At 72.7% G+C, this 111,632-nt stretch carries 102 protein-coding genes, 4 tRNA genes, 1 pseudogene and 1 riboswitch (2 of these 108 running past the window's edge); of the genes and pseudogenes, 44 read left to right on the plus strand and 63 right to left on the minus strand.

From position 1 onward, the window contains the following. The 3 genes from ACIBG7_RS20725 to ACIBG7_RS20735 all read right to left on the minus strand — a co-directional run. Positions 1-267: the 5' end (the start) of a ribonucleoside-diphosphate reductase subunit alpha gene (locus ACIBG7_RS20725; RefSeq protein ID WP_357928186.1), read on the minus strand. The gene continues 1,884 nt to the left of window position 1, outside the view; only the first 267 of its 2,151 coding nucleotides appear in the window; the start codon lies at positions 265-267; its stop codon lies beyond the left edge, outside the window. A gap of 88 nt (positions 268-355) precedes the next feature. After that, positions 356-557, minus strand: a riboswitch (cobalamin riboswitch). Between the two features lie 23 nt (positions 558-580). After that, on the minus strand, positions 581-1,543 hold the full coding sequence (locus ACIBG7_RS20730; RefSeq protein ID WP_357928188.1) for a tripartite tricarboxylate transporter substrate-binding protein: 963 nt from the start codon (positions 1,541-1,543) through the stop codon (positions 581-583). Positions 1,544-1,627: 84 nt separating this feature from the next. Beyond that, entirely contained in the window at positions 1,628-3,019 is a 1,392-nt protein-coding gene (locus ACIBG7_RS20735) for a VCBS repeat-containing protein (protein ID WP_397337263.1), read from the minus strand. Between the two features lie 155 nt (positions 3,020-3,174). Here ACIBG7_RS20735 and ACIBG7_RS20740 point away from each other — a divergent pair, with 155 nt between their 5' ends. Together ACIBG7_RS20740 and ACIBG7_RS20745 are read left to right on the plus strand one after the other, a co-directional pair. After that, positions 3,175-4,332, plus strand: a complete 1,158-nt coding sequence (locus ACIBG7_RS20740) for an ROK family transcriptional regulator (RefSeq protein WP_357928192.1) — start codon at positions 3,175-3,177, stop codon at positions 4,330-4,332. A gap of 70 nt (positions 4,333-4,402) precedes the next feature. Beyond that, complete coding sequence (locus tag ACIBG7_RS20745) at positions 4,403-5,554, plus strand: endonuclease/exonuclease/phosphatase family protein (RefSeq protein WP_397337264.1); 1,152 nt, start codon at positions 4,403-4,405, stop codon at positions 5,552-5,554. A gap of 33 nt (positions 5,555-5,587) precedes the next feature. On the opposite strand, the gene glmS is transcribed toward ACIBG7_RS20745, so the two are convergent. Together glmS and ACIBG7_RS20755 are read right to left on the minus strand one after the other, a co-directional pair. After that, complete coding sequence (glmS, locus tag ACIBG7_RS20750; RefSeq protein ID WP_397337265.1) at positions 5,588-7,423, minus strand: glutamine--fructose-6-phosphate transaminase (isomerizing); 1,836 nt, start codon at positions 7,421-7,423, stop codon at positions 5,588-5,590. Positions 7,424-7,438: 15 nt separating this feature from the next. Next, complete coding sequence (locus ACIBG7_RS20755) at positions 7,439-7,702, minus strand: hypothetical protein (protein WP_357928197.1); 264 nt, start codon at positions 7,700-7,702, stop codon at positions 7,439-7,441. 184 nt (positions 7,703-7,886) lie between these two features. On the opposite strand from ACIBG7_RS20755, the gene ACIBG7_RS20760 reads away from it, so the two are divergent. The 6 genes from ACIBG7_RS20760 to ACIBG7_RS20785 all read left to right on the plus strand — a co-directional run bounded on the left by ACIBG7_RS20760 (position 7,887) and on the right by ACIBG7_RS20785 (position 11,306). Continuing rightward, positions 7,887-9,674 carry an N-acetylmuramoyl-L-alanine amidase gene (locus tag ACIBG7_RS20760; RefSeq protein ID WP_357928198.1) on the plus strand — a complete coding sequence of 596 codons (1,788 nt, stop codon included), beginning with the start codon at positions 7,887-7,889 and terminating at the stop codon, positions 9,672-9,674. A gap of 104 nt (positions 9,675-9,778) precedes the next feature. Then, positions 9,779-9,850: transfer RNA gene (locus ACIBG7_RS20765), tRNA-Gly, on the plus strand. A 20-nt stretch (positions 9,851-9,870) separates the two neighbouring features. Next, positions 9,871-9,941: transfer RNA gene (locus ACIBG7_RS20770), tRNA-Cys, on the plus strand. A 51-nt stretch (positions 9,942-9,992) separates the two neighbouring features. Next, positions 9,993-10,064: transfer RNA gene (locus ACIBG7_RS20775), tRNA-Gly, on the plus strand. Between the two features lie 39 nt (positions 10,065-10,103). Next, positions 10,104-10,178, plus strand: a tRNA-Val gene (locus tag ACIBG7_RS20780). 69 nt (positions 10,179-10,247) lie between these two features. After that, a complete protein-coding gene (locus tag ACIBG7_RS20785) occupies positions 10,248-11,306 on the plus strand; it encodes a hypothetical protein (RefSeq protein WP_397337266.1) in 1,059 nt (352 codons plus the stop codon). Here the strand turns inward: ACIBG7_RS20785 and ACIBG7_RS20790 are convergent. From ACIBG7_RS20790 to ACIBG7_RS20810, 5 genes are all read right to left on the minus strand, one after another. Beyond that, positions 11,287-11,721: a YybH family protein gene (locus tag ACIBG7_RS20790; protein WP_397337267.1), complete on the minus strand. Its 435-nt coding sequence runs from the start codon at positions 11,719-11,721 to the stop codon at positions 11,287-11,289. The two genes, ACIBG7_RS20785 and ACIBG7_RS20790, sit on opposite strands and share 20 nt — an antisense overlap. 57 nt (positions 11,722-11,778) lie before the next feature. Next, complete coding sequence (locus ACIBG7_RS20795) at positions 11,779-14,106, minus strand: ATP-binding cassette domain-containing protein (protein ID WP_397337268.1); 2,328 nt, start codon at positions 14,104-14,106, stop codon at positions 11,779-11,781. 48 nt (positions 14,107-14,154) lie between these two features. Further along, the gene (locus ACIBG7_RS20800; RefSeq protein ID WP_397337490.1) at positions 14,155-14,562 is read right to left on the minus strand and encodes a DUF6596 domain-containing protein; all 408 of its coding nucleotides are present in this window, start codon (positions 14,560-14,562) and stop codon (positions 14,155-14,157) included. A 127-nt stretch (positions 14,563-14,689) separates the two neighbouring features. Further along, entirely contained in the window at positions 14,690-15,718 is a 1,029-nt protein-coding gene (locus tag ACIBG7_RS20805; RefSeq protein WP_397337269.1) for a FecCD family ABC transporter permease, read from the minus strand. Between the two features lies 1 nt (position 15,719). Further along, positions 15,720-16,706: a FecCD family ABC transporter permease gene (locus ACIBG7_RS20810; RefSeq protein ID WP_397337270.1), complete on the minus strand. Its 987-nt coding sequence runs from the start codon at positions 16,704-16,706 to the stop codon at positions 15,720-15,722. A gap of 80 nt (positions 16,707-16,786) precedes the next feature. Here ACIBG7_RS20810 and ACIBG7_RS20815 point away from each other — a divergent pair, with 80 nt between their 5' ends. Beyond that, positions 16,787-17,794 carry an ABC transporter substrate-binding protein gene (locus ACIBG7_RS20815; protein ID WP_397337271.1) on the plus strand — a complete coding sequence of 336 codons (1,008 nt, stop codon included), beginning with the start codon at positions 16,787-16,789 and terminating at the stop codon, positions 17,792-17,794. Positions 17,795-17,797: 3 nt separating this feature from the next. Here the strand turns inward: ACIBG7_RS20815 and ACIBG7_RS20820 are convergent, their stop codons facing one another. Together ACIBG7_RS20820 and ACIBG7_RS20825 are read right to left on the minus strand one after the other, a co-directional pair. Next, a complete protein-coding gene (locus ACIBG7_RS20820; protein WP_397337272.1) occupies positions 17,798-19,372 on the minus strand; it encodes an ABC transporter permease in 1,575 nt (524 codons plus the stop codon). Next, positions 19,369-20,253: an ABC transporter ATP-binding protein gene (locus ACIBG7_RS20825; RefSeq protein WP_357928210.1), complete on the minus strand. Its 885-nt coding sequence runs from the start codon at positions 20,251-20,253 to the stop codon at positions 19,369-19,371. Before ACIBG7_RS20825 ends, ACIBG7_RS20820 begins: the two co-directional genes overlap by 4 nt. A gap of 92 nt (positions 20,254-20,345) precedes the next feature. Here ACIBG7_RS20825 and ACIBG7_RS20830 point away from each other — a divergent pair, with 92 nt between their 5' ends. Together ACIBG7_RS20830 and ACIBG7_RS20835 are read left to right on the plus strand one after the other, a co-directional pair. Then, the gene (locus ACIBG7_RS20830; protein ID WP_357928212.1) at positions 20,346-20,837 is read left to right on the plus strand and encodes a helix-turn-helix domain-containing protein; all 492 of its coding nucleotides are present in this window, start codon (positions 20,346-20,348) and stop codon (positions 20,835-20,837) included. A gap of 28 nt (positions 20,838-20,865) precedes the next feature. Beyond that, a complete protein-coding gene (locus ACIBG7_RS20835) occupies positions 20,866-21,732 on the plus strand; it encodes an SDR family oxidoreductase (protein ID WP_397337275.1) in 867 nt (288 codons plus the stop codon). A gap of 6 nt (positions 21,733-21,738) precedes the next feature. Here the strand turns inward: ACIBG7_RS20835 and ACIBG7_RS20840 are convergent, their stop codons facing one another. Together ACIBG7_RS20840 and ligD are read right to left on the minus strand one after the other, a co-directional pair. Beyond that, positions 21,739-22,518 (minus strand): SAM-dependent methyltransferase, encoded by a 780-nt coding sequence (locus tag ACIBG7_RS20840; RefSeq protein WP_397337276.1) that lies wholly within the window; start codon positions 22,516-22,518, stop codon positions 21,739-21,741. A gap of 17 nt (positions 22,519-22,535) precedes the next feature. Continuing rightward, entirely contained in the window at positions 22,536-23,717 is a 1,182-nt protein-coding gene (gene ligD, locus ACIBG7_RS20845; protein ID WP_397337277.1) for a non-homologous end-joining DNA ligase, read from the minus strand. A 53-nt stretch (positions 23,718-23,770) separates the two neighbouring features. Between ligD and ACIBG7_RS20850 the strand changes: the two genes are divergently transcribed. Further along, positions 23,771-24,973, plus strand: coding sequence for a cytochrome P450 (locus ACIBG7_RS20850; RefSeq protein ID WP_357928218.1), 1,203 nt, complete (start codon positions 23,771-23,773; stop codon positions 24,971-24,973). A gap of 1 nt (position 24,974) precedes the next feature. Continuing rightward, the gene (locus tag ACIBG7_RS20855) at positions 24,975-26,375 is read left to right on the plus strand and encodes an LVIVD repeat-containing protein (protein WP_397337278.1); all 1,401 of its coding nucleotides are present in this window, start codon (positions 24,975-24,977) and stop codon (positions 26,373-26,375) included. Between the two features lie 48 nt (positions 26,376-26,423). On the opposite strand, the gene ACIBG7_RS20860 is transcribed toward ACIBG7_RS20855, so the two are convergent. Both ACIBG7_RS20860 and ACIBG7_RS20865 read right to left on the minus strand, forming a co-directional pair. Further along, positions 26,424-27,164 (minus strand): crotonase/enoyl-CoA hydratase family protein, encoded by a 741-nt coding sequence (locus ACIBG7_RS20860; protein ID WP_357928222.1) that lies wholly within the window; start codon positions 27,162-27,164, stop codon positions 26,424-26,426. Between the two features lie 40 nt (positions 27,165-27,204). Further along, complete coding sequence (locus tag ACIBG7_RS20865; RefSeq protein WP_357928224.1) at positions 27,205-27,591, minus strand: hypothetical protein; 387 nt, start codon at positions 27,589-27,591, stop codon at positions 27,205-27,207. 120 nt (positions 27,592-27,711) lie between these two features. Between ACIBG7_RS20865 and ACIBG7_RS20870 the strand changes: the two are divergent. Both ACIBG7_RS20870 and ACIBG7_RS20875 read left to right on the plus strand, forming a co-directional pair. Continuing rightward, a pseudogene (locus tag ACIBG7_RS20870) lies at positions 27,712-27,810 on the plus strand (hypothetical protein); the annotation flags it as partial. 19 nt (positions 27,811-27,829) lie between these two features. Continuing rightward, positions 27,830-28,039, plus strand: a complete 210-nt coding sequence (locus ACIBG7_RS20875) for a hypothetical protein (protein WP_357928377.1) — start codon at positions 27,830-27,832, stop codon at positions 28,037-28,039. 3 nt (positions 28,040-28,042) lie between these two features. Here the strand turns inward: ACIBG7_RS20875 and ACIBG7_RS20880 are convergent, their stop codons facing one another. Together ACIBG7_RS20880 and ACIBG7_RS20885 are read right to left on the minus strand one after the other, a co-directional pair. Continuing rightward, the gene (locus ACIBG7_RS20880) at positions 28,043-28,402 is read right to left on the minus strand and encodes a hypothetical protein (protein ID WP_397337494.1); all 360 of its coding nucleotides are present in this window, start codon (positions 28,400-28,402) and stop codon (positions 28,043-28,045) included. Between the two features lie 92 nt (positions 28,403-28,494). Continuing rightward, positions 28,495-29,055 carry an NADAR family protein gene (locus ACIBG7_RS20885; protein ID WP_397337280.1) on the minus strand — a complete coding sequence of 187 codons (561 nt, stop codon included), beginning with the start codon at positions 29,053-29,055 and terminating at the stop codon, positions 28,495-28,497. Positions 29,056-29,133: 78 nt separating this feature from the next. On the opposite strand from ACIBG7_RS20885, the gene ACIBG7_RS20890 reads away from it, so the two are divergent. Continuing rightward, positions 29,134-29,442 (plus strand): hypothetical protein, encoded by a 309-nt coding sequence (locus ACIBG7_RS20890; RefSeq protein WP_397337281.1) that lies wholly within the window; start codon positions 29,134-29,136, stop codon positions 29,440-29,442. Positions 29,443-29,460: 18 nt separating this feature from the next. Here ACIBG7_RS20890 and ACIBG7_RS20895 read toward each other — a convergent pair whose 3' ends face one another. Then, the gene (locus tag ACIBG7_RS20895; RefSeq protein ID WP_397337282.1) at positions 29,461-31,158 is read right to left on the minus strand and encodes an acyl-CoA dehydrogenase family protein; all 1,698 of its coding nucleotides are present in this window, start codon (positions 31,156-31,158) and stop codon (positions 29,461-29,463) included. Between the two features lie 30 nt (positions 31,159-31,188). On the opposite strand from ACIBG7_RS20895, the gene ACIBG7_RS20900 reads away from it, so the two are divergent. From ACIBG7_RS20900 to ACIBG7_RS20910, 3 genes are all read left to right on the plus strand, one after another. Further along, positions 31,189-31,911 (plus strand): PaaX family transcriptional regulator C-terminal domain-containing protein, encoded by a 723-nt coding sequence (locus ACIBG7_RS20900; protein ID WP_397337283.1) that lies wholly within the window; start codon positions 31,189-31,191, stop codon positions 31,909-31,911. Positions 31,912-31,958: 47 nt separating this feature from the next. Further along, positions 31,959-32,618 carry an alpha/beta fold hydrolase gene (locus tag ACIBG7_RS20905; protein ID WP_397337284.1) on the plus strand — a complete coding sequence of 220 codons (660 nt, stop codon included), beginning with the start codon at positions 31,959-31,961 and terminating at the stop codon, positions 32,616-32,618. Between the two features lie 78 nt (positions 32,619-32,696). Further along, on the plus strand, positions 32,697-33,092 hold the full coding sequence (locus tag ACIBG7_RS20910) for an ASCH domain-containing protein (RefSeq protein WP_357928234.1): 396 nt from the start codon (positions 32,697-32,699) through the stop codon (positions 33,090-33,092). Positions 33,093-33,237: 145 nt separating this feature from the next. Here ACIBG7_RS20910 and ACIBG7_RS20915 read toward each other — a convergent pair whose 3' ends face one another. After that, positions 33,238-34,281 (minus strand): hypothetical protein, encoded by a 1,044-nt coding sequence (locus ACIBG7_RS20915; protein ID WP_397337285.1) that lies wholly within the window; start codon positions 34,279-34,281, stop codon positions 33,238-33,240. 97 nt (positions 34,282-34,378) lie between these two features. Then, a complete protein-coding gene (locus ACIBG7_RS20920) occupies positions 34,379-35,824 on the minus strand; it encodes a glutamate--cysteine ligase (RefSeq protein ID WP_397337286.1) in 1,446 nt (481 codons plus the stop codon). Between the two features lie 102 nt (positions 35,825-35,926). Here ACIBG7_RS20920 and ACIBG7_RS20925 point away from each other — a divergent pair, with 102 nt between their 5' ends. Beyond that, entirely contained in the window at positions 35,927-36,976 is a 1,050-nt protein-coding gene (locus ACIBG7_RS20925; protein WP_357928241.1) for a DUF4352 domain-containing protein, read from the plus strand. Between the two features lie 45 nt (positions 36,977-37,021). Continuing rightward, complete coding sequence (locus ACIBG7_RS20930; protein ID WP_357928243.1) at positions 37,022-38,053, plus strand: zinc-dependent alcohol dehydrogenase family protein; 1,032 nt, start codon at positions 37,022-37,024, stop codon at positions 38,051-38,053. Here the strand turns inward: ACIBG7_RS20930 and ACIBG7_RS20935 are convergent. Continuing rightward, positions 38,050-39,147, minus strand: coding sequence for a class I SAM-dependent methyltransferase (locus tag ACIBG7_RS20935; protein WP_397337287.1), 1,098 nt, complete (start codon positions 39,145-39,147; stop codon positions 38,050-38,052). The two genes, ACIBG7_RS20930 and ACIBG7_RS20935, sit on opposite strands and share 4 nt — an antisense overlap. A gap of 202 nt (positions 39,148-39,349) precedes the next feature. Here ACIBG7_RS20935 and ACIBG7_RS20940 point away from each other — a divergent pair, with 202 nt between their 5' ends. Continuing rightward, positions 39,350-39,955, plus strand: coding sequence for a response regulator transcription factor (locus ACIBG7_RS20940; protein WP_357928248.1), 606 nt, complete (start codon positions 39,350-39,352; stop codon positions 39,953-39,955). Here ACIBG7_RS20940 and ACIBG7_RS20945 read toward each other — a convergent pair. The 6 genes from ACIBG7_RS20945 to ACIBG7_RS20970 form a co-directional block, all read right to left on the minus strand. Further along, positions 39,839-41,923 (minus strand): prolyl oligopeptidase family protein, encoded by a 2,085-nt coding sequence (locus ACIBG7_RS20945; protein WP_397337288.1) that lies wholly within the window; start codon positions 41,921-41,923, stop codon positions 39,839-39,841. The two genes, ACIBG7_RS20940 and ACIBG7_RS20945, sit on opposite strands and share 117 nt — an antisense overlap. Continuing rightward, the gene (locus ACIBG7_RS20950) at positions 41,920-43,566 is read right to left on the minus strand and encodes an ATP-binding cassette domain-containing protein (protein WP_397337289.1); all 1,647 of its coding nucleotides are present in this window, start codon (positions 43,564-43,566) and stop codon (positions 41,920-41,922) included. The genes ACIBG7_RS20945 and ACIBG7_RS20950 overlap by 4 nt, the downstream gene beginning before the upstream one ends. Further along, positions 43,563-45,215, minus strand: coding sequence for an ATP-binding cassette domain-containing protein (locus ACIBG7_RS20955; protein WP_397337290.1), 1,653 nt, complete (start codon positions 45,213-45,215; stop codon positions 43,563-43,565). The genes ACIBG7_RS20950 and ACIBG7_RS20955 overlap by 4 nt, the downstream gene beginning before the upstream one ends. 120 nt (positions 45,216-45,335) lie before the next feature. Then, positions 45,336-45,467 carry a SapB/AmfS family lanthipeptide gene (locus ACIBG7_RS20960; RefSeq protein ID WP_357928260.1) on the minus strand — a complete coding sequence of 44 codons (132 nt, stop codon included), beginning with the start codon at positions 45,465-45,467 and terminating at the stop codon, positions 45,336-45,338. A gap of 4 nt (positions 45,468-45,471) precedes the next feature. Further along, positions 45,472-47,988, minus strand: a complete 2,517-nt coding sequence (gene lanKC / locus ACIBG7_RS20965) for a class III lanthionine synthetase LanKC (RefSeq protein WP_397337291.1) — start codon at positions 47,986-47,988, stop codon at positions 45,472-45,474. Between the two features lie 112 nt (positions 47,989-48,100). Then, positions 48,101-49,207 (minus strand): sensor histidine kinase, encoded by a 1,107-nt coding sequence (locus tag ACIBG7_RS20970; protein WP_397337292.1) that lies wholly within the window; start codon positions 49,205-49,207, stop codon positions 48,101-48,103. Between the two features lie 265 nt (positions 49,208-49,472). Here ACIBG7_RS20970 and ACIBG7_RS20975 point away from each other — a divergent pair, with 265 nt between their 5' ends. Both ACIBG7_RS20975 and ACIBG7_RS20980 read left to right on the plus strand, forming a co-directional pair. After that, positions 49,473-50,453: an aldo/keto reductase gene (locus ACIBG7_RS20975; protein ID WP_357928268.1), complete on the plus strand. Its 981-nt coding sequence runs from the start codon at positions 49,473-49,475 to the stop codon at positions 50,451-50,453. Positions 50,454-50,501: 48 nt separating this feature from the next. Then, on the plus strand, positions 50,502-51,131 hold the full coding sequence (locus ACIBG7_RS20980; RefSeq protein WP_397337293.1) for a class I SAM-dependent methyltransferase: 630 nt from the start codon (positions 50,502-50,504) through the stop codon (positions 51,129-51,131). 3 nt (positions 51,132-51,134) lie between these two features. Here ACIBG7_RS20980 and ACIBG7_RS20985 read toward each other — a convergent pair whose 3' ends face one another. After that, a complete protein-coding gene (locus tag ACIBG7_RS20985) occupies positions 51,135-51,770 on the minus strand; it encodes a CatB-related O-acetyltransferase (RefSeq protein ID WP_357928273.1) in 636 nt (211 codons plus the stop codon). Between the two features lie 108 nt (positions 51,771-51,878). Between ACIBG7_RS20985 and ACIBG7_RS20990 the strand changes: the two genes are divergently transcribed. Both ACIBG7_RS20990 and ACIBG7_RS20995 read left to right on the plus strand, forming a co-directional pair. Then, complete coding sequence (locus ACIBG7_RS20990) at positions 51,879-52,532, plus strand: TetR/AcrR family transcriptional regulator (RefSeq protein ID WP_397337294.1); 654 nt, start codon at positions 51,879-51,881, stop codon at positions 52,530-52,532. Beyond that, the gene (locus ACIBG7_RS20995) at positions 52,529-52,960 is read left to right on the plus strand and encodes an NUDIX domain-containing protein (RefSeq protein WP_397337296.1); all 432 of its coding nucleotides are present in this window, start codon (positions 52,529-52,531) and stop codon (positions 52,958-52,960) included. Before ACIBG7_RS20990 ends, ACIBG7_RS20995 begins: the two co-directional genes overlap by 4 nt. Positions 52,961-52,967: 7 nt before the next feature. Here the strand turns inward: ACIBG7_RS20995 and ACIBG7_RS21000 are convergent, their stop codons facing one another. Beyond that, positions 52,968-53,810 carry an SDR family NAD(P)-dependent oxidoreductase gene (locus tag ACIBG7_RS21000; RefSeq protein ID WP_397337297.1) on the minus strand — a complete coding sequence of 281 codons (843 nt, stop codon included), beginning with the start codon at positions 53,808-53,810 and terminating at the stop codon, positions 52,968-52,970. An 89-nt stretch (positions 53,811-53,899) separates the two neighbouring features. Between ACIBG7_RS21000 and ACIBG7_RS21005 the strand changes: the two genes are divergently transcribed. Continuing rightward, positions 53,900-54,520, plus strand: a complete 621-nt coding sequence (locus tag ACIBG7_RS21005; protein WP_357928284.1) for a TetR family transcriptional regulator — start codon at positions 53,900-53,902, stop codon at positions 54,518-54,520. Here ACIBG7_RS21005 and ACIBG7_RS21010 read toward each other — a convergent pair. Continuing rightward, a complete protein-coding gene (locus ACIBG7_RS21010; RefSeq protein WP_397337298.1) occupies positions 54,517-57,000 on the minus strand; it encodes a M14 family zinc carboxypeptidase in 2,484 nt (827 codons plus the stop codon). The genes ACIBG7_RS21005 and ACIBG7_RS21010 overlap by 4 nt on opposite strands. Positions 57,001-57,033: 33 nt before the next feature. Between ACIBG7_RS21010 and polX the strand changes: the two genes are divergently transcribed. Then, positions 57,034-58,719, plus strand: coding sequence for a DNA polymerase/3'-5' exonuclease PolX (gene polX / locus ACIBG7_RS21015; protein ID WP_397337299.1), 1,686 nt, complete (start codon positions 57,034-57,036; stop codon positions 58,717-58,719). 16 nt (positions 58,720-58,735) lie between these two features. On the opposite strand, the gene ACIBG7_RS21020 is transcribed toward polX, so the two are convergent. Continuing rightward, complete coding sequence (locus ACIBG7_RS21020) at positions 58,736-59,743, minus strand: DUF4073 domain-containing protein (RefSeq protein WP_357928290.1); 1,008 nt, start codon at positions 59,741-59,743, stop codon at positions 58,736-58,738. Positions 59,744-59,893: 150 nt separating this feature from the next. On the opposite strand from ACIBG7_RS21020, the gene ACIBG7_RS21025 reads away from it, so the two are divergent. After that, complete coding sequence (locus tag ACIBG7_RS21025; protein ID WP_357928293.1) at positions 59,894-60,949, plus strand: sulfite oxidase; 1,056 nt, start codon at positions 59,894-59,896, stop codon at positions 60,947-60,949. A 131-nt stretch (positions 60,950-61,080) separates the two neighbouring features. Continuing rightward, positions 61,081-62,559, plus strand: a complete 1,479-nt coding sequence (locus tag ACIBG7_RS21030; protein ID WP_397337300.1) for a wax ester/triacylglycerol synthase family O-acyltransferase — start codon at positions 61,081-61,083, stop codon at positions 62,557-62,559. On the opposite strand, the gene ACIBG7_RS21035 is transcribed toward ACIBG7_RS21030, so the two are convergent. Beyond that, the gene (locus ACIBG7_RS21035) at positions 62,497-63,042 is read right to left on the minus strand and encodes a helix-turn-helix domain-containing protein (RefSeq protein WP_357928299.1); all 546 of its coding nucleotides are present in this window, start codon (positions 63,040-63,042) and stop codon (positions 62,497-62,499) included. The genes ACIBG7_RS21030 and ACIBG7_RS21035 overlap by 63 nt on opposite strands. Before the next feature lie 68 nt (positions 63,043-63,110). Between ACIBG7_RS21035 and ACIBG7_RS21040 the strand changes: the two genes are divergently transcribed. Genes ACIBG7_RS21040 through ACIBG7_RS21050 form a run of 3 tightly spaced genes read left to right on the plus strand, consistent with a single transcriptional unit; the run spans position 63,111 to position 66,138 of the window. Beyond that, the gene (locus ACIBG7_RS21040; protein WP_397337301.1) at positions 63,111-63,686 is read left to right on the plus strand and encodes a TetR/AcrR family transcriptional regulator; all 576 of its coding nucleotides are present in this window, start codon (positions 63,111-63,113) and stop codon (positions 63,684-63,686) included. Next, complete coding sequence (locus ACIBG7_RS21045) at positions 63,676-65,166, plus strand: MFS transporter (protein ID WP_397337302.1); 1,491 nt, start codon at positions 63,676-63,678, stop codon at positions 65,164-65,166. Before ACIBG7_RS21040 ends, ACIBG7_RS21045 begins: the two co-directional genes overlap by 11 nt. Before the next feature lie 45 nt (positions 65,167-65,211). Next, positions 65,212-66,138, plus strand: a complete 927-nt coding sequence (locus tag ACIBG7_RS21050) for an aldo/keto reductase (RefSeq protein WP_357928308.1) — start codon at positions 65,212-65,214, stop codon at positions 66,136-66,138. 56 nt (positions 66,139-66,194) lie between these two features. Here the strand turns inward: ACIBG7_RS21050 and ACIBG7_RS21055 are convergent, their stop codons facing one another. The 14 genes from ACIBG7_RS21055 to ACIBG7_RS21120 all read right to left on the minus strand — a co-directional run bounded on the left by ACIBG7_RS21055 (position 66,195) and on the right by ACIBG7_RS21120 (position 76,778). Further along, positions 66,195-67,796, minus strand: coding sequence for a cation acetate symporter (locus ACIBG7_RS21055; protein WP_357928311.1), 1,602 nt, complete (start codon positions 67,794-67,796; stop codon positions 66,195-66,197). Continuing rightward, the gene (locus ACIBG7_RS21060) at positions 67,793-68,122 is read right to left on the minus strand and encodes a DUF485 domain-containing protein (RefSeq protein ID WP_357928314.1); all 330 of its coding nucleotides are present in this window, start codon (positions 68,120-68,122) and stop codon (positions 67,793-67,795) included. Before ACIBG7_RS21060 ends, ACIBG7_RS21055 begins: the two co-directional genes overlap by 4 nt. Positions 68,123-68,303: 181 nt before the next feature. Beyond that, on the minus strand, positions 68,304-69,779 hold the full coding sequence (locus tag ACIBG7_RS21065; protein ID WP_397337303.1) for a cation acetate symporter: 1,476 nt from the start codon (positions 69,777-69,779) through the stop codon (positions 68,304-68,306). Then, entirely contained in the window at positions 69,776-70,150 is a 375-nt protein-coding gene (locus ACIBG7_RS21070; RefSeq protein ID WP_357928319.1) for a hypothetical protein, read from the minus strand. Before ACIBG7_RS21070 ends, ACIBG7_RS21065 begins: the two co-directional genes overlap by 4 nt. Then, the gene (locus ACIBG7_RS21075) at positions 70,147-70,893 is read right to left on the minus strand and encodes a LytTR family DNA-binding domain-containing protein (RefSeq protein WP_357928321.1); all 747 of its coding nucleotides are present in this window, start codon (positions 70,891-70,893) and stop codon (positions 70,147-70,149) included. Before ACIBG7_RS21075 ends, ACIBG7_RS21070 begins: the two co-directional genes overlap by 4 nt. A gap of 53 nt (positions 70,894-70,946) precedes the next feature. Further along, positions 70,947-72,119 (minus strand): histidine kinase, encoded by a 1,173-nt coding sequence (locus ACIBG7_RS21080; RefSeq protein WP_357928324.1) that lies wholly within the window; start codon positions 72,117-72,119, stop codon positions 70,947-70,949. Continuing rightward, on the minus strand, positions 72,120-72,527 hold the full coding sequence (locus ACIBG7_RS21085) for an HIT family protein (RefSeq protein WP_397337304.1): 408 nt from the start codon (positions 72,525-72,527) through the stop codon (positions 72,120-72,122). Then, positions 72,524-73,684, minus strand: coding sequence for an acyl-CoA dehydrogenase family protein (locus ACIBG7_RS21090; RefSeq protein WP_397337491.1), 1,161 nt, complete (start codon positions 73,682-73,684; stop codon positions 72,524-72,526). Before ACIBG7_RS21090 ends, ACIBG7_RS21085 begins: the two co-directional genes overlap by 4 nt. A gap of 29 nt (positions 73,685-73,713) precedes the next feature. Next, entirely contained in the window at positions 73,714-74,115 is a 402-nt protein-coding gene (locus ACIBG7_RS21095) for a protease inhibitor I42 family protein (RefSeq protein WP_357928327.1), read from the minus strand. Continuing rightward, positions 74,112-74,999 carry a YihY/virulence factor BrkB family protein gene (locus ACIBG7_RS21100; RefSeq protein ID WP_397337305.1) on the minus strand — a complete coding sequence of 296 codons (888 nt, stop codon included), beginning with the start codon at positions 74,997-74,999 and terminating at the stop codon, positions 74,112-74,114. The genes ACIBG7_RS21095 and ACIBG7_RS21100 overlap by 4 nt, the downstream gene beginning before the upstream one ends. A gap of 58 nt (positions 75,000-75,057) precedes the next feature. Continuing rightward, positions 75,058-75,672, minus strand: a complete 615-nt coding sequence (locus ACIBG7_RS21105) for a DUF3618 domain-containing protein (RefSeq protein ID WP_357928333.1) — start codon at positions 75,670-75,672, stop codon at positions 75,058-75,060. Next, a complete protein-coding gene (locus ACIBG7_RS21110; RefSeq protein WP_397337306.1) occupies positions 75,669-76,061 on the minus strand; it encodes a phage holin family protein in 393 nt (130 codons plus the stop codon). Before ACIBG7_RS21110 ends, ACIBG7_RS21105 begins: the two co-directional genes overlap by 4 nt. A gap of 166 nt (positions 76,062-76,227) precedes the next feature. After that, positions 76,228-76,536 carry a hypothetical protein gene (locus tag ACIBG7_RS21115; protein ID WP_397337308.1) on the minus strand — a complete coding sequence of 103 codons (309 nt, stop codon included), beginning with the start codon at positions 76,534-76,536 and terminating at the stop codon, positions 76,228-76,230. A gap of 77 nt (positions 76,537-76,613) precedes the next feature. Next, complete coding sequence (locus tag ACIBG7_RS21120) at positions 76,614-76,778, minus strand: hypothetical protein (RefSeq protein ID WP_397337309.1); 165 nt, start codon at positions 76,776-76,778, stop codon at positions 76,614-76,616. Between the two features lie 360 nt (positions 76,779-77,138). Here ACIBG7_RS21120 and ACIBG7_RS21125 point away from each other — a divergent pair, with 360 nt between their 5' ends. Both ACIBG7_RS21125 and ACIBG7_RS21130 read left to right on the plus strand, forming a co-directional pair. Beyond that, positions 77,139-80,441, plus strand: a complete 3,303-nt coding sequence (locus ACIBG7_RS21125; RefSeq protein ID WP_397337310.1) for an SNF2-related protein — start codon at positions 77,139-77,141, stop codon at positions 80,439-80,441. After that, positions 80,438-81,217, plus strand: coding sequence for an SWIM zinc finger family protein (locus tag ACIBG7_RS21130; protein WP_397337311.1), 780 nt, complete (start codon positions 80,438-80,440; stop codon positions 81,215-81,217). The genes ACIBG7_RS21125 and ACIBG7_RS21130 overlap by 4 nt, the downstream gene beginning before the upstream one ends. Before the next feature lie 36 nt (positions 81,218-81,253). Here ACIBG7_RS21130 and ACIBG7_RS21135 read toward each other — a convergent pair whose 3' ends face one another. Further along, positions 81,254-82,774, minus strand: coding sequence for a carboxylesterase/lipase family protein (locus ACIBG7_RS21135; RefSeq protein WP_397337313.1), 1,521 nt, complete (start codon positions 82,772-82,774; stop codon positions 81,254-81,256). 94 nt (positions 82,775-82,868) lie between these two features. Between ACIBG7_RS21135 and ACIBG7_RS21140 the strand changes: the two genes are divergently transcribed. The 3 genes from ACIBG7_RS21140 (at position 82,869) to ACIBG7_RS21150 (ending at position 85,165) form a co-directional block, all read left to right on the plus strand. After that, positions 82,869-83,492 (plus strand): TetR/AcrR family transcriptional regulator, encoded by a 624-nt coding sequence (locus ACIBG7_RS21140; RefSeq protein WP_357928350.1) that lies wholly within the window; start codon positions 82,869-82,871, stop codon positions 83,490-83,492. An 81-nt stretch (positions 83,493-83,573) separates the two neighbouring features. Beyond that, entirely contained in the window at positions 83,574-83,903 is a 330-nt protein-coding gene (locus ACIBG7_RS21145; RefSeq protein WP_397337314.1) for a YciI family protein, read from the plus strand. 2 nt (positions 83,904-83,905) lie between these two features. Then, positions 83,906-85,165, plus strand: a complete 1,260-nt coding sequence (locus tag ACIBG7_RS21150; protein ID WP_397337315.1) for an RNA polymerase sigma factor — start codon at positions 83,906-83,908, stop codon at positions 85,163-85,165. Here ACIBG7_RS21150 and ACIBG7_RS21155 read toward each other — a convergent pair. The 10 genes from ACIBG7_RS21155 to ctaD form a co-directional block, all read right to left on the minus strand. Beyond that, positions 85,162-86,091 (minus strand): diacylglycerol kinase family protein, encoded by a 930-nt coding sequence (locus tag ACIBG7_RS21155; protein ID WP_357928359.1) that lies wholly within the window; start codon positions 86,089-86,091, stop codon positions 85,162-85,164. The two genes, ACIBG7_RS21150 and ACIBG7_RS21155, sit on opposite strands and share 4 nt — an antisense overlap. A 52-nt stretch (positions 86,092-86,143) precedes the next feature. Further along, positions 86,144-88,888 carry an immune inhibitor A domain-containing protein gene (locus ACIBG7_RS21160; protein WP_357920413.1) on the minus strand — a complete coding sequence of 915 codons (2,745 nt, stop codon included), beginning with the start codon at positions 88,886-88,888 and terminating at the stop codon, positions 86,144-86,146. Between the two features lie 83 nt (positions 88,889-88,971). Beyond that, the gene (locus tag ACIBG7_RS21165) at positions 88,972-91,497 is read right to left on the minus strand and encodes an immune inhibitor A domain-containing protein (RefSeq protein WP_397337316.1); all 2,526 of its coding nucleotides are present in this window, start codon (positions 91,495-91,497) and stop codon (positions 88,972-88,974) included. 102 nt (positions 91,498-91,599) lie between these two features. Beyond that, on the minus strand, positions 91,600-94,302 hold the full coding sequence (locus tag ACIBG7_RS21170) for an immune inhibitor A domain-containing protein (protein WP_397337318.1): 2,703 nt from the start codon (positions 94,300-94,302) through the stop codon (positions 91,600-91,602). Positions 94,303-94,379: 77 nt separating this feature from the next. Continuing rightward, on the minus strand, positions 94,380-94,727 hold the full coding sequence (frdD, locus tag ACIBG7_RS21175) for a fumarate reductase subunit FrdD (RefSeq protein ID WP_357920421.1): 348 nt from the start codon (positions 94,725-94,727) through the stop codon (positions 94,380-94,382). Next, positions 94,727-95,098 carry a hypothetical protein gene (locus ACIBG7_RS21180; RefSeq protein WP_397337320.1) on the minus strand — a complete coding sequence of 124 codons (372 nt, stop codon included), beginning with the start codon at positions 95,096-95,098 and terminating at the stop codon, positions 94,727-94,729. Before ACIBG7_RS21180 ends, frdD begins: the two co-directional genes overlap by 1 nt. Next, the gene (sdhB, locus tag ACIBG7_RS21185) at positions 95,095-95,856 is read right to left on the minus strand and encodes a succinate dehydrogenase iron-sulfur subunit (protein WP_397337321.1); all 762 of its coding nucleotides are present in this window, start codon (positions 95,854-95,856) and stop codon (positions 95,095-95,097) included. The genes ACIBG7_RS21180 and sdhB overlap by 4 nt, the downstream gene beginning before the upstream one ends. Next, a complete protein-coding gene (gene frdA, locus ACIBG7_RS21190; RefSeq protein WP_357920429.1) occupies positions 95,853-97,583 on the minus strand; it encodes a fumarate reductase (quinol) flavoprotein subunit in 1,731 nt (576 codons plus the stop codon). Before frdA ends, sdhB begins: the two co-directional genes overlap by 4 nt. Positions 97,584-97,587: 4 nt before the next feature. Then, positions 97,588-97,821 carry a hypothetical protein gene (locus ACIBG7_RS21195; protein WP_357920431.1) on the minus strand — a complete coding sequence of 78 codons (234 nt, stop codon included), beginning with the start codon at positions 97,819-97,821 and terminating at the stop codon, positions 97,588-97,590. 2 nt (positions 97,822-97,823) lie between these two features. Then, entirely contained in the window at positions 97,824-99,524 is a 1,701-nt protein-coding gene (gene ctaD, locus ACIBG7_RS21200) for a cytochrome c oxidase subunit I (protein ID WP_357920434.1), read from the minus strand. 207 nt (positions 99,525-99,731) lie between these two features. On the opposite strand from ctaD, the gene gdhA reads away from it, so the two are divergent. Further along, entirely contained in the window at positions 99,732-101,075 is a 1,344-nt protein-coding gene (gene gdhA, locus ACIBG7_RS21205; RefSeq protein WP_357920436.1) for an NADP-specific glutamate dehydrogenase, read from the plus strand. 59 nt (positions 101,076-101,134) lie between these two features. Then, a complete protein-coding gene (locus tag ACIBG7_RS21210) occupies positions 101,135-101,995 on the plus strand; it encodes a GNAT family N-acetyltransferase (protein ID WP_397337322.1) in 861 nt (286 codons plus the stop codon). Positions 101,996-102,005: 10 nt separating this feature from the next. Here the strand turns inward: ACIBG7_RS21210 and ACIBG7_RS21215 are convergent, their stop codons facing one another. From ACIBG7_RS21215 to ACIBG7_RS21225, 3 genes are read right to left on the minus strand one after another with little or no spacing between them, the layout of a single operon-like run. Beyond that, positions 102,006-102,641 (minus strand): DUF402 domain-containing protein, encoded by a 636-nt coding sequence (locus ACIBG7_RS21215; protein ID WP_397337323.1) that lies wholly within the window; start codon positions 102,639-102,641, stop codon positions 102,006-102,008. 44 nt (positions 102,642-102,685) lie between these two features. After that, positions 102,686-103,207 (minus strand): AAA family ATPase, encoded by a 522-nt coding sequence (locus tag ACIBG7_RS21220; RefSeq protein WP_397337324.1) that lies wholly within the window; start codon positions 103,205-103,207, stop codon positions 102,686-102,688. 15 nt (positions 103,208-103,222) lie between these two features. After that, a complete protein-coding gene (locus ACIBG7_RS21225; protein ID WP_397337325.1) occupies positions 103,223-103,873 on the minus strand; it encodes a hypothetical protein in 651 nt (216 codons plus the stop codon). Between the two features lie 105 nt (positions 103,874-103,978). On the opposite strand from ACIBG7_RS21225, the gene ACIBG7_RS21230 reads away from it, so the two are divergent. Beyond that, a complete protein-coding gene (locus ACIBG7_RS21230) occupies positions 103,979-105,169 on the plus strand; it encodes an aminotransferase class I/II-fold pyridoxal phosphate-dependent enzyme (protein WP_357920451.1) in 1,191 nt (396 codons plus the stop codon). 87 nt (positions 105,170-105,256) lie between these two features. Here the strand turns inward: ACIBG7_RS21230 and ACIBG7_RS21235 are convergent, their stop codons facing one another. Together ACIBG7_RS21235 and ACIBG7_RS21240 are read right to left on the minus strand one after the other, a co-directional pair. Further along, entirely contained in the window at positions 105,257-105,682 is a 426-nt protein-coding gene (locus ACIBG7_RS21235; protein WP_397337327.1) for a hypothetical protein, read from the minus strand. Positions 105,683-105,771: 89 nt separating this feature from the next. After that, positions 105,772-106,170 carry a hypothetical protein gene (locus tag ACIBG7_RS21240; RefSeq protein WP_357920457.1) on the minus strand — a complete coding sequence of 133 codons (399 nt, stop codon included), beginning with the start codon at positions 106,168-106,170 and terminating at the stop codon, positions 105,772-105,774. Positions 106,171-106,447: 277 nt separating this feature from the next. Between ACIBG7_RS21240 and ACIBG7_RS21245 the strand changes: the two genes are divergently transcribed. The 3 genes from ACIBG7_RS21245 to ACIBG7_RS21255 all read left to right on the plus strand — a co-directional run. Continuing rightward, positions 106,448-107,746 (plus strand): FAD-binding oxidoreductase, encoded by a 1,299-nt coding sequence (locus tag ACIBG7_RS21245; RefSeq protein WP_397337329.1) that lies wholly within the window; start codon positions 106,448-106,450, stop codon positions 107,744-107,746. A 46-nt stretch (positions 107,747-107,792) separates the two neighbouring features. Continuing rightward, the gene (locus ACIBG7_RS21250) at positions 107,793-109,724 is read left to right on the plus strand and encodes a serine/threonine-protein kinase (RefSeq protein ID WP_397337330.1); all 1,932 of its coding nucleotides are present in this window, start codon (positions 107,793-107,795) and stop codon (positions 109,722-109,724) included. 99 nt (positions 109,725-109,823) lie between these two features. After that, positions 109,824-111,632: the 5' portion of a serine/threonine-protein kinase gene (locus ACIBG7_RS21255; RefSeq protein WP_397337331.1), read on the plus strand. It continues 213 nt past the right edge of the window; 1,809 of the gene's 2,022 nt are visible here — the first part of the coding sequence; the start codon lies at positions 109,824-109,826; its stop codon lies off the right edge, out of view.

Raw genomic sequence — 111,632 nt, forward strand, 5'->3', positions numbered from 1 at the left:
CCGCTCGTCGCCGTCCTCGTCGACCAGCGCGTCCAGCTCGGCGCGGTGGGCGGCGACGAAGGCGGCCAGGCCGTCCTGGATCAGCCCCTCGGCGTGGGTGGCGGCGATGGAGTCGGAGAAGGTGCGCACCCCGTGCGAGGCGGCCTCCTCGGCGATCTCCTCGGCCAGCAGGCGCGCGGCCACCCGGGAGTTGGCCGGGTCCGCGATCACGCGGGCCGCCGCCTCCTCGATGGCGAGCCTGCGGTCTTTCTCGACGATCTGTGTCACGCTCTCTCCTCGCGAGCTCTTCCCCCACGGAGGGCAGGCGAGAGCACGCGCGGGCAGCGCGAGACTCCCGGACCCTCCCTCGAGGCCCAGAAAGGACAAAGTCACCGGCAGGTCTTCGGACTCGCGGGCATGAAAAGATCGCCTACTGGCCGTCGCTTCCCGGGCCTGGCAAGCCCAGTGCTCAATGACGGCGGTCGTTCCCGCTCACCGCTGCGGGGCAGTTCCGGATTCGCACCGGATTCCCTTTTGCTCCGCCCCGGCGGGGGCGAACCAGCGACGACCAGGATCCTACATCTAGTGGCGGTCGCCGCAACTAGCCCCGGTATGTTGTGCCGCGCGTGTCGAGCAGGCCGAGGTCGCGCAACACCTTGCGGGTGCGGTCGAGCTCCGAGGTGAGCCACACGGTGAAGTCGTCGCCGCTGAGCGGCATCGGCGTCCACCCGCCGCTGCGGCAGGCCTCCAGCCAGTCGTCGGAGTAGGCGGCCTCGTCGCAGGCGGCGGCCATGGCCTCGCGGGTACGGCCGGCGAGCTTGCGCGGGCCGAAGGCGGCGCACCATTCGGCGAAGTCCACCCGGACCCCGCACTCCTTGAGCGTGGGGGCGTCGATGCCCGGCACCCGCTCGTCGGTGGAGACCGCGATGACCTTCACCCGGCCCCGGTCGATCCGGGGACGCCAGGCGGCCAGCGTGCCGGCGGCGGCGCAGGCGTGCCCGGCCATCAGCGAGGCGGCCGCCTCGCTCTCACCGGTGTAGCCGGCGTAGTCGACCAGCCGGGTGTCGGCGCCGAGGCCCTGGGCGATCAGCCCGAACAGCACGTGCCCGGTCTCGCCCTGCGGCCCGCCGGCCAGGTAGGTGCGCGCCGGGTCGGCCACGAGCTGGGCGGCGAGGGCGTCGAAGTCGGCGAAGCGGGAGTTGGCCGGGATCACCACGGCCACCGGCTCCCCGGCCAGGCGGGCCAGCGGGGTGGCGACCTCCAGGATCGGGGGCGCGCCGTTGATCTCGGCGGCGGCCAGCCGGGGCAGGCTGGTGACGGTGATCCGCGTGACCGTCGCCCCGGACGCCCCGATGTCGGCGGCGGTCGAGCCGGCCAGGCCGGTGACCGCGTGGCCGCGCCGGCTCAGCGCCCGGCCGTACGCCTGGGCGATCCGGCTCAGCGACTCACCCGCCGGGACGACCGTCAGGCGGCCCGGTCCGTGGGCCGGTTGCGTGGCCGTGGCGCACCCCGCCAGGCTCGCGGCCATGCCCAGCCCGAGCGCGAAGAACTGCCGACGGCGCATCGCACCCCACCCCCAGCGACCTATCCCCCAATACCTGAAGTTATTGACAGATCACAGCGTGTTACACATGGAAGGCATAGCGGACTACTCGATCACCACGCCGAAGCGGGCGTCTCCGGTCCGGATCGGCACCTGTTCCGCGCCGAAGGTGACCTCCGAGCCGCCGTCCAGAACGGTCACCTCGTGGGAGCCGAAGGCGGTCACCAGGATCTCGGCCTCCGGGTCCCGGTCGAGCTGCCGCAGCGCGGGCGGGAACCCGAAGGCCCGGACCGTGCCGCCGCCCGGGGACCTGGGCGGGAGCAGCATCCGGGCGCCGGCGCCGCTCACCCCGTCCGGCCCGCCGTACAGCAGGAACACCGCGCCTTCGAGGTCCTTGGCGGGGGCGCCTGCGAGCACGTCGGCGTAGCCGTCGCCGTTGGCGTCGCCGACCGACAGGAGCGTCCCGAAACCGTCGCCGTCGACCGACTCGCCCGGCACGCCGGGTGAGGCCTGGGACCACAGGACCGGCCGGCCGAGGCCCTCGGGTGAACCGGGCAGGACGGTGATCTGGCCGCCCGGGTCGCTCGCGTCGGCCCAGCCGTTGCCGGCGACGACGTCGCCGTGGCCGTCGCCGTCCAGGTCGCCGATGTCGAGCCCGGACACGCCCCAGCCGTCGAAGCCGCGGCCGGGCGGCGGCTTGCCGAGGCCCTGCGCGGTGCCCGGATAGACCACGCCCGTGCCCTCGTCGGCGGGGTCGTCGTCGGAGTAGACCACCGCCAGGTCCGCCCGGCCGTCGCCGGTGACGTCCCCCGCGGCGATCGGGCCGGCGCTCGCGGTCTTCTTGACCAGGCCGAGGCGGCCGTCGATGAGCACGTGCACGGTGGCGTGCCCGGCGATGGCCAGGTCGTCCCGGCCGTCGCCGTCGAAGTCCCCGGCGGCCAGCCGCTGCGCGGGCAGGCGGACCTCGCGGGTCCTGGCGAACGGCTTGGGGCCGCCGAACAGGAGGGTCACCCCACCCCGGCCCGGCCCGTGTTTCGGGGTGCCCACAGCCAGGTCGCTGGTGCCGTCACCGTCGAAGTCGCCCGCCGCCAGCGCGGACCCGAACCCGTCGCCCCGGCCTCCCGCCGGACTCCGTAGCACCGTGGGCGCCCGGTCCCCGCCGGGGAGGGCGAGGCCGGCGGCGGTGCCCCAGAGGATCGCGACCGCGCCCGGCGTGCCCGCGTCGCCGGACTCCGCCTTCCTGCCGGGGGCGCCGATGGCCAGGTCCGGGTACCCGTCGCCGTCGTAGTCGTGCCCCCGGTCCAGGACCGGACGCCGCGGGGGCTCGGCCGTCCGGCTCGCGGCGGGCGCGGGGGTGGCGGCTTCCGTGCCCGGGGGGCCTGTGCGCGGGCCTGTGCGCGGGCCTGCGAGTGGGGCGGTCGCGGGGGTGGCGGGGGCGCACCCCGCGAGTAAGCCGAGCGCGAGCAACAGGCCGGTGACCGGTCGGGGCGCGATCATGACCCCACCCTAGACAGCTCCCGCCGCGCCGGGGCCTGTAACGTCGGCCACCCCCGGAAACGAAGATCTCTTTGTGTCTTCGCCACCCGAGCAAGCCATCACTAACAATGGATACCATCATTAGTAGAGCCACGACCCGGCCACGAGGGGGACGAATGGATGTCGGCGGCGGCGACCTGCAACGGCTTCGCCGGCTCAACTCCCTGGCCTGCCTGGGCGCCCTGCGCGGCGACGTCCCGCTGACCCTGGCCGAGCTGTCCAGGCGGACCGGGCTGTCCCGCGCCTCCACCGTGGAAGTGGTCACGGAGCTGGAGGAGCGCGGCTGGGTCGAGGAGGTGCCGCCGGTGCAGGGGGCGATGGGCCGGCCGGCCCGCCGCTACCGGTTCAGGTCGAACGCCGGCCACGTGGTGGGGCTCGACATCGGCGTGCACAAGGTGCTGGCCACCATCACCGACCTCGACGGCGCGATGGTCGCCAGCGCGCGCACGGCGGTGAGCGCCGACCTGCCGCGCGGCGAGCGGCTGGAGGCGGCCGACCGGGCGGTGGCGGCCTGCCTGAGCATGGCGGGCCTGGGCCAGGACGACATCTGGGCGGTGGCGGCCGGCACGGTCGGCGTGGTGGACCGTTCCGGCCGGGTGGCCCGGGTGCACTCGATCCCCGACTGGGCGGGCGTGGACCTGGTGAGCCATTTCGCCGCCTCCTTCGACGCCCCGGTGCGCGTCGCCAACGACAGCCGGGCGGCCGCGCTGGCCGAGCAGCGGCTCGGGGTGGCGCAGGACGTGGCCGACCTGGTCTACCTGCACGTGGGCCGCAGGCCCGGCGCCGCCTCGATCATCGAGGGGCGGCTGCTGCAGGGCTTCGGCGGCGCGGCGGGCGAGGTCGGCCTGCTGCCGGCGGTCCGCTGGATGGACATGGGCCGGCACCTGGAGAGCGTGCCGCGCTTCGCCGGGGCGCCGGAGGAGCAGGTGGCCGGGCTGGTGTTCGCCGCCGCGCGGGAGGGCGACCGGGAGGCGGCCGCCGCGGTGGAGCGGTTCGCGGCCGACCTCGCGGTGGGCACGGCCGCGCTGGTGCTCACCCTCGATCCGGAGGTCGTCGTGCTGGGCGGCGGCTTCTCCCGCTCGGGTGACGTGCTGCTGGAGCCGCTGCGCCGGGCGCTCGCGCCGCTGGTGCTGCGCATGCCGGAGGTGCGGTCCTCGGCGCTGGGCGAGAACTGCGTGGTGCTGGGCGCGGCCTGCATCGCCATCGACCACATCAACGAGCTCCTGCTCACCGAGGCGGACCCGCTGGGCTCGCGGCTGGATCGCACCCGTTGACTATCTGGGCAGCGGGCGCATACTTACGAGGGAAACCCTCGAAAGTCTGCCCGCAGCGAAGGATCCCCCCGTGCGCCGACTCCTCCTGGCGTTATGCCTGCTCCCGCTCGCCCTGGCCCTGGCTCCCGCGCCCGCCGCCGCGGCGACGCCGGCCACCCCGAAGATCATGCACCTCAACATCGCCGGCGGCGAGTGGTGGGCCGGGGGCGACACCCCGGTCAGGGCCGTCGCGGCCACCGCCCGCGCCCAGCGCCCCGACGTGATCACCCTCAACGAGATCTGCTACGACCAGTACATCGAGCTGCGGGACGCGCTCAAGCCGCTGGACGGCAACGGCTGGCAGGTCAAGGGCTGGGGCTACGTCGCCGAGGCCGACAGCACTCGCTACACCCGCTGCCTGGGACCCCACGGCGTCGACGAGCCGTGCTACGCCGCCGGGACCTGCCGCCTGTCGATCGGCTCGGCCATCCTGACCCGCCACGACGCCCACACCGGCACCACCTGGGACCTGCCCAGCAGGACCCGCGCCGACGGCGCGCTCTACAAGCTGTACTGCGTGCGCACCTGGCTGCCGGTCGAGACCGGGCCGCTGCGGCTGCAGCACTCGCAGGTCTGCACCACGCACCTCGACCCGGTCGGGGGCGTGGTCGACACCCCCACCATGGCCGGCGGCTGGGTCTCGTTCTGCCTGCCCAAGTCGGCCGCCTTCGCCGGCGAGGACCTCCGGCACTGCCAGGCCAGCGTCATCCGCGCCCGCGTCGAGGAGAACCTCATGGTCGCCGACGCCAACGGGCGCTACGCCCCGCTGATCCTGACCGGCGACATGAACAACCGGCCCGACGAGCCCGCCTTCACCTCCTACGACGCGATCAAGAACCGGGCCGCGCAGGTGCAGGCCTGGCGCCCCTACTTCGGCTTCGCCGACTACCAGCCGGCCGGCACGACGCCGCTGAAGTTCCACTTCGCCGAGGCGGGGGCGCCGGCCGACGAGCCGACCTTCTGCCGGGTGTCCAGCGTCACCTACGCCACCCCGCCGACGGCGAGCACGGCCTGCGACGCCGGGTACCAGCGGGTCAAGCTCGACCACGTGCTCTACCAGCGGGAGTACTGGCACTCCCCGGCCACCACGGTCACGCTCCAGCAGCGCGCCCCCGGCGAGACCGGGATGCTCAGCGACCACTTCCGCCTGGACAGCACGCTGGCCTGGAACCCGCTGCCCTGAGGGGTACGGCTCCGCCGTACCCCTTGGCTCGCCTTACTCGACGGTCACGCTCTTGGCCAGGTTGCGCGGCTTGTCCACGTCCCGCTCCAGGGCGACGGCCGCGTGGTAGGCCAGCAACTGCAGCGGGATGGTGAGCAGGATCGGGTCGAGCTCGATCTCGTTCTTGGGCACCACGATGACGTCGTCGGCCAGGCCGGCGTCGGGCTCGCGGTGGCCGACCATGAGCACCTTGCCGCCCCGGGCGCGGATCTCGCCCAGGGTGGTGAGGTTCTTGTCCAGCAGCTCGTCGTCGGGGACGATCGCGACGGTGGGCAGCTCGGGGCCGATCAGCGCGAGCGGGCCGTGCTTGAGCTCGCTGGCCGGGTAGGCCTCGGCGTGGATGTAGGAGATCTCCTTGAGCTTCTGCGCGCCCTCGCGGGCGACCGGGTAGCCGCGCACCCGCCCGACGAACATGATCGACGGGTGGCCGGCGTACTTCTGGGCGAGGGCGGCGATGCGCTCGCCCTGCTTGAGGATCTCCTCGATCTGCTCGGGCAGCTTGCGCAGGCCGGCGCAGATGCGGCGGCCGTCGGCGGGCGACAGGTCGTGCACCCGGCCGAAGTGCAGCGCGATCAGCGCGAAGGCGGCGGCCGTCGAGATGAAGGCCTTGGTGGAGGCGACCGAGACCTCGGGCCCGGCGTGCAGGTAGACGCCGCCGTCGACCTCCCGGGCGATGGCGCTGCCGACCGCGTTGACGATGCCGATGACGCGCCCGCCCTTGCGCTTGAGCTCCTGGACGGCGGCCAGCGTGTCGTAGGTCTCGCCCGACTGGCTGATCGCGATGTAGAGGGTGTCGGGGTCGACGACCGGGTTGCGGTAGCGGAACTCCGAGGCGGGCTCGGCGTCGGCCGGGATGCGGGCGAGCTCCTCGATGAGCTGGGCGCCGATCTGGCCGGAGTAGTAGGCGCTGCCGCAGCCGATGATCTTCACCCGGCGGAAGGAGCGGGTCTCGCGCGGGTCCATGTTGAGCCCGCCCAGGTGGGAGACGTGGAAGCGCTCGTCGATGCGGCCGGACAGGGTGCGGGCGACCGTCTCGGGCTGCTCGGAGATCTCCTTGAGCAGGTAGTGCTCGTAACCGCCGGTGTCGTAGTGGCCGGCGTCCCAGTCGACGGTCAGCGGCTCCTTGGCGGTCTCCACCATGTCGCCCGCGGAGGTGTCGCCGGCGAAGGTGTGGAAGCCGTCGGCCTTGATCACGGCCAGCTCGCCGTCCTCCAGGTGCACCACCTGGCGGGTGTAGCGGACCAGGGCGGCGACGTCGGAGGCGGCGAACATCTCCTTCTCGCCGATGCCGAGCACGATGGGGCTGCCGTTGCGGGCGACCACGATCTCGCCGGGGCGCTGGGCGTCGATCACCGCGATGCCGTAGGTGCCGACGACGCGCTTGAGCGCCATCCGGACCGCCTCCTGCAGGGTGGAGGTCTCGTCCACGGTGGCGGCGATGAGGTGGGCGAGCACCTCGGTGTCGGTCTCGGACACGAAGACGACGCCGTCGGCCTGGAGCTTGGTGCGCAACTCGTTGGCGTTCTCGATGATGCCGTTGTGCACGACCGCGATGCGCTCGTCGCCGGACAGGTGCGGGTGGGCGTTGACGTCGCTCGGCACGCCGTGGGTGGCCCAGCGGGTGTGGCCGATGCCCAGCCTGCCCTTGAAGCTGTTGGGGACCACCTGGGCCAGGTCGGCGACGCGGCCCTTGACCTTGCGGACCTTCAGGCCGCGGTTCGAGACGACGACGCCCGCCGAGTCGTACCCCCGGTACTCCAGGCGCTGGAGGCCTTCGAGCAGGATCGGGGCGGCGTCCTTCGGCCCCACATACGCGACGATTCCGCACATGTCCGGCAATCTCCTCTATCCGTAGACGATCCGGCGTAGCTGGCGCAGCGACAGCTCCGGGGCAGAGACCCGGCGGGCCGGCAGTTCGGCGGCGATCCTCGGGAAGATCTCCTCGTTGGTCAGGCCGCGCGCCTTCAGCTCGCGGTGCCGGCGGCGCACGAACTCCTCGACCGGTTCGGAGAAGTACGCCAGCACGTCGGCGACGACCCGCGCGGCCTCGCCGGGCCCCAGGGGACTGGTCCGGGTGAGGTGCGCGATGAGGTCCTCGTAAGGATGCACGTCGAGGACCGTACCCACGTGGCGCGCTTTACGCCAACATCCTGCCCGGAATCGGGCAGGAATCACGATTCTTTGCAGGTTCCCTTACGACCCACTCGTCTCATTTGACCCACGGAGCCCGCATTAACCGTGCCCATCACGGGCATCATTACTCCCTGTAAGCGTCTGTGTATCGGGGGTAGTAGTGTCGTCGGTCCTGGTCGTCGCGCTTGTCAGTTCTCTCCTCCACCCCACCCACCCTCCCCTCCACCCCACTCACGACCCCGGACGGCAGGACGACTTCGTCCGGGCCGCGGCCCGCTACGAGGTGCCGCCGAGCCTGCTGCTGGCCGTCTCCTACCTGGAATCGCGCTGGGACGCCAACGCCGGGCTGCCCAGCGCCTCGGGCGGTTACGGCCCGATGCACCTGCTCGGGCCGGTGCCGGCCGGCGAGCAGGAGGACCGGCGCGGCGACGACGCCCGGCCGCTGGCCCCCGCGCCCGCCGGGGTGGCCGGCGCGACGCTGGCCGAGGCGGCCCGGCTCACCGGGCTGCCGCCCGAGCGGCTGCGTGAGGACCCGGTCGCCAACATCCGGGGCGGCGCGGCCGTCCTGGCCGCCTACCGCGCCGCCGCCGGGGGCTGGTACGAGGCGGCGGCCCGCTACGGCGGCTCGCGCGCCTTCGCCGACGAGGTCTTCGAGGTGCTGCGCACCGGCGCCGAGCGCGTCACCGACGACGGCCATCCGGTACGGCTGGCGCCCAACCCGAAGCTGGCGCCGCCCCCGCCGGAGCTGCCGATGCGCACCGAGGCCGCCGCCGCACCCACCGAGTGCCCCTCGACGCTGGCCTGCGAGTGGATGCCCGCCGCCTACGCCCGCTTCGGCAAGAAGAACTACGGCAACCACGACCGGGTCCGCGGCCGGGAGCGGCGCATCGACTACATCGTCATCCACGACACCGAGGGCTCCTACCGGGGCATCCCGTCGATGGTCGGCGATCCGAAGTACGTGAGCTGGCACTACTCCATCCGCTCGCGCGACGGCCACGTCGCCCAGCACGTCGCCACCCGCGACATCGCCTGGCACGCCGGCAACTGGGACGTCAACAGCCGCTCCATCGGCATCGAGCACGAGGCCTACCTGGCCAAGGGCCCCACCTGGTTCACCGAGGCGATGTACCGCTCCTCGGCCCGCCTGGTGCGCTACCTGGCCGACCGCTACGACATCCCGCTCGACCGGGCGCACATCCTCGGCCACGACAACGTGCCGGGCACCAACGCCAAGACCCTGGCCGGCATGCACGAGGACCCCGGCCCGTTCTGGGACTGGGAGCGCTACTTCGCCCTGCTGCGCAGCCCGCTCAAGGCCGCCTCCGGCGGCGGCTCGGTGCTGATCAAGCCGGACTACCCCCGGCACGCCCAGACCTTCACCGGCTGTGCCAAGAAGAAGCCCTGCCCGGCCCGCGGCTACTCCACCGTCTGGCTGCGCACCGAGCCGCGCGGCGACGCCCCGCTCGTCGACGACATCGGCAAGGGCGGGCCGACCTCGACCTACAGCGTCTACGACCACAGCGCGCGGGCCTCGGCCGGGCAGCGCTTCGCGGTGGCCGAGACGCGCGGCGACTGGACGGCCATCTGGTACCTCGGCCGGAAGGCGTGGTTCTACAACCCGGCCGCCAAGCCCACCGCCGTCCGGACCGGCGGGCCTCTGGTCGTCCCGCGCCGCGACCGCGTCCCGGTGTACGGCAGGGCCTACCCGGAGAGGTCGGCCTTCCCCTCGGGGGTCGGCTACCAGCGGCACATCGCGCTGCCGTACGTGCTGCGCACGGGCCAGGCCTACTCGCTGGGCCTCACCGTGCCCGGCAGCTACTTCGCCGCCGGCTCCTTCAACCCCGCCCGGCACGTCCTGGTGCGCGGGCGCACCCGCTACCACCAGATCCAGCTCGGCCACCGCGTGGTCTTCGTGAAGGCGAAAGACGTCCGCGTCGTCCGCTAGATTTCGGACATTTGGTACGGGTTTCGCCGCGAGGCCCGCTCGATGCGCACACGCACTCCCGAGAGACGATAAGGTTTCCTCGTGGCCGTGAAAGCGGACCGCACGCGGAAGTGGCTCAGGGGTAGAGCATCACCTTGCCAAGGTGAGGGTCGCGGGTTCGAATCCCGTCTTCCGCTCGGAGTGTGTACCAACTCCTGGTGGAGTGGCCGAGAGGCGAGGCAGCGGCCTGCAAAGCCGTCCACACGGGTTCAAATCCCGTCTCCACCTCGGTGCAGGTCGCGGAACCGCGAGGATCCGCTACAGTAGTGCGAGCATCATGCGGAAGTGGCTCAGGGGTAGAGCATCACCTTGCCAAGGTGAGGGTCGCGGGTTCGAATCCCGTCTTCCGCTCTGCGTCGGTCGAGATCTCTGATCTCCGAATGACGTGCTGGACGATTAGCTCAGCGGGAGAGCGCTTCCCTGACACGGAAGAGGTCACTGGTTCAATCCCAGTATCGTCCACCAGTTCTTGATCCCAGGTCCTTCCGGGCCTGGGATTTTTCTTTTGGGCTCGGGTCGGGGATCTTCTTCTGTGTGAAGGTCGGTGAGGCTCGGGCGGTCGCGGCCCGGTGGGTGGCGGACCATCGCGCTGACGGATGGGTGGGCGCCTACGTCAGCGGGTCGGCGGCGTGGCTGCCGGAGACGGCCGAGTTGCCGCCCGCCTCCGATGCGGACGTGATCGTCGTGGTGGACGGTGAGCGGCCCAAACTCGGCAAGTTCCGGTATGACGGGGTGCTGCTCGATGTCAGCTTCGCGCCGATGGGCTCCGCGGAGGCGGTCCTGGGCTCGCCCGCGCTCGCGCCGGCGTTGAGCAGAGGGGTGCTGCTGGCCGACTCCGGGGGGCGGCTGGGCCGGGTGCAGGCGGAGGTGGCGGCCCGGTTCGGGGCGCCGGAGTGGGTGCTGGCCAGGTGCGCGGCCCTGGAGGACCGGATAGCGGGACCGGCCGGGGAAGCGGGGGTCGAGGGACCGGCCGGGGAAGCAGGGGTCGCGGGACCGGCCGGAGAGCGACGGAGGGTGGCGGTGGCCCGGCCGGACGAGGGGGTGCCGCTGGCGGAGCGGGTGCTGGCCTGGGCGTTTCCGGTGAGCCTGCCCACGCTGGTGGTGCTGACCGCGGCGCGGGCCAACCCGACCGTGCGCAAGCGGTACGTGGCGTCCCGGGAGGTGCTGCTCGCGCACGGCCAAGGGGCCTTCCACGAGGAGGTGCTGGGGTGGCTGGGGTGCGCCGGGCTGGGCGCGGTCCGGGTGGGCGAGCACCTCGACCGGCTGGCCTCGGTCTACGACCGCGTGCCGTACGACGTGGCGAAGCCGTACGGGAGCGACCTGACCCCGGAGGCGCGGCCGGTGTCGATCGACGGGACCCGCGAGCTCATCGAACAGGGACTGCACCGGGAGGCGGTGTGGTGGATCCTGGTGACGCTCGCCCGCTGCGCGACCTTCGATCCCCACGGCACGGAAGCCCTGCGCGACCTCCTCGGCGACCTGGGCGTCGCCGCCCCGGAGGCCATGCGGGACAGGGCCGCCGAGGTGGCCGGGGCGCTGCCTCGGCTGCGGCAGGTGCGCGACGCCGTGCTGGCTACCCCTCCACGGCGGTGAAGTCGGGGAAGGAGTGGTGCTCGTGCGCGACCCGCCACTGCCCCTCCTCCCGGCCCTCCTCTCGGCCCCGCTCCCGGCGCAGCCCGAAGGTGATCCGCAGCAGGTTGGCCGGGTTCGCGGCGAGCTCCTCGGTGGTGCCGCAGCGCAGCAGCGCGTGCGCGAAGGCCACGTCCGTGCCCGCGGTGACCTCCAGGGTGACCAGCTCGAAGCGGCCACCGCCGACGCGCTGCCAGATCGTGAACGGCTCCCACGCCGCCCGGTAGGCCTCCAGGCCGCGGAAGCCCTCGGCGGGCGGCGGCACGTCGAACATCACCACGTCGTCCGTGCGGTGGGCGAGCAGGCCGGACAGCTCACCGGCGTCCACGGCGGCGATCCACCGCTCGATCAGGTCGCGGATCTGCTGGTCGTCGTTCATGGCGGTCCCTTCCAGGAAAGCTCTGTCGCCGGGGCAGACCGCGCCGGGCGGCGGAAGTCATCGCTCGCGCAGGTAATGGCCGGTGCGGCTGGCCGGGGCGGCGGCGATGTCGGCCGGGCTGCCCTGCGCGACCAGGCGGCCGCCCGCGCCGCCACCGCCCGGCCCGAGGTCGATGACGTGGTCGGCGGCGGCCACCACGTCCAGGTCGTGCTCGGCGACGACCACGGTGTTGCCCGCCTCGACCAGCGCTTCGAGCTGGCGCATGAGCACCTCGACGTCGTAGGGGTGCAGGCCGCCGGTGGGCTCGTCGAGCAGGTAGAGCGTGCTGCCGTGGCTGGTGCGCTGCAGCTCGGAGGCGAGCTTGACGCGCTGCGCCTCGCCGCCGGACAGTTCGGTGGCGGGCTGGCCGAGCCGCAGGTAGCCCAGGCCGACCTCGCGCAGCGCCCGCAACGAGCGGGCCGCCGCCGGCACGCCGGCCAGGAAGGCGGAGGCGTCGTCCACGGTCAGGTCGAGCACCTCGGCGATGGTCCTGCCCTCGTAGCGGATCTCCAGGGTCCGCGGGTTGTAGCGGGCGCCGTGGCAGTCGGGGCAGGGCGCGTACGTGGAGGGCAGGAAGAGCAGCTCGACCGAGACGTAGCCCTCGCCCTTGCAGGTCTCGCACCGGCCGCCGGCCACGTTGAAGGAGAAGCGGCCGGCGTCGTAGCCGCGCTCGCGGGCCTGCGGGACGGCGGCGAAGAGCTTGCGCACCACGTCGAACAGGCCGGTGTAGGTGGCCAGGTTGGAGCGGGGGGTGCGGCCGATCGGCTGCTGGTCCACCCGCACCACCCGGCGCTGCTCGCCCTCGGTCCGGCCCAGCACGTCCAGGAGGGTGGTCTTGCCCGCGCCGGAGACGCCGGTGATCGCGGTCAGCACGCCGAGCGGCAGGTCAACGTCGAGACCCTGGAGGTTGTTGCGGCGAGCGTCGCGGATCTTGAGCCAGCCGCGCGGCTGCCGCGGCTCCCTGGCCGCCGGTTCCGGCCGGTCGAACAGGTAGCGGCGCGTCACCGACTCGGGCACCCCGGCCAGGCCGCCGACGGGGCCGCTGTAGAGGACCCGGCCGCCGTGCACCCCGGCGCCGGGGCCGACGTCGACGATCCAGTCGGCGTGCCGTACCACCGCCATGTCGTGCTCGACCAGGTAGACGCTGTTGCCGGCCAGCTTCAGCCGCTCCAGCACCGAGCGCAGCGCCTCGGCGTCGGCGGGGTGCAGCCCGGCGGACGGCTCGTCGAGCACGTACACCACGCCGAACAGGCCGGAGCGGAGCTGGGTGCCCAGGCGCAGGCGTTGCAGCTCGCCGCCGGACAGCGAGGGCGCGGTGCGGTTGACCGCCAGGTAGCCGAGGCCCAGCTCGACGAGGATGTCGAGGCGGGCCACCAGGTCCTTGGAGAGCACGCCGGCCGGCCCGGGATCGGCGGTGTGCGCGCGCAGGACCTCGCCCAGGTCGCTCAGCGGCATGCCGGCCAGGTCGGCTATGCCGTACCCGCTGAAGGTGACCGCCAGCGCCTCGGGCCGCAGGCGGCGGCCCCCGCACAGCGGGCAGGTGGCGGCGTGGAGGAAGCGGGCGGCGCGGGTGCGGGAGGCCTCGCTCCTGGAGTCGGCGAAGGCGTGCAGGACCAGGCGCTTGGCGCTGGAGTAGGTGCCCTGGTAGGGGCGCTGGATCCGGCCGGGCTCGCGCTCGGGGTGGACGGTGACGACCGGCTGCTCGTCGGTGAACAGGATCCACTCGCGCTGCTCGGCGGGCAGGTCGCGCCACGGCACGTCGAGGTCGTAGCCCAGGACGCCGAGGATGTCACGCAGGTTCTTGCCCTGCCAGGCCCCCGGCCAGGAGGCCACCGCGCCCTCGCGGATGGACCGCGACGGGTCCGGGACCAGGGACTGCTCGCTCACCTCGTAGACGACCCCCTGCCCGTGGCACTGCGGGCAGGCCCCGGCGGCGGTGTTGGGCGAGAAGGCGTCGGAGTCGAGGTGCTCGGCGCCGGGCGGGTAGTCGCCGGCGCGGGACATCAGCATGCGCAGCGAGTTGGAGACCGTCGTCACCGTGCCCACCGACGACCTGGACGAGGGCACCGAGCGGCGTTGCTCCAGCGCCACGGCCGGCGGGAGTCCGGTGATCTCGTCCACGTCGGGGGTGCCCGCCTGCTGGAGCAGCCGCCTGGCGTAGGGCGCGACCGATTCGAGGAAGCGGTGCTGCGACTCGGCGTACAGCGTGCCGAACGCCAGCGACGACTTGCCCGAGCCGGAGACGCCGGTGAAGGCCACCAGCGCGTCCCTGGGCACGTCCACGTCCACCGCGCGCAGGTTGTGCACCCGGCTGCCCCGCACTCGGACGAACTGGTCATGATCCATGCCTTCGAGCGTAACGGGCAGTGACCGGCCCCGGACGCAGGGGTGGTCTCAGCGCAGGGTTGCGAGCCGGCGGAGCAGGTGGCGGCGCTCGACCTCGTTACGGGCGGCCGCGGGTCCTCTGGCCAGCGCGACGGCCGCCGCCCGGTTGGCCGGCACGGCGGGCGACGGGCTGAGGACGGCGAGCCGGTCGTAGAGCGTGACGATCGCCTCCCGGTCGGGGACGGGCGCCACCTGGAGGGCGGCGATCGACGCCTGCAGCACCCACGGCCCGCTCCCCCGCCGCACCGCCTCGGCCGCCAGGCGCAGGCCGTGGTCGATGTCGTCCCACCGCCATCGGGTCCGGTCCTGGTCCGCCAGCGGGACCAGCTCGCCGTCACGGGTCCTGCCCGGCCGGCGGGCGTCGGTGAGCAGCGGCGCCGCGGCCTGGCCGAGCACCTCCGGCTCGTCGGGCAGCAGCGGGCTCCAGCCGGTTCTTGCCCGCCCGGTCGACGTGGGCCAGGAGGATGGAGCGCACGGTGTGCTCCTTCAGCTCCGGGGACAACCTCTCACTCTGCTCGACGCGCGAGCGGCCGGGCTTTCGACATCATCGGCCGGACGTTCTGGAGCTGCCCAGCCGCCACAGCAGGAAGGGCGCGCCGAGCACGCCGGTGACGACGCCGACGGGCAGCACGGAGTCCTCCAGGAGCCGCTGGCTGATCAGGTCGCCGGCCAGCACGACGGCGGCCCCGACGGCGGCCGAGGCGGTGAGGGGCGGGGCGGCCGAGCCGGCCAGGCGGCGGGCGATGAGCGGCGCGGCCAGGGACACGAAGAGCACCGGCCCGGCGGCGGCGGTGGCGAAGGCGGCCAGGGCCGAGCCGCACAGCAGCAGGCCGAGCCGGGCGCGCTGCACCCGCACGCCGAGACCGAGGGCGATGTCGTCGCCCAGGTGCAGGGCGCGCTGGGTGCGGGCGAGCAGGAGCACGACCGGCAGCAGGACGGCCAGCGCGAGGCCGGGCGGCCAGGCGTGGCTCCAGGTGCGCTCGTTGAGCGAGCCGACCAGCCAGCCGAGCACCCGGGCGGCCTGGTACTGCTCGGCCCGGCTGACCAGGTAGGCGGTGGCGCTGACGCACATCCAGCTCACCCCGATGCCGACCAGGACGACGCGGTAGCCGGTGGTGCCGCGGTCCCAGGCCAGCAGGTAGATGAGCAGGCCGGCGACCAGCGCTCCGGCCAGGCCGAGGAACTGGGTGGCGAGGCCCGCGCCGAACACCACCCCGGCGGCGACGGCGGTGCCCGCGCCCTGGGTGATGCCGAGCATGTCGGGGCTGGCCAGCGGGTTGCGGGTGGCGGTCTGGAAGATCGCGCCGGACAGGCCGAAGGCGGCGCCCGCCAGCAGGCCGGCCACCGCGCGCGGCAGCCGTACCTCCTGGACCACGAACAGGTCGGCGGGCTCGCCGACGCCCCACAGGGCGCTGATCGGGGCGGCGTAGTCACCGGAGCCGGCCGCCACGGTCAGGGCGAAGGCCGCGGCGGCCAGGGCCATCGCCGCCAGCCAGGTGAGTACCAGCCGGTACGGCAGGCGAGCCGACAGCCCCCGCCGGCCCGGCCGGAGCACGAGAGCGGAGCTCTTCATCTCACACCTCCGCCAGACGCCTGCGCCGCACCAGCGCGATGAAGAACGGCGCGCCCAGGAAGGCCGCGACCAGGCTGACGTCGAGTTCCTGCGGGCGGAGCACGACGCGGCCCAGGATGTCGGCGGCCAGCAGCACGATCGGCGCCAGGATCATGGAGCCGGGCAGCAGCCACCGGTGGTCGGGCCCGGTGACCATCCTGACGACGTGCGGCACGACCAGGCCGACGAAGACGATCGGCCCGGTGACCGCCACGGCCGCCCCGGTCAGCAGGGTGATGGCCAGCGCGGCGCGCAGCCGTACCCGGCCGGGGCGGCGGCCGATCGCCACGGCCACGTCCTCGCCGAGGGCCAGGCTGTTGAGGGCGGAGGCGGTGCCCAGCGCGAGGCCGAAGCCGATCAGCAGGAACGGGGCGACCTGGAGCACGGTGGCGAAGGAGTGCCCGGTGAGGGTGCCGGCCGACCAGTAGCGGTAGCGGTCGAGGGCCTCGGGGTCGCTGAGCGCGATCCCGTTGGTCAGCGAGTCGAGCAGGAAGGTGAGCGCGATGCCGGCGACGGCCAGCTTCACCGGCGAGGCGTTGCGGCCGCGCCCACCGAGCAGGTAGACCGCGACCGCCGCCAGGGCGGCCCCGGCGAAGGCGAACCAGATCGAGGTGAGCAGCCCGGTCAGCCCGAGCACCCCGGCGGCGAGCACGGTGCCGAAGGCGGCTCCGGCGCTGACGCCGAGCAGGCCGGGGTCGGCCAGCGGGTTGCGGGTGAGTCCCTGCATGACCGCGCCGGCCAAGCCGAGCGCGGCGCCGGTCAGCACCGCGACGAGGGTGCGGATCAGCCGGGTGCCGCCGACGATGGCCGCGGTCTGCGGGTCCACGCTCGACGGGTCGGTCAGGGCGGCGACCACCTCGCCGAGCGGGATGGCGCGGCTGCCCACGGCCAGCGAGAGCAGGCACAGCCCGGCCAGGACCACCAGGGCGGCGGCCAGTTTGGTTCGCACGGGGAGATCCTAGCTTTAGGTCAGCCTTGCCTTACCTATATGCTCCCTTTAGGTAAGGCTCACCTAATTGATGAGGATCGATGGTTCGCTTGAAGACGGCGCTCACCGCCGCCCTGGTCGTGCCGGCGCTGCTGTCGGCCGCCGCCTGCGGGGGCGGCCCGGCCCCCGCCCCCTCCGCCGGATCCGCCTCGGGCAGCCCGGCACCCGCCTTCTCGGCGAAGGTCGAGCACCTGTACGGCACGACCGAGATCAAGAAGCGGCCCGAGCGCATCGTCACGATCGGCCTCAGCGACCACGAGCCCGTGCTGGCCCTCGGTTACAAGCCGGTGGGCGTGGTGGACTGGTTCCAGCGCAGCCCCTTCACCGACTGGCCGTGGGCCAAGGACGCCTGGGGCGGCGCCCAGCCCAAGGTGCTGGGCCTGCGTGAGGACGGCGTGAAGATGGAGAAGGTGGTCGCGCTCAAGCCCGACCTGATCTTCGCCATGTACTCCGGCGTCCAGAAGGAGACCTACGACCAGCTCTCCAAGATCGCGCCGGTGGTGGCCCAGCCGAAGGGCTTCGACCCCTACGCCGCGCCGTGGCAGGAGTACACGCTGCTGGCCGGCCGCGCGCTCGGCGAGGAGGCCAAGGCCAAGGAGCTGATCGCCGGGATCGGCGCGAAGTTCGCCGCCGCCCGCGAGGCCAACCCGCAGTGGGCGGGGCTGAGCGCGGTGGCCGCCGACAGCTTCAAGGCCGGCACCTACTCGGCCTTCCAGAAGGGCGACCCGAAGTCCGCCTTCCTGGCCGAGCTCGGGTTCACCGTCCCGGAGGAGATCACCAAGCGGGCGGGCAAGTCGAACGTGGCGGAGTTCGGGTCGGAGGGGCTCAACCTCCTGGAGGTCGACCGGCTGGTCTGGCTGACCACCGGCAAGGAGCCCTGGGAGCGGATCAAGTCCGACAGCGTGTACAAGGAGCTGAAGGTGGCCAAGGAGGGGCGCGACCTGTTCCTGACCTACCAGGACCCGCCGATCGGGGCCGCGCTCTCCTTCAACACCGTGCTGAGCATCCCCTACGCGATCGACCAGGTCGTACCCCTGATCAAGAAGTAGGGCCTAGCCGACGTCGCGGCGGCGCCAGCCGTACAGGCCGGCGGCGGTCAGGACGGCGGCGACCGCGGTCATCGCGGCCAGCGGGGTCAGGTCGGCCGGGCCGCCGGGCAGCATGGGCAGGTGGCTGAACGGCGACACCTCCAGCAGCGCCTCGGGCAGGTCGAGCAACGCGCCGACCTGTCCGAGCAGGAGGAAGGCGGCCAGCGCCACCCAGGCCGCCGAGACCGCGCGCGGCAGCAGCCCGAACAGCGCCACGGCCAGCCCGGCGAGGGTCCAGACCGCGGGGAGCTGCGCGAGGGCGGCGCCGACGGTGCGCGGGAGCTGGCCGGCCAGGTCGCCGGTGGCTCCGCCGTAGGCCAGGCCGACGCCCGCGCCGGAGACCGCGAGGACGACCGCCGGTCCGAGGAGGGCGAAGGCGAGGTGGCCGGCGGCCCATTCGAGCCGGCCGACGCCGGTGGCCAGCAGGGGTTCGGCCCGGGTGAGGGTCTCCTCGGTGCGCATGCGCAGCGCCGCCTGGATGGCGTAGCCGGAGACGGCCAGGCCGAAGATGCTGATCAGCGCGGCGATGAACAGGTCGCCGAGATCGGCGCTGCCGCCGAGGCGGGCGAGCATCTCCCTGATCTCCGCGTTCTGGCCGAGCGCGTCGGTGGCCGCCTTGGCGGCGCTGCCGATGACCATGCCGAAGATCGCGAAGGCGATGCTCCAGGCCAGCAGCGGCCCGCGGTGCAGCCGCCAGGCCAGGGCGAACGGGCTGGCCAGGCTGGTGGGAGCGCTCGCCGGTCCGAGGCTCGGGGGCAGCAGCCCGGCGCCGACGTCGCGGCGGGCGGACAGCACGTAGGCGGCGTAGCCGGCGAGCGCGAGGAAGACGGCGAAGACCAGCAGCGGCGACCAGTCCTCCGAGGCGAACGGCCGCAGCTTCTGCCCCCAGGCGATCGGGGACAGCCACGACAGCCAGGAGGCGTCGGAGGTGTCCCCCGCCATCCGGGCGAGGTAGGCCACGCCGAGCGCGGCCAGGCCGATGGCCCGCGCGCCGCCGGCGCTCTCGGTGAGCTGGGCGGCGACCGCGCCGACGACGGCGAAGGCGAGGCCGACCAGCATGTAGCCGAGCCCGGCGGCCAGCGCGCCGGCGACCGGGTGGGAACCGGCCAGCGTGGCGAAGACGATCACGCCGGTGAGCACGGCGGCGATCGAGGTCACCACCAGCGCGGCGGTCAGACCGGCGTTGCGGCCGATCACGGTGGAGCCGATCAGCTCGCGCCGGCCGCTCTCCTCCTCGACCCGCGTGTGCCGGATCACGGTGAGCAGGCAGGCCATGCCGAGGATGACCGGGACGAAGCCGGCTCGCCACACGCCCAGCGCGGGGGCGTGCCAGTCGAGGAGCGGGCCGTACAGGGCGGTGAAGGCGGGGGTGCTCCGCATGGAGGCGGCGAAGGCCTGCAGCTCGGCGTCGGTGTCGTAGAGGCCGCCGAGGGCGGAGGTCTGGGTGATCGGCATGATCGCCAGCAGCAGCACCCAGAGCGGGATGATCAGCCGGTCGCGCCGCAGGATGAGGCGGACCAGGGCGCCGGTGCCGGTCATCGCACGGCCTCGCGCTGGTAGTGGCGCATGAAGAGCTCTTCCAGGGTGGGCGGCTGGCTGGTCAGGGCGCGCACGCCCGAGGCGGTGAGCTGCCGGAGCGCCTCGTCGAGGTGGTCGGTGTCGACCTGGAAGGTGACGCGGTTGCCCTCGACGCGCAGGTCGTGCACGTCGCGCAGGCCGTTCGGGGAGCCGGCCAGCTCGGCGCTGATCGTGGTGCGGGTCAGGTGGCGCAGCTCGGCCATGGTGCCGGACTCGACGATGCGGCCCTCGCGGATGATGCTCACCCGGTCGCACAGCTTCTCCACCTCGGCCAGGATGTGGCTGGAGAGCAGGACGGTGCGGCCCTGGGCGCGCAGCTCGGCGACGCAGTCGGTGAAGACCGCCTCCATCAGCGGGTCGAGCCCGGAGGTGGGCTCGTCCAGGAGGAAGAGCTCGACGTCGGAGGCCAGCGCGGCGATGAGGGCGACCTTCTGCCGGTTGCCCTTGGAGTAGGCGCGGCCCTTCTTGCGCGGGTCGAGCTCGAAGCGCTCGACCAGGTCGGCGCGGCGGCGCGGGTCGAGCCCGCCGCGCAGCCGGCCGAGCAGGTCGATGACCTCGCCGCCGGACAGGCCGGGCCAGAGCGTGACGTCGCCGGGCACGTAGGCCAGGCGGCGGTGGAGCGCGACCGCGTCCTTCCACGGGTCGCCGCCGAGCAGGCTCGCGCTGCCGGAGTCGGCGCGCAGCAGGCCCAGCAGGACCCGGATGGTGGTGGACTTCCCGGCGCCGTTGGGGCCGAGGAAGCCGTGCACCTCGCCGGTACGGACGGTCAGGTCGAGCCCGTCCAGCGCGGTCGTCCGGCCGAACCGCTTGGTCACGCCGGACAGGGAGATGACGTTGCTCATGCTTTAGACTGTACACAGCTTTCACAAACTTGTGAAAGTCGTGAATACGGTAAACTACGGATTCTTGACGCCGGCGGCACGAGAGGAGCGGGATGAGGGACGAGGAGAGCGTTCGGCGGTTCGTCGAACGACTGAGCCGCACGCTGACCGACTGGGGGTTCCCGCCCATGGCGGCGCGGGTGCTGATCTCGCTGTCGGTGGCCGAGGAGGAGACGCTCAGCGCGGCCGACCTGAGCGAACGGCTCGGCGTGAGCCCGGCGGCGATCTCCGGCGCGGTGCGCTACCTCATCCAGCTCGGCATGGTCGCCCGCGAGCCCATCCCGGGCTCCCGGCGCGACCACTACCGGCTGCTCACCAACAACTGGTGGGAGGCCGCGCTCACCAAGGTCTCCCTGTACAAGACGCTCGCCGACATGGTGGGCGAGGGCATCGACGCGCTCGGCGGGCCCGAGACGCACGCCGGGAAGACCATGACCGACCTGCGGGACTTCTACCTGTTCATGCACCGCGAGATCCCGCTGCTGTTCGACAAGTGGCGCGAGAGCGTCACATCGGACGAGCCTGGCCCGTCCAGTCCGGGGTAAGGGGCCCGGCGACGGGAAGGAGCGGGCGATGCGCGTGCTGGTGACCGGAGCGACGGGGATCCTCGGACGGGAGACGGTGCCGCGGCTGGCCGCCGCGGGCCACGAGGTGCGGGCGATCAGCCGCCGCCCGCGTCAGGAGCCGGGCGTGCGCTGGCTGGTCGCCGACCTGGCCACCGGCCAGGGGGTACGGCAGGCGGCCGACGGCGTCGAGGCGGTCGTCCACCTGGCCTCGCTCCCCCACCGCGGCCGGCGCACCGCCTCGGTCGACGTGGCCGGCACCCGGCGGCTGATCGAGGCCTCGGCCGGGGTCGCGCACCTGCTGTACGTGTCCATCACCGGCATCCAGCACGCGCCGGTCGGCTACTTCCGGCACAAGCTGCGCGCCGAACGGCTGATCGCGCAGAGCGGGCTCGGCTGGACCGTCCTGCGGGCCACGCCCTTCCACCAGTGGCTCGACGGGCTGCTCGGCAAGGCCGGGCCGGTGCTGCCGGTGGATCCCGGCGTGGCCTGGCAGCCGGTGGACGCCCGCGAGGTGGCCGGGCGGCTGGCCGAGCTGCTGGACGAGGGACCGCGCAAGGGCATCGAGGAGTACGGCGGGCCCGAGGTGCTGGGCACCGACGTGCTGGCCCGGCAGTGGCGGGCGGCCCGGGGGCGGCGGTTGCTGCTGCCGAGGATGCCGTGGCCCGGGCGGGTGGCCGCCGCGCAACGCCGGGGGCTGCTCAACGGGCCGGCCCGGGGGCGCACCACGTGGGCGCGGTACCTGACGCCTGCCGTACCCGAGGAGGAGCCGGATCTGGCCGGCGAGTACGGCGGGCCGGTCATCGAGACCCGCGGGCAGCAGAGCGGGCGGGTCTACGGCGAGGACGACGGCTACGAGCCGCCCACCCGGGTGTGAGCGCGGTCAGGGCACGCGGGCGACGATGCCGATGACGTTGGGCTTGGAGTAGTCCGGCCGCAGCCCCGTCCGCCAGGACCGCACCGGCACCAGCTCCGGCTCCAGCAGCTCCAGCCCGTCGAAGAGGGCGGCGAGCTGCGGCCGGGTGCGCGGGGTGATGCCGCCGGGCGCGGAACGCGCGTACACCTCCTGGGCCGCGGCGACCGTCGCGTCGGAGGTGGTCTCCCCCGCCGAGGCGTGCGACATCACGATGTAGCTGCCCGAGGCCAGCCGCGCGCGGATCTCGTCCATGACCCGGGCGAGCTCGGCGTCGTCGGTGACGAAGTGCGCGATGGACAGCAGCAGGACGGCGACCGGCCGGTCGAGGTCGAGGTGCTCGGCGGCCTGCGCGAAGATGTCGCCGGGCTCGCGCAGGTCGGCGCCGATGACGTGCGCGTTGCCCCCGGCGGCCAGCAGCGCCCGGCCGTGGACGAGCACGATCGGGTCGTTGTCCACGTAGACGGTGACCGCGTCGGGGGCGGCGCGCAGGGCCACCTCGTGCACGTTGTCCTGGGTCGGCAGGCCGCTGCCGATGTCGAGGAACTGGCGGATGCCCGCACCGGCCAGCAGCGTGACGGTGCGGCGCAGGAAGTCGCGGTTCTCCCTGCACATCTCCACCGCGTCGGGGACCAGCTTGAGCAACTGCTCGGCGGCGAGGCGGTCGACCTCGAAGTTGTCCTTCCCGCCGAGCCAGTAGTCGTAGATCCGCGCCACGCTGGGCTTGGTCGTGTCGATCTCCAGCTCCATGCGAGGAGCCTAGGCGATCACGCCCAGGGGTTGTAGTCCGATTCGAGAGCTTCCTGCGGCGGGCGGAGGTTTTCCGGCACATGCTGGAGGTTCACCCGGATCCGGTACCACACGCTGCTGCGCCCGCGCATGCCGTCCACGAGCACGTCGGCGGGCTCGAGCAGGGCGGCGACCTCCGGATGGCGGGCCTTCCAGCGGTCGAGCCCGGCCAGCGCCTCCTCCTTGTGCTGCGCCTTGGCGATCTCGATCACCGGCATCTGCTGCACGCGGCGGCCCTCACCCTTGGGCGGCTTCGGCGCGGGCCCGAGCGACTCGGCCAGCTCCAGCAGCCCGGTCAGCGAGCCGGGCTCCAGGCCGAGGTCCTCCCAGGGGTCGCCGCGCTCGGCTAGGCGCTTGGGCACGGTGTCGAGGGTGAACTCCTCGGGCCGGCAGCCGGGCACCTCGTCCCAGGTCAGCGGGGTCGAGACCCGGGCGTCGGGCACGGCGCGCACGGAGTAGGCGCTGACGACGGTGCGGTCGTAGGCGTTCTGGTTGAAGTCCACGAAGACGCCGTGCCGCTCCTCCTTCCACCAGCGGGCGGTGGCGACGTCGGGGATGCGCCGCTCGACCTCGCGGGCGACCGCCTCGGCGGCCTTGCGCACCTGGGCGAAGGTCCAGTCGGGGGTGATCCGGGTGTAGACGTGGAAGCCGCGCGAGCCGGAGGTCTTCGGCCAGGCGCCCAGCCCGTGGTCGCCCAGCACCTCGCGCACGACCTGCGCGGTGGTCAGGATGTCGGCCCACGGCACGCCGGGCACCGGATCGAGGTCGATGCGCAGCTCGTCCGGGTGGGCCAGGTCGCCGGCGCGCACCGGGTGCGGGTTGAGGTCGACGCAGCCGAGGTTGACCACCCAGACGAGCTGGGCCAGGTCGGTGACCACGACCTCCTCGGCCGACAGTCCCGAGCGGTAGCGCAGCTCGGCGACCTCGATCCAGTCGGGCCGCTTCTTCGGCGCCCGCTTCTGGAAGAAGGCCTCCTCGGCGATGCCGTGCACGTACCGCTTGAGGATCATCGGCCGGCCGTCCACGCCGCGCAGGGCCGCCTCGCCGACGGCCAGGTAGTAGCGCACCAGGTCGAGCTTGGTGTGCCCGCTGTCGGGGAAGACGACCTTGTCCGGGTTGGTGATCTGCACCTGTCGCCCGGCGACCTCGATGTCCGGCATAAGGCCCAACATACGTTCTTCCCACGCGGGGTTCGCCTGGCTAGCGTGCGATTATGCCGGATCTTGAGAGCTTCCCCTTCCCGCCTTGCCCGCGCGGGCGTCCCGCCGACGCCTACGCCCGCCGCCTGGCACACGAACCCGCCGGCCGGGTCCGCCTGCCCAGCGGCGACGAGGTCGTGCTGACCATGCGGCACGACGACACCCTCGCCGTGCTCAGTGACGCGCGCTTCACCCGCGAGCTGTTCTACGAGGGCGCGCCCCGGCTGTACGAGGGCTTCAGCTTCAGCGACATCCCCGGCCTGCTGATCAGCACCGACCCGCCCCGGCACACCCGGCTGCGCCGGCTGCTGGCCGGCGCCTTCACCCCGCGCCGGATCGAGCAGTGGCGGCCCCGCGTCCGCGCCGTCGCCGACGAGCTGCTGGCCGGGCTGCCCGGCGAGTTCGACTTCGTCTCCGGCTTCGCCTTCCCGCTGCCCGTGCAGGTCATCTGCGAGGTCATGGGCGTGCCCGGGATCGACACCGAGCGGGTGGCGAGCTGGGCGGAGGCGATGCTCTCCACCTCCGGGCTGCCCCTTGAGGAGAAGCTCACCGCCGGCGCCGGCTTCCACGCCTACGTCGCCGGGCTCATCGAGGAACACCGCGCCGACCCCGGCGACGGCATGCTCGCCGTCCTCGTGCACGCCCGCGACGAGGAGGACCGGCTCACCGAGGAGGAGCTGGTCGTGCAGACCATGGGGCTCTTACTGGGCGGCTACGAGACCACCGGCTCGGTGCTGTCCCGGTCCGCGCAGCGGCTGCTCGACCCCAGGCCGGAGGGGTACGGCCGACTGGCCGCCGACCCGTCGCTGGTGCCCGCGGCGGTGGAGGAGCTGCTGCGGCTGGAGTTCCCCGGCGACACCACGCCCATCCGGGTCGCGCTGGAGGACGTCGAACTGCCCTCCGGCGCGGTGATCGCCAAGGGCCAGGGCGTCATCGCCTCCTTCATCGGCGCCAACCACGACCCCGCCGTCTTCCCCGACCCGGCCGCCTTCCGCCTGGACCGGCCCATGCCCTCGCCGCACCTCGGCTTCAGCCGCGGCATCCACTACTGCCTGGGCGCCAACCTGGCGCGGATGGAACTGCAGGAGGCGCTGTCCGCCCTGGTCACCGGCCTGCCCGAGCTACGGCTCGCCGTACCCGCGGACGAGCTCGACTGGACCACCGGCACCATGGCCCACCGCCCCGCCCGGCTGCCGGTCGTCAAGGACGGCCGCTGACGTGCGAGGCGCCCTGCCGGCGCTGGCCGCCGCGCTCTCCCTGCTCCTCGCTGCCTGTACGGCGGAGCCGTCCCGGCAGCCCGCCAAGGCCCCGGCGGCGAGCCGGACCCAGAGCCCGCTCGGGGACGGGACCCCGATCCGGCCCGGCGACCTGGCCGACTACCTCGACTCGGCCGAGCACGACGCCGCCCTGGTCCCGGTGGCGAACGTGCCGCGCCGGCCGCCCATGGACGTCGAGGAGGCGGTCGGCTCCGACCTCGCCTTCACCGGCGGCTACGCCATCGCCGGGAACTACCTCGGCTTCACCGTCTACGACATCTCGCGGCCCGAGCAGCCCCAGGTGGTCAGCCAGGTGTACTGCCCGGGGCCACAGAACGACGTGACGGTCAGCGGGAACCTGCTGTTCCTCTCGGTGGACCTGGGCATGGGCGGCGAACGCTGCGACGCGCCCGGCACCGGCGACTGGGAGGGGCTGCGCATCTTCGACATCGCCGACAAGCGGGCGCCCCGGTACGTGGGCGCGGTCCGCACGCCGTGCGGCTCGCACACCGCGACGCTCATCCCGAGCGACGACCCGGCGTCGGTCTACCTGTTCGCCACCTCGGCCCCGTCGCGGACCTCCGGGAGCGCGTGCCATGCGGCCAAGGGCAGCATCACCGTGGTCAAGGTGCCGGTCGCCGATCCCGCCCGGGCCACGGTGGCGGCGCAGCCGGAGCTCCTGGAGGGCGGCGGCAGCCCGGCGGGGACCGACCACATCCTGGTCGGCGGGTGCCACGACGTCACCGTCTACGCGCCCAAGCGGCTGGCGGCGGCCTCCTGCATCGGGGACGGGCTGCTGCTGGACGTGTCCGACCCCTTGCGGCCCAAGGTGCTCGACCGGGTGCGTGACCCCAAGCACTTCGGCTACTGGCACTCGGCGGTGTTCAGCCAGGACGGGAGCAAGGTGGTGTTCTCCGACGAGTTCGGTGGGGGGCGGTCCAGTGTGTGCCCTCCGGCGAGGGGTGGGACCTGGGGGGCCAACGGGGTCTACACCCTGAAAGGGACCAAGCTCACCTTGCAGGGATATTTCATGATTCCGCGGGTGGCTCGGGGGACGTGTAGCGCGCACAACGGGTCTCTGGTGCCGGTGCCCGGACGGGACGTCATGGTCCAGGGGTGGTACGAGGGCGGGGTCAGCGTCATCGACTTCACCGACCCGGCTCATGCCCGGGAGATCGGGTACTTCCAGCGGGGGCACGCGCCGGTGTCCATGGGTGGGAGTGGGGGGTCCTGGTCGGCTTACTACTACAACGGGTACATCTACTCCAGCGACCTCTACTCGGGGCTGGACGTGCTAAAACTGACCGGGGTGCGGCAGGAGGGGCAGCGGCTGACCGAGTTCAACGCCCAGACCCAGGGCTGACGGGCTCTTGGGGGCGCGGTGTCCTTCCGGTTCTTTCGGGTCGCGGGTTCAGAAGGCGCCGTGGCGGCCCTCTCCGGCGGCGAAGCGGGCCGCGCCGCCCACCGCGTCCCCGAGCGCGGTCATCCCGTGCCGCAGCTCGTTGACGATCGCCTCCCCCTCCGGCAGCCCCTCCTGCTCCAGCGCCGACAGCCTGTCACCGCGCAGACACGTCTGCGGGAACCGGGCGAGCTGCCGGGCCAGCTCCTCGGCATGCTCGCGAGAGGAGCCGGTCGGCACGACCCGGTTGGCCAGCCCCATGGCCAGCGCCTCGGCCGCCCCCACCGGCCGCCCGGTGAGGATCAGGTCCATCGCCCGCGACAACCCGATCAACCGCGGCAGCCGTACCGTCCCCCCGTCGATCAGAGGCACGCCCCAGCGGCGGCAGAAGACCCCGAACACCGCGTCCTCCTCGGCCACCCGCAGGTCGCACCAGAGCGCCAGCTCCAGCCCGCCCGCCACCGCGTGCCCGGCGACCGCGGCGATCACCGGCTTGGTGAGCCGCATCCGGGTCGGGCCCATCGGCCCGTCGCCCTCCTCGCCGACGTGGTTGTCCAGCGCCTTGAGGTCGGCCCCGGCGCAGAAGGTGCCGCCCTCGCCCCACAGCACCGCGACCGCCGCGTCCGACCGCTCGAACTCGGCGAAGGCGTCGCTCAGCGCGTCGGCCGTCTTGCGGTCGACGGCGTTGCGGACCTCCGGCCGGGAGAGCACGACCGTGCTGACCGATCCGTCCCGTTCCATCCGCACGCTCATGGGGCGAGCATCCCCGCCCGCCCCGCCGGACGCAAGGCCGCTACGGCGTGTAGACCTGCTGGACCCGGACGATCTTCTTGCCGGAGAACCAGACGTGGAAGCCCATCTGCTTGGTCGCCTTCGGCCGCAGCTTGGTGTTGAGCCAGGAGTAGGACACCTTCTTGGACTGCGACTGCCCGGCCAGGATGTTCACGTACAGCTTGGCGCCGGGGGCCACCTCGTGCTTGCGCCACTTGCCGGTGCGCTTCCACTGCCAGGCCTCGAACTCGGGGTGCGGCCAGATCTTGCCCTTGGCGAACCACAACTCCCCACCGCCCGCGGCGTGCAGGAACCCGAACACCTTGGTCGCCGTCGTGGCGGCTTGCGCCGGAGGAGCCAGCAGGGTGAGCCCGAGCGCGACAGCCAGGAGGACACTTCGTACCTTCATGGGTCCATTCATACCGGTCCACCGGCCCTCTGTGCACGGCGGCAGCAGGCAGGGAAGATCCACAGCATGCCCACCCTCATCTACGAGACCCACTCCATCACCACGGACAACGAAGCCGGCATGGCCACCGGCTGGCTCCCCGGCGACCTCTCCCCCACGGGCCGCCGCCTCGCCGCCGAGCTCGGCGACCGCCGCCGCCACGACGGCCTGACCGCCGTCTACACCTCCGACCTGCGGCGTGCCGTACAGACCGCCGAGCTCGCCTTCGCGGCCCACCCGCTCCTTCCTCGACGACCACGCCACCGGCCCCGGCCCCCTCCTGGTGATCGCCCACTCCGCCAACCGCTGGGCCCTGCAACACCTGCTGAACGGCATCCCTCTGGAGGACCTGGTGAACGCCCCCTTCACCTGGCAACCCGGCTGGACCTTCCACTTCCCGCCGCGCTGACGATCACCGCTCCACCAGCGCACGGAACTGCGCGAAGTCGTCCGGGCTCGCAAGAGAGCGGCCGACGGAGACGAAGGAGAGCAGCCGCAGCGGCCGCCCGGCCCGGGCGGCGGCGAGCAGTTTGTGGTGCCCGTCGAGCAAGTAGTGGAACAGGTTCCAATGCTGCCGGTCGGAGAAGTACGGGCCGCTGACGTCAAGGACCCCGAGGGAGACAGCGGTACCGAAGGTGTCGGCCTCCGCGTACCGGGAGACGGTGGCCTCGTCCGTCGAGTCCAGAGGGCGCCGCTCCAGCCAGGGGTCGTCGGCCGTCCCTTGCGCGAAGTCGATCACCGAATCGCGCGCTCCCAGTTCCATGATCGGCATATCGGCTCCCAACGGTAGGCGGAGATCAAACCAGGGCGCCCTGACTCCTGCCGCCCCCCGCGAGGCACCGGCATTCCGACCGCCGGGAGTGCTCAGGATGCCAGTCGTTCGCGGACGGTCATCAACGCGAAGCCCAGCAGGTTCAGCCCCCGCCACCGCTCCGGAGAGGCGGCCCCCTCGTCGTCGGCGGTCAGGCCGATCCCCCAGATCCGGTCCACGGGGCTGGCTTCGACCAGCACCCGGTTGCCGCTGGACAGCAGGAACCGCCGCAGGTCCGGGTGCTGGCCGAACTTGGCGAGGCTGCCGCGGACCACGATGTCGAAGCGGTGTGCGTTCCAGGTCTGCTCGTCGAAGCCGCGCACCGTCCGCCCGACGGCCTTCGCCTCGCCCGGGTGTCTCGCCGCGAGGATCTCGGAGGCGGCTTCGTGGTCGCCGAACAGCCACGCCTTGTGCGCCATCATGTAGTGCTCGGCCGAGGCGAAGACGTGCCCGTCCTCCTGGAATTCGACCGGCCACCACTGCGACAGGCAGCCCGCTGCGACGGTGCCGTCGCGGCTGGGGCGGTGGCCCCAGAAGTACAGGTAGCGCAGGCGCCGTCCCGCCCGTTCGGCGGCGATCGCCTCTTCCACCGTGCGAGGGAGCTGCTCGTTCACCCCGCCACCGTGCCACAGCGGCCTGAACCCGGGCCAATGGTTATGGCATGATCGCAGCCATGACGGCCAGAAAGGCCCATGCCGCGTAGGCCCCCGTCGCGGGTACGGACCTGCGAGACCCGCTGCGCGAGCCACCGTCCCGCCGCCCATCTGCCCCTCCCCGACTGCTCCGGCGAAGGTCCTCGCGGCCGGCTGGAGTTCGCCCTGCGCCGCCTTCCGGCGTGGGCCTCGCCGTACCTCTACGGTCTGGTCCGCCCGATCGACGCGAGGTTCCGGGCCAGGACGCTGGCCGACCCGCTCGCCTCCCCCGATCTGCCGTGGTGGGAACAGCGGCGGTCCTTCGACCATCCCGTGACTTCGTGCCCTCCGCCGCAGGTGCGCCCATGAATCGCCGATGCTCCGGCTTCAGTCCGCGAAGGCTCCGGAGAGCAGCTCGTCGAAGTGCTCCAGCTCCTCCGCCGGGCGGTCGATGCCGCGGAGGGGGCCGTGGTCGGCGAGGTGGGCGTCGGTGTAGAGGCGGGCCACCAGCGCCTTGCGGGGGCCGTGGCCGGCGCGTTCCTCCCAGCCGGCCTGCTCCAGCAGCAGGGCGGCGGCGTAGACGTCGGCCATGAACTGGGCGAGCGGGAAGAGCCGGGCCTCGGCGACGTCGGGGGCGAGCGCGGACCAGGCGGTGATGGCCTTGCGGAGGTCGTCGAGGCGGGCGCGCACGAGGTCGGTGGTCGCGGCTTCGGCGGCGGGGGCCTGGTCGAGGGCGGCGGCGACGCGGTCGAGGAAGGGCTCCTGGGCGTTCTCGCGGAGCATGGCGCGCCGTACGTCCAGGCAGAGGATGTTGTCCCCGCCCTCCCAGATCGGGTTGACCTGGGCGTCGCGCAGGAGGCGGGCGACGGGCCACTGCTCGATGTAGCCGTTGCCGCCGTGGATCTCGATCGCGTCGCTGGCGGCGGTGACGCCCAGGCGGGCGGCGCGGAGCTTGATCAGGGCAGGGGCCAGGCGCAGACGGGGGCCGCAGAGGCCGTCGAAGACGAGGGCCTGGACGGCCTCGGTCTCGACGATGAGCTCGGCGAGCTTGCGGCGCATGAGCGGCTGGTCGATGAGGCGGCGGCCGAAGGCCTCACGGGCGGAGGCGTAGCAGAGGGACTCGACCAGGGCGCGGCGGGCGGCGCCGGCGCCCATCATGGCGACGCCGAGCCGCGAGGCGTTGGTGAGCTGCATCATGGTGCCGAGCCCGGAGCCGGAGCCCTCCCCTGCCAGCAGGAAGGCCTCGGCGCCGGTGAACTCGACCTCGGCGGAGGCGACGGAGCGGGTGCCGAGCTTGTCCTTGAGCCGGCGGATGCGCACCGCGTTGCGGGTGCCGTCGCGGCGCTCCCAGAGCACGAGGAAGGGCTTGATGTCACCGGTCGGGAGCTTGGCGAGCACCACGAAGGCCGAGCCGTTGGCGTTCGAGGCGAACCACTTGAAGCCGGTCAGTCTCCAGGCGTCGCCGTCCGGGACGGCGGCCGACTCCAGGGCGGCGAGGTCGGAGCCGCCGGTGCGTTCGGTGAACATCTGAGCGGCTTCGCCGGAGTAGAAGCCATTGGCGAAGATCGTGCGGACTCGTTCGAGGACGTCGGCCGGCGCGTACTTCTCGGCCAGGCCGACCACCATGTCACCGCCGGTGCCGAGCGCGCAGCCCATCCCGATGTCGGCCTGGTCGAGCAGGTACGTCCAGGCCGCACCGAGAGCGCGGGGGTCCGCCCCGTTCGCGACGGCCTCGGCGGCGAAGGCGGGCGAGGTGAAGTTGTTGCTCATCAGCGCCGTGCGGGCGGTCTCGAACGAGGGCGGCATGACCACCTCGCTCACGTCCCGTCCCCACTTGTCGTACTTCTCCAGCCTGGGCGGGTTGCGGTCGGTCTCCTCCGCGCAGCGGGCGATCAGGCCGCCGGTCAACTCGCCGAGCTGGTCGAGGTACGGCTCGGCCCAGCCGTACCCCTCGCCGAGGTGGCGGCGCATGAGCAGGCGGAGCGCGGGGTCGCCGCGCCACCAGTTGCGCCCGGTGGCGCCCTGGTAGTGCTCGGTGGCGTAGCGGTCGCTGGCGTCGAACGGCTCGATGAGGTACCGGCTCATAGCGCGAGTGTTACATATAATCGACACGCGATGGAAGAGCGTAATAGTGGACTCAGTGCCCGGTCGGCCGTGCTCAGCGCCCTGCTCGGCTGCCACCCGCCCAGCTTGGCCGCCCGGCACCTGGTGCGGATCGGGGAGCTGTTCGGGATCGCGGAGGGCACGGTCCGGGTGGCGCTGTCGCGGATGGTGGCGGCCGGGGACCTGGTGCAGGCCGACGGGCGGTACACGCTGTCGGAGCGGCTGCTCGAACGGCAGGCGCGCCAGGACGAGAGCCGCGATCCGCACGTCCGGGCCTGGGACGGCACGTGGGAGATCGCCGTCGTCACGGCGGAGCGCCGCGCTCCGGCCGACCGGGCGGCGCTCCGGGACACGATGACCCGGCTGCGGCTCGGCGAGCTGCGGGAGGGCACGTGGATGCGGCCGGCGAACCTGGTGCGGGAGTGGCCGGACGTCGTCACCGCGCAGTGCACCCTGATCGACGGGCGGCCCCGGGCCACGGATCCGACACCGTGGCTGTGGGACCTGGACGGCTGGGCGGCCGAGGCCCGGCGACTCGAAGGGGCCCTCGGACGGGCTACCGGGCTGGCCGAGGGGTTCCTGGTCTCCGCCGCGGTGTTGCGCCACCTGCTGAAGGACCCGCTGCTCCCGCCCGAGCTCCTGCCCGCCGACTGGCCCGGCGAGCAGCTACGTGCCCGCTACGACGACTTCGACCGGGGTTTCCGCCGGGTCCTGCTGGAGCACATCGGGATGTAGCCCCACGGCACCGATGACTTCTTCCGAGCCCAGGAGTCCATACCCGCATGACAACTTTCGCGCTCATTCACGGCGGCGGCGGCAGCGCCTACGACTGGCACCTGGTCGAGGCCGAGCTGCACCGCCGCGGGCACGACACCGTCGCCGTGAACCTGCCGGTGTCCGACCCGGACGCAGGCCTCTGGGAGTACGCCGGCGCCGTCGTGCGGGCGGTCGGCGAGCGCGGCCCGGTCGTGGTGGTGGCCCACTCCTGGGGCGGCTTCGTCGGCCCGCTGGTCTGCGCCCGCGTCGACGCCGCCGCGCTCGTCCTGGTGACCGCGATGATCCCCAGCCCGGGCGAGGCGCCGGACGAGTGGTGGGAGCGCAGCGGCCGGCCCGACTCCGGCGTCGACGACGAGTACGAGCTCTACCTGCACGACGTCCCCCGCGAGCTGGGCGAGCGGGTGCTGGCCCACGACGCCGCGCTGAACGAGAAGGCCGCCATGGAGCGGGCCTGCGCGGAGCCCTGGCCGCTGCCCGCCTGGCCGGACGTCCCCACCCGGTACGTCCTCTGCCGCGACGACCGCTTCTTCACCCCGGAGTTCGCCCGCCGCCACGTGCGCGACCGCCTCGGCATCACCCCGGACGAAGTGCCCGGCAGCCACATGGCGATGCTGTCGCACCCGGCCGAGCTCGCCGCCTACCTGGCCGGCGTCACGGCCTCCTGACCAGCCTCCATCACCGGTACGGCAGGCCCATCCGGCCCTGGACGTCGATCAGGTTCAGGCCTCGGTAGGGTGCGGGACATGTGGGGACGGATCGATGGGCTCAGGACGTTGGACCTCGGCACGCCGGGCGAGATGCGCACGCACCTGAACGGCCTGGTGCTGGCCGGGGTGAAGACCGGCACGTCGAGCGTGCTGGAGCACGACTACCGAGCGGAGGGCGAGGCGGTCGAGCACGTGGGTGAGCGGCTCGTCCTGGTCGACGACGACGGCGGCCGGTTGGCGGAGGTCGAGGTGACGGCGGCCGAGGTCGTGCCGTTCGCGGCGGTGACGTGGGAGTTCGCCGAGTCCGAGGGCGAGGGGTTCCGCTCGGTCGAGCACTGGGGCGAGGCGCACCGCGCCTTCTGGACCGCCGCGGGCTACGAGATCGACGAGCACACCGAGATCGTCTGTGTGAACTTCCGGCTGGCCGGCTAGCCGACCCGCGGGTCACGGGTTCGTGACGGAGGCCGGCAGCCGCCTTGGCCTGCGGCGGGACGGGGCGTTCTGGGGCACACCGAGCTCACCCGGCCCCGGGCTGCACGGCATCGAACTCGGTCTCTGGACCAAGCGCACCAGCCGGTCACGGTGAGACGGCGAAGACGGCGCGGCGGTTGCGGAACTCGCTGACGCTCCAGATCTTGCCGTCCTGGAAGGTGAGGTCCTCCGGCCCGATGCACCAGGGGCGGGAGATCGACGGGCGGCCCGGGGCGGCGACGAGGAGGCGGCCGTTGCGCTGGTTGCGGAAGGCCTGGCTGAGGTACCAGGTGCCCTTCACGGACACGGCGCCCTGGATCATCTCCGCGCCGAGGGTGAAGGCGTCGCGCGGGACGCCGGAGGCCAGGTCGCCGCCGGAGGCGAGGTCCCAGCGGGCGACGCGGCCGAGCGGCGTGCCCTCCTTGTACTCGCCGGAGGCCAGCGTGCCGCTGGTGTGGTCGACGCCGACGAAGGAGAAGACCGCGCCGCGCTTGACCAGCCGCCAGGAGTCGCTCTGCGGGATCACGTAGCGGTAGCCGAAGGCGTGGAAGCGGCCCTCGTGCCGGCCGACGCGGTCGGCGTCGCCGAGGTCGGACTGGGCGGTCCGCAGGTCGAGCAGGTTGTTGAGGTCGAAGACGCGCAGGCCGCGGAAGGTGTCGGCGACGTAGAGGCGGTCGCCGACCCAGCCGCAGCCGCCGGCGTGGATGTCGATGGGGCCGTAGCTCCCGTCGGGGCGGGCCTCGACGAGCAGGCAGTGCTGGTACCGGAGGGTGCGCGGGTTGAGGAAGGTGACCCGGCAGCCACGCTCGCCGGTCTTGGTCTCCGGCTTATAGTACCAGGTCACCGCGAAGGCCGGGACGCCGACGGCGCCGGAGTCGGCGCTGCCGCTGAGACCCTGGGGGTACCAGTCGGCGGTGTCCTCGTCCTTGGCGTCGAAGGCGTACCAGTCGACCGGCTTGGGGGTCATCGTGCCGATGAACCCGCTCGCGCCGCGGCGCACCCCCGTACGGTTGCCGGTGGCCAGCACGGCTTCGACGGCGGTGGCGCCGATCTCGCCGGCGAGCTTGGCCGCGCCTTCGGCGTAGGTGCCGGTGCTCCGCTGGAGGGTGAAGGGGGTCGGGTCGGCCTCGGTCATCCCCATGGCGGTCATGTCATCCTCGCTTTGCCGTCCGTTGTGGTCAGTTTGACGGGCGAGGCTGGACATTAGTTGCGTTTCTCCGGCACCTCTTCCGATGGGCCGCGGAAGGTCAGCGCCACAGGTGCACGGGCACCCCGCTCAGCGCGAGCTTGCGGTAGGCGGTGACCAGGGCCCGGGCGTCGCCGGGGAACTCCCGCTGCCACGCCGCGCCGGTCCGCCCGGTCCGCACCCGCTGGGCGATGATCTCCAGGGCGGTGTCGGCCTCGTCGGGGACGACGCCGGCTTCGAGGAGTCCGGCCCTGGCCTGCGGCAGCAGGCTGAGGATGAGCTCGGAGGCGTCGAGCTCGCCCTCGTGCCCGGGCCAGGACAGCTTGGCGGACAGGCCCTGGCGGGCGGCGCGGTAGAAGTTCTGGTAGACCTCGCCGAACTTGTAGCCGGTCAGGTCGCGGTGCGACTCCGACAGGGTCAGTCCCAGCAGGAAGGCGGCGTTGGCCGTCATGTCCGCGCAGGTCGGCCCGGCGGGCAGGGCGCGCATCTCGATCCGCAGGTGGCCGCCGTCGGCGGGGTCGTAGACGGGCCGGTTCCACATCCAGACGGTGCCCATCTGCAGCCGGAGCTCGGCCAGGTCGGGGATGCCGCCCTGCCGTACGGTCTCCAGCGGGTCGGGGGCGTCGGTGAGCGCGGGCAGGACCGGCTCGTAGTCCTGGACGCAGCGCTCGAAGAGCTCGTAGGCTCCCTCGCGCACCCAGTCGGAGCCGAAGGTGACGCGCCCGTCGCGGCGGTAGAGGCGGCCGACGTCGCGGTCGTCGGCGGCCTCCTCCATGAGCACGATGCGGGTCTCCTCCCAGAGCCGCCGGCCGAGGAAGAGGGGCGAGTTGCCGGCGGCGGCGAGCACGGGGCCGATGGCGAGCTGGGCGGCGTTGAACAGCGGGGCGAAGCGCTCCGGCGGGGTGCGGAGGTGGATCTGCCAGGAGGTGTTGGCCGCTTCGAGCAGCACGTCCTCGACGACGAGTTCGAGGTCGTCGACGCGCACCACGAACGGTTCGAGCCGTACGCGGCGCACGCCGCGGCTGAGGGCGCGGTAGCGGGCCTCGTCGCTCATGGCGTGCGGGGTGAAGTCGCCGGTGCCGAGGGTGGGCAGGATGCCGATCGGGATCGCCCCGCCGCCTCCGCCGCCGTCGTCACCGTCGACGTCGAGCTCGCCCGCCGCGCGGTCGACGAGCGCGGTGATCTCCTGCAGCTCGTCGCCCATCGCGCGGAACGGCGACCCGGCCAGCGGCACGGGGGTCAAATTGCCTTCCAGGTTGAAGCGGCCCAGCTCCAGCGTGAGCCGCGGGTCGCCGATCGCCTCGAGGAGTTCCTCGTTGCGCGGCAGCGGATCGCCCATCTTGTCGATGAGGAACAGCTCCAGCTCACCGCCGATGGTGGTGTCGCCCTGACCGAAGCCGGGCCGGTCGAGCAGCTCGCGGAAGGCGGCGAGCTGCTCGACCAGGCGCTCACCGAAGACGGCGAATTCCTGCTCGGTGAAACGCTCCTTGTCCAGTTCCTCTCCCATGCCCTCCTTCTGACCGGACGCGCGAACCTGACACCTCGCTCAGGGCGAAATATCAGCGGCGATTACTCTTTGTAGTAGGTGCACTACTCAGGGGGATTCACGATGAATGAGCACGATCGCACCGGCGAGCCCGACGACGCCGCGGCCAGGGCCGCCGAGCGCGCCCGGGAGGAGATCGCCGGGACCGGCGGCCGGGCCGGTGAGCCGGGCGGCTTCCGGGAGCCCACCGCCGAAGGCGGCACCGTCCCGGGCACGCCGGGACGCACCGGCGAGTTCGCCGAGGGCCGGGACCGGTTCGACCCGGACCGCCCCGCCACCGACGACCCGCTGCTCGGCCGGACGAGCCGCGCAGAGAGCACGACGGGCCGGACAGAAGGCACGACCGGCCGGACAGAGAGCGCGTCCGGCCGGGCCGAGGGCATGACCGGCCGGACGGAGGACGTGACCGGCCGGACGGAACGCACGACCGGCCGGGCGGAGGCGGCGGCCGGCAACGGGGCGCATCGCGTCGGGCGGACCGAGACCGGCCGCAAGGGCGGCAACGCCAAGTGGTGGTGGCTGGCCGTGGCCGCCGCGGCCGTGATCGGCCTGCTGTGGTGGGGCGGCTCGCGCAACACCACCCCGGAGGCGGGCCCCGCGCCCACCGCCGGCCAGGCCACCGACGGCCAGGGCGCCGGCCAGGCCGTACCCTCGCCCACCGACACCGCGGCGAGCTCGCCGGCCGCCTCGCCCACCGGCACCGAGACCGGGGCCGGGGCAGGCGCCGCCGGGACGGTCGCCGCGACCGAGGAGCCGCTGCGCTTCACCGTCGGCAAGCCCGAGCTGATGGAGTCGGTCGGCACCGCCCCGACGACCAAGGAGGCGGAGGGCCACTTCGCGGTGATCCCGGTCACCGCCGAGAACGTCGGCTCGGAGGAGGCCGTCTTCTCCGGCGCCATCCAGAGCGTGACCGGCTCCGACGGCCAGACCTACCTGCCCGACGTGTCCATCCTGCGCTACCTGCCGGACTCGAGCCGGCTCTACGAGCCGCTCGCGCCGGGCGCCTCGGCCTCGGGGCGGCAGATGTTCGACCTGCCGGACGACGTCACCCCGGTCAGCATGACGCTGCACGCCGAGCGCGGCTCGAAGGGCGTCACGGTCGACCTGCCCTGACCTGGGGGTTGACCGTACCCGCAGGTCAAAGCCTAAGCTCAACGCGTGCGAGCCGTGCTTTTCGACCGCTTCGGCGGCGACCTCGACCTGTGCCAGGTCGCCGACCCCGTCCCCGCGCCGCACGGCGTGGTGATCCGGGTGGCCGCCACCGGCCTGTGCCGCAGCGACTGGCACGGCTGGCAGGGCCACGACCCGGACATCTCGGTGCTGCCGCACGTCCCCGGCCACGAGCTGGCCGGGGTGGTGGAGGCGGTCGGCTCCGACGTGCGGGGCTGGCGCCCGGGAGCCCGGGTGACCGTCCCGTTCGTCTGCGCCTGCGGCTCGTGTACGGCCTGCGCCACCGGCGACCAGCAGGTGTGCGAGCGGCAGACGCAGCCGGGTTTCACGCACTGGGGCTCGTTCGCCGACTTCGTGGCCATCGACCACGCCGACGTCAACCTGGTCGCCATCCCGGAGGACCTGCCGTACGCGACCGCCGCCGCGCTGGGCTGCCGCTTCGCCACCGCCTTCCGTGCCGTCGCCCAGGTGGGCCGGGTACGGCCGGGCGAGTGGGTGGCGGTGCACGGCTGCGGCGGCGTCGGCCTGTCCGCGGTGATGATCGCGGCGGCGGCCGGGGCGCGCGTGGTGGCGGTGGACGTCAGCGCCGACGCGCTGCACCTGGCCGAGCGGGCCGGCGCCACGCACTTCGTCAACGCCTCCTACGGCGACGCCGCCGCCCAGGTCATGGAGCTGACCAGGGGCGGCGCGCACGTGTCGCTGGACGCGCTGGGCAGCGCCCAGACCTGCGCCGCCTCGATCGAGGGGCTGCGCAGGCGCGGCCGGCACGTGCAGGTCGGCCTGCTGCCGGGCGGCCCGACGCCGCTGCCGATGGGCCGGGTGATCGGCTGGGAGCTGGAGCTGCTGGGCAGTCACGGCATGGCCGCGCACGCCTATCCGCCGATGCTGGAGCTGATCCGGAGCGGGACGCTCCACCCCGACCTCCTCCTCACCCGGACGATCGGGCTGGAGGAGGCGGGCAAGGCCCTGGCCTCGATGGGATCGGTGCCGGGGGTGACGATGATCGTGCCGAACCCCTAGAGGCGGTGGATCTTGAGGTGGTCGCGCCAGCGGGCGATCGCCTCCTCGTCGGCGAAGGCCAGGGCGCGCATCATGTTGCCGCCGTCGCTGCGCCGGACGTTCGCCTCCAGGCGGCGGCGGAGCTCGGGGGCGAGCCGGGTGGTGCCCGCCTCGACGGTGTCGCCGTAGTGCGGGGCGAAGGCCACGCCCTTGAAGCCGGTCTTGCGCAGCAGCGTGGGCAGGGTCTGGCTGGAGTAGAACATCAGGTGGTTCTTGGTGAAGCCGCTCCACTTGGAGCCGTAGGCCTTCAGCAGCAGCGAGCGTGCGTTGACGGTGAGGATCATCAGCACGCCGCCCGGAGCGAGCAGCTCGCGGAAGCCGGTGAAGTCGTCGAGCGGGCGCGGCAGGTGGGCCAGCACCGACCACAGGGTGATCACGTCGAAGCCGCCGGCGGCGATCTCCGGGATGTCGGCGGGCGCGCCGAAGTGCGCCCGGGCGCGGGTGCCGCCCTCGGGCACCGGCAGGGCCTGCAGCCGCGCGTTGGCCTGCTCGACCGAGTCGGGCGACAGGTCCACGCCGCTGGCGTCGAAGCCGCGTTCCTGGGCGAGCTCCAGGAACAGCCCGGCGCCGCAGCCGAAGTCGAGCAGCCGCCGGCCGCGGCCCTCCTCGAAGACCGGGCCGAAGCTCTTCATGACCAGCCGGTAGCGGCGCTGCCGGTTCTCGGCGTAGTCGCCGGTCAGGAACTTGCTGTAGCTGTTGGCGTACAGGTCGCCCAGGCGTTCGGGGCGGACGTTGGGGTTGCGGTAGAGGAAGCCGCAGGAGGGGCAGCGGACGACGTGGTAGCGCCAGCCCTTGCCGCCGGTGGGCTCGAAGAGTTTCTGCTGGCGGGATTCGCCGCACAGCATGCAGCTCAGGTATTCCTCGATCTCGCCGAGCGGCACCCGCTCGCGGTATTCGTCGAGGGAGATCACCGGCGTGCGGGCGATCCGCAGGCGCCACTGGGCCTCGCGGATCTGGCGTTCGCCGGGCCGCACGTAGACGCGCTGGCCCCACGGCACCTTGTCGTATCGCGTGCCGTACACCAGCTTGTAGAGCTTTCGGCGGGCAGAGACCATGGGCGGCACCTCACACAGGTCAGGGGGCCCCCGAGTTTTGCCCCGTTTCGCGGAGACTATGCCAGCAGAATTCCGCTCGCGTTCATGAATTCCCACTTTCACCATATTGGGCACCAACCAGCTTGATGAGATGACTTTTCAGAATCTGACTCATTGGTCAGGATGAGGGCGACACCGTTTTCCCGAGGACCGCGAGGACCCAGTGATCCGGACATTGCTCGCCGAGGACATGGATCTGATCCGCGGGGCGATCGTCGCCCTGCTGGCCACCGAACCGGACATCGAGGTGGTGGCGGAAGTGGATCGCGGTGACGAGGTCCTGGCCGCGGCGCGGGCCTGCAAGCCGGACGTCGCCGTGCTCGACCTGGCGATGCCGGGCATGGACGGCCTGTCGGCGGCCAAGGAACTGCACGAGGAGCTGCCGGGGTGCAAGGTGCTGATCCTGACCGGCATCGGCACGCCCGGCTCGCTGAAGCGCGCCCTCGACGCCCAGGTGCGCGGCTTCCTGGCCAAGGACGCGCCGCCGAGCGAGCTGGCCGACACCATCCGCAAGATCGCCGGGGGCGGCACGGTGGTCGACTCGACGCTGGCCATCGCGGCGATGACCTCGCCGGAGACGCCGCTGACCGCGCGCGAGCTGGACGTGCTCGGCGCGGCCGCGGAAGGCTCGTCCATCCCGGAGATCGCCGCCTCACTCTTCCTGGCGGAGGGCACCGTCCGTAACTACCTGGGGCGCACCCGCACCAAGCTGGGCGCCCGCAGCGGCATCGACGCGATCCGCATCGCCCGCGAGTCGGGGTGGATCTGACAGGCCGGTCCAGGCGGCCAGGAAGGCGAGGGCGTCGGCGGCGAAGGCGATCGAGCGGCTGACCGCGCGGGCGCCGTGCCCGACGCCGCTCTCGTGCCGCAGCAGCACGGGCCGCCCGCCGGAGGAGGCCCACTGCAGGGCGGCGCACATCTTGCGCGCGTGCATCGGGTCGACCCGGGTGTCGCCCGCCGCGGTGGTGAACAACGTCGCCGGGTAGGCGGTCCCGGGCTCGACGTGGTGGTAGGGCGAGTAGGCCAGCAGCCAGGCGAGCTCCTCCGGCACCTCGGCAGAGCCGTACTCCTGGCGCCAGGCCCGGCCCAGGCCGGAGTGCTCGTAGCGGACCATGTCCAGCAGCGGCGCGGCGCACACGGCCGCCCCGAACAGGTCGGGGTGCTGGGTGAGCATCGCGCCGACGAGCAGCCCGCCGTTGGACTCCCCCCACAGGCCGAGCTGCGAAGGCGTGGTCCAGCCCTCGGCGACCAGTAGCCGGGCCACGGCGGCGAAGTCGTCGAAGACGTTCTGCTTGTGCTCGCGCATGCCGGCGCGGTGCCAGGCCTCGCCCTCCTCGCCGCCGCCGCGCAGCCCGGCGATCGCCAGCACGCCGCCCGCCTCGACCCAGGCCAGGGAGTCGGCGGCGTAGGCCGGGGTCAGCGAGCGCCCGAAGCCGCCGTAGCCGGTCAGGATGGCCGGGCGCGGGCCGCCGGGCCACGAGCGCCGCGCGACCACCACGACCCGCACCGGCGTGCCGTCCTTGGAGCGGCAGGTGAGCTGGCGGCTCTCCACGTCCGGCGGGGCGCTCGGGCCCGGCGCGGCCAGCCACCGCGTGGCCGCGCCGGTGCGGGCGTCGTAGCGCCAGACGGCCGGCGGGGTGACGGCGTCGGTGTAGGTGAACCAGGCCTCGTGGCCGCCCTCGGGCCGGGTGGTGAGCGAGCCGGCGGTGCCGCTGCCGGGCAGCGGGATGCTGCCGGTGCGCCGCCCGCTGACCTGGTCGTGCAGGTCGAGCTCGGACAGCCCGTGCCGCACGCGGGCCACCAGCAGGGTGCCGCCCTCCAGGACGGTGAAGGAGGTGGTGACCGCTTCGGGGTCCTCGGGCACGAGCTCGGTCCAGCGGCCCGGCAGGGCGGGATCGGCCACGCAGATCCGCCCCCTGGGCGCGTCCCGGTCGGTCAGCACGTACAGCAGGCCGTCCGGGGCGACGGCGGCGACGCTGTGCGCCTGCCCGGCCGGCTGCACGCGGCGCAGCTCGCGGCCGGTGAGGTCGGCCAGCCACAGCTCGTTCGGCGCGGAGGCGCCCGGCGCCGCCGACACCGTCAGCCACCGCCCGCACCCGCTCATCGCCAGCCCGTAGGAGGCGCCCTCCCCCGCGGTGAAGACCAGCGCGTCGCGCTCCGGCGGCTCGCCGAGCAGGTGCCGGTAGACGCCCTGGCCGAAGCGGATGTAGAAGAAGCCGTCGCCTCGGCTCGTCCAGGCCACCGGTGAGTACCGGCAGCCGTGGATCGGCCCGTCCACCGCCCGGCCGGTGCCGGTCTCCAGGACGTGCAGCTCCGCGCGTTCCTCGCCGCGCTTGGAGACCTGGTAGGCCAGCAGCTCGCCGTCCGGGCTCGGCTCCCAGCCGTCCACCGTGGTCAGCCCGGTCGGGTCGAGCCGCATCGGGTCGAGCACCACCCGCTCCCCCGACCGCACCACGGGGTGTTCCTGGCCGGGGTCGCGGCGGAGCTCGAAGCACCGCTCGCCGCGCCACACCGGCGGCGTCACCTGGCCCGCCTGCCCCAGCTCGGCCAGTCTCGCCCGCAGCCGTTCGCGCCAGGGCAGCCGCCCGGCGTGCTCGAGCCAGAGCGTGTCCTGCTCGGCCTGCCACGTCTTCGTCGCCGGGTCCCCGGCGTCCTCCAGCCATCGGTAGGGGTCGGCGATCTCGTGGCCGTGCAGGCTCTCCACGTACGGCAGGCGTACCGCGGGCGGGTAGCTCATGGGATCAGTTCCTCTCTGGCGAAACGGCGATCACGAGGGGCCCCGTCGCCGAGCGTCAGCACCCGGCGGGCGCGGCGCGCGGAGGCGGCGCGGTGGGCGATCACGACGAGCGTCCCCGGCCGGCGGGCGAGCGCCTCCTCGGCGCGGGCCTCGGCCACAGGGTCCAGGTGGCAGGTGGCCTCGTCCAGCACGATCAGCCGGGCGGGGCTGAGCAGGGCCCGGGCCAGGGCCAGGAGCTGCCGCTCCCCCGCCGACAGCGCGGCCGGGTCGAGCAGGCCCTGGTAGCCGCCGCAGCGGGCGACGAGCTCGGCCAGGCCCAGCTCGGCCACCGCGGCCTCGGCTTCGTGCTCGGACGCCTCGCCGGGATAGGCGAGGTTCTCCAGCACGGTGCCGCGGAAGACGTAGGCCTCCTGCGGGATCAGCAGGCGGGCGGCGGGGTCGACCCGGTCGGCCGGGAGGCCGCCGATCAGCACCTGCCCGGCGTCGGGGCGCAGGGCGCCGGCCAGCAGCGCGGCGAGAGTGGACTTGCCGGCGCCGCTCGGCCCGGTGATCGCCAGGTGCTCGCCGTCGGGGACCTCCAGGTCGAGGCGGTCGAGCACCGGTTCGGCCTGCGGGCCGTAGGCGAAGGTGACCTGGCGCAGGGTGAGCGTGACGTCGGCGGGCCGGGCCGCCGGCGGGGGCGGGATGGCGGCCGGGGTGCCGGCGAGGATGCGGCCGAGCGCGGCCAGGAGGCGCACCCCGCTGACGCCGACGCCTTCGACCAGGCCGCCGAGCGCCGGGGCGAGGGACTGGGTGACGTAGGCGAGCGCGCCCACCACGGTGGCGATGGCCACGCCCTGGGCCAGCAGCGCCGGGGTCCAGGCCAGCACGAGCAGCACCGGCAGCCAGCCGCCCACGGTCAGCGCGGTGGTGCGCAACGCGGTGAGGCGGGCCAGCCTGGCGGCGGTGGCGGCCTGGGCCTCGACGAGCGCGCCGAGCCGGTCGCCGGCGCTTTGCTCGGCGCCGCAGGCGGTGAGGTCGCGCAGCGCGCCGGCGACCGTGGTCAACTCGGCGCCGGTGGCCTCGTCGGCCTCCAGGTGGGCGCGCTGAGCGCGGATCAGGGCTGGGAGCGAGGCCAGGAACAGCGCGGTGCCCAGCGCGAAGGGGACCAGCACCGGCAGGGCCAGCGCCGGGACCAGCGTCAGCAGCCCGAGCGCGGCGCTGACCAGCGTGAACACGAAGCCGCGCAGCACGGTCACCAGGGCGGCGAAGGCGTCCCTGGCCAGCTCGACCTGGAGCGTCGCGCGGGTGAGCGCCGCGCCGCCGGGCGGCGGGGCGCGGAAGGAGGCGGTGGCCTCGTGCAGCAGGCCGCGCACCACGTGGTGCAGCAGGTCGTCGCGGAACGGCTCGGCCAGGGCGGCGACGCCCAGGATCACCTGGCGGGCGGCGACCGCCGCCACCAGCCACGCGCCGCCCAGCAGCGCCAGCCAGGCCAGGCCGGTCAGCAGGCGGCCGGCCGCGAAGCCGTCCTCGATCGCGCGGGCCACGGCGTGGCCGATCAGGAAGGCCGGCGTCACCTCCAGCACCGACCAGGCGGCGATCTTGGCCAGCACGGCGGGCCGCCGCCGCAGCGCCGCCCACAGCACCTCGCGCGGGCGCGTCATCGGGGCTCCTCGTCGAAGGCGGCGCGGTAGCCGGGGTCGTGCCACAGCTCGCGGTGCGGGCCGAGCCGCCGCACCCGGCCGCCGTCCAGCCAGACGACGAGGTCGGCGCGGGCGGCGACGTCGGGGCGATGGGTGACCACCAGCCGGGTGCGTCCGCCGAGCTCGCCGGTGAGGGCCTCGTTGACCAGCGCCTCGGTGGCCGAGTCGAGGCTGGAGGTGGCGTCGTCGAGGATCAGCAGCCGCTCGGCGTGGGCGAAGGCCCGGGCCAGGCCCAGCCGTTGCCGTTCGCCGCCGGACATCGGGGCCTGGGCGAGCGGCGTGCCGTACCCGTGGGGCAGCCTGCGGACGAAGGCGTCGGCCCGGGCGGCGCGCGCGGCGGGCTCGGCCCGGCCGCCGCCGAGCTCGATCGCGGCGGCCACGCTCGCGCCGACCAGCACGGGGCGCTCGAAGGCGTAGCCGACCGCCCGGCGCAGCTCCGCGCGTGACAGCTCGGGCAGGGGCGTGCCGTCGAGGAGCACCTGGCCCTCGTCCGGGTCGGCCAGGCGGCCGGCGAGCGCGGCGACCAGGGACTTGCCCGCGCCCGAGCGCCCGACGACCGCGGTCAGGGAGCCGCCGGGCAGGGTCAGCGCCGGGATCTCCAGCCCGGCCGCCCGCACCCCGCGGAAGGTGAGCGTGCCCCGGGCCGGAGCGGGCAGCGAGGCGGTGCCGTACGGCACGGCGGGCACGGCGAGCAGGGCCTCGACGCGGGCGGCGGCGGCGCGGGCGCGGGCGAGCTGCCCGGCGAAGCCGAGGGCTCCGCTGAGCGCGGCGCCGAGGACGGCGTAGCGGGCCGCCGCGTAGACCTCGCCGACGGTCAGCCGGCCGGAGGCCAGCAGGAACCCGGCCGCCACCAGGACGGCGACCTCCACGAGCGGCACCATGAGCCCGGCTCGCACCCCGGCGGAGGCGCCCGCGCGCCACAGGGCCAGGCCGTGCGCGCGCAGCCGCGGCAGGGGCTGGAGGATGCGCCGCGTCTCCCTGTCGCCGGATCGGGCGGCGGCGATGGTGCGGGCCCCGGCCAGCGCGTCGGCCAGCCGCGCGGCGATCTCTCCCTGGGCCTCCTGGTAGGCGCCGGACAGCACCCCGCTGACCCGGGCGAAGGCCCGCAGCACGAGCACGATCAGCCCGACCCCGCCGAGCAGCGCCAGCGCGAGCAGCGGATGGAGCAGGGCCAGCGCGACGATCGCGCCGGCGGTGGGCACGAGCAGCGAGAGCGCCGAGACCACCGCCTCCGGCGCGCGGCCGAGTTCCTCGGCGTTCAGGCCGGCCCTGGTGACGATCTCGCCGGGGGGCAGCCGCCGGGTCAGCGCGGGCCCGGCGCCGAGCACGTGCCGCACGAGCGCCTGCCGGATCCGGGCGGAGGCTCGTGCGCCGCTCATGCCCCGGGCCCAGACGGCGAGGCTCTCGCCCAGCACCGCGAGCGCCACGGCCGCCCCGACCACGAGTGCGGAGCCGGCCGGGGGACGGCCGGCGGCGAAGGCGTCGACCAGCGAGCCGATGAGCGCGGGGAGGGCGAGCTGGGCGGCGGTGGCCAGGATCGTGCCGGTGGCCAGGAGCGCGGGCCACGGGCCGCCGTCGCGGACCGCCTGCCGTACCAGCCGGTCGGCCATGGGGTTCCTTCCGGGAAGAGGCCGGGACGGGGTTCCGGAACCCGGCAAGAGGCCGGGTCGGGGGGGTTCCGGAACGGATGCGGCCCCGGGGCGCGCGCACCCCGGGGCCAGGTCATCCGATCAGTGGCAGAGAGCGACGCTCAGGTTGCTCGGCTTGCCAGAGTGACACGTGAGGGCCGTGAGGGTGCTGCCGCCGCTGGCGACGTCCGAGCTCGCGGGAGCCTCCAGACCCTGAAGGTCGAGAAGGGACATCCGTCTACACCTCCTTCCGGGTTTCGTGACGGGCAGGCCGCCGGGCAGGCGGCTCGAGGAACGGCAGGCAGGCCCGCCGTTCCGGCTGGTGGGCGGCCAGGGCGAGCAGGACGCCCGCCGTACCGGTTGCCAGATCCATGGACAGGCGCAGCAGCTGGTCGCCGGGGAAGGCCAGCCCGCCGCCGTACGGCAGGGCGTGCCAGCGCAGCCCGGCGGGCTGGGCGCCGAAGGCGGCGACGATGCCGGCGCGGCCGGTGAACAGGCCGGGCTGGACGAAGTAGCCGGAGCGCGCGACCAGCCCGAGCTCGGCCAGCGCGACGGCGAGTTCCTCGTCGGGCCGGTGGGCCAGGTAGCGGGCGAGCACGAGCGCGATGCCGGCCGAGCCCTCGTCCAGGTAGGGCAGCAGCCGCCACCCCTGGTTGACCTGGAGCGAGCCGTCCTCGGCGTGCTTGCAGCGGCGCAGGTCCTGGCGGAGCGCGGTGCCGGCGAGGTCGAGCAGGGCGGCGTCGCCGGTGCGCTCGTAGGCGTGCAGGAAGAGCAGGGCGGGTCCACTGGAGCCGTGCATCAGCCCGGCGCGCGGGTGGGTCCCGCCGCTGAGCTCGGGCACGTCGGTCACCCCGCCGAGCCGGTCCGCGCACAGCTGCACCGCCTGGCCCGCGAGATCGTCGAAGCCCAGGTGGAAGAGGGTGAGCCCGATGCCGGACAGGCCGGAGAAGAGCGCGGACTCCAGCTCGTGCCAGTTCTCGCGCAGCGCGACGCCGAGCACGTCGAGCGCCTGTTCGCGGTGGCCGAGCAGGTCGAGGACGTAGGCGATGCCGTGCAGCCCGTCGTAGAGCCCGAGCCCGGAGCCGGCCGCCGGGGGCCGGGTGGCGCGTTCGACGAGCCACTCGGTGTGCAGCGGCGCGAGCCCGGCGGCGTGCAGCGCGTAGAGCACGCCCGCCGCGCCGTGCGCCAGGCTAAGGGCCCGGCCCGGCTCGAACTGGGCGATGTCGCCGGGGAAGAGCCGGTCGTCCCGGTGCGGGGTGGCGCTGGCCGCGATGGCCTTGCCCAGCGCCGCGCGCAGGTCGGGCCAGGCGGCCTCGCCGGGCATCGGCGGCGCCTTCCAGACCGCGTCGCCGGCCAGCGTCTCGACCGCCGGGGCGAGGGCGCCGGGCGTGAGCGGGAAGGCGCCGGTGACCACCTCGCCGAGGTGGCGGGCCTTGCCGCGGTCGAGCGGCAGCATGATCGTGCACTGCGGGGCGAACAGGCCCAGCCGCAGCGCCGCCAGCGCGTAGGCGTCCACCTCGGTGCCGTGCCGGTCGGCGGGCGGCGCGAAGGCCGGGTGCGCCAGCGCGGAGCGGCCGCGCTCGTCGGCGAGGGTGGCCACCTCGAAGTCGATCAGGACGGTCCTGCCGTCCTCGGTGAGCAGGATGTTGTCCGGGTGCAGGTCGCCGAAGACGACGCCGCGCGAGTGCAGTTGCGCCACCGCCGCCTCGACCCGCTCCAGCGTCTCCAGCGCCCAGCCGGTGTACTCGGCCAGCTCGTCCGGGCCGCAGGTGGCCCAGGTCAGCGGGAAGCGGCGGACCAGCCGGCGCTGGAGGGTGACGCCGTCCACGAACTCCTCGACGAGGAAGTGGTGCTCGCCCAGGGTGAAGTGGTCCAGCAGCCGGGGCACCGCCTCCAGGCCGGCCAGGCGCTCCAGGATCGTCCGCTCGTGGGTCAGCCGGGCCACCGCGTCGCGGCCGGCCGCGTCCAGGCCGGCGTGCGGGCGGGCCTCCTTCAGCACCACGCGCTCGCCGCTGCGGGTGTCCTCGGCCAGGTAGACGCCGCCGCCGTTGGAGAAGTGCAGCACCGACTCGATCCGGTACGGCAGGCCGTCCACGCGCACCGCGTCGCGGGCCTCCAGGTGGGGGCGCAGGAAGGCGGGCAGGCTCACCCACTCAGGGACGGTGAAGACCGCGTTCCGCACGTCGGGGACCGCCTTGCCCTCGCCGTCGAGCACGGCCAGGACGCGGTCGCCGCTGCCGGACAGCACGTGCCGCTCGGCGAAGCCGCCGTAGCGGACGAACAGCGGGCCCTCGCCGTAGCGCAGGTCGCTGAGGATGTACGGGCCCTCGACGCCGCGCAGCGCCTCGTCGAGGTCCTTGAGCGTCAGCTCCAGCTCGGCCTCGTCGCGCGGGTAGAGCGTGAGCAGCTTGCCGCTGGAGGCGCGGGAGGCGGCCTTGGAGTTGAGCATCACCAGCACGGCCGGGCCGCGCAGGAACTTGAAGGCGATGCCCCGGGCCACGCAGTAGTCACGCACCGTCTCCACCGCCCGCTCGGCGTCGTCCAGGCGGGCGGACACGTGGATCTTCCAGCCCTGGGCGGGCAGCGGGTCCTGGCCGGTGGGGGCGTAATAGAGCCAGGTGTCGCTGGCGTAATGCGCCCAGCCGTCGGGAAGGGGTTTTCTGGCGGCGGCGAATTGCGCCTCGGGCGTGGCCTCGCTGTCGAGCACGTCGTAGAAGTGCTGGTCAGCCAGACAATAAAGTTCGTATTGCGCCATGCTTGCCACCTCCCAATCTCGACTTGTTACGAGAATGTCGAATGGGGCGGTGCCGGGTCTACGCCATGGCACATCAGGTGACGGCTAGTTATTCACCGGCCAATTGTGTGTTTTACACATGCTGGTGTGTGATGTGGGTGGATATCCAGAAAACCGCATGTGGCAGCCTCGTGGCCTCGAACCGGCCGCCCGCCTCCGCCACCTTCTCGCGCAGGTTGAGCAGCCCGTGCCCGGCCGGACCGGCCGACCGGGCGCCGTCGTTGACCATCGACAGGTGGAACGTTCCTTCACGCTCCGACAGCCAGATGGCGCATTCCTTCGCCGAGGTGTGCCGCAGGATGTTCGTCACCCCCTCCCGCAGCACGTGCGTGAGCACCTCCGAGACCGGGCGCGGCACCTCCTCGCAGCTCATCCGCACCCGGCAGCTCACCCCCGCCGACTCCAGCACCGAACGCGCCGAGTTCAGCTCCGCCTCCAGGGACGGCAGCCGCAGCCCGTGCGCGACCGACCGGACGTCCCCGGTCACCCCGCGCACCAGCTCCAGCGCCTCCGCCACCGCCGCCGCGACCTTCGCGTCCCCCGCCGAGGCGACCAGCCGCTGCAGCAGCTCGATCTTGAGCACCAACACGGTCAGCCGGTGCCCCACCAGATCGTGCAGGTCCCGGGTCAGCCGGCGGCGCTCCTGCTGGACCGCCTCCCCCACCTGCTGCCCCCGCACCGCGCCCAGGCAGTGCGTGCGCATCGCCAGGATGATCAGCGCGTACTCCGCCAGCCCCGCCACCGGCACCCCCGCCACCCACGGCGACAGCGGCCCGGGCGCCAGCGCCAGCACCGGGCCGCAGCCCAGCGCCGCCGCCAGCGGCCACCACGCCCGCGTGCGGTCCGCCAGCACGAACAGCCCGCCCGCCAGCAGGCACCCCACCGGCGCCCACCCCTCGCCCCACACCCACAGCGGCGCCCACGTGAGCACCGCCTGCGCCCCCACCGTCCACCACGGCACCCTGCGGTGCTTGACCACCCTGGCCACGATCAGGGCGTGCAGGACCAGCACCCCCGCCAGCCCCGCCGCCCCCGCGGCCACCTCGCCCCAGCTTCCGGCGAGCTCCACCAAGGTCCTGCCGACGAGCCAGAAGGCCCCGGCTCCCCAGGTGAGCCCGCATAACCAGATCGGCGACAACGCTGCGATCCCCACCGAACGCGGCGCGGAGGTTCCGTCCATCGGTTCCCTTCGCGTGCACTCCACTGTTCCCTTGTGCCCTGGCGCTTCTCTTCCCTCGCCAGGGGTACGGCACGCCGCGGCGGACCACGTGTCCGGCACTGGCCGGGCACGCCGGGTTCGCCTGCCGTACCGTCTCTTGGCTGGAAGTGGTGCGGTGCAGGGATTGAGCCGTGTGCTGCGGGGCTGGGGCCCGCGCGCCTCCCTCTTCCTCCAAACCGCCCCATCTAACGCGAACCTCTCGAAGGGCGCCCTCTACCATCGGCGCATGGACTCCATCCGACTTGGAAACAGCGGCCTGAAGGTCTCCCCCATCTGCCTGGGCATGATGAGCTACGGCGATCCGGCCAGGCTCGAGTGGTCGCTCACCGAGGAGCAGGCCGAGCCGATCGTGCGTCGCGCCGTGGAGTCGGGGATCACCTTCTTCGACACCGCCGACGTCTACAGCGCCGGGCAGTCCGAGCGCGTCACCGGCAGCCTGCTGCGCAAGCTCTTCCCCCGGCGGGAGGAGTACGTCCTGGCGACCAAGGTCTACTTCCCCATGGGCAAGGCGGCCAACGACGGCGGCCTGTCGCGCAAGCACATCATGTCCGCCATCGACGCCTCCCTCGACCGGCTTGGCACCGACTACGTCGACCTCTACCAGATCCACCGCTTCGACGAGGAGACGCCGATCGAGGAGACCATGGAGGCGCTCCACGACGTGGTCCGCTCCGGCAAGGCCCGCTACATCGGCGCCTCCTCCATGGCCGCCTGGCAGTTCTCCAAGGCCCAGTACACCGCCTCGGCCAACGGCTGGACGCGCTTCGTCTCCATGCAGAACCACTACAACCTGCTCTACCGCGAGGAGGAGCGCGAGATGTTGCCGCTCTGCCTGGACCAGGGCGTGGGGGCCATCCCGTGGTCGCCGCTCGCCCGCGGCGTCCTGGCCCGTGCGGGCTCCTCCTCCGCCTCCGGTACGGCCCGCGCCACCAGCAGGGACGCGCAGCGCATCGAGTACCTCTACGACGCCGAGAACGACGCGGCCATCCTCGACCGGCTCGCCCAGGTCTCCCGTGAGCGCTCCCTGCCCGCCGCCCAGATCGCCCTCGCCTGGCTCCTCCACCAGCCGGCCGTCACCGCGCCCATCATCGGCGCCACCAAGGACCGGCACGTCGACGACGCGGTGGCCGCCGCCTCGGTCCGGCTCACGGACAAGGAACTCGCCTTCCTCGCCGAGCCGTACACCCCACGCCCGGTCCGCTCCTGATCTCCACCGTCCACAGCCCGTCGGGGGCGGTCCGCCAGGTGAGGTGCCGTGAGCCAGAAGGCGTACTGGAACGGGGTGGGGGCGGGGAAGACGTTCACCCACCCGGTGCAGCACCAGTGGCTGGCCGGGGTGGATCGGGGGGCGCGGGTCCTGGACTACGGGTGCGGGTACGGGCGCGTGGTGGCCGAGTTGGGCGAGCACGGGTTCCGGGACGTCTCCGGGGTGGACATCTCGCCGGCGTTGGTCGCTCGGGGGCGGAAGGACGGGCTGCGGCTCAGCGTGCTGGAGTCGCCGCCCGTCCTTCCGCATGCGGCGGGGAGCGTGGACGTGGTCCTGTTGTTCGCGGTGCTGACGTGCGTGCCCGAGGACGAGGCGCAGCGGGCCATGGTGGCGGAGCTGGTCCGGGTGCTGGCGCCGGGCGGGCTGCTGTACGTGAGCGACCTGCTGCTGCAGGACGACCGGCGCAACCGGGACCGCTACGCCGCCCAGGCGGCGCGGGGCGGCCTGCCGTACGGGGCGTTCGTGACCGGTGACGGGGCGGTCTGCCGGCACCACGACCTCGGCCACCTGCGCGCGCTGCTGGCGGAGGTCGAGGTGGTGGACGAGCGCCGGATCGAGGTCACCACGATGAACGGGCACCCGGCGCGGGCGGTCCAGTTGCTGGCCCGCAAGAGCTGAGCGTCAGGACGCCTGCTCCAGGGCGTCCACGCTGCCGGACATGATCGTGCGCAGGTTGGCGGTGATGCGGTCGAGCGGCCAGTCCCACCAGGCGATGGCGAGGAGCCGGTCGACGTCGGCGTCGCTGTAGCGGCGGCGGATGAGCTTGGCCGGGTTGCCGCCGACGATGCCGTAGTCGGGCACGTCGTCGACGACGACCGCACCGGAGGCGATGATCGCCCCGTGGCCGATGCGCACGCCGGGCATCACCATCGACCGGTACCCGAACCAGACGTCGTGGCCGACCACGGTGTCCCCCCGCCCCGGCAGCCCGGCGATGAGGTCGAAGTGCTCCGACCACGACCCGCCCATGATCGGGAACGGGAAGGTCGAGGGGCCGTCCATGCGGTGGTTGGCGCCGTTCATGATGAACCGCACCCCCTCCCCCAGCGCGCAGAACTTGCCGATGACCAGCTTCTCCGGGCCGTAGTGGTAGAGCACGTTACGGGTCTCGAAGGCGGTCGGCTCGTCCGGGTCGTCGTAGTAGGAGAACTCGCCGACCTCGATCAGCGGCGAGGTGACCAGGGGCTTGAGCAGCACCACCCGCGGCTGGCCGGGCATGGGGTGGAGCACGGTCGGATCCGCGGGGACACGTGACATACGGATGGTTCCCTCCTGTGCGGGACCGCCGGGCGACCCGCTAATGCGACAAGTGCTACATTAAGATCCTGCCACGCCCGCCGCCCGCCGAGCAAACCGGATGCCCCCGTGACCACTCCCCACGAGCAGAGCGCCCCGCCCGCCCGCCGCAGACCAGGAGGGCGTACGGCCCGCACCCGCGCCCAGGTGCTCGACGCCGTCCTGGCCGAGCTCGGCGAGCACGGCTACGACGGGCTGACCATGGACGCCGTCGCCGCCCGGGCCGGCGTGCACCGGGCGACGGTGTACCGGCGGTGGGGCGACGTCGGCGGCCTGCTCGCCGACTTCCTGGACGCGGCCGGCGAGGACGGCTGGCAGCCGGCCGACACCGGCTCGCTGACCGGCGACCTCGCGGCGCTGAACCGGGAGATCCAGGAGGCGCTGACCATGGAGCCGCCCGTGGTCTCCGCGCTGATCGCCGCCTCGTTCCGGTCGGAGCAGGCCGAGCGGGCGCAACGGCGGCTGTGGGACGATCGCTACACCCGGTGCGAGGCCATCGTGACGCGGGCGGTCGAGCGCGGCGAGGTCCCGGCCGGGGCCGACGCCCGGCGGCTGCTGATCGCGGCCACCGCGCCGGTCTACCACCAGCTCGTCCTGCTCCGGATGCCGGTCGAGGCGGACCTGCCCGAGCAGGCGGCCAGAACCGCCGCGCTGGCCGCGGCCGCCGGAGCCTTCTCCCCGCCGCCGGCCCAGGCCGGCCCTCCGGCGAAAGGCAGCCCGTGACCGACCGCGCCAAGCCCATCAGGGAGAAGGCCCTCTGCTACATCGTCCGCGACGGCCGGTTGCTCGTCTTCCGGCACGTGGACGTCCCGCTGGAGGAGGCCGGGGTGCAGGTGCCCGCCGGCGGGATCGAGGCCGGCGAGACGCCCGAGGAGGGCGCCCTGCGCGAGGCCCGGGAGGAGACCGGGCTGACCGAGCTGTCGATCATGCGCAAGCTCGGCGTCACCGACTACGACGTCACGCCGTACCGGTGGGAGATCCAGCGGCTGCACGTGTTCCACCTGGCGCTGCACCAGGAGACGCCCGAGCGCTGGGCCAGCGAGGAGCGCGGCGGGGGCGCGGCGATCCGGCTGGAGTGTTTCTGGATTCCGCTGGAGCAGGGTCACGTGCTGGCCGGAGGCCAGGGCGCGCTGCTGTCCCGCCTGTTCTGAGCGCGCGCTAGCGGGGGGCGGGGATGCGGTCGAGCAGGCCGGTGGTCAGGTGGTCGAGCCGGGCCGCGGCGGCCGGGTCGAAGTCCTCGCCGGCCGGCTCCAGCGGCTTGCCGCGCAGGTAGGCGGTGAGGGCGGGCCGCGGCGGGGCGTCCATCAGGGCGAGCATCGGCCCGATCGCCTTGCCGACCGGCTTGGCGAAGAGCCGGGCGAGCACCTTGAGCGCGGCGCGCTTGGGCTGCGGCAGGGGGTCGGCGAGGCCGGTGTCGACGAAGCCGGGGTTGTAGAGGACGTACCGTGTCCGGGCGTCCGGGTGCCGGGCCGGGAAGGCGACGCCGAGCAGGTCGTTGCAGCGGGAGGCCTGCATCGACGCGCGCATCCCGGAGTAGCCGTCGCGCCACTGGAGGTCGTCCCAGTTGATCCGGCCCGGCAGCCCGCCGGGCCCCGCGAGGTTGAGCACGACGGGCGCCTCGGCGCGTTCGAGGTGACCGAGCAGCCCGTGGCCGAGCACGAACCGGCTCAGGTAGGCGAGCGCGAAGGTGAACTCCAGCCCGTCCGCCGTCTCCTCGCGGGCGGTGCGGAAGCGCTGGGCGCCGAAGACCAGCCCGTCCACGGCCTCGGTGGCCGCGCTCACCCGCTCGACCACCTGCCGCATCCCGGCGACGATGCTCAGGTCGGCCTGGAGGAACACCGCCCGGTCGGCCGCGCCGGCCCGCCGCGCCTCGGCGAGGAAGGCCTGGCCCTTCGCCGCGCCGCTGGCCACGGCGATCACCCGGTCGCCGCGCCGCAGGAAGTGCAGGCCCAAGCCCTTGCCCAGGCCGTCCGTGCCGCCAGTGATCACATAGGTCCGCATGCCCCAGCCCTTCTAAGTCATCGGTCGGTGACATGGAGACTAGGCCGCATGCCTGGATAAGTCAACGTTCGATGACTTATGATGACTTCATGGACCACCACCGACGCCGCGACAAGGCCGCCACCCGCGCCAAACTCCTCGACGCCGCCCGCCTGCGCTTCGCCCGGCACGGCTTCGACGGCACCGGCGTCCGCGACATCGCGGCCGACGTCGGCGTCGATCCCGCGCTGGTCTTCCGCTACTTCGGCTCCAAGGAGCAGCTCCACGACGAGGCCGTGCGGATGGAGATCCCGGAAGGCCTCGCCGCCGACCCGGACCGGCCGCTCTCCGACGTCGTCGGCACGCTGCTGCACGAGGTCGTCTTCGCCGGCTGGGAGCAGTTCGACGGCGACCACCCGCTGCTGGTGATGTTGCGCTCGGCCGGGCAGCCGGCCATCCGGGAGCAGGTGCGCACGCAGGTCTGCGAGGGCTACCTGCCCGAGTTCGCCGCCCGGATGGGCGGCGACAACCCCGCCCTGCGGGCCGAACTGGCCGGGGCGCTCCTGCTCGGCATGGGCGTCATGCGCTCCCTGCTCGACACCCCGGCCCTGCGCGAGGCCTCCTTCGAGGAGACCCGCGCCCTGGTCGCCCGGCTCGTCGACGCGCTGGTGGACGCGCCTCGGCCCGGGCGCGGCGGGCGCGACCGGGCCGAGGGACGGGGAGCCTCCTAGCGGGTGACGGTCTGGCCCGAGGTGACCGAGGTCCAGTACAGAGCCCCCGCCACCTGGGCGAACAGGCCCTTCGGGTGGTTGCGGAACAACGGCTCGGTCCCGAAGACGACCACGGCCGCGCCGCGCTCGTCCCGGCCGCTGATGACGGCGGCCTGGCCGCGGGCGGCCTCGGGGCCACCGGCGCCGGCGGAGGTGGCCCGCCAGTGGCCGGAGACCAGGGGGCCGTCGGTGGCGTAGGACTGCTCGGCCTTCACGCCGGGCCCGAGGTCGGTGAACCAGCGGGGCGAGTAGACGAACGAGTGCTCGCCCGAGGCCATCCGCACCACGCCGTTGCCGTCGGGGTTGCCCGCGACGTGCGTGGCCGCCAGCAGGCCGGCCGCGGCGTTGAAGGCGGCTCCGGTGTTGCCGCGCGTGACGACGCCGCCGGAGGCCAGGTAGGCGTCGAGCGCGGCGCGGGCGGCCGGGTTGAGCGCGGCGTAGGACAGGCCGCTGGAGACGTACAGGACGTCGGTGGTGCTCCAGTCGTAGCCCGCGTTCAGCAGCGCGGTGTTCACCGGGGTGACCCGGAAGCCCAGCTCACGCAGGGTGAACAGCTCGTCGGCCGAGGCGGCGGCGGTGATGCGGACCGGCGTCAGGACCGGGCCCTCGCCTGCCGTACCGGCTCGGGTGAAGCGCACGCCGTAGCGGTCGGCCACCTCGCGGGCGGCGGCACGGGCCGAGGCGGGCACGACGGCGGAGCCGTCGCCCGCCCAGGTGACCGCGACACCCCGGCCGATCAGGTCGTTGACGGCCTGGACGTCCTTGCCGTCGGCGACCTTGAGCGCCAGGGCGCCGCCGCCGGAGGGCACGTGACCGGTGGGCGAGGCGGCGGCGACCGGGGCGGCGACGACGCGCAGCCGCTCGGTGACCGGCGTCACGGGAGCGCCCCACAGCAGCGAGTGGCTCCAGCCGGAGATGTCGTACATGGCCTCCACGCGCGGGCTGATGTCGGCGCCGCGCTCCAGGATGACGTTGGCCAGGCCGCGCTTGGGCTGGCGCATGTCGACGACGTAGGTGCCGGCCGGGTGCGTGCTGCCGCCGGAGCGGAAGGGCAGCAGCGCCTTGCCGACGCGGACGTCGTTGGCGGCCAGGAAGTCGACCAGCCGCGCCGCGGCCGGGCCGGAGGCGGGGATGACGTAGGCGCGGGGGTAGGTGGTGTTGTAGACGTCCTCGGGCCCGAAGCCGGGCACGATGCCCAGCGGCACGACCTTGGACGGCTCGCCGGCCGCGCCGCGGCGGAACCACTCGACCTGGTCGGCGACCAGCTTGGCGCCGTTCTTGCCCACGTGCTGGTAGGTGCCGCGGATGGCGGCGGCGTGAATGTCGGTGTTGATGCGCGAGCGCCGGCGCAGTTCCTCGACCGGGAGCGAGGTGTAGGCGGCGTTGTTGACCTGGAGCGGCACCTCGATGGTCTGGGCGATCACCGCGCCGTGGAAGGGGGCGTACTGCGGGGTGAAGATGGGCGGCCAGTCGTCCCAGCCGTCGACGTAGTCGCGGAAGGGGATCTCGACCGGCAGCACGCCGTCGGGCTCGGGCTTGTAGCCGAGGCCGTTGATGGCGCTCTCCAGGTTGAGACCGTTGGCCCAGGTGTTGGTGATGAACAGGTCGTACTCGTAGTTGGCCCCGTGCGGCGGGGTGGTCGGCTCGACCAGCGTGCCGTTGACGTAGCCGTGCAGGTCGATCATGGCCACCGGCTGGGTGTCGATCATGATCTGCCGCATGACCCGGGCCTCGGGCTGCGAGACGGTGATCATGTCGCGGTTGAGGTCGAAGCCGTTGCCGTTGGCGCGGGTGTTGACGATGCGCCCGTCGGGGTTGGCCACGACGTTGAAGTGCAGGCGGGTGGTCTTGAGCATCTGCACCACGTCGGGCGCGGTGCTGGTGGCCAGCTCCTCGATCACCCGCAGGGCGGCGTCGACGCCTTCGAACTCGTTGCCGTGGATGCTGGAGTTGACGTAGACCGGGGCCTTGTAGCCGCGCGGCGGCTTGTGGCCCTCCTCGATGAGGCGGCGGCCGAGCTCCTGCTTCCAGTCCTCGGCGGCGCTCTCCGGCGCGGTCACGGTGACGAGGTAGAGGTCGCGCCCGCCGGCGCTGCGGCCGACGATCTCGGCGCTGACCCGGTCGCCGAGGGCCTGGATGGCGTTGAGCTTGCCGGCGACCGCGTGGTAGGGCGTCAGGCCGAGCTTGATCGCCGCGTCACCGGGGTTCTCCGGAGGGATCGGGAGGGTCGTCTTGCGCGGGTAGCCGCGGTCGCGCCGGAGCGGCGCGGGGGCGGCCCGGTCGGCGGAGAAGGCCGAGACCTGCTCCTGGACGAGCGAGGCCTCCTCGTTCCGCTCGGGGCCGTTGCCGTGCTCGCGCTTGGGCTTGCCGGGGTCCGCTACGGCCGTTCCCGCGGGGATGAGGAGGAAGGTGGCTAAGAGAGCCGTGAGGATGCGACGCATGATCGAGCGTTGCACGCGCCCTAAGCTGTGTCCATGGCTAGGGCAAATGACGAGGCGTCGGCGGCACTGCAGGAGTACGCCGAGCTGTTCGCGCTGACCGGGGGCGACGCCTTCCGGGTGCGGAGCTACCAGAAGGCGGCCAAGGCCATCGCGGGCTTCCCCGAGGACATCGCCACGGTGAACGTGCGGACGGTGCCGGGCGTCGGCGAGGCGATCGCGCTGAAGATGGAGGAGTTCCTGGAGCGCGGCAGCTTCCGCCAGCTCGACGCGCTGCGCGAGCGCGTCCCGGCGGGCGTGCGGAACCTGACGCGGGTGCCCTCGCTCGGGCCGAAGACGGCGATCATGCTGTTCGAGGACTTCGGCATCGACTCCCCCGCCGCCCTGGCCGAGGCGATCACCGGCGGGCGGCTCGACGGGGTCAAGGGCCTGGGCCCGAAGACACTGGCCAACCTGCTGCACGGCATCGAGCAATTGGAGCAGTCCGGCCGCCGGGTGCACATCGGCGTGGCCATGAACCTGGCCGAGCAGGTGATGGCCTCGCTGAGCGCCGAGCGCATCGCCTACGCGGGCTCGTTGCGCCGGATGAAGGACACCATCGGCGACATCGACATCCTCGCCGTGGCCGGTCCCGAGATCATGGCGGACTTCCGGAGCCGGCCGTACGTCGCGGAGGTGATCGCGGCGGGCGAGAAGAAGACCTCGATCCGCACCACCTCGGGCCTCCAGGTGGACCTGCGGGTGGTGCCGGGCGAGTCGTGGGGCGCGGCGATGCAGTACTTCACCGGCTCCAAGGAGCACAACGTGGCGCTCCGGGAGATCGCCGTCAAGAAGGGCTGGAAGCTCTCGGAGTACGGGCTCTTCGAGGGCGAGCGCGTGCTGGCCGCCGCCGAGGAGGAGGACATCTACGCCGCGCTCGGCCTGCAGTACGTGCCGCCGCCCCTGCGGGAGGACGGCGGCGAGGTGCGGGCGGCGCAGCGCGGCGAGCTGCCGGTGCTGGTGGAGCTGGCCGACCTCAAGGGTGACCTGCACACCCACACCGACCTCACCGACGGCGTGGCCTCGCTGGAGGACATGGTCGCCGCCGGGCACGCGCGCGGCTACGCCTACTACGCGGTCACCGACCACGCCCCCGACCTCACCATGCAGCGCATGACGCTGGACAAGGCCCTGGAGCAGCGCGGCCGGCTGCGCGCGCTCCAGGCGAGCTACCCGGACATGCGGCTGCTGCACGGCACCGAGCTCAACATCGCGCCGGACGGCTCGGTGGACTGGCCGGCCGAGGTGCTGCAGGGCTTCGACGTCTGCGTGGCCTCGGTGCACTCGCACTTCGGCCAGTCGCGCGAGGAGATGACCAGGCGCTTCATCGCCGCCTGCGAGAACCCGGACGTGCACGTCATCGGCCACCCGACCACCCGCAAGATCGGCAAGCGCCCGGCCGTCGACTGCGACTGGGACGCCGTCTTCCGTGCCGCCGCCCGCACCGGCACGGCCATGGAGATCGACTCCTATCCCGACCGCTCCGACCTGCCCGCCGAGCTGGTACGGCTGGCGCGCCACCACGGCGTGAAGTTCTCCATCGACAGCGACTCGCACGCCGTCCCGCACCTGGCCCACCAGCGCTACGGCATCGGCATCGCCCAGCGCGCCTGGCTGACCGCGGACGACGTGATCAACACCTGGCCGCTGGAGCGGCTGCTGGCCTTCCTGCGCCGGGACTGATCACGCTACGCGGAGATCAGTGGCAGGCGCCGCGGCACCGGCCGTGCAGCGGCACCCGCAGCTCCTTGAGCCAGGTCCCGCGGTAGAAGTCGCGAGCCTTGATCACGACCTCCTTGTTCGTGACCTCGACCTGCAGCCCGGCGTTCTCGTCGCGGCTCAGCGCGCGCTCGCCGCCGGTGCCGTTGTCGGTCCACTGGGTCTCCATGGCTCCGGTGTTCACCACGGTGAAGCCTTCGAGGTTGCCGGTGGCCGGCACGACCTTGCGCACGGCCCAGTCCGACAGGTTCAGGTCCCAGTGCGTGTGCGAGGTGAACAGGAACGCGTCCTTGTGCTTGCCGAGCGTGGCCAGCAGCCGGTCGGCCTGGAGGTAGTCGGCGGAGTACAGCTTGTTGCGGGTGCCCGAGACGGTGTCCGGCAGGACGTGGTGGGAGAAGACGAAGACCGGCTTGCCGCGGCGGGCCCAGAACGCCAGGCGCTGGTCGAGCCACGTGAGCTGCTCCTCGCTCATCCAGACCTCGTCCCACTTGGTGGCGTCGTGGTACTTCATGTACTTCTCGGTGCCGAGCATGAGCATGGGCACGCCGTTCACGACGCGCTCGTAGTAGACCTTGTCCAGCCCGGTGAAGTCGTAGAAGTTCTGGAAGAGCTGGGCCTCGGTGGTCCCGTTCGGCCAGGTGGCCTGGCACAGCTTGGTGGGGTCGCAGTACTTGGGCACGTAGAACTCGTGGTTGCCGATGGTGAAGAAGGTGTCGGCCGGGTGCGGGTGCTCGGCCAGCACCTTCTTGACCTGGTCGTACTCGAAGTCGTAGCCGCGCGAGGTGATGTCGCCGTTGACGATCAGCGCGCTGGAGCCGGGGTTGATCTCGCGCATCTGGTCGAGCGCGCGGCCGAAGTCGGCCGTGTCGCCCTGGATGTCGCTGACCACGTTGAAGGTGACCGCGTGCGGGGAGGCCGCGGCGGCGGGGGCGGCCAGGGGCGCGAGCAGGACTGCCGCCAGGAGAGCGGGCTTGAGCAGGAGTTTCACGGGAAGATTCCAGAGGTACGGCATAGCCGCCCCATGATCCGTTCATGTCAAAAGGGCGACAAACAACGTAATTTCCGGACAAATAGGTTTTCCCTATCGTCGCTATCACGCTTTGATTAGATGGTTTGCCGGTAGGGAATTAGGAGAAGCATGAGGCCTCCGACGTCGACCATCCCCAAGATCGTCAAGCCACTCCCCCCGGAGCTCTTCACCGAGCGGGAGACGGGCGCGGAGATGCGCTGGGCGGCGATGGCGGGACAGGGCTACCACACGCCCGTCGACCGCTTCTTCGTCCGCAACCACACCGCCACCCCGCTCATCGAGCCCTCCACCTGGCGGCTGCGCGTGCACGGCGACGGCCTGGCCGGCGCGCTCGACCTGACCTACGGCCAGCTCCTGGCCATGCCCGCGCGCACGATCGACGCCGCCGTGGAGTGCGCGGGCAACGGCCGCCGCTTCTACGGCACGCAGCAGGGCCGCCCCGCCCCCGGCACCCAGTGGGGCCTGGGCGCGATCGGGGTCGCCCGCTGGCGGGGCGTGCCGCTGAGGCACGTCCTCGAACGGGCCGGACTGCGTCCCGACGCGCGCGAGGTGCTGGCCACCGGCCTGGACGAGCCCTTCGAGGAGCACGGCCACGTCCGCCGCCCGCTGCCGCTGGCCAAGGCGCTCGACGACGTGCTGATCGCCTACGAGATGAACGGCCGGCCACTGCCGCCCGACCACGGGTTCCCGGCGCGGCTGATCGTCCCGGGATGGGCGGGAATCGCGTCCATCAAATGGCTCGGCGAGCTCGAAGTATCCCCCCGGCCGCTGTTCACTCCGTGGAACACGCTTTTCTATCGCGACGTCACCACCATGCCGGTGAAAAGCGCCTTCGCCGTGGACCCGGACGCGACATTCGCCGCCGGCCGCCCGCATCTGCTGAGCGGCCGGTCGTGGTCGGGCACGGGCCGCATCGTCGCCGTGGAGGTCAGCCTGGACGGCGGCGCGAGCTGGCGGCCGGCCGAGCACCGGGGCCGCCACCTGGCCGGAGCCTGGCTGCCGTGGCACGTGACCTGGCGTCCCGAGCACCCCGGCCGGCACGTCCTGCTGGCCCGCGCGCGCGACGAGAGCGGCGCCGGGCAGCCACTGGCCGCCGAATGGCAGCCGTCCGGATATCACTTCGACGCCGTTGTTCAACACCCGGTTTGGGTGACTCACAGATAGGCATTTATCACCACTTCGCTGACCTGCGGCTTCCGGTAAAGCACTCGCACGCGTCTGAAAGACTCTCGCGGGAAACGCCGCGGAAACGCTTCGCGGGCACGATGGAACGACACCGACGAGAGGAAGAGGCGATGCCTCAGCTGACCGCGCTCGACGCCCAGTTTCTCCACTTCGAGTCGCCGACCACCGCCGCGCACGTGGCCGGGGTCGCGATCCTGGAGGGCGGCGCGGTCACCGTGGACTCCCTGGCGGCGCTCCTCACCGAGCGCCTGCACCTGTCCCCCGCGCTGAGTCAGCGGTTGACCGGCCTGCCGTACGGTCTCGACCGGCCCCACTGGGCCCCCGATCCCGACTTCGACCTGTCCCACCACCTGGCCGAGCACACGCTGCCCGCGCCGGGCGACGAGCTGCGCCTGGCCGAGCTGCTGGCCCGGCTGCACGAGCGCCACCTCGACCGCGACCGCCCGCTGTGGGAGATGCACCTGGTCAAGGGCCTGTCCGGCGGGCGGGTGGCGCTCTACACCAAGGTGCACCACGCCGCCATCGACGGCGTCTCCGGCGCCGAGACCCTCGCCGCCCTCCTCGACCTCGGCCCCGAGCCGCGCGCCGTCGACCGTCCCGCACCCGGACGGCGGGCCGAGGGCCCGCACCCGGTCGAGCTGATCACCGCCGCGCTGACCGGGGCGCTGGCCCAGCCGGCGAACACCGCGCGCTCGCTGGCGGTGGCCGCGAGCGAGCTGGACGCCATCCCCCTGCTGTCGGCCCTGCCGGGCGCCGCCCGACTGGCCGGAGCCGCCCGGCGGCTGCTCGGCGACGACCGGCCGCGGCCCGAGCTGCCGCCGCTGGCCGCGCCCCGCACCCCGTTCAACGGGCCGATCACCGCGGGGCGGCGGCTGGCCTTCGGCTCGATCCCGCTCAAGGAGGTCAAGCAGGTCGCCAAGGGCTTCGGGGTGACGGTCAACGACGTGGTCATGGCGGTGTGCGCGGGGGCGCTGCGCTCGTGGCTGAAGGAGCGCGAGGCGCTGCCGGAGCAGCCGCTGGTGGCCGCCGTGCCGGTCGCCTGCCGTACCGCCGGGGGGCTCGACCGGGCGGGCAACCAGCTCGCGATGCTGGCCGTACCGCTGGCCACCGACGTGGCCGAGCCGCGCGAGCGGCTGGCCGCGGTGCGGGAGGCCACGGGCACGGCCAAGCGGCGGCTGGCGATGGCGCAGGGCAACTGGCTGGCCGAGCTGTGCGGGCTGCTGCCGACGGCGCTGGGCCGGGTGGCCACCGCGCCGCTCTCCCGGCTGGCCGCCTCGGCCTGCCCGCCGATCAACATCCTGATCAGCAACGTGCCGGGGCCGCAGTTCCCGCTCTACCTGTGCGGGGCGCGGGTGCTGTCGTACTTCCCGATCTCGGTGCTGACCGACCTGGGCGGCGGGGTCAACATCACCTGCTTCTCCTACGACGGCATGCTCGACTTCGGGCTGGTCTCCTGTCCGACCCGAGTGCCCGAGCCGGAGGGGCTGCTGGGTCACCTGCACAGCGCGATGAAGGAACTCGTGACGCTAGAGGAGGCCGCCGGCGATGAGTTCCGCCACCGCGTCGAGGTCGATGGGGTGCCCGGTTAGCTGGGTCAGCGTCTCCTGGTAGAGCAGCACCGCGGCGAAGGTGGCCGCGGCCGCCTCCAGCCGGGCCGCACCGCCTCGGGCGGTGGGCAGCGCCAGCTCCAGCGCGAAACGGGCCCGCCGGATCAGCTCGCCGTTGAGCCGGCCGATGCGCTCCTTGGCCGACACGTGCGTGTCGGCCTCGCGGAACAGGATGCGCCGCATCGCCGGTGAGGCGCGCAGCGGCAGCCGGTGGGCCAGCCTGGACAGCGTGCCGGCCGGATCGCCGGGCACCGCGTCCACGTCGCGGCCCTCCTCCACCAGCGTGCGCTCGTCGACCAGGGCCACCAGGACGTCGATCTTCTTCGGGAAGTAGTGGAAGACCAGGCCCTTCGGCACCCGCGCCTGTTCGGCGATCACCGAGGTCGGCGTCGCCTCGTACCCGCTGCCCGCGAAGAGCTCCTCGGCCGCGTCGAGGATGCGCGTGCGAGCGTCCCCGATTGCCATCCCCCGACGATAACCGCGCGGAAGGCCGCCGTATATACTGAGACAGTACTGTCGCAAATTATACGGATGTGTCGCATCAGATGGCCGTCAGCAAGGAACAGATCATCACTGCGGCGATCCGCCATCTCAACGGGTCGCCGGCCGCCTCCATGGGCCAGATCGCGCAGGCCGCGGGCATCAGCCGCGCCACCCTGCACCGGCACTTCGCCACCCGTGAAGACCTGATCATCGCGCTCGGCTGGCGGGCGCACGCCGCCTGGGAACGCGCCCAGGCCGAGGCCGGCCTGGAAGAGGCGCTCGGCGCCACCGACCGGGCCACGCTGGAGCAGGCGCTCCACCGGCTGATCACCCAGCACATCGAGGTCGCCGAGGAGCACGGCTTCGCGCTCACCGAGCACCTGATGGAGGTCGACGACGGCCTGGTGCGCCGGGCCCACGAGCTCGAGGAGCGCGAGGTGGTGCTCATCGAGGCCTGCCAGCGGGCCGGTGTGCTGCGCTCCGACATGTCCGCGCGCTGGATCAGCAACGTCTTCTTCGGCCTGCTGGTCACCGTGCGCGAAAGCCTGCGGCGTGGCGACGTCGCCCGGCGGGACGTGCCCCGCCTCCTGCTCGAAACCTTTCTCCGGGGGATCCATGAAGACTGAGACCACCGCTCCGCCGCACGCGCGGCGCTGGGCGGCCCTGGCGGTGCTCTCGGCCAGCCTGCTGCTGGTCGTGATGGACATGACCATCCTCAACGTCGCGCTGCCCGACATCTCGGCCGATCTCAAGCCGGGCGCGATCGAGCTGCTCTGGATGGTCGACATCTACTCGCTGGTCGTGGCCGGCCTGCTGGTCACGGTGAGCGCGCTGGGCGACCGGTGGGGGCGCAAGCGCATGCTCATCACCGGCTTCGCGGTGTTCGGGCTGGCCTCGGTCGCGGCGCTGTGGGCCGACAGCCCGGCCGAGGTGATCGCGGTGCGGGCCCTGCTCGGCGTCGGCGGTGCGATGATCATGCCGTCCACCCTGTCGATGATCCGTAACCTGTTCACTGACGCGCGGGAACGTGCCACGGCGCTCGGCATCTGGGCGGCCATGGCCGCGCTCGGCGGCGCGCTCGGGCCGATCGTCGGCGGCGTGCTGCTGGAGGCCTTCACCTGGCACGCCGCCTTCCTGGTCAACGTGCCCGTGATGGCGATCGCGGTGCTGGCCGGGCTGATCCTGCTGCCGGAGTCGCGCAACCCGGACCCCGGCCGCTGGGACGCCCTCGGCACGCTGCTGTCGATCGTGGGCATGGTCGCCCTGGTCTACGCGATCAAGCACCTGGCCAAAGACGGGGTCGACCCGCTGACCGTGGGCTCGCTCGTGCTGGCGGTGGTGACGCTGGCCTGGTTCGTCCGGCGCTGCCTGCACCGGTCCGACCCGCTGCTGGAGATCCGGCTCTTCCGCAACGGCGCCTTCTCCTCCGGCGTCATCGCCGCGCTGACCACCTCGGTGGCGATGGCCGCGATGATGTTGCTGATGGCGCAGTGGATGCAGCTCGTCCAGGGCTACTCGCCGCTGGAGACCGGCGTCCGGCTGCTGCCGATGGCGGTCGGCGCGGGCATCCTGTCGCCGCTGGCCCCGGCCATCGCCGCGCGCATCGGGGCGCGCACGGTGCTCTCCGGCGGCCTGGTGATCGCCGCGGGCGGCTTCGCGCTGCTGTGGGCCGCGCCGCTGACCTACCTGACCGTGGCCGGCTCGCTGCTGCTCATCGGCGCCGGCATGGGCTCGCTGGCCATCGCCTCGGCGGTCATCATGTCCGGCACGCCCGCCGCCAAGTCGGGCAGCGCCGCCGCCATCGAGGAGACCAGCTACGAGGTCGGTGGCACCCTGGGCGTCGCCGTCCTGGGCAGCCTCGCCGCCACCCTCTACCGCGGCGAACTGCCCCCGGGCAGCCCGGCCGTGGTGCGCGAGTCGCTCGGCGGAGCGCTGGCGGTGGCCCGCGAGAGCGGCTCGGCCGCCCTCGCCGAGCAGGCCAAGCGGGCCTTCACCGACTCCCTCACCCAGACCAGCCTGTACGGCGGGGCCATCATCCTGGTCGCCGCGGTGGTGATCTGGTTCCTCACGCCCCGCGATCTGGACCTCGGAGCCTCCCAGCACTGACCACCCCCCGGCGATGAGGTCCATGCGGGTGCATAGGGTGCTGCCATGAACCTCATCGCCGCCACCGGTCTGTCGGTCTTCCCCGTCTCGCTCGGCACCAACGTCTTCGGCTGGACCGCCGACCGGGACACGGCCTTCGAGATCCTCGACGCCTACGTGGCCGCCGGGGGCAACTTCCTCGACACCGCCGACGTCTACCCCTCCTGGGCGACCGGCGAGTCCACGTCCGAGCTGATCATCGGCGAGTGGCTGGCCTCGCGCGGCAACCGCGAGTCGATCGTGCTGGCCACCAAGGTCGGCATGCTCGGCGGGCTCGAGGGCCTGGCCCCGGCCACGATCAGGACCGCGGTGGAGGCGTCGCTGCGCCGGCTGCGCACCGACTACCTCGACCTGTACTGGGCGCACCGCGACGACCGGGACACCCCGCTCGCCGAGACGCTGGGCGCCTTCGACGAGCTGGTGCGCGAGGGCAAGGTCCGGCACCTGGGGGCCTCCAACTACAGCGCGGAGCGGCTGGCCGAGGCGCTGGAGACGGCACGGACCGAGGGGCTGACGCCGTACGTGGCGTTGCAGCAGGAGTACAACCTGGTGGAGCGCGGCTACGAGGGCGCGCTGCGTGACGTGGTGGCCGACGCCGGGCTGGCCAGCGTGCCGTACTTCGGGCTGGCCCGGGGGTTCCTGACCGGCAAGTACGCGCCCGGGGTCGCGGTGGACAGCCCGCGGGCCGGGAAGGCGGCCGAGTACCTCTCGACCGAGCGCGGGCCTCGGGTGCTGGAGGCGCTGACCAAGGTCGCGGCCGGCCGCGGCGTCGAGCCGGCGAGCGTGGCGGTGGCCTGGGTGGCCGCCCAGCCCACCGTGGTGGCGCCGATCGCCAGCGCCCGTACGGTCGAGCAGCTCCGCCCGCTGCTGGCCGCCGCGACGCTGGAGCTGGCCGACGACGAGCTCGACCTGCTCGACCGCGCCTCCCGCTGAGCCCCGGCACGGGTACGGCCCGGCCGGACAACCGGCCGGGCCGCAGCAGCCGCTGATCAGTGCGGCGTGGCCTTCTCCATGCCGACGCCGGTGAGCGAGCGCACCTCCATCTCGGCCCACTTGGCGGCGTTGTACTCCTTGCTGAGCCGGGTGCCGAGCCAGCCGAAGAAGAAGCCGAGCGGGATCGAGATGATGCCCGGGTTGGACAGGTTCCACAGGTGCCAGTCGGCGCCGGGGAACAGGGCGGTCTTGGAGCCGGAGACGACCGGCGAGAAGATCACCATGATCAGGCAGGAGATCAGGCCGCCGTAGATGGCCGAGACCGCGCCCGCGGTGTTGAACCGCTTCCAGAACAGGCTGTACAGGATCGCGGGCAGGTTGCCGGAGGCGGCCACCGCGAAGGCGAGCGCCACCAGGAAGGCGACGTTCTGGCCCTGCGCCAGGATGCCGAGGGCGATGGCGACGGCGCCGATCACGAAGGCCGACACCCGGGCGACCATGACCTCTTCGCGCTCGGTGGTGTTGCCGCGCTTGAAGACGTGCGCGTACAGGTCGTGGGCGAAGCTGGAGGAGGAGGCGAGGGTGAGCCCCGCGACCACCGCCAGGATGGTGGCGAAGGCGACCGCGCCGATCAGCGCGAGCAGGATGGTGCCGCCGACCTCGCCGAAGAAGTCGCCGCCGATCGCCTCGGCCAGTGACGGGGCGGCGGTGTTGCCGCCGGTGTCGGAGGCCGGGATCTTCACCAGGGCCGCCGCGCCGAAGCCCAGGACCAGGGTGAACAGGTAGAAGACGCCGATGATGCCGATGCCCCACAGCACCGACTTGCGGGCGTCCTTGGCCGTGGGCACGGTGTAGAAGCGGATCAGGATGTGCGGCAGGCCGGCCGTGCCGAGGACGAGGGCCAGGCCGAGGCTGATCAGGTCGATCTTGCCCATGATGCCCTGGGCGTCGGTGCCGTACTTCAGGCCGGGCACGGAGAAGGCGTCGCCCTTGCCGGTGGCCGCCGAGGCCTCGGTGATCAGGGTGGACAGGTTGAAGTTGTACTTGGCCAGCACCAGCACGGTGATCAGGCCGGCGCCGCCCATGAGCAGCACGGCCTTGACGATCTGGACCCAGGTGGTGCCCTTCATGCCGCCGAAGACCACGTAGACGATCATCAGCACGCCGACGCCGATGATGACCCAGATCTTCTGGGTGGCGTCGGTGATGCCCAGCAGCAGGCCGACCAGGGCGCCCGCGCCGACCATCTGGGCGACCAGGTAGAAGATGCTGACCGTGATGGTGGACACGCCCGCGGCGGTGCGGACCGGCCGGGGGCTCATCCGGAAGGCCAGCACGTCGGCCATGGTGAACTTGCCGGAGTTGCGCATCAGCTCGGCGACGAGCAGCAGCGCGACCAGCCAGGCGACCAGGAAGCCGATGGAGTACAGGAAGCCGTCGTAGCCGGACAGCGCGATCATGCCGGCGATGCCCAGGAAGGAGGCGGCCGACATGTAGTCGCCGCCGATGGCCAGGCCGTTCTGGAAGCCGCTGAAGGAGCGCCCGCCGGCGTAGTAGTCGGCGGCGGTCTTGGTGTTGCGGCTGGCCCAGAAGGTGATGACCAGCGTCAGGGCGACGAAGGCCAGGAACAGCACCGCCGCCAGGGTGTGGGAGCTCACTTGACCTTCTCCTCGACCTCGTGGCGGATCTTGTCGGCAACCGGGTCCAGCTTCTTCTCGGCGTGCCGGGAGTAGGCCCAGGCGATGAGGAAGGTCGAGACGAACTGGAGCAGGCCGAGCACGATGCCCACGTTGATCTCGCCGAGGAGGTCGATCGCCATGAAGTCGCGCGCCCAGCCGGAGAGCACCACGTAGAGCAGGTACCAGACCAGGAAGGCCACCGTCATCGGGAAGGTCCAGCTGCGGAAGCGGCGCTTCAGCTCCTGGAACTCCTCGCTTCCCTGGACCCGTTCATAGACCGACGTGTCGTGTTCCGGGGTTTTCACGAATCCTCCCGCTTTATGTGATGCAGATCACGCACAAGGTAAGAGCGCAAACTACCCTCCGGGGAGGGGCGGAGTCGCGTTCTTCGCCGAGCCGCACCCAAAAGACGGTTAGTTGGTCATGGGTTGCGATAAATGGTCGGATTTGAGCGACCAACGGGCGGCCACAGAGTGTGAGCAGCCCTCAATCCCGGGGCCGCCAGTCGCCCCGGTCGAGCGCCAGGTTCTCCGGCGTGTGCAGCCGCACCATGGTCCTGGCCACGCCCTTCGGGATGCGCCCTGGGGTGAGCAGCGAGACGACCACCATGACCAGGAAGGCGATCGGCACCGTCCAGGCGGCGGGCTGGCTGACCAGCGCGCCCACCAGCCCGCCGTACGGTCCCCCGGTGATCTGCGCCAGTACGGCGGCGCAGGCCAGCCCGCCGCCCACGAACAGCCCGGCCAGCGCCCCGGCCGAGGTCAGCCGCCGCCACCAGATGCCCAGCACGAGCAGCGGGCAGAAGCTGGAGGCGGCCACCGCGAAGGCCAGGCCGACCACGTCCGCGATGGACAGCGCCCGCGCCTGCAGCGCCAGCCCGAGCGGCACCGCGACCGCGAGCAGCGTGGCCACCCGGAAGGCCCGCACGCCGCCCTTGAGCAGGTCCTGGGCGATCACCCCGGCCACCGAGACGGTCAGCCCCGAGGAGGTGGACAGGAACGCGGCGAACGCCCCGCCGGTGACCAGCGCGGTCAGCAGGTCCCCGGCCGTGCCGCCGACCATCAGCGAGGGCAGCGTCAGCACGACCGTGTCCGGCGGCTCCAGCCCCGGCGCGTACAGCCGGCCGAGCCAGCCGTAGATCCCCGGCATCAGGTAGAAGGCGCCCAGCAGGCTCAGCACCACCAGCGTGGTACGGCGAGCCGCCCGCCCGTCCGGATTGGTGTAGAAGCGCACCAGCACGTGCGGCAGCCCCATCGTGCCCAGGAAGGTGGCCAGGATCAGCGAGTAGGTCGAGTACAGCCCGTACTCCCCGTCCCCGGTCAGCGGCTGCGTCCAGGCCGGGTCGTGCAGCTCGGGCGCCCCGTCCTGCCGCCAGGCCAGCAGCAGGAACAGCACCGGCACCGCCAGCGCGGTCAGCTTGAGCCAGTACTGGAAGGCCTGCACGAAGGTGATCGAGCGCATCCCGCCGGACAGCACGTTGACCGCCACCACCAGAGCCACGACCAGCCCGCCCACCCAGACCGGCGCGTTGGTGATGGTCTGCAGCACCAGCCCGGCGCTCTGGAACTGCGGCATCAGGTAGAGCCAGCCGATCAGCACCACCAGCACGCTGGCAGTGCGCCGGACGGCCATCGACTCCAGGCGCGACTCGGCGAAGTCGGGCAGCGTGTAGGCGCCCGAGCGGCGCAGCGGGGCCGAGACCAGTACCAGCAGCACGAGGTAGCCGCCGGTCCAGCCCACCGGGAGCCACAACATGTCCGCGCCGTGGGTCAGGATCAGGCCGGCGATGCCCAGGAAGGAGGCGCCGGACAGGTACTCGCCGCCGATCGCCGAGGCGTTCCAGAGCGGGGTGACCGTACGGGAGGCGACGTAGAAGTCGGAGGTCGTCCTCGACAGGCGCAGGCCGAAGGCGCCGATGAGCACCGCGGCCAGCGCCACGATGACGACCGCGGCCAGGTTCACCGGCGCTCGACCAGGTCGGCGAAGTGCCGCTCGTTGCGTTCGGCCTGCCGTACGTAGAGCCACGCCCCGCCGACCAGCGCGGGGTAGATGAGGCCGGCCAGCAGCAGCCACGGCAGCGGGATGCCCAGCAGGCGCAGCTCCCGCAGCTCGGGCAGCAGCAGGAACAGCAGCGGCAGGCCGCCGACGACGCAGGCCAGCAGCGTGCAGACGAACATGGCCAGGCGGAACTGGGTGCGCAGCAGCGAGCGCATGTAGAGCTCGCCGACGCGGGTCTGCTCGTCGATCTCGCGGGTGGCCGGGAAGCGGCGGCGGCGGGCGGCGGCGGTGCGCGGGCTGGTGACGCTCACCCGTCGGTGCTCGGGCCGGTTCATCGGCGGGCCCTCCTGACCAGCAGGTCGCGTAGCTCGCGGGTGTGGCGGCGGCTGACCGGCAGCTCGGTGTCGCCCACCCGGATGGTGCAGCGGCCGGAGTCGAGGTGCAGCTCCTCGATGTGCTTGACGGCCACCAGGTGGCTGCGGTGCACGCGGACGAAGCCGGAGGCGGCCCAGCGCTCCTCCAGCGTGGCCAGCGGGATGCGCACCAGGTGGCTGCCGGCGGCGGTGTGCAGCCGGGCGTAGTCGCCCTGGGCCTCGACGTAGAGCACGTCGGCGCTGGAGACGAAGCGCACCACCCCGCCAAGCTCGACCGGGATGGTGTCGGCGTCGGCCGGGTCGGCGGGCACCTCGGCCGAGACGCACACCCGCCGGATCGCCTCGCGCAGCCGCTCCGGCCGGACCGGCTTGAGCAGGTAGTCCTCGGCCTTGATCTCGAAGGCGTCGACGGCGTGCTCCTCGTAGGCGGTCACGAACACCACCCGCGGCGGGTTGGCGAACTGCGCCAGCAGCCGGCCGAGCACGACGCCGTCGAGCCCGCGCATCCGGATGTCGAGGAAGACCGCCTCGATCGGCCGGCCCTCGGCGATGGCCCGGTCGAGCAGCCGCAACGCGGCGGCGCCGTCCCGGGCGGTGACCACTTCCTCGATGCGCGGATCGGCACGCAGCAGGTACGACAGGTCTTCCAGCGCGGGAAGCTCGTCGTCGACCGCCAGGACACGCAGACCGCTCGCCATTGCCATGACAGTGATGAAACCGCCGGGAAACGTCAAGGCCGTCACGGCCGAGTCACAGCTCAGCGCGCGGAGACACCCGGGTGGTACTTCGGCAGGCGCACGCTGACCTTGGTGCCGGCGCCCCGGTTGGTCTCCACGACCAGGCCGTACTCGTCGCCGTAGACCTGCCGCAGCCGCTCGTCCACGTTGGCCAGGCCGACCCCCTCGCCGGGCTCGCCGGCCAGGATGCGGCGCAGGCGCTCGGGATCCATGCCGATGCCGTCGTCCTCGACGCTGATGCCGCACTCGGCGCCGGCGTCCTCGGCGATGATCGTGATCCGGCCGACGCCGTTCTTGCTCTCCAGGCCGTGCCGGACGGCGTTCTCCACCAGCGGCTGCAGGCACAGGAAGGGCACCGCGACCGGCAGCACCTCGGGGGCGATGCGCAGCGTGACCTGGAGCTGGTCGCCGAACCGGGCGCGTTCCAGGATCAGGTAGCGGTCGATCGAGCGCAGCTCCTCGGCCAGGGTGGTGAAGTCGCCGTGCCGGCGGAAGCTGTAGCGGGTGAAGTCGGCGAACTCCAGCAGCAGCTCGCGCGCCCGCTCGGGGTCGGTGCGGACGAAGCTGGCGATGGTGGTCAGCGAGTTGTAGATGAAGTGCGGGGAGATCTGCGCGCGCAGCGCCCGGACCTCGGCCTCCATCAGCAGCGTGCGGGAGCGGTCGAGCTCGGCCAGCTCCAGCTGGGAGTCGACCCAGCGGGCCACCTCCTCGGCGGCGCGCACCAGCCCGGCCGAGGCGTGCGGGCCGTAGGCGGCCAGCGTGCCGACCACCCGGTCGTCGGTGCTGAGCGGCACCACGACCACATGCCGGACCGGGCACTCCAGCAGGTCGCAGTCGAGCGCCAGCACCTGGATGCGGCCGTCCTTCAGGGTCTGCTCGGCGTGCGCGAAGGCCTCGGCGGCGTGGTGCTCGCCCTCGCCGTCCCAGACCAGCAGCCGCTCCCGGTCGGTGAGCGCGACCGCCGGGGAGCCGAGCAGCTCGCGCAGGTGGCGGGAGGCCTTGAGCGCGCCCTCGTGGGTGAGCCCGGCCCGCAGCGGCGGCGCGGCCAGCGAGGCGGTGTGCAGCGTCTCGAAGGTGGCGCGCTCGCCCGGCCCGGCCCCCAGCTCGCGCCGGCCGCGCAGCACCCGCCACAGCACCAGCCCCGGGACGCCGATGAGCAGGGCGAGCAGCAGGGCGACGACGACGGGCTCCACTCAGCCGCCCTGGCGGATGCGCTCGGCGTAGGACTCGGCCTCGGCGTCGGAGTCGTACTTGGTGCGCGGCCAGAAGAAGCCGCGCAGGCCGTCCTTGCGGTTGCGCGGCACGATGTGGACGTGCAGGTGCGGCACGCTCTGGCTGACCCGGTTGTTCATGGCGACGAAGGTGCCGGCCGCCTCCAGTCCGTGCTCGACCGCGCCGGCCAGCTCCCGCACCCGCTCGAAGAACGGCCCGACCCGCGCCGGGTCGAGGTCGGTCAGCGTCTCGACGTGCGGCCGGGGCACCACCAGCAGGTGGCCCTTGAACACCGGCCGCACGTCCAGGAAGGCCACCGCGACCTCGTCCGACCGCACCACGAACGCCGGGCGCTCGCCCGCGACGATCTCACAGAACAGACAGCTCACCAGCCGACCTTAACCGCTCCCTTCAGCAACTCCCGCGCGATGACCATCCGCTGGACGTCGTTGGTGCCCTCGCCGATCGCCATCAGCGGCGCGTCCCGGTAGAGCCGCTCGACCACGAACTCCTGCGAGTAGCCGTAGCCGCCGTGCACCCGCATGGCCTCCATCGTGATCTTGAGCGCCACCTCCGAGGCGAAGTACTTGGCCATCGCCGCCTCGGCGTTGACCGCGCCCTTCGAGCTGCGCTGGGCCGCCCAGTAGGTCATCAGCCGGGCCGCCTGGATCTCGGTCGCCATGTCGGCCAGCTTGAGCTGGATCGCCTGGAAGTCGCCGATGGGCCGGCCGAAGGCGTGCCGCTCGCGGGCGTAGGCCAGGGCGGCGTCGAAGGCGCACTGGGCGACCCCGACGGCCCGGGCGGCGATGTTGACCCGGCCCAGTTCCAGCGCGGACAGCGCCTGCTGCATGCCGCGGCCCTCGACGCCGCCGAGCAGCTGCGAGCGCGGCACCCGCACGTCCTGGAGCGAGATCTCGCAGGTCTCGGTGCCCTTGTAGCCGAGCTTGGGCAGGTCGCGGCTGACCACGTAGCCCGGGGTGCCGGCCTCGACGAGCAGGATCGACATGCCCTTGTGCGCCGGGGTCTCGGCCGAGGTCTTCACCAGCACCGGCATCGGGTCGGCGTGCCGGGCGTTGGTGATCCACGTCTTGGTGCCGTTGACCACGTAGTGGTCCCCGTCCGGTACGGCACGCGTCTGGATGCCCTGCAGGTCGGTGCCGGCGGCCGGCTCGGTGAGCGCGATGCCGGTGCGGCGGGCGCCGGTGGCCAGGTCGGGCAGGTAGCGCTCCTTCTGCTCGGCCGTACCGTGGGTGGCGATCATCCAGGCGGCCAGCGAGTGGGAGCCGAGGACGCCCGCCACGCCCATCCAGCCGCGGGCGATCTCCTCGAAGACCAGGGCGAAGGAGACCCGGTCGAGGTCGAGACCGCCGTACTCGGCCGGGACGGTCATCCCGAACAGGCCCAGTTCCTTGAAGCGCTCGACGATCTCGGCCGGGTAGCGCCCGGACCGCTCCCACTCGGAGGCGACCGGGACGATCTCCTTGTCCACGAACTCGCGCAGCGTCCGGCGGAAGAGCTGCTGATCCTCGTCCAGTTCGAAGTCCATCACGGAACCGACACTAGAACATTGATCGGTCAGCGAACAGTGACGTCGAAGATCGCCTCGCCCGACTCGGGCGTCGGGTTCTTCCGGTCGGTGCAGCGCCAGCAGTCGAACAGCCGGATCCGCGCCGTGCCCGGGCGCTTGGCGTTGAACACGAAGTAGCTCGTGCCGCCCGCGCCCGGCCGCTCGCCGGCCGCCTCGCGCTCGTGACTGATGTAGGCGGCCACCTTGACGTCGGGCAGCTCCACCAGTTCCCACGAGTCGCCCACCCCGGGGTTGTCCGGCACGGCGAGCGCGAACCGCTGCCCCTTGCCGACCTCGACCTTGGTGGTGGCGCCCTTGGCGCCCGCGGTGACCTGGCCGTAGTGGCTGACGGCCGAACCGGCGCCACACCCGGCCACCAGCAGCAGCGCGGCGAGCAGAAGACGGATCACTCCGGCAGCGTATCGGGCTTGGGCGGATCACGCGGGACCGCGTACGGCTCGCTGTTCACCGGCCGGCCCATCGCGATGTTGCGGGCCCGCATCAGCTCGGCGTCGAGCTCCGCGCCGAACAGCAGCACCAGGTTGGACAGCCACAGCCACACCAGGAAGACCGCGACCGTGGCCAGTGTGCCGTAGGTGGCGTTGTAGGAGCTGAAGTTGGCCACGTACAGCGCGAACCCGGCCGAGACCAGCACCCACAGCAGCACCGCGAGGATGCCGCCCGGCGTGATCCAGCGCACGGACGGCTGGCGGACGTTCGGCGCGGCCCAGTACAACACCATGATCAACCCGGCCGCGATCAACGCCAGGACCGGCCACTTCACGATGTCCCAGGTCGCCACGAACGCCTCACGAAGGCCCAGCGCCTGACCCGCCAGGTCGGCGAGCTGCCCGGTCAGCGTGACCGCGATCGCCCCGGCCGCCAGCAGCACCATGACCAGGAGCGTCAGGCCGAGCCGCAACGGGGTCAGCTTCCAGATCGGCCGGCCTTCCTCGATGTCGTAGATGGCGTTGCACGCCCGGACGAAGGCGGCGATGTACCCGGAGGCCGACCACAGCGCCACGCCCAGGCCGACGAGGGCGAAGACGCCGGCCGTACGGCCGCTCTTGGCCACGCCCTCGACGCCGCCGACCAGCAGGTCGCGCACCTCGGCCGGGGTCAGCACGGCGACGCTCCGCACCAGCGCGGAGGCGTCGTCGCGGCCCAGCAGGCCCAGTAACGACACCAGGACGATCAGGGCCGGGAAGATGGACAGCACGCCGTAGTAGGTGAGCGCGGCGGCCCAGTCCTGGATCCGGTCGTTGGCCATCTCCTTCAGGGTGCGCTTGATCACGCCCCACCAGGCACGGCGAGGCAGGTGGGAGGGCCGCTCGGGGGGAGGGGGCATGGGTCTACTTCCGGCCTCTCCTCAGCAGCTTGCGGATCACCAGCGCGGCGACCACCCCGGCGGCGGCCACCAGCAGCTTCGGCCGCTTCTTCACCTCTTCGGCCGCCTCGTGCAGGTTGGCCGGCGCGGCCTCCTTGAGGCGGGCCTTGACGTCGGTCTTGGCGGTCAGCGCCTCGACGGTCTCGCCCACGCGCTCGCGTGTCTCCACGATCTCGGTGCGCACCCGGGCCTCGTCGGCCTCCGTGGTGTCGCCGGCCCGGTGGTGGTCGGCGCGGGTGCCCGCGTGCCGCGTGCTCCCGCCGCCGGGCGCATGCGAGACGATCATCGTCTCGGCGTCGTGCTCATGGGACTTGGCTCTGCCCTGCTCGTCCATGCGTGCGCTCCGATACTCGCCGGTGTCCTGCTCGCCCACCCGGTCGTCGGGCACCGGCGGCTCGGCCACGAAGACCTCCTCCGGTTCGCGGGCCCGCTCGGCGGCCCGTGCGTTCTCCAGCGCCTCCGGCTTGGTCGGGGGCACGTTCACCGACAGCTCGTCGGTCGGCTCCCCCACCGTCGCCCGGTGCGCACCCATGTCACCCGCGTGCACCCGGGGGCCTTCGCCCCCGCTGGACTCGGTCATCGTCGAGCCCTCCCCTTCACCTCGTCGAGATCGGCCTTGACACTCGCGATCGTCTCCTCCGGCACCGGCGGCGTCGCCTTGGCGACCTGCGCGCGCCCGGCCAGGCCGAGCACCGCGGCGACCGCCAGCAGCACCGCCGCCACGATGGCGGCCGCGGCCCAGGCGGGCAGCACCAGCGCGAGGAGCAACACCACGGTGGCCACCAGCGTGGCCCCGCCGAGGAACGCGGTCATCCCGGCCGCGCCCAGCAGCCCCGCGCCGAACCCGGCCCTGCGGCCCTTGCGGGCCAGTTCGAGCCTGGCCAGCGTCAGCTCCTGACGCACCAGCGTGGTCAGGTGCTCCGACAGCTCGCCGATCAGTTCGGAGGTGGACTTGGACTTGTCGTTCACGCACCCCGCCTACCCCGCCGGGAGCCCCTCACTCACGGCGGCCTGTTTCACCTGCCGTCGAGCTCCCACCTGCCGTTGAGCCTGCCGTTGAGCGTCCTTCACCCGCCGCCGGACTTCCTCACCCGCCGGCTTCCTCACCCGCCGGCTTCTTCACCTGCCAGCTTCTTCACCTGCCGTCGAGGTCCGCCTCCACCGCGTCCTCCACGCCCTGCCGCGGGTCGCGCTCGTCGGCCTCGCGCCGCTCCGCTCGCCGCTCTGCTCGTTGCTCGCGGGCCGGGCTGACGTCGAGGATCTCCCCCGTGCGCAGGTCCGCCGGCACGAACACCTCAGGCCGCCCGGCCTTCGCCGCCACCGCGTTCGCCTCCACCCCCGGTCTGGCGGGCGCGGTGTTCAACGACAGCCAGTCGGTCGGCGCTCCCAGGACCTGCTCATGCGCCCCGACGAACCCCGCCGTCCGCTCTTCCTCTTCAGGCATGCCAATACCCCCTTCGTCCCCATTAGTTCCTTCCCGTTGGGGACGCGGGGGTACGGCAAGCGAAGGTCAGGATTGCCTCAACGGCGGGCGACCCGGAAGAGGAAGTCGACCACCTTCGTCACCGGCGACTCCTGAACCCCGCACCACTCATCCGGCTTCTTCGGCGCCTTGAACGGCGAGGGGAGCTCGCAGGACGGCGCCTGCGGCCCCGGCCGTTCGCACCAGTCTCCTGGACGGTTCATACCACCCAATCTACGCCCCCTCCCCGCGATCCGGCCTCCTCCGAACGGTCCGGGTCTGTCGGCGGGTGCGGGTAACCTGCCCGGGTGCTGGTCGTCCACGGGATCTGGGAACACGAGGGGCTCGCCCTCTGGGCCGAGCACCCCTCCACCCCTACCTCCACGGCTTCTTCCAGCCCAGCCACCACTTCCACGGGCCACCGCCCCCGTCACTCCCCCTCTCCCCTCGAGCCCGCGCGACCTCTACCTGCCGAACCCTCCGCCGCCACCTCCGCCGCCGTCTCCGCCGCCACCGGGGGCTCCCCTGGTTCGCGGGGAGCCGCGCCCGATCCGGAGACCGCTGAAGCCTCGGGGGCCTCGGTCGTGGGGCACCCCTTTGCGGCGGGTGTGGGCGAGTTGCGGGCGTGGCTGGCGGGCGTGCTAGGCGAGGTCGTGGAGCCGGTCGCCGAGCTTGAGCTTCGGCTCCTCCTCCCCGGCTCCTCCCACGAGCCTCTGCCCTCCCCGGAAGCCGGCCTGGCCTCCCCGGAAGCCGGCCTGGCCTCCCCCGAGCCCAGCCTGGCCTCCCTCGAGCCCAGCCTGGCCTCCCTCGAGCCCAGCCTGGCCTCCCTCGAGCCCAGCCCGGTCTCCCTCGAGCCCAGCCCGGTCTCCCTCGAGCCCAGCCCGGTCTCCCTCGAGCCCAGCCCGGTCTCCCCTGAGTCCGGCCGCGCCGTCTCGACCACGCGCCTGCGCCTGCGCACCTGGTCGGTCCCCGCGCTGCTCCTCCAGCCCGCCGACGCCCTCCAACTTCTCCACCTGGACGGCACCCCCGGCCACCCCGCCGAGGGTTCCGGCGGGTTCACCGCCACGCTCCGGCACTGCGCGGCGGTGGCCGCCTTCGCCACCGATCTCGTACGGCGGGGCCGGGTGGTCCCAGCCCTGGTCGCCGACGACCCCACGGCCGAGCCGGGCGACATGTGGACGGTCCCAGAACCGAACGCCGAGGCGAGGTGGCGTCCGGTGGTGACCGGCGCGGACGCCGCCCACCTGCGCGAACTGGCCCTCGCCATGCCACCCGCCTGCCGTACCGGAACCGAGGAACGCCCCTCCGCAACGGTCCTGAACCACGCGCTCGCCCAGCTCACCGACGCCGCCGCCCGCCGCGCCCTCACCACTCCCCTCGTCCCCCGCGCCCGCACACTGCGCGACCGCTGGCTGTCCGCCCTGACCGGCCCGGACGCCCGCTGCGTCGATCTGCCCGAGCTCCGCCACGACCTCGACCGCTGGCACCGGACGGCCAGCACGGAGGGCGGCGCCCGCCTCTGCTTCCGCCTGATCGAACCCCCACCCACCACGGAAACTCCGGAGGCCACCGACTCCCCGGAGGCCATCGAGCCCCCGGCCATCACCGAGCCCTCCGCCACTCCCAGCGAGCCGCCGAGCATCGCCGAGCCGGCCGGCGACCCCGCCGACCCCGCCGACCCATCGGACATCACGCGGCCCCGATCCCTTACCGAGCCCCTGGGCATCGCCGAGCCCGCCACCGTGCCCACCCCACCCCCTCCCAGCCGGGGCGATGTGTGGCGGGTGGAGTTCGCCCTGCAGCCCGCTGACGACCCCAGCCTCCAGATCCCCGCCGAGCGGATCTGGGCCGGTGAAGCGGTGCCGGGGCTTGCGGGACGGCCAGGCCACGAACTGCTGGCCGGCCTCGGACGGGCGGTACGGCTCTACCCGGGCCTAGACCCCGCCCTACGGACCGCCGAGCCGTACGAGCTGGAGCTCGACACGGCCGGCGCGTTCGCCTTCCTCCGGCAGGCGGCCCCGCTCCTCCAGGCGGCCGGGTTCGGGGTCCATCTGCCCAGGTGGGCGGGCAAGTCCAGACTGGGGTTGAAGCTGACCACCAGGTCCAGGAGCCGGCAGAGCGCGGCGACGGCGCAGGGGTTCGGGCTGGACGAGCTGGTGGACTTCCGGGTCGACCTGGCCGTGGACGGCCGGCCGATCGACGAGGCGGAGCTGGCCGAACTGGCCCGGCTCAAGGTCCCCCTGGTGCGGGTGCGCGGCTCCTGGGTCGAGCTAGACGATCGCCAGCTCCAGGCGGCCCTGCGCGCGGTGGCCGGGCGGCGCGAGGGCGAGCTGAGCGCGGGCGAGATCCTGCGCCAGGTGGTGGGCGGCGAGGAGGGCGAGCTGCCGCTGCTGGAGGTGGACGCGGACGGCGCGCTGGGCGACCTGCTGTCCGGGCAGGCCGAACGCCGCCTGGCCCCGGTGCCCGCCCCCGAGGGCCTCAAGGCGACGCTACGGCCCTTCCAGGAGCGCGGCCTGGCCTGGCTGAGCTTCCTGTCCGAGCTCGGGCTGGGCGGTGTGCTGGCCGACTCGATGGGGCTGGGCAAGACGGTGCAGACCCTCGCGCTGCTCGTGCACGAGCGGGCGGAGCGGCCGACGCTGCTGGTGTGCCCGATGTCCCTGCTGGGCAACTGGGAGCGCGAGGCGGCGCGGTTCGCCCCGGACCTGCGCGTGTACGTGCACCACGGCCCGGGCCGCGACCCGGCGCGGATCGCGGGGGCCGATCTGGTGGTCACGACGTACGGCACGGCCCAGCGAGACGTCGAGACGCTGCGCGAGGTCGGCTGGCGGCGCGTGGTGTGCGACGAGGCGCAGGCGATCAAGAACAGCGGCACGCTCCAGGCCAGGGCCCTGCGTACCATCGGGGCCGACACGCGGCTGGCGCTGACCGGCACCCCGGTGGAGAACCACCTGGCCGAGCTCTGGTCGATCATGGAGTTCTGCAATCCGGGGCTGCTCGGGCCGAGGCAGGCGTTCAGGCGGCGTTACCAGGAGCCGATCGAGGCACGTGGCGACGAGGGCGCGGAGCGGGCGTTGCGCCGGGCGACGGGGCCGTTCATCCTGCGGCGCCTCAAGACCGACAAGTCCATCATCTCCGACCTGCCGGACAAGCTGGAGGTCAAGGAGTGGTGCTCGCTCACGCCCGAGCAGGCCACGCTCTACCGGGCGGTGCTCGACGACATGATGGGCCGCATCGACGACAGCGAGGGCGTCGAGCGGCGTGGGCTGGTGCTGGCCGCGATGGCCAAGCTCAAGCAGGTCTGCAACCATCCGGCGCACCTGCTCAAGGACGGCTCCCGGCTGGCCGGGAGGTCGGGCAAGCTGGCGCGGGTCGAGGAGCTGGGCGCGGAGATCCTGGCCGAGGGCGAGAAGGCGCTGCTGTTCACGCAGTACGCCGAGTTCGGCGGGCTGCTCCAGCCGTACCTCGAACAGCGGCTGGACCGGCCGGTGCTGTTCCTGCACGGCGGGCTGCCGAAGGGGACGCGGGACCGGCTGGTGGAGCGGTTCCAGCGGGAGGAGGAGCCGATGTTGTTCCTGCTGTCGCTGAAGGCGGCCGGGGTGGGGCTGAACCTGACCTCCGCCTCGCACGTCATCCACCTCGACCGGTGGTGGAACCCGGCGGTGGAGGACCAGGCGACCGACCGCGCCTACCGGATCGGGCAGCGGCGGTCGGTCCAGGTGCGCAAGCTCATCTGCGCCGGGACGCTGGAGGAGCGGGTGGACGCGATGATCGAGCGCAAGAAGGCGCTGGCCGAGCGGGTGGTCGGCGCGGGCGAGGAGTGGCTGACGGAGCTGTCCACGGAGGAGCTGCGCGAGGTCTTCCGGCTGACCGCCGAGGCCGTGGCATGACGTCCGGCGGCCCGGGTGGCTGGGGGCGGCCGGTGCGGGTCGAGGGCGGGTTGAAGGCCCGGTCGCGGCGGGGGTCGATCGGGTCGGCGTGGTGGTCGCGGCGGTTCATCGACATCCTGGAGCGCGTCTGCGACAAGGGCCGCCTGTCGCGCGGCCGCGCGTACGCCAGAGCCGGGCAGGTGCTCCACCTCGACCTGTCCCCCGGCCTGGTCGCCGCCCGCGTGCAGGGGTCGCGGCGGGAGCCGTACGAGGTGGAGGTCAGGATCGAGGCCTACGGCGAGCAGCGGTGGGCCGAGCTGCAGGCGGCGATGTCGGCCCAGGCGGTGCACCGGGCGCGGCTGCTGGCCGGGGAGATGCCGGAGGAGATCGAGGAGGTCTTCGCCGCCCGTGGCGTGGACCTGTTCCCGCGCGACCTGGACATGCGGTGCTCGTGCCCCGACTGGGGGCTGCCGTGCAAGCACCTGTCGGCGGTGCTGTACCTGCTGGCCGAGTCGTTCGACGAGGACCCGTTCCTGGTGCTGGCCTGGCGGGGCCGCGGCCGGGATCAGCTTCTCAGCGAACTCGACGCCGTGCCCGGTCCGCCGTCTGACCCCGATCTGGTCGAGGACGTGCCGTTCGCCGAGCGGCTGGGCGACTTCTTCGCCTCCGGCGCCACTGTCCACCGCCCCGAACGCCGCGGCACGCCCCCGCCCGGCCTGCTCCTGCGCCTCCACCCGGCCCCGGACGGCCTCACGGCCGAGCTCACCGCGGCCTACACCGCCTTCGCGGAGAGCTAGCCGATGGGTGGTTCTCCACCCCAGGGAATCGATCGTCTAGGACCAGAACCCGCACTGGTGGGCGGTGGCGAGGTCGCCCGGCTCGGTCCGCGCGGGCGGCGAGGCCAGGACCTGGGTGGTGGGGCGGTCGGGGTCGAAGGCCGGCCAGCGCGGCAGGCCGGGCGTGTTGGGGTCGCCCGTGCGGGCGAACGCCGTCCAGTACTTGATCATGAGGGCGGACAGCGGGTCGCGTCCCGAGGCGGGGAACAGGTAGGCGAGTTCCGCGCCGTGCGCGGAGCCGAGCGGGAAGTCCGATCCGGGGATCTCGGTGGTGACGTCGGCTCCGGTGAACTCGTAGGCGTAGGTGCGCACCCGCCGGGCGAGGCTCCCGTTGCGCTCGTGGGTCGGGCAGCTGAAGACCACGTCGGTGGTCAGGCTCGCCCACGCCAGCCCGGGCGAGCCGTACCGGTCGAGCGGGTACCTGCGGGCGACCTCCCCGGCCCGCGCGCCGAACGCCTCCTCCAGCAGCCGGGCGTAGGTCGCCGCGGTGATCGGCGTGCCGGGCAGTTCGTAGAAGAGGGCGACCATGTACCGCATCTCGTCACGGGTGGTCCCGGAGATCACCGGGACGCGGTGGAAGGCACCCTCGGCCATGGCCCGCTCGGGGTCCTTCGGCAGGACCGGGCTGCCGGCCGCGGGCGTGATGAAGCGGTCGTGCAGCGGAAGCAGGCGCTCGGCGGGCAGCCGGCGCAGGCAGGCGAGCGCGGTCGCCGGGTCGGCGCAGCCCACCTCGGCGGCGAGCCGGGCGCCGTCGCCCTCCCGCTCGGCGACCGTCGGCCACTGGTGGAAGGCCGGGAGGCCGGGGAACATCGTCCCGGCCGGGACCGTCCCCGTGCACGGCGCGCTCTGCATGATCGCCCGCTGGAACAGGCCCGCCGCGCCCGGTGAGGCGGGGTGCGCGCAGACGCTCTTGCCCCCGGCGGACTCGCCGAACAGCGTGACGTTGCCGGGATCGCCGCCGAACGCGGCGGCGTTGCGGCGCACCCAGCGCAGGGCGGCCTGCTGGTCCTCCAGGGCGAACCCGCCGGAACCGGCCAGGCCCGGGTGGGCGAACAGCCCGAAGACTCCCAGCCGGTAGTTGACGGTGACCACGATGACGTCGCCGGTGGCGGCCAGGCGGCGGGCGTCGAAGTCGCTGCCCGCCCCCTCGACGAAGCCGCCGCCGTGCAGCCACACCATGACCGGTTTCCGCCCGCCCGGGGTGCGGGGGACGGTCACGTTGAGGTACAGGCAATCCTCCGACGTGCCGGCCGGGGCGGTGGGCTGGGTGCAGCGGGGTCCGGGGGCCGTGGCATCTCGAACGCCTGGCCATGGGGCGGCGGGGCCGGGCGAGCGCCAGCGCCGCTCGCCCGTGGGGGCGGCGGCGTACGGGATGCCCTGGTAGAGGCGGTGGCCTGCGGTCTGCGTGCCCTTCACCCAGCCGAGGTCGGTGCGGACCTGCGGGCTCGCCGGGGTTGTGACCAGGCCGGCCGCGAGGACGGCCAGCGCCATCCCGTGGGTCCATCGCCATCGGATCATCGGTTTCTCCATCACCCTCAAATCAATACGTGTGTATGAGAATGACCTACGTGCGGCCACTAAAGCAAGTCGGATGTACTGATAAGCTTCGGCCGTGGGGGATGAAGGCGGTCGGACGCGGGGGCTCGGCGCCCGGCACGAGGAACGCCGCGGGCAGATCGCCGAAGCCCTGCTGGCGATCATCGACCGGGGCGGGCTCGACGCGGTGAACCTGCGCGACGTGGCCGCCGAGGCGGGCGTCTCGCTCGGCTCCGTCCAGCACTACTTCCGCAGCAAGGACCAGATGCTGCTGTTCGCCCTCGACCACATCAGCGAACGAGGCTCCGAGCGCGTACGGCAGAGCCTCGGCGACGGCGACCAGCTCCCCCGCACCGTCCTGCGCCGCGTCCTCGCCGAACTCGTCCCCACCGACGAGCGCCGCCTCGCCGAACTCCGCATCGCCACCGCGTTCACCGCCCGGGCCCTGGTGAACCCGGCACTCGCCGAGCATCTGAGCACCGGCTACGCCGCCTTGAACGACCTGCTGGTCCTGCTGCTGCGGCAGGCCAGGCAGACCGGGGACGCGCCCACGACCCTCGACCCCGAGCGCGCCGCCGCCGGGTTGTTCGCGCTGGCCGAGGGCCTCGGCACGCACGTCCTCCTCGGCCAGACCGACGCGAGTACGGCGCTGGCCGTACTGGACGAGTATCTTGACCGGCTCTTTGCCGGCCCGCCCTGAACAGGCGTGTCGATTTCCGCCGAGCCGTTCGTCGTCATAGGTGAGTCGTCATAGGTGACAGGCCTGAGAGAGGATCGGCAGATGCCCAAGTACGCGATCTTGATTTACGAGCGTGAGATCCCCGTCGAGGAGATCCCGGCCGACGTCATGGAGGCCAACATCGCCGCGGAAGAGGGGATCAAGGCCCTGGGCGCGCGGGTGGTGGACGAGACGGCGCTGCAACCGGCGAGCGTCGCGACCACCATCAGGAAGGGGGGAGTCGTGACCGACGGGCCGTTCCTGGAGACGAAGGAGGCGTTCGCCGGGATCTTCGTGATCGAGGCGAGAGACCTCGACCACGCGATCCAGGTGGGCAAGCTGCTTCCGATCATGGACGGTGGTGTGGAGATCCGGCCGCTGGTCGAGAGCTGACCATGGCGGATCGGCGCGCGGTCCGGCGCGCGCTCGCCGACGCGCACCGTCGCGAATGGGCCCGCGTGCTCGCCGCGACGGTGCGCGTCACGCGCGAACTCGACCTGGCCGAGGAGTGCGTGCAGGAGGCGTACGTCGCCGCGCTGGACGCGTGGACCCACGCCGGGATCCCCGCCAACCCCGGCGCGTGGCTGGTCACGACCGCGCGCAGGAAGGCGCTCGACGCGCTCCGCCGCGAACGGGTGCTGCGCACCAAACTGCCCCTGCTCACCGGGGACACCGACGACCACATCGAGGACACCGACGACACCGGCTCCGGCACGGACACCCCCGAGGAGCCGTCGTCGATCGGCGACGACCGGCTGCGGCTCGTCTTCATGTGCTGCCACCCGGCCCTCGACACCGCGGCGCAGGTGGCGCTCACGCTCCGGCTGGTGTGCGGCGTCGCCACCCCCGACATCGCCAGGGCCTTCCTGGTCACCGAGCCCGCCATGGCGGCGCGCATCACCCGGGCCAAGAAGAAGATCGCCCTGGCGCACATCCCGTTCCGCGTCCCCTCCGACGCCGAGCTGCCGGCCCGGCTGGACGCCGTCCTCACCGTGATCCACCTGCTGTTCACCACCGGGCACACCGCTCCGCACGGCGCCGACCTGACCCGGGCCGACCTCCAGGTGCGCGCCATCGACCTGGCCAGGCTGCTGCACGGCATGATGCCGGACGAGCTGGAGATCGCGGGCGTGCTCGCCCTCCTGCTGGTCAACCACGCCCGCCAGGCCGGCCGTACCGACGCCGAGGGCCGCCTCGTCCTCCTGGAGCACCAGGACCGCTCCACCTGGGACCGCGCGGCCATCGCCGAGGGCCACACGCTCGTCGACACCGCCCTGCGCGCGGGCCCGCCCGGACGCTTCCTGCTCCAGGCGGCCATCGCCCTGCTCCACGCCCAGGCGCCGACGTACGCGGAGACCGACTGGCGGCAGATCCTCGAGCTGTACGGCAGGCTCCACGAGGTGTGGCCGTCCCCGGTGGTCGAGCTCAACCGCGCCGTCGCCCTGGCCATGGTCCACGGCCCCGAGGCCGCGCTGCGGGTGGTGGAACGCCTGGAGACGCAGATGGACGGCTACCAGTACCTCCCCGCGGTCAAGGGCGAACTGCTGCGCCGGCTCGGCCGCGACGAGGAGGCCGCCGCGGCCTACCGCCAGGCCCTCGACCTCACCGGCAACGAGGCGGAACGCGCCTACTTCACCGACCGTCTCGGCCCCTAGCGGTCCTCGAAGGAGTCGGGCACCATGACCCGCACCCCGTTGGGCACGACGCGCAGCGTGAGCGGCGTCATCAGCCGCACCTCGCCGTCGACGTCGGCCGCCATGGGCGGCTCGGTCTCCAGGACCATCTCCCGCCCGGTCACGAACGGCCCCCCGGCCAGGCTGCGCCAGCGGCCGGTGGTGGCGCGGGCGAGGGTCTCGCCGAGCAGCCGCACCTTCTTGCCGGATCCGAGCTGGTAGGCCACCAGCAGCCCGTTGTCGATGCTGATGTCCTTGGCCACCTGCCAGCCGCCGTGAAAGCGCCCGTTGGCGATGTTGAGCTGGTGCGTGAGCAGTTCGTGCCGCTTGCCGTCCACGGTGATAAAGGCGCGGAAGGGCGTGTGGCCGGGCAGGATGGTGAGCGCGGTCAGCGGGTAGGCGGGGCGGCCGATGAGCCGCTTGAGCCACGGCTTCACCTTGCCGGCGACCTCGACGGAGACGCCGAAGCTGGCCAGGTTGGCGAACGGCCGGTCGCCGGCCATGCCGAGGTCGATGTCGGCCACCTTGCCCTCGGCGAAGACGCGGATGGCTCCGGCCAGGTCGAGGGGCAGCCCGAGGCTGCGCGCGAAGTTGTTGGTGGTGCCCAGCGGCAGCACACCGAGGGCCACGTCCTTGTGCGCGACGTGGCGCACCGCGGAGGAGAGCGTGCCGTCGCCGCCGCCCACGATCAGCAGGTCGGGCTTGAGCTCCAGGGCCTTGTCCAGATGGGCGCGCAACCGTTTGGGGTTGACGACCGAGTATTCCGCCAGCGGCTCGAACCCCAGGCCGTGGATCTGGTCGAGCACCTCGAAGTAGTGCTTGCGGCCGCGTCGCGAGCGCGTGTTGATGACCACCGCGACGCGGCGGTCGCGACGGATGGCATCGGTGTGCTCGGCCTTGGTCCTCATGGCATCACATCGTAGGGCCGTCGCGACGGAAAGCCGCGACGGCCCATGATCCTTACTTCTTGGCCGGGGTCACTTCGAGGACCGCGCCGATGTTCCCGGGCAGCGGGAGCAGCAGCTTGATCTCGACACCGTTCTGCACGCCCGCGTCGGCGGGGTTGCCGGTGCCCAGGACGTGCCCGCCGGTGATCGTCGTCCCGTACAGCTCGGTGGCCGGGGTGCCGTCGGCGTTGACCGCCCTGGTGGTGTACGGCCGGCCCTCCACCGAGGGCACCACGACGGAGGCGTCCCGGTCGCGGAACATCAGCCGGCCGTCACGCACCTCGATGCCCGGATACCAGGTCTTGGCGTCGGTGAAGGCCTTGACGCCGCGCTCGCCGCCGAAGGTGTTGCAGTAGAGCGTGAACACGTCGGCGCCGTTGGTGCACGACTTGAACGACGGCGTGCGGCCGAAGCCGAAGGCCGCGTTGGCCGGCTGGAGCCAGGCGTTGACGTTCTTCTGCACCGTCGGGTGGTGCTCGGCGGCCTCGCCGGTGTAGCGCAGCGGCTCGAAGTGCGAGTCGACGGCCAGCAGCGAGCCCTTGGACCCGAGCGAGGGCTGGTCGAACTGCGCGGCGTCCACGTCGTTGACGTCGTAGACGTGGTTGCGCAGCGTGATCAGCAGGCCGGGCGCGTTGTACTTGACGCGCTCGACGTTCCAGGCGTTGTCCACGAACCAGTTGGTGTCGTAGGCCCACTTCAGACCCTCGTCGAAGCCGTCGGTGTTGCGCCACTCGGCCAGGTAGTACTGCTGGACGGCGGTGGTGCCGTCGCCCTGGTGCCAGCCCTTGCCGACGGTGCGCTTCTTGAAGCTGGTGACCAGCGGCGTCCAGCCGTTGAGCCCCTGCTCGACGTCGTCGCTCCAGACGGTGTTCGCGCCGGAGGTGAGCGAGAAGTCGTCGACGAACCAGCCGTTCTCCATGAACAGGTCGTCGGTCATGTAGCGCAGGCGGAGCTGGACCGTCTTGCCGGCGAAGGCGGCCAGGTCCACGTAGTCGTGCCGCCAGGCCTGCTGGTAGCCGGTCAGGCCGTACTTCTTGCCGTCCAGGCGGGCCAGCGCGCCGTTGGGGTCGGTGTAGTCGTCGCCGGTGGAGACGAGCTGCCCGCCCTCGGTGAAGATCTTCTGCTCGGCCCAGGTGGCGCCGCCGTCGGTGGAGACCTCGACGAAGCCGTAGTCCCAGTCGCCCTCGATGGCGTAGCTGTTCCACATCCAGAACTTCGCGTCCGCGGGCACCTGGATCTCGCGGGTGATGCGGACGTCGGAGTTGGACTGGTCGTTGCCGGACTGCCAGACCTTGGCGCCGCTGTGCGGGGTGGTCTGGACCCGGGTCAGGCCGGGCAGGTTGACCCGGACGCCGTCCGCGGTGAACTTGGGCGTGCGCGAGGTCTGGCCGACGGTGACGGCCTGCTTGCGGTCACCGGGGTTGATCACCTTGGGGTTGGCCCAGCCCAGGATCCACTTGTCCCACAGGCCCATGTGCGTCGGCATCGACTGGAAGATCGGGCCGGAGTGCGAGCCGTTGGCCATCAGGTCCCAGAAGGCGATGTCGGAGTCGCCGCCGGCGCCGGAGTTGTCGTACAGGTCGGGCAGGCCCAGGTCGTGGCCGTACTCGTGGGCGAAGACGCCCACGCCCGCGTCCTCGCCCTGGAGGATGTAGTTGGAGATCTTCAGGTTGGTGCCGGGGATGGTCGCGCCGCCGGCCACGTCGGAGGAGTGCGCCCACAGGGCGTAGCTGCCCTGCGCGCCGCCGCCGCCGGACTTGTCGACGCCGGCGTGGACCAGCACGAGGTGGTCGATGACGCCGTCGGGCTCGTTGTAGTTGCCGTCGCCGTCGGCGTCGGTCACGTCCTCGATGTCGTAGTCGGCCCAGGGGAAGGCCGGGTTCTGCTGCGCGAGGGCGGTCACCGCGTCGATGGGGAGCTGCTCGTTGCCGGCGGGGAAGCGCGGGTTGCTCGGGTGGCCGGACATGTCCTGCACGCGCTCGCCGCAGCGGGCGGCGCCGTAGTAGCCCTCGGAGTGCGGGACCTTGATCCAGCCGACCGCCTCACCGGTGACGGTGTAGGCGCCCTTGGACATCTCCTCGTACATCTTCTTCATCGAGTAGCCGGAGATGTCGACGCCGGGCTTGCCGTCGCGCGGGTCCTTCAGGTCGGGCCGGACGCGGGTGGTGATGCCCTTGTCCGAGTACAGCATGTCGTTGTAGTGCTTGGTGTTGAAGTCGGGCACCCACATGCTGAAGTTGTCCTTGCCGCTGGCGGCGGGGTTGGGCAACTGGTTGTGCAGCGGGCCGTTGAGCTTGGTGCCGGCCGGCTCGGTGACGCAGACCGCGGGGTCGTCGAAGTCCTGGCGCTGCACGCCGGAGAAGTCGTCGTTGGCGGTCTCGCTGAACTCCACCAGCAGCGTCAGCAGCTTGGCCGTCTGCTTCTTGGGCGCCTTCTTGTAGATGAACTCGAAGGGGTTCTTGCCGGTCCTGAGCGCCTCGGCCTCGCGGGCGGCCAGCACTCGGGCCGCGGCGGGGTTGCCGTCGCGGTGCTTCTTGTCGATCTCGACGGCGCGGCGCAGGGCGGCCGGGTTGACCAGTTCCGAGGTGTCCTCCTCGGTGGGGAACCTCGGCTCGACGTAGTTGATGTAGTGGTCGGCGGCCGAGGGCACGTAGCGGGCGGGCGTGGTGTCGGCCTGCGCCGCCACGCCGCCGGAGGTCAGCCCGGCGGCGGTTAAGCCCGCCGCCAGGAAGGCGGCGAGCAGGGGTCTGCCTGTCACAGGTCTCCCTTTCTGAAAAGCGTGAGTCAGAGGAGACGTTAGGTGCAGACAGGTTCAATGTTAAGAACGATGCGAAACCGTGATCATCGGCCCGAAGGCGTCGCTTTGACCACCACGGTCACGTTGCCCGCGAGCGGCAGCAGGACCTCGAACCGCACGCCGTAGGCGAGCTTGCCGGGGTCGCCCGTGCCGAGCTTGTGACCGTTGCCGAGCTCGGTCCCGTAGGCGCCGGTGGCGGGCCTGCCGTCCGGCAGGACCACCCTCGTGCTGTACGGCCCGCGCGCCGGGACGACCACCGAGGCGTCGAAGTCGCGGTACCAGAACCAGCCGTCGCGCTGCTCGAAGCCGGGATACCAGGTCTTGGCGTCGGTGAAGAGCGGCACGCCGGTGGCGGCCAGCCCCGCGGGCTTGGTGGCGAAGGCGGCGTTGGCCGCCTGCACCCGGCCCGGCAGGTTCTCGCCGTTCGCCCGGCGCATGGGCTCGTAGTGCGAGTCGACCAGCAGCAGGCTGCCCTTCACCCCGATGCTCGGCGGCTGCTCCAGGGTGGGGATGAGCACGTTGGCGGGGTAGGAGGCGTCCCGGAGCCAGACCAGCAGGCCCGGCGCGTTGTAGCGCAGCTTGCTGACCAGCCAGGTGCCAGGCCCCATGGTCTTGGTGTCGTAGCCGTGCCGCAGTCCCTGGTCGAAGCCGTCGAGGGTGCGCCATTCGGCGAAGTAGGCGCGGAAGGAGCGCCGCAGGCCGTCGTTGGCCTCCCAGCCGCCGCTCCAGCCGTTCGCGCCCTGCTCGACGTCGTCGCTCCAGAGCGTGACGCCGCCCTCGGTGAGGCTGAAGTCGTCGGCGTGCCAGCCGCGCTCGGTGGCCGCCTCGTCGGTGACGTACCGCAGGCGCAGGTGGATCTGGCGGCCGGCGTAGCGGGCCAGGTCGACGTAGTCGTGCCGCCAGTCGAAGGTGCGCCCGGTCAGGGCCAGCTCGAAGGTCACCTCCTCGCCGCCGGCGTCGAAGACGCGCTGGCGCTCCCAGCTCGCGCCGCCGTCGGCCGAGACCTCGACGTAGCCGAAGTCGCGGCCGAACTCCAGCTCGTAGTTGTTCCACATCCAGAACCGGCCGCCGCCCGCGGGCACCTGGAGCCGGCGGGTCAGCCGGACGTCGGCGGTGTCCTGGCCGGTGCCCGACCACCAGGCGTGCCCGCCGCTGTGCGGGGTGAGCATGCGGGTGGCCTGCACGGGCAGGTCCACGCGGATCCCGTCGACCGCGCGGGACGGGGTGCGTGAGGACTGGCCGAGGGTGAGCGTGCGGGCCGCGTCGCCGGGCGCGAAGCGCCGGGGGTTGGCCCAGCCCAGCAGCCACTTGCCCCACAGCCCGAGATGGGTCGGCATCGACTGGTAGAGCGGCCCGGCGTGCGCGCCGCTGGACATCAGGTCCCAGAACTCCACGTCCGGGGTGGCGGTGTTGGTGGTGTCGTAGAGGTCGGGCAGGCCCAGGTCGTGGCCGTACTCGTGGGCGAACAGCCCGACCCCGGCGTCCTCGGGCAGGAGCATGTAGCTGGAGACGCGCCGGCTCCCCCCGGGTACGGCGTGGCCGCCCGGCACCGAGCCGGAGTGCGCCCAGAGCGCGTAGGTGCCCTCCGCTCCCCCGTCGGTGGACTTGTCGCGCCCGGCGTGCACGAGCTGGAGGTGGTCGATGACGCCGTCGGGCTCGGCGTGGTTCCGGTCGCCGTCGGCGTCGGCCACGTCCTCCAGGTCGTAGTCCTTCCAGGGGAAGCCCGCGCCGAGCGCGTCGACCGCGTCCACGGCGAGCTGGGCGGGGCCGAGCGGGTTGGCCGGGTGGCCGGTGTTGTCGGAGGCGGGCCGCCCGCAGGCGGTCGCGCCGTACCACGCCTCGGAGTGCGGGACCCGCACCCAGCCGGAGACGGTGCCGGTGATCGTGTAGGCGCCTTCGGACAGCTCCTGGTAGTAACGCTTGAGGGTCAGGCCGGACAGGTTGACGCCCTTGCGGCCGTCGCGCGGGTCGATCAGGTCGGGCCGCACCCGGGTGGTCAGGCCGCGGTCGCTGTAGAGCAGGTCGGTGTAGTGCTTGGGGCTGAAGTCCTTGACCCAGAAGCCGTTGTTGTCCTTGGCCTTCACCGGGGCGGGGATGCGGTTGTGCAGGGGGCCGTTCTTGCGGGTGCCGGCCGGTTCTGTGACGCAGTCCCAGGGTTCGCCGGTGAGCGATCTGGGCCGCTCGAATCCCGAGAAATCATCGTTCGCCTGGTCGTTGAACTCGACCAGCAGCGTCAGCACCTTGGCCTTCTTGACCTGCTTGGCGCCCTTGTGCAGGAACTCCGCGGGGTTCTTGCCGGTGCGCAGGGCCTCGGCCTCGCGGGCGGCCAGCACCCGCGCCGCGGCCGGGTTGCCGCTGACCGCGAGGCCGCCTTCGGCCTGCTTGCGCGCCCGGGCGTCGATGCGCGGCTCCGGGTGCGCGCGCTCGTCGCGCGGTGGCGAGGCGGCGGCGGTCAGCCAGGGCGGCGGCCGGTCACCGGGTGCGGCGGCCGGGGCCGGAGCCGGGGCGGGCAGGGGAAGGAGGACCGCGGCGAGGAGCGTGAGCGCCGCGAGAAGGTGTCTGCTGAGCACGCGACGGGACACTAGGCGGGCGATCGATGCATGGTCGGCATAACACCCAATTCGGCATAAAGGCCGCCGCGGTGTCCCCCGCGGCGGCCGGTCACGCGTCTTCTACTTCTTGGGAGGGATCACCTCCACGAGCGCGGCCAGGTTGCCCGGCAGCGGGCTGACCAGCCTGATCTGCACGCCCATGGCCTTGCCCTCGTCCCCGGGGTTGCCGGAGCCGAGTTTGTGGCCGTAGAAGTCCTGTCCGTAGAACGCCGTGGCCGGGCTGCCGTCGGCGTTCACCACCCGGGTGCTGTACGGCTGGTCGCCCAGCGAGGGCACGACCGCCGAGGCGGCCCCGTTGCGGATCACCGGCGCGCCGTTGAGGATCTCCAGGCCCGGGTACCAGGTCTTGGCGTCGGTGAAGACCGGCACCCCGCGCTGCGCCGGGAAGTCCGAGCACGCGCCCTCGGCGAAGCACTCGCGCATCGGGTAGGTCTTGGCGAAGGTGAAGGCCGCGTTCGAGCTCTGGCTGCGCGCCGGCAGGTTCTTGTGCCAGGTCGGGTCGGCCTGGGCCCCGGCGCCGGTGCGCTTGAGCGGGTCGAAGTGCGAGTCCACGACCAGGAGCTGGCCCTTGGAGCCGATCGACGGGGCGTCGTAGCGGAAACCGTCCACGTCGTTGCGCTCGTAGTGCGCGTCGGCCAGGGTGACCAGCAGGCCGGGCGCGTTGTAGCGGACCCGCTCCACCTGCTGCACCCCGCCGGCCGAGCTGGTGTGGTCGTAGCCCCAGGCCAGGCCCTTGTCGAAGCCGTCGGTGTTGCGCCACTCGGCGAGGTAGAACTGCTTGGTGCGCGCGACGCCGTCGCCGAGCGTCCAGCCGGGGCCCTTGCTGTTCTCCCAGCTGTCCACGGTGGCGGTCCAGCCGTTGGCGCCCTGCTCGGCGTCGTCGCTCCACACCGTCCGGCCGCCGGCGGTCAGGCTGAAGTCGTCGCTCAGCCAGCCCTTCTCGTTGGTGTTGGGGTCGGTGGCGTAGCGCAGCCGGAGCTGGATCGTCCTGCCCGCGAACGGGGCCAGGTCCACGTAGTCGTGCCGCCAGCCGCCGGTGGAGCCGGTCAGGCCGTACTTCTTGCCCTTGAAGTCGATGCCGAGCCGGCCGTTGGGGTCGGCGTAGCCGTCGTCGGTGGAGACCAGCGTGCCGGCCTCGTCGTAGATCTTCTGCTCGGCCCAGGTGGCGCCGCCGTCGGTGGAGACCTCGATGAAGCCGTAGTCCCAGTCGGCCTCGATGTCGTAGTGGTTCCAGAGGCGGAACTTGGGGTCGCCGGCCGGGACCTGGAGGGTACGGCTCAGCCGTACGTCCGCCCAGTTCTGGGTGTTGTCCGACCACCAGGCCTTGCTGCCGCTGTGCGGGGTGGCCAGGGGGAAGCGCCGGTCGGGCAGGTTGACGATGACGCCGTCCTCGGTGAGCTTGGGCGTGCGCGAGGACTGGCCGAGGGTGAGCAGGCGCTTGCGGTCGCCCGGGCCGACCGCCTCGGGGTCGGCCCAGCCCATGATCCACTTGCCCCACAGGCCCATGTGCGTGGGGCCGGTCTGGAACAGCACGCCGGAGTGCGAGCCGGACGACATCAGGTCCCAGAAGCCGACGCTGGAGTCGGAGCTGGGGCCTTGCGAGTCGTAGAGGTCGGGCAGGCCCAGGTCGTGGCCGAACTCGTGGGCGAAGATGCCGACGCCGGCGTCCTCGCCCTGCATGATGAAGTTCGAGATCTTCTTGTCGGTGCCGGGGATGGTGTGGCCGCCGGCCACCGCGCTGGAGTAGGCCCACAGCGCCAGCGGGCCCTGCGCGCCGCCGCCCATCAACTTGTCGATGCCGGCGTGCACGATGACCAGGTGGTCGATGACGCCGTCGGGCTCGGCGAAGTTGCCGTCGCGGTCGGCGTCGCTGACGTCCTCGACGTCGTAGTCGGCCCACGGGAAGTCGGGCTGCTGGGCGGCCAGCACGTTGACCGCGTCCACGGGCAGTTGCGCGCCGCCGTTGGGGTTGGCCGGGTGGCCGCCGTTGTCGGACATGTCGGAGCCGCAGGCGGTCGCGCCGTACCACGCCTCGGAGTGCGGCACCTTCAGCCAGCCGATCGCCTGGCCGGTGACGCTGTAGGCGCCCTTCGACATCTCCTCGTACATGCCCTTGAGGCTGCCGGAGACGTCGATGCCCTTCTTGCCGTCGCGCGGGTCGGTCAGGTCGGGGCGGACCCGGGTGGTGATCCCCTTGTCGGAGTAGAGCAGGTCGTTGTAGTGCTTCGGGCTGAAGTCGGGCACCCAGAAGCTGAAGTTGTCCTTGCCGCTGGCGGCCGGGTCGGGGATCTGGTTGTGCAGCGGCCCGCTGTAGAAGGTGCCCGGCGGCTCGGTGACGCAGTCCTCGGAGTCGGCGGTGGACTTGGGGCGGCTGAAGCCGGAGAAGTCGTCGCGGGCGTTCTCGTCGAACTCCACCAGCAGGGTCAGCAGCTTGCCCTGCTTGGCGACCTTGGCCTTCTTGAACAGGAAGTCGGCCGGGTTGAGCCCGGTGCGCAGCGCCTCGGCCTGGCGTTCGGCCAGCACGCGGGCGGCGACCGGGTTGCCGCCGGTCTCGGCCTTGTCCGGCTTGCCGGCCTTGCTCCGGGCCCGGGCGTCCGGGGAGCTCTCGTCGGTCTCGGGGGCGACCGCCGGTTCGGCGTAGTTGGCGTAGAAGTCGCCGGGCTGCGGCACGTACCGCGCCACCGAGGCGTCGGCGGGGGCGGCGACGGTTAACGCCGCGACCAGCCCAATCGCCGGGGGGATCGCGAGCAGGCGTCTGGACACAGTTTCCCTCTCGATCACTGGAGTCTGAGAGGGAACCTAAAGCTTCCTATGTCACAGTGCAATATGACATTTTGAATTCAGAACAGGATCAGCCCGGCGGCCACCCCGCCCGCGACGGCTCCGCCGTAACAGACCAGCGCGATCAGCGGATCGAGCCGGCCCGCGCCGAGCATCTCCTCGCTGGTGAAGCGGATCCGGTGCGCGGCGTGGAACAGGCACAGCGTCACCACCGCCAGCAGCGCGAGCCGTACCACAAGCGGGCCGGTCAGCTCGGCCAGCCGAGCCGGGGACGGCCACTCCAGCACGCCGAGCGGCATCAGCACCCCGAACAGCAGCACGAGCACCGGCAGCAGCAGCGCCGCGACCACCCCGCCCGCGCTGAACAGCAACCAGAGGTACGGCTCAGCGGTCCGCCTGCGCGCCATCACGCCCCCCGCAGCACGAAGAAGGCGACGATCGCCGAGACCAGCACCCACAACGAGTGGTTGCCGCCCTGGATCAGGAAGGCAGGCACCCGCCAGCCGTCCAGCCGCACCACGGTGGCCTTGGGCGCGAGGTTGAGGAAGGTGATCGTGTGGAAGACCGTGGCGGCGAGCGTCAGCAGGTTGAGCCCGATCACCCAAGGCTGGGCGGCGAAGGCGCGGAAGTCGCCGCCGTTGACCGCCGCGTCCAGCAGCAGGATCAGGAAGACGATCGCCCAGGCGACGAAGACGCTGGTCAGCTCGCGGGCGACGAAGACGGTGTAGGCGCGCTTGCGCAGGAACCACAGGGCGTCCCGCTTGGCCACGTAGCTCATCGCCGGCTCCAGGGCAGGATCGAGCGGATCGCCGCGGTGACCTTGTAACGCTGGATCGCCTCGGCGGGGTCGACGTGCTTGGGGCAGACCCGGGTGCACTCGCCGACGAAGGTGCAGCCCCAGACCGCCTCGTCCAGGTTGAGCAGGTCGAAGCGGTCGCCCTGGTCGCGCGGGTCGAGGTTGTAGCGCTGGGCCAGGGCGATGGCGGCCGGGCCGAGGAAGTCGGGGTCGAGGACGTAGACCGGGCAGGCGGAGTAGCACAGCAGGCAGTTGATGCACATCGAGTACTGCTTGTAGGACTCCAGTTGCTCGGGCGTCTGGGCGTACTCCGCGGTCAGCGGCAGTTCCTCGCCCTCGCGGATCAGCCACGGCCGCACGTGCTGCAGCTTGGCCAGGAAGCCGTCGATGTCCACGACCAGGTCGCGAAGGACCGGGAAGCCCTGGAGCGGCTCGATGCGGACCGGGCCGTCCCCGAACTCGGTGAAGAAGGTGCCGCAGGTCAGCCGCGGTTCGCCGTTGACGGTCATGCCGCACGAGCCGCAGATGCCCATCCGGCACGACCAGCGGAAGCTGAGCGAGCCGTCGAGCCGGTCCTTGACGTAGGTCAGGCCGTCGAGCACCGCCCAGTCGTCCATCAGGGGCACGTCGTAGCCCTGGAAGACGGGCTCGGCGTCCTGGCCGGGCCGGTACCGGGCGACCTCCAGCCGGATGGTCCGGCCGGGGGCCGCCTTCTCGACCGTTTCCGCGGTGTCGGTCATCGTCCGTATACCCTTTCGCCCGGTGGCCAGCGGGTGATCGTCACGGGGAGCAGGCCGACCGACGGGGTGCCGTCGGGGGCGCGGTGCACCAGGGAGTGCGCCAGGAAGTTCTCGTCGTCGCGGTGGCGGAAGTCGGTGCGCTGGTGGGCGCCGCGCGACTCGCGCCGGTTGAGCGCGCAGGCGACGATGGTCTCGGCGAGGTCGAGCAGGCAGCCGAGCTCCAGCCAGGTGAGCAGCTCGGTGTTGAAGGCGGTGCTGGAGTCGTCCAGCCGGGCCTCGGCCGCGCGCTGGCGCAGGTCGGCCAGGGTGTCGACGGCCTTGGCGAGCACGTCGCCGGTGCGGTAGATGCCGGCCGCGCCCTCCAGGGTGTGCTGCATGCGTTCGCGCAGGTCGGCGATGCGCTCGCCGGAGCGGCGGGTCTCGCGCAGGTGGCTCAGGCGGCGTTCCTCGTCGGCGCCCTGGGCGCGGACGGCCCGATCCTCGCCGCCCCGGTGCTCCCTGGCGAAGGCGGCGGCGGCCGTGCCGGCCCGGCGGCCGAAGACGAGGATCTCGGGCAGGGAGTTGGAGCCCAGCCGGTTGGCGCCGTTGATGCTGACGCAGGCGGTCTCCCCCGCGGCGTAGAGCCCGGCGATCGGGGTGGCCCCGTCGAGGTCGGTGTGGATGCCGCCCATCATGTAGTGCACGACGGGCCGCACCGGGATGAGGTCGGTGGCGGGGTCGAGGTTCTGGTAGCTGCGGCACAGCTCGCGGACGAACGGGATGCGGGCGTCGATCTTGGCTTCGCCCAGGTGCCGCAGGTCGAGGTAGACGACCGGGCCGTAGGGGGTGTCGACGGTGCGTCCCTTGTGCTGCTCGTGCACGAAGGCCTGGGACAGCCGGTCGCGGGGGCCGAGTTCCATGCTGCGCAGGTTCGGGGTGGGGGTGGGCGTGCCCAGGTCGTAGTCCTGGAGGTAGCGGTAGCCGTCCTTGTTGATCAGCCAGCCGCCCTCGGCGCGGGCCGCCTCGGTGATCAGGATGCCGGTGAACGGCAGGCCGGTGGGGTGGTACTGGACGAACTCCATGTCCTTGAGCGGCGCCCCGGCGCGGTAGGCCAGGGCCATGCCGTCGCCGGTCTTGATCGCGGCGTTGGTGGTGAAGGGGAAGACCTTGCCGCAGCCGCCGGTGGCGAGGATGACGGTGCGGGCGGCGATGGCCTCGACCCGGCCGGTGCGGATGTCGAGGGCGACGACGCCGTGGACCCGGCCGTCGTCGACGATCAGTTGGGTGACGTACCACTCGTCATAGCGCCGTATTTCGGGATATTTCAGGGTTGTCTGGAACAAGGTGTGTAACAGGTGGAACCCGGTCTTGTCGGCGGCGTACCAGGTGCGTTGCTTCCGCATGCCGCCGAACGGGCGCACCGCGACCCGGCCGTCGGCCTCCCTGCTCCACGGGCAGCCCCAGTGTTCGAGCTGGATGAGCTCCCGCGGCGCCTCGGCGATGAACATCTCCACCGCGTCCTGGTCGCACAGCCAGTCGCCGCCCGAGATCGTGTCGTAGCAGTGCTCGTCGAGGCTGTCGTCCAGGCCGATCACCCCGGCCGCGCCGCCCTCGGCCGAGACCGTGTGGCTGCGCATCGGGTAGACCTTCGAGACGACGGCGACCTCCAGCGTCGGATCCGCCTCCGCGACGGCGATGGCGGCACGCAGCCCGGCCCCGCCGCCGCCGACGATGAGCACGTCGATCATCTGGTCAGCTCCCGTGGTCGGCTTCTGAGGGGTCCTTCACCCGCTTGCCGTCGTGCCGGATGGCGGCGATGTGGATGCTGCCGTCGTGGTACTCGTGCCGGATCCGGCGGCAGCCGCATTCGTAGAACTGGTCGCGGATCAGCAGGCCGTACCCGTCGTCGTCCAGTAAGCGCTCACCACCGGACTTCTTGCCGCAGGGGGCGGTCTCCGCGCTGAAGGGGGTGCGGGTGCCGGTCATGGTCACGAGTCCTTGCCTGGGATCGGGCCTTCCGTCTCGTCGCCGGGCGCGTCCACCTGCCGGGTCTGCGTCGCCGCGTGCGGGTAGTGCAGGTCGAAGGCGGGCCGCTCGGAACGGATCGGCGGGATGCTCACGAAGTTGTGCCGGGGCGGCGGGCACGAGGTGGCCCACTCCAGCGAGTTCGCGAACCCCCACGGATCGTCGACGGTGACCTTGGGGGCGCGCCGGGCGGTCCTCCAGACGTTGTAGAGGAAGGGCAGCGTCGAGGCGCCGAGCAGGAAGGCGCCGATGGAGGAGATCAGGTTGAGCGTGGTGAAGTTGTCGATCGGGCTGTAGTCGGCGTAGCGGCGCGGGAAGCCCGCCGAGCCGAGCCAGTGCTGGACCAGGAAGGTGGTGTGGAAGCCGAGGAAGAGCGTCCAGAAGTGCACCTTGCCGAGCCGGTCGTCGAGCATCTTGCCGGTCATCTTCGGCCACCAGAAGTAGAACCCGGCGAACATCGCGAACACCACGGTCCCGAACACCACGTAGTGGAAGTGCGCGACCACGAAGTAGGTGTCGCTGAGGTGGAAGTCCAGCGGCGGGCTGGCCAGGATGATGCCGGTCAGGCCGCCCAGCAGGAAGGTCACCAGGAAGCCCAGGCAGAACAGCATCGGCGTCTCGAAGCTCAGATGGCCGCGCCACATCGTGCCGATCCAGTTGAAGAACTTCACGCCGGTCGGCACGGCGATCAGGAAGGTCATGAAGGCGAAGAACGGCAGCAGCACCTGGCCGGTGGCGAACATGTGGTGCGCCCACACCGTCATCGACAGGCCGGCGATCGCGATCGTCGCGCCCACCAGGCCCATGTAGCCGAAGATCGGCTTGCGGCTGAAGACCGGGATGACCTCGGTGATGATCCCGAAGAACGGCAACGCGATGATGTAGACCTCGGGATGGCCGAAGAACCAGAACAGGTGCTGCCACAGCAGCGCGCCCCCGTTGGCGGCGTCGTAGACCTGCGTGCCGAGCTTGCGGTCGGCCTCCAGCGCCAGCAGCGCCGCCGCCAGCACCGGGAAGGCCATCAGCACGAGCATGCTGGTGAGCAGGACGTTCCAGGTGAACAGCGGCAGCCGGAACATCGTCATGCCCGGCGCGCGCATCCCGATGATCGTGGTGATGAAGTTCACCGCGCCCAGGATCGTGCCCAGCCCGGACAGCGCCAGGCCCATGATCCACAGATCTCCGCCCAGGCCCGGGCTGTAGATCGCGGTCGACAGCGGCGTGTAGGCGAACCATCCGAAGTCCGCCGCGCCGCCGGGGGTGGCGAACCCGGCCAGCACCATCAGCCCGCCGAACAGGAACAGCCAGTACGCCACCGCGTTCAGCCGCGGGAAGGCCACGTCCGGGGCGCCGATCTGCAACGGCATCACCACGTTGGCGAACCCGGCGAACAGCGGCGTCGCGAACAGCAGCAGCATGATCGTGCCGTGCATGGTGAACAGCGCGTTGTACTGCTGGTTGCTGACCGCCTGCAGCCCCGGCTGGGCCAGCTCGAACCGGATCACCATCGCCATCAGCCCGGCCACCAGGAAGAAGGCGAAGCTCGTGATCAGGTAGAGGTAGCCGATCACCTTGTGGTCCGTCGTGGACAGCCACGAGACGATCACCGTGCCCGTGCGTCGCCTTCTCACCTGGTCGAACGAGGTCTGGCGAACGGTTGTCACGGCTGTTCCCTCCGTCGGTGGGGTACGGCCTCGATCTACCCATTTCACGTCAGTTGCGGGCTTGTGAAAACCCGTGCGCAGGTGATTTCTGGACAACGGCGCCACCGGAACGGTCCGGCCGGGCGGCGAACCGGGGAGCCGTAGCGAGCTCACCGGCGGGCGGCCCCTAAAGTGAGCGTGCCCGGAACCCGTGACCTTGGAGCTCATGTGCTGCACGAGAAGCTGTCGTCGATCTACGACAACGTCCTTCGCCGCAATCCCGGGGAGGACGAGTTCCACCAGGCCGTGCGCGAGGTGCTGGTGAGCATCGGCCCGGTTCTGGCCAAGCACCCCGAGTACGCCGAATCGAAGATCATCGAGCGGATCTGCGAGCCCGAGCGCCAGATCATCTTCCGGGTGCCGTGGCTGGACGACCGCGGCGAGGTGCAGATCAACCGCGGCTTCCGGGTCGAGTTCAACAGCGCGCTCGGCCCCTACAAGGGCGGGCTGCGCTTCCACCCCTCGGTCTACCTCGGGATCGTCAAGTTCCTGGGGTTCGAGCAGATCTTCAAGAACGGCCTGACCGGGCTGCCCATCGGCGGCGGCAAGGGCGGCTCCGACTTCGACCCGAAGGGCCGCTCCGACCGCGAGGTGATGGCCTTCTGCCAGAGCTTCATGACCGAGCTCTACCGGCACATCGGCGAGTACACCGACGTGCCCGCCGGTGACATCGGCGTGGGCGGGCGGGAGATCGGCTACCTGTTCGGCCAGTACAAGCGCATCACCAACCGCTACGAGTCGGGCGTCATCACCGGCAAGGGGCTCGCGTACGGCGGCGCCCAGGTCCGCACCGAGGCGACCGGCTACGGGTGCACGTTCTTCGTGGAGGAGATGCTGAAGGCCCGCGGCACCTCCTTCGACGGCAAGCGCGTCGTGGTGTCCGGCTCGGGCAACGTCGCGATCTACACCGTCGAGAAGGTCCAGCAGCTCGGCGGCGTGGTCGTGGCCTGCTCCGACTCCTCCGGCTACGTCGTGGACGACAAGGGCCTCGACCTCGACCTGCTCAAGCAGATCAAGCAGGTCGAGCGCGGCCGGCTCCAGACCTACGCCGAGCGCCGCGGCGAGCACGTCGCCTTCGTGCCCGGCCGCAGCGTGTGGGAGGTGCCGTGCGAGGTGGCGATGCCGTCGGCCACCCAGAACGAGATCACCGGGCGCGACGCGCGCTTCCTGGTGGACAACGGCTGCCTCGCGGTCGGCGAGGGCGCCAACATGCCGACCACGCCGGAGGGCATCGAGGTGTTCCTGGAGGCCGGCGTCGCCTTCGGCCCCGGCAAGGCGGCCAACGCCGGCGGCGTGGCGACCAGCGCCCTGGAGATGCAGCAGAACGCCAGCCGCGACTCGTGGACCTTCGAGTTCTCCGAGCAGCGGCTGCGGGAGATCATGACCGACATCCACGCCAGGTGCCTGCACACCGCCGACGAGTACGGCATGCCGGGCAACTACGTGGCGGGCGCGAACATCGACGGCTTCCGCCGGGTCGCCGACGCGATGCTCGCCCTGGGCCTGGTCTGACCCGGACGCCACCGGAAAACCAGGTGCGCCGCGCCGGTCCGGTGGTGTGCGATCAGGTCATGACGATCGTGTTGGACCAGCCGGGCGCCGAGCGGCTGGACGAGGTCACCGGCGCCCTGCGGGACTGGCAGGCCACCCGGGGGCCGATGCAGCTCCACCCGGGCGACCTCGGCTGGTTCTGGCGGTTCGGCGCCGAGGCGACGGCCGCGGCGCTCCGCACCTGGCGGCGCGACGGCCGGATCGTCGCCCTGGGCCTGCTGGACGCTCCCCGCCTGCTGCGCATGACGCTCGCCCCCGACGCCTTCCAGGACGAGGAGCTGGCCCGCCGCCTGGTCGCCGACCTGACCGATCCCGGGCGCGGCGTGCTGCCGGCCGGCGAGGCCGCCGTCGATGCCCCGGCCACCGCGCTGCTCCAGGACCGGCTGGCCGAGGCCGGCTGGAGCACCGGCGAGCCCTGGACGCCGCTGCGCCGCGACCTCGCCGAACCGGTCAAGGACCCGGGCGTGCGGATCGAGGTGACCGGCCCCGGGCGGGTCTCCGTCCGCACCGCCGTGCACCGGGCCGCCTTCGGCAGCGCGATCTTCACCGACGAGCTCTGGCACGTGATGGCCGCCGGTCCGCTGTACGGCGAGGCCCGCTGCCTGGTCGCGCACGACGGGCGGGGCGAGGCCGTGGCCGCGGCCACCGTGTGGTCGGCCGGTCCCGGCCGGCCCGGCCTGCTGGAGCCGCTGGGCGTGCACCCGGACCACCGCGGCCACGGGTACGGCACGGCGATCAGCGTCGCCGCGGCGGCCGCGTTGCGCGAGCTGGGCTCGTCGAGCGCGCTCGTCTGCACGCCCAGCGCCAACGTCGCGGCGGTCGCCACCTACCGGGCGGCCGGGTTCGAGGCGCTGCCCGAGGTCCGCGACCGCTGCCGCTAGCGCCGCGCTGTCAGGGCCGGCCCGGCAGGTCCCAGTGCGGGGGCAGCCTCGTGGGTTCCCACGCCGGGCCGGGCTCGAAGCCGGTGTGGGTGCCGTCGAAGGGGAAGGCGCCCGCCTCGATCAGCGGGACGATCCGGAGCGCCTCGGCCTTGATCTCGGCGGCCTGCTCGGCGGTCCAGTACTCGGGGTGGCCGGTGCGTTCGGCGAACTCGTCCTCGTCCTTCCACTCCCAGGTGCGGTCCGGCTCCACCCAGATGTCCAGCGCGTGGTCGGCGGTGTCCAGGCCGTCCGGCCACCGGCGCGACGGCTGTTCGAGGTTGACGTACCAGCCCTGGAAGCGGCCTTCGGCGTCGAAGAACCACCACACCGAGTGCGCGGCCTTCGGCGGGGTGAGGATCAGCACGGACGTTTCGCGCCACACCGTGGGGGTGAGCATCGTCGGGATCGCCTCGCGCTCGGCGAGGGGCATCTTGCGCACCGGCTCGCCGTCCAGGGTGCTTCGCCGTACCACCTGGGAGCCGGGGCCCGTCCAGGTCAGCACGCCGGCGGGACCGTCGGCCACGACCCGCGCGGTGTCCACGGCGGCGAAGCGCCCGCTCCGGTAGAGGCAACGGCGGAGGACGGTCTGCCCGGCTCGGAACTCCATGCGGCGAGCCTACCGAGCCGGCCGCCGCTGGAGATCGCCGATCTTCAGAGCACCGCGGCGCGGATCAGGGCCAGCCGCTCCTCGACCGGGGCGGCGGGGACGTCGACGAGCTGGAAGCCGAAGGCGCGGTAGGACCGCTCGTGCAGCTCCTCGAAGCGCAGCGACTCCTCGAAGGTGATGCGGCGGGCCTCGGTGGGCTCGCAGAAGCCGAGGTTGCGGACGAACAGGACGCGGCGGTCGTAGACCTCGTCCCGGGTGATCCGGTCGAGCTCGGCGAGCAGGGCCGGGGTGAGCGGGTGGCCGAGGTAAACGGCCAGGGCGTGCGTGCACACCGGCGAGCGGTCGAAGAAGCGCACCGGCGCGGGCGGCTGCGGCCGGGCCTGGACGGCGACGATCCGGTCGAGGAAGGACGGATCCGTCCACGGCTCGGGCTCCCCGGCGGCCTGGGCCTCCGCGATCACCGCGGTGGCGGCCTCCTCGGTGGTGGCGTAGCCGAGCCCGGCCAGCCGCCGCAGCAGCGTGGTCTTGCCGGAGCCGGGCGTGCCGGTGAGGATGAAACGCTTCATGGAACTAACCTCTCGTCAGGGGCGGCCCGCCTCCCAGGCCTCGCGCAGGGCCCGGATCTCCTCGGGGGCGCTCTCGCGGGCGATGTAGGGGATCTCCAGCAGGTGCCGGGAGCGCGGCAGCCGCTCGCGCACCACCGAGGCGTCCTTCATGACCTGGCCGTACAGGGACTCGCCGTCCATGCAGAACACGTCGATGAGGACGGTCCGGCCGTCCAGGCCCCGGCGGACGTTCCCGGCGTTCAGGTCGATGCCGTCCCACCACGGCGTGCTCGCCCGCCACTCGGCGTCCACCGCGAGGGCCGCCTGCCGTACGTCCTGGAAGGCGGGGTCGCCGTCGGCCCAGCGGCGGGCCACGTCGGCGGCCTGCGCGGGGTCGAGCGGGGCCAGGAACTCCAGGACGGTGAGGGTGGCGCCGCCGTCGAGGTCGGCGTGGAGCAGGACCCGCGGCAGGTACGGGCTGTCCGGGCAGCGGCGGCACAATTCTACGAAAGCCGCGTAGGCCGGGTCGAACGGGCAGACCCGGGCCACGCTCGTCCCGTCGGGCGAGCGCAACGCGAGCGCCCAGTCGCCGACGCCGCCGGGGATCCAGCCGCGCAGCACGAGATGGGCCGCCACCTCGCGATGGGTCCGCACCGCCAGGTCGGAGGGAAGATCGAAAGCCGCCATGCCGGGCAGCCTAGCCAGAACCGCCCGGCCCGGCGCATCGCCGGAGGGTGTCCACACTGCGGAAACGGGCGGGGCCGCCGCCGCGCATCTCCTATCCTGGCTGCCATGACCGCCCAAAGCGACTACGAGGCCCTGGTCCAGCGTCGGCTGAAGCTCGACCTGACCCGCGGCAAGCCCTCCGCCCGCCAGCTCGACCTGTCCAACGCCATGATCGGCCTGCCGGCCGCCGTCAAGGCCGCCGACGGCACCGACGCGCGGAACTACGGCAACCTGCAGGGCCTGACCGAGACGCGCGAGCTGTTCGCCGGCGCGCTGCAGGTCCCGGCCGGCCAGCTCGTCGTGGGCGGCAACTCCAGCCTCGCGGTCATGCACGACACCATCGTCTTCGCCCTGCTCGGCCGGGTCCCCGGGGCCGAGCGCCGCTGGGCCGACCAGGAGATCACCTTCCTGGCCCCGGTGCCCGGCTACGACCGGCACTTCGGCATCTGCGAGCGCTACGGCATCAAGATGATCCCGGTCCCGATGACCGCCGACGGCCCCGACATGGACGTCGTCGAGCGCCTGGTCGCCGAGGACGCGAGCGTCAAGGGCATCTGGTGCGTGCCCAAGTACAGCAACCCGTCGGGCCTCACCTACAGCGACGAGGTCGTCCGCCGCCTGGCGAGCATGCCCGCCGCGCCCGACTTCCGCATCATGTGGGACAACGCCTACGCCGTCCACCACCTCGGCGACGAGCACGACCAGCTCGCCGACCTGCTCGCCCTCTGCGCCGAGCACGGCAACCCCGACCGGGCCTTCGTCTTCGGCTCCACCTCGAAGATCACCCTGGCCGGCAGCGGCATCTCCTTCTTCGGCGGCTCCCCGGCCAACGTCGAGTGGTTCCTGTCGCACACCGTCAAGCAGTCGATCGGCCCGGACAAGCTCAACCAGCTCCGGCACGTCGAGTTCCTGCGCGACCCCGAGGGCCTGGCCGCGCACATGCGCAAGCACGCCGAGCTCCTGCGGCCCAAGTTCGAGCTCGTCGACCGCATCCTCACCGAGGAACTCGGCGACCTGGCCACCTGGACCGCGCCCAGGGGCGGCTACTTCGTCACCCTCCAGGTGCCCAACGCCCGCGAGGTCATCGCGCGCGCCAAGGCCGCCGGCGTCGCCCTCACCCCCGCCGGCTCCACCCACCCCTACCTGAACGACCCGGACGACCGCTTCATCCGCATCGCCCCGAGCTTCCCCGAACTGGACGAGCTCGAACTGGCCATGCGCGCCCTGGTCACCTGCGTCCGCGTCGCCAACGCCTGATCGGCCCGCCGGATCTCCGGTACGCCGGATCTCCGGTACGCCGGATCTCCGGTACGGCGGGCCGTACCGGAGACCGGTGGTCGCGGGTCAGCAGTAGTCGAAGTACGTGATGGCCAGGATCTTGGCCTTCACCTGGTCGCGGTAGTGGCGGGCGGTGGCCGAGTCGCCGGCGGCGGCGAAGATGCCGTAGGCGGTCGGGCGGAAGCCGAGCTGGCTGGTCTCCCCGTAGGGGTGGAAGGTGACGAACACCTCGGCCTGGCCGTTGCCGGCGGCGAAGGTGTACTTGGAACGCCACCACTCCTGGAGCCCCACCTTGGAGGCGGCGCTCTTCACGTCGTTGACGACGTTCTTCCAGCAGCTCGGGTCGTTGAAGGTGCTGACCGCCGCGCCCGGTTTGGCCGCGGCGGCACCGGCGACGGCTCCGGCGCTCGCGTTCGCGCCGGGCGCCGCCATAAGCAGGATCCCCGCCCCGGCCGCCAGGGCCAGCCAGCGGCGTCTTGTCGAACCCCCCATGTTCCCTCCCTCGAAAGGTTCCTCGTTCCTTCGAGAGTGGGGCGGAAAGGCCGGGAGCGCCTGAGCACCCCCGTACCCAAATCAGGCGATCAGCGGCGGAAACCGAACAGGTACTGCCGGGTCTCGCTGGGGTGGAAGGTGACGCCGACGCCGGGCTCGAAGACGAGGTTGTCGCGCGAGCAGTAGCGGAGGTTCTCCCACACCTCCATCGCCCGCTCGCGGGCGGGCGCCTCGGCGACGTCCCGCTTGCGCGCGCCGTACGAGCCGATGACGTAGAGCAGGCCGAAGCCCCAGAAGACGCCGGTGAGGCAGAACGGGGCGAGCAGCACCTCCAGCCAGCTCGACTCGCGGGCCATCGCGATGACCAGCGAGACCACCAGGTGCACCAGCGCGGCGACGCCGAGCATGATCCAGCCCTGGTTGCGGGCCCACGGCGTGTAGTGGCGGTTGGGGAAGGAGAGCCAGATGGCCAGCTGGGTGCGGCTCATGTGGTGCTTCCGGGTGACGGGGACGGCGGGGAGGTCTGCCACCTCGCGATCGCGCGGCATGCGAACACGCCCGATCCGGTAAGTGGTCCCCTCGGCGACGACCCCGGGCACGGTGGCCACCCGATCGTCACTCTTACAGACCGGACAAGTCGCATCCATATCCCGGCAAGTCTGGCTGGATCAGTCGGTCGGCGCAAACCGTAAAGTGGCCACCGTGACCGCTATCGACGCCCTTGCCGCGAATCTTCCAGAGGGACGGGTTCTGACGGACCCGGATGTGATCGACTCCTACGCTCGCGACCGGACCTATCTGGAGCCGGGCAAAGCATTGGGCGTCGTCCTGGCCCGGAGCCGCGAGGACGTGGTCACCACGATGCGATGGGCGAGCGAGCACCGGGTGCCGGTGGTGCCGCGCGGCGCGGGCACCGGGCTGGCCGGCGGGGCGACCGCCATGGACGGTTCGATCGTGTTGTCGCTGGCGCGGATGACCGCGATCACCGAGTTGTCGCCCGCGGACGAGATCGCCGTGGTCGAGCCCGGCGTGATCACCGCCGACCTGGACCGGGCGGCGCGCGGGCACGGGCTGATGTACGCGCCCGACCCGTCGTCGTACGAGATCTCCACGATCGGCGGCAACCTGGCGACCAACGCCGGCGGGCTGCGCTGCGTGAAGTACGGCGTGACCCGCGACTCGGCGCTCGGCCTGGAGGTCGTGCTGGCCGACGGGCGCGTCATGAACACCGGCCGCCGCACCGTCAAGGGCGTCACCGGCTACGACCTGACCGGCCTGTTCGTCGGCTCGGAAGGCACGCTCGGGGTGATCACCTCGGCGACGGTACGGCTGCGCCGCGCGCCCCTCGTCCCGCCCGCGACCTTCGCCGCCGAGTTCGGCTCGGCGCGCGACGCCGCCGCGGCGGTGTCGGCGATCATCGCGGCGGGCTGCCAGCCGTCCCTCATGGAACTGCTCGACCGCGCCACGCTCAAGGCGATCGACGACTGGCGCAACATCGGCCTGGAGGACACCAGCCAGGCCATGCTGATCGGCCAGTCCGACGCGGCCGACGGGCAGGCGGTCGCGGTGCGCATGCAGGAGATCTGCGAGGCCAACGGCGCGTCCTTCGTCGCCGTCTCGACCACGCCGGCCGAGGCCGACGAGCTCATCGCCGTGCGCCGGATGGCCTACCAGGCCAAGGAGCGCCTGGGCGCCTGCCTGGTCGAGGACGTCTGCGTGCCGCGCTCGGCCCTGCCCGAGATGATCTCCGCGATCGAGGCCGCTGCCGCGCGGCACGATGTGCTGATCTGCACCGTGGCGCACGCCGGTGACGGCAACCTGCACCCGGTCTTCATCTTCGACCACGGTACGGCGGAGCCGCCCGCGCCGGTGTGGGCGGCGGCCGACGAGGTGTTCACCAGAGCCCTGGAGCTGGGCGGGACCCTCACCGGCGAGCACGGCGTGGGCGTGCTCAAGCGGCGCTGGCTGGACCTTGAGGCGGGGCCGGTGGTGAGCGAGGTGCAGCAGGGGATCAAGGCGGTCTTCGATCCGCTGGGGATTCTCAATCCTGGGAAGGCGATCTGACTGGTAGCGTTCTGCCCCATTATTGGATGGTTGTGGGGAGTTCGGGGTGAACGAGTACCAGCCGCTCGCCGGCGACGATCCGCGGCGGCTGGGCGCCTTCGACGTGGTGGCGCGACTCGGGCAGGGCGGCCAGGGGGTCGTCTACCTGGGGCGCGGGGCGTCCGGGGAACAGGTCGCGATCAAGGTGCTGCACCCTGGGCTGGTCGCCGACGACCAGGCCCGGCAGCGCTTCTTCCGCGAGGTCGCGGTGGCGCAGCGGGTCGCCCGCTTCTCCACCGCGCCGGTGTTGCACGCCGACCTGGACGGGAGCCGGCCGTACATCGTCAGCGAGTACGTGCCGGGGCCGTCGCTGCGTGAGCTCGTCCTCAGCGAGGGGCCGCGGCGGGGGGCGGCGCTGGAGCGGATCGCGATCAGCACCGCCACCGCGCTGGCCGCCATCCACCGGGCCGGGATCCTGCACCGGGACCTCAAGCCGGCCAACGTGCTCATGGGGCCCGAGGGGCCGGTCGTGATCGACTTCGGCGTCGCGCGCGCGCTCGACGCGCCGGGGACGACCGCCACGGGACTGGCCATGGGGACGCCCGCCTACCTCGCGCCCGAGCAGCTCGCCGGGGAGCCGGCCACCGCCGCGACCGACGTCTTCGCCTGGGGGGCGACCATCGCCTTCGCCGCCACCGGGCGGGCGGCCTTCGGGTCGGACACCATTCCGGCGGTCATGAACCGGATCCTGCACCAGGAGCCGCAGCTCGACGGGCTTGAGGGGGCGATGCTCGACCTGGTGTCGTTGTGCCTGGCCAAGGACGCCTCCCAGCGGCCGTCGGCCGAGGAGCTCGTCGCCCGCCTCACCGGCCGCGACACCCCCTTCGGCACCTCCCCGGTCGGCAGTCCAGACTTCCCCTCCCCCAGTTCCACCGCCACCGTCCCCCCGCTTTCCGGCGCCCCCGTTACCCCCGGCTCTCCGCTCTCCACGGGACCTGGGATGCCCGTCTCCGGCGGCCAGGGAACGCCGCCCTCGGGACCTGCTTCCGGCGGCCAGGGCTCGGCTCTCGCGGGGCTGGTTTCCAGCGCGCCGGGGATGCCGCCCTCAGGGCCGGTCTCCGGCGGCCAAGGGATGCCGGGTTCCGGGGGGATGCCGGGGCCGGTTTTCTCCGGGCAGCCGCCAACAGGCGCCCGCGAGGGGATGAACGCCGCCCCGGTGCCCCCGCCGGTGCCCCAGGGCCTGACCCGGGCACGGACCGCCACCCGGGCCCGCAAGCGCCGCACGCCGATGGCGGTGTGGGTGTCGGCCCTGGCCGTCCTGGTCCTGGTGGGCGCCGGGCTCACCGTCTACCTGACCACCGGCCGCCCCTCCCGCACCCAGCTCAGCGCAGCGGGCAGCACCACGGAACCGACCCTCGACCCGGAGCCCACCGTCCAGGCCACCGCGTCGGCCGAGCCCATTCCCTCCCCGTCGAAGTCGAAGACCCGCAAGCCCAAGCCCTCCCCCACCCCCACCCCCACCAAGACCATCAAGATCATCCCGCCCCGCCCGACCACCAAGCCCTCCACGAAGCCGACCCCGAAGCCGTCCAAGACGCCCACGCCCACCCCCACACCGAAGCCGTCCAAGACGCCGACCCCCACCCCCACCCCGACGCCCACCCTCAAGCCGAACCCGCACCGCCCGCTGGCCCTGTGCGGCACCGGCCACCGGGTCATCGACCAGCACGCCCTGGGTACGGTCGCCGTCGTCTACCTGACCTACAACTCCGGCACCGGCGTCAACTGCGTGGTGACCATCGCCAACCACGTCCACCCGGAGAAGGTCCCGGCCAACGCCTTCCTGCAGATCCAGGACGGGGCCGGGCGGTCCAACCCGGGCTCCTACACCGTCCATGCCGGACCGGTACGGCTGGCCGCCAAGCGCAAGTGCGTGATCTGGGGCGGAACCTGGGGAACCAGCTCGTGGAAGAGCGGCTGGAGTCACTGCGGCGCCTGATGCACCGGATGCTGCGCCATCCCTGGCGGCACACTGGTAGCGTTTTGTCCCATTGGTATGGGGTTGCGCAGGGGGTGCGGGGTGACACAGTTCCAACCGTTGACGGCCGACGACCCTCGGCGGCTGGGCCGCTACGACGTGGTCGCCCGGCTGGGCGAGGGTGGCCAGGGGGTGGTCTACCTCGCGCGGGGCGTCTCGGGGGAGCAGGTCGCGGTCAAGCTCCTGCACCAGGCGCTGATCGCCGACCCGGACGCCCGTAACCGCTTCCTGCGCGAGGTCGCCGTCGCCCAGCGGGTCGCCCGTTTCTCCACCGCGCCGGTGTTGCACGCCGACCTGGACGGGAGCCGGCCGTACATCGTCAGCGAGTACGTGCCCGGCCCGTCGCTGCGCGAGCTCGTGCAGAACGAAGGGCCGCGCCGGGGGGCCTCCCTGGAGCGGATCGCGATCAGCACCGCCACCGCGCTCGCTGCCATCCACCGGGCCGGGATCCTGCACCGCGACCTCAAGCCGGCCAACGTGCTCATGGGGCCCGAGGGGCCGGTCGTCATCGACTTCGGCGTGGCCCGGACGTTGGACACGCCCGGCGGCACCGCCACCGGGCTGGCCATGGGGACGCCCGCCTATCTCGCGCCCGAGCAGCTCACCGGGGCTCCGCTCACCGAGGCGGCGGACGTGTTCGCCTGGGGTGTCACCATCGCCTTCGCCGCCACCGGGCGGCCCGCCTTCGGCTCGGACACCATCCCGGCGGTCATGAACCGCATCCTGCACCAGGAACCTCAGCTCGACGGGCTCGACGGGCCCTTGCGTGATGTGGTGTCGGCGTGTCTGTCCAAGGACCCCTCGCTCCGGCCCACCGCCCAGGACCTCGTCGTCCGCCTGACCGGGCAGCCGGTCCCGGTCTCCGCCATCGAACCCGCCCCCACGCCACCGCCTTCCCCGGACCCCTCCCCCTTCCTCGCCCCCGGCTCCGCCCCCGCTCCCTTCCCTAGGCCCGCGCCCTTCCCCGGCGCCCAACACCTCAGCGGGCCCCAGGGACCTGGCGGCGGCCTTCAGGGACCGGCCAGTGGACCCCAGGGTCCGGGCGGCGGCTTCCAGGGTGGGCCGCAGGGACCCGGCGGCGGCTTCCACGGACCCGCCGCAGGGCCCCAGGCACCCCAGGGATCCGGTGGAACGTCCCAGGAGCCGGGCCTACCCCAGGGTCCCGCCGGCCTGCCGTACCAGCCGGGCTCGCCGTACCAGCCGGGCCTGCCTTCGGGCGCGCACCCGGCCGCCCCGCTCCACCCCTCAGGCCCGTACGCCGCGGGCCCGGCACACCTGTCCGGCGCGCACCCCACAGGCGGCCCCGCACAGCCCGGCCCGTTCCAGGGCCCGGGCGCGCCCGCCCAAGGTCCCGGTGCGCCCGGCCAAGGGCCGGGAGGGCCGGGGCAGGCAGAGGGCTGGCCGAGTGGACAACCCGGGCCGACGCACAGCGGCCCAATGGGACAGCCCGGCGGACCGGGTGGGCCGGCCGGGGCCGGGCAAGGGGCTCAGGGCTCGGCGGGGTTGCCGAGTCCGTTCTCGCCGGAAGGGGCCTCCCGGTCGCCCGGCGGCGGGGACCCGTTCAGCGCGCCCGCGCCCGTCCCGCCCCCCGTCCCCAACCGGGGCCTGACCAGGGCCAACGCCGCCAAGCGCAGGGCGCAGAAGCCCAGGAAGCCCCTGCTCCTGATCATCGCCGGCGTGGTGGTGACCGCGCTGGTGGCGGGCGGCGGCGCTTTGTACGTGTTCCGCTCCCCCAGCACCACGGCCAGGCTGGTGGCGGTCCAGAACACCACGGAGCCCCAGGAGGAGCCCGAGGTTACCCCGGAGCCCACCCCCACGCCGACCCCGTCGATGACGATCACCCCGTCCCCCACCAGGACGAAGAAGAAG

This window comes from Nonomuraea sp. NPDC050328, from assembly GCF_044459405.1.
Classification (GTDB): domain Bacteria; phylum Actinomycetota; class Actinomycetes; order Streptosporangiales; family Streptosporangiaceae; genus Nonomuraea.

Coding starts and splice junctions, on each gene's coding strand:
- ACIBG7_RS21030 (WP_397337300.1), top strand. CDS start 61,081: ATGCCTCAGCTGACCGCGCTCGACGCCCAGTTTCTCCACTTCGAGTCG.
- ACIBG7_RS20790 (WP_397337267.1), bottom strand. CDS start 11,721: ATGAACGACGACCAGCAGATCCGCGACCTGATCGAGCGGTGGATCGCC.
- ACIBG7_RS20895 (WP_397337282.1), bottom strand. CDS start 31,158: ATGAGCCGGTACCTCATCGAGCCGTTCGACGCCAGCGACCGCTACGCC.
- ACIBG7_RS21215 (WP_397337323.1), bottom strand. CDS start 102,641: ATGGAGTTCCGAGCCGGGCAGACCGTCCTCCGCCGTTGCCTCTACCGG.
- ACIBG7_RS21025 (WP_357928293.1), top strand. CDS start 59,894: ATGAGGCCTCCGACGTCGACCATCCCCAAGATCGTCAAGCCACTCCCC.
- ACIBG7_RS20735 (WP_397337263.1), bottom strand. CDS start 3,019: ATGATCGCGCCCCGACCGGTCACCGGCCTGTTGCTCGCGCTCGGCTTA.
- ACIBG7_RS20920 (WP_397337286.1), bottom strand. CDS start 35,824: ATGGGAGAGGAACTGGACAAGGAGCGTTTCACCGAGCAGGAATTCGCC.
- ACIBG7_RS21220 (WP_397337324.1), bottom strand. CDS start 103,207: ATGAAGCGTTTCATCCTCACCGGCACGCCCGGCTCCGGCAAGACCACG.
- ACIBG7_RS20815 (WP_397337271.1), top strand. CDS start 16,787: ATGGTTCGCTTGAAGACGGCGCTCACCGCCGCCCTGGTCGTGCCGGCG.
- ACIBG7_RS20830 (WP_357928212.1), top strand. CDS start 20,346: ATGAGGGACGAGGAGAGCGTTCGGCGGTTCGTCGAACGACTGAGCCGC.
- ACIBG7_RS21180 (WP_397337320.1), bottom strand. CDS start 95,098: ATGAGCTACGTGGCCAAGCGGGACGCCCTGTGGTTCCTGCGCAAGCGC.
- ACIBG7_RS21145 (WP_397337314.1), top strand. CDS start 83,574: ATGCCCAAGTACGCGATCTTGATTTACGAGCGTGAGATCCCCGTCGAG.
- sdhB (WP_397337321.1), bottom strand. CDS start 95,856: ATGACCGACACCGCGGAAACGGTCGAGAAGGCGGCCCCCGGCCGGACC.
- ACIBG7_RS20820 (WP_397337272.1), bottom strand. CDS start 19,372: ATGACCGGCACCGGCGCCCTGGTCCGCCTCATCCTGCGGCGCGACCGG.
- ACIBG7_RS21005 (WP_357928284.1), top strand. CDS start 53,900: ATGGACCACCACCGACGCCGCGACAAGGCCGCCACCCGCGCCAAACTC.
- ACIBG7_RS20960 (WP_357928260.1), bottom strand. CDS start 45,467: ATGTCCCTTCTCGACCTTCAGGGTCTGGAGGCTCCCGCGAGCTCGGAC.
- ACIBG7_RS20905 (WP_397337284.1), top strand. CDS start 31,959: ATGACAACTTTCGCGCTCATTCACGGCGGCGGCGGCAGCGCCTACGAC.
- ACIBG7_RS21195 (WP_357920431.1), bottom strand. CDS start 97,821: ATGACCGGCACCCGCACCCCCTTCAGCGCGGAGACCGCCCCCTGCGGC.
- ACIBG7_RS20730 (WP_357928188.1), bottom strand. CDS start 1,543: ATGCGCCGTCGGCAGTTCTTCGCGCTCGGGCTGGGCATGGCCGCGAGC.
- ACIBG7_RS21075 (WP_357928321.1), bottom strand. CDS start 70,893: ATGGCAATGGCGAGCGGTCTGCGTGTCCTGGCGGTCGACGACGAGCTT.
- ACIBG7_RS21105 (WP_357928333.1), bottom strand. CDS start 75,672: ATGACCGAGTCCAGCGGGGGCGAAGGCCCCCGGGTGCACGCGGGTGAC.
- ACIBG7_RS21090 (WP_397337491.1), bottom strand. CDS start 73,684: ATGGACTTCGAACTGGACGAGGATCAGCAGCTCTTCCGCCGGACGCTG.
- ACIBG7_RS21115 (WP_397337308.1), bottom strand. CDS start 76,536: ATGCCTGAAGAGGAAGAGCGGACGGCGGGGTTCGTCGGGGCGCATGAG.
- ACIBG7_RS20955 (WP_397337290.1), bottom strand. CDS start 45,215: ATGGCCGACCGGCTGGTACGGCAGGCGGTCCGCGACGGCGGCCCGTGG.
- ACIBG7_RS20985 (WP_357928273.1), bottom strand. CDS start 51,770: ATGTCACGTGTCCCCGCGGATCCGACCGTGCTCCACCCCATGCCCGGC.
- ACIBG7_RS21050 (WP_357928308.1), top strand. CDS start 65,212: ATGAACCTCATCGCCGCCACCGGTCTGTCGGTCTTCCCCGTCTCGCTC.
- ACIBG7_RS21130 (WP_397337311.1), top strand. CDS start 80,438: ATGACGTCCGGCGGCCCGGGTGGCTGGGGGCGGCCGGTGCGGGTCGAG.
- frdD (WP_357920421.1), bottom strand. CDS start 94,727: ATGGCGCGCAGGCGGACCGCTGAGCCGTACCTCTGGTTGCTGTTCAGC.
- ACIBG7_RS20900 (WP_397337283.1), top strand. CDS start 31,189: ATGGAAGAGCGTAATAGTGGACTCAGTGCCCGGTCGGCCGTGCTCAGC.
- ACIBG7_RS20890 (WP_397337281.1), top strand. CDS start 29,134: ATGCCGCGTAGGCCCCCGTCGCGGGTACGGACCTGCGAGACCCGCTGC.
- ACIBG7_RS20850 (WP_357928218.1), top strand. CDS start 23,771: ATGCCGGATCTTGAGAGCTTCCCCTTCCCGCCTTGCCCGCGCGGGCGT.
- ACIBG7_RS21045 (WP_397337302.1), top strand. CDS start 63,676: ATGAAGACTGAGACCACCGCTCCGCCGCACGCGCGGCGCTGGGCGGCC.
- ACIBG7_RS21010 (WP_397337298.1), bottom strand. CDS start 57,000: ATGCGTCGCATCCTCACGGCTCTCTTAGCCACCTTCCTCCTCATCCCC.
- ACIBG7_RS20860 (WP_357928222.1), bottom strand. CDS start 27,164: ATGAGCGTGCGGATGGAACGGGACGGATCGGTCAGCACGGTCGTGCTC.
- ACIBG7_RS20825 (WP_357928210.1), bottom strand. CDS start 20,253: ATGAGCAACGTCATCTCCCTGTCCGGCGTGACCAAGCGGTTCGGCCGG.
- frdA (WP_357920429.1), bottom strand. CDS start 97,583: ATGATCGACGTGCTCATCGTCGGCGGCGGCGGGGCCGGGCTGCGTGCC.
- ACIBG7_RS21155 (WP_357928359.1), bottom strand. CDS start 86,091: ATGAGGACCAAGGCCGAGCACACCGATGCCATCCGTCGCGACCGCCGC.
- polX (WP_397337299.1), top strand. CDS start 57,034: ATGGCTAGGGCAAATGACGAGGCGTCGGCGGCACTGCAGGAGTACGCC.
- ACIBG7_RS21135 (WP_397337313.1), bottom strand. CDS start 82,774: ATGATCCGATGGCGATGGACCCACGGGATGGCGCTGGCCGTCCTCGCG.
- ACIBG7_RS20840 (WP_397337276.1), bottom strand. CDS start 22,518: ATGGAGCTGGAGATCGACACGACCAAGCCCAGCGTGGCGCGGATCTAC.
- ACIBG7_RS20975 (WP_357928268.1), top strand. CDS start 49,473: ATGGACTCCATCCGACTTGGAAACAGCGGCCTGAAGGTCTCCCCCATC.
- ligD (WP_397337277.1), bottom strand. CDS start 23,717: ATGCCGGACATCGAGGTCGCCGGGCGACAGGTGCAGATCACCAACCCG.
- ACIBG7_RS20835 (WP_397337275.1), top strand. CDS start 20,866: ATGCGCGTGCTGGTGACCGGAGCGACGGGGATCCTCGGACGGGAGACG.
- ACIBG7_RS21225 (WP_397337325.1), bottom strand. CDS start 103,873: ATGGCGGCTTTCGATCTTCCCTCCGACCTGGCGGTGCGGACCCATCGC.
- ACIBG7_RS20915 (WP_397337285.1), bottom strand. CDS start 34,281: ATGACCGCCATGGGGATGACCGAGGCCGACCCGACCCCCTTCACCCTC.
- ACIBG7_RS20910 (WP_357928234.1), top strand. CDS start 32,697: ATGTGGGGACGGATCGATGGGCTCAGGACGTTGGACCTCGGCACGCCG.
- ACIBG7_RS20795 (WP_397337268.1), bottom strand. CDS start 14,106: ATGGATCATGACCAGTTCGTCCGAGTGCGGGGCAGCCGGGTGCACAAC.
- ACIBG7_RS21210 (WP_397337322.1), top strand. CDS start 101,135: ATGACGATCGTGTTGGACCAGCCGGGCGCCGAGCGGCTGGACGAGGTC.
- ACIBG7_RS21230 (WP_357920451.1), top strand. CDS start 103,979: ATGACCGCCCAAAGCGACTACGAGGCCCTGGTCCAGCGTCGGCTGAAG.
- ACIBG7_RS20925 (WP_357928241.1), top strand. CDS start 35,927: ATGAATGAGCACGATCGCACCGGCGAGCCCGACGACGCCGCGGCCAGG.
- ACIBG7_RS21240 (WP_357920457.1), bottom strand. CDS start 106,170: ATGAGCCGCACCCAGCTGGCCATCTGGCTCTCCTTCCCCAACCGCCAC.
- ACIBG7_RS21035 (WP_357928299.1), bottom strand. CDS start 63,042: ATGGCAATCGGGGACGCTCGCACGCGCATCCTCGACGCGGCCGAGGAG.
- ACIBG7_RS21070 (WP_357928319.1), bottom strand. CDS start 70,150: ATGAACCGGCCCGAGCACCGACGGGTGAGCGTCACCAGCCCGCGCACC.
- ACIBG7_RS20865 (WP_357928224.1), bottom strand. CDS start 27,591: ATGAAGGTACGAAGTGTCCTCCTGGCTGTCGCGCTCGGGCTCACCCTG.
- glmS (WP_397337265.1), bottom strand. CDS start 7,423: ATGTGCGGAATCGTCGCGTATGTGGGGCCGAAGGACGCCGCCCCGATC.
- ACIBG7_RS21150 (WP_397337315.1), top strand. CDS start 83,906: ATGGCGGATCGGCGCGCGGTCCGGCGCGCGCTCGCCGACGCGCACCGT.
- ACIBG7_RS21000 (WP_397337297.1), bottom strand. CDS start 53,810: ATGCGGACCTATGTGATCACTGGCGGCACGGACGGCCTGGGCAAGGGC.
- ACIBG7_RS20740 (WP_357928192.1), top strand. CDS start 3,175: ATGGATGTCGGCGGCGGCGACCTGCAACGGCTTCGCCGGCTCAACTCC.
- ACIBG7_RS20945 (WP_397337288.1), bottom strand. CDS start 41,923: ATGAGCTACCCGCCCGCGGTACGCCTGCCGTACGTGGAGAGCCTGCAC.
- ACIBG7_RS21120 (WP_397337309.1), bottom strand. CDS start 76,778: ATGAACCGTCCAGGAGACTGGTGCGAACGGCCGGGGCCGCAGGCGCCG.
- ACIBG7_RS20950 (WP_397337289.1), bottom strand. CDS start 43,566: ATGACGCGCCCGCGCGAGGTGCTGTGGGCGGCGCTGCGGCGGCGGCCC.
- ACIBG7_RS20935 (WP_397337287.1), bottom strand. CDS start 39,147: ATGGTCTCTGCCCGCCGAAAGCTCTACAAGCTGGTGTACGGCACGCGA.
- ACIBG7_RS20880 (WP_397337494.1), bottom strand. CDS start 28,402: ATGCCGATCATGGAACTGGGAGCGCGCGATTCGGTGATCGACTTCGCG.
- lanKC (WP_397337291.1), bottom strand. CDS start 47,988: ATGGCGCAATACGAACTTTATTGTCTGGCTGACCAGCACTTCTACGAC.
- ACIBG7_RS20970 (WP_397337292.1), bottom strand. CDS start 49,207: ATGGACGGAACCTCCGCGCCGCGTTCGGTGGGGATCGCAGCGTTGTCG.
- ACIBG7_RS21235 (WP_397337327.1), bottom strand. CDS start 105,682: ATGGGGGGTTCGACAAGACGCCGCTGGCTGGCCCTGGCGGCCGGGGCG.
- ACIBG7_RS20805 (WP_397337269.1), bottom strand. CDS start 15,718: ATGAAGAGCTCCGCTCTCGTGCTCCGGCCGGGCCGGCGGGGGCTGTCG.